Origin of the sequence: Streptomyces sp. NPDC090741, assembly GCF_044769045.1 — a bacterium.
Lineage (GTDB): Bacteria > Actinomycetota > Actinomycetes > Streptomycetales > Streptomycetaceae > Streptomyces.
The window spans coordinates 337,527-452,869 of sequence record NZ_JBIVXF010000002.1; the positions used below are offsets into that span (position 1 = coordinate 337,527).

88 protein-coding genes and 2 pseudogenes (2 of these 90 cut by a window edge) are annotated in these 115,343 nt (G+C 72.7%); 42 read left to right on the forward strand and 48 right to left on the reverse strand.

Features of this window, described 5'->3' with window-relative positions:
* Positions 1-776, reverse strand: the 5' portion of a protein-coding gene (locus tag ACIQU4_RS06830; RefSeq protein WP_403726777.1) for a hypothetical protein. 145 nt of this gene lie to the left of the window's left edge; the window shows 776 of its 921 coding nt (coding positions 1-776); the start codon lies at positions 774-776; its stop codon lies off the left edge, out of view.
* Between the two features lie 11 nt (positions 777-787).
* The gene (locus tag ACIQU4_RS06835; RefSeq protein ID WP_403726780.1) at positions 788-2,308 is read right to left on the reverse strand and encodes an FAD-binding oxidoreductase; all 1,521 of its coding nucleotides are present in this window, start codon (positions 2,306-2,308) and stop codon (positions 788-790) included.
* A gap of 217 nt (positions 2,309-2,525) precedes the next feature.
* On the opposite strand from ACIQU4_RS06835, the gene ACIQU4_RS06840 reads away from it, so the two are divergent.
* A complete protein-coding gene (locus ACIQU4_RS06840; protein WP_403726782.1) occupies positions 2,526-3,674 on the forward strand; it encodes a hypothetical protein in 1,149 nt (382 codons plus the stop codon).
* On the opposite strand, the gene ACIQU4_RS06845 is transcribed toward ACIQU4_RS06840, so the two are convergent.
* Positions 3,671-4,327 carry a class I SAM-dependent DNA methyltransferase gene (locus ACIQU4_RS06845; protein WP_403726785.1) on the reverse strand — a complete coding sequence of 219 codons (657 nt, stop codon included), beginning with the start codon at positions 4,325-4,327 and terminating at the stop codon, positions 3,671-3,673. The genes ACIQU4_RS06840 and ACIQU4_RS06845 overlap by 4 nt on opposite strands.
* Positions 4,328-4,338: 11 nt before the next feature.
* The gene (locus ACIQU4_RS06850) at positions 4,339-5,889 is read right to left on the reverse strand and encodes an IucA/IucC family protein (RefSeq protein WP_403726788.1); all 1,551 of its coding nucleotides are present in this window, start codon (positions 5,887-5,889) and stop codon (positions 4,339-4,341) included.
* Positions 5,890-6,009: 120 nt separating this feature from the next.
* Between ACIQU4_RS06850 and ACIQU4_RS06855 the strand changes: the two genes are divergently transcribed.
* Entirely contained in the window at positions 6,010-7,575 is a 1,566-nt protein-coding gene (locus ACIQU4_RS06855; RefSeq protein ID WP_403726791.1) for an IucA/IucC family protein, read from the forward strand.
* A gap of 143 nt (positions 7,576-7,718) precedes the next feature.
* A complete protein-coding gene (locus tag ACIQU4_RS06860; protein ID WP_403726794.1) occupies positions 7,719-8,468 on the forward strand; it encodes a GntR family transcriptional regulator in 750 nt (249 codons plus the stop codon).
* Between the two features lie 66 nt (positions 8,469-8,534).
* On the opposite strand, the gene ACIQU4_RS06865 is transcribed toward ACIQU4_RS06860, so the two are convergent.
* Positions 8,535-10,136, reverse strand: coding sequence for a S8 family peptidase (locus tag ACIQU4_RS06865; RefSeq protein WP_403726797.1), 1,602 nt, complete (start codon positions 10,134-10,136; stop codon positions 8,535-8,537).
* 282 nt (positions 10,137-10,418) lie between these two features.
* On the opposite strand from ACIQU4_RS06865, the gene ACIQU4_RS06870 reads away from it, so the two are divergent.
* The 4 genes from ACIQU4_RS06870 (at position 10,419) to ACIQU4_RS06885 (ending at position 14,988) form a co-directional block, all read left to right on the forward strand.
* A complete protein-coding gene (locus ACIQU4_RS06870) occupies positions 10,419-11,357 on the forward strand; it encodes a SigB/SigF/SigG family RNA polymerase sigma factor (protein ID WP_403726800.1) in 939 nt (312 codons plus the stop codon).
* A 199-nt stretch (positions 11,358-11,556) separates the two neighbouring features.
* Positions 11,557-12,621 (forward strand): glycine betaine/L-proline ABC transporter ATP-binding protein, encoded by a 1,065-nt coding sequence (locus ACIQU4_RS06875; protein WP_403727711.1) that lies wholly within the window; start codon positions 11,557-11,559, stop codon positions 12,619-12,621.
* Complete coding sequence (locus ACIQU4_RS06880) at positions 12,621-14,411, forward strand: ABC transporter permease/substrate binding protein (RefSeq protein WP_403726803.1); 1,791 nt, start codon at positions 12,621-12,623, stop codon at positions 14,409-14,411. Before ACIQU4_RS06875 ends, ACIQU4_RS06880 begins: the two co-directional genes overlap by 1 nt.
* A 283-nt stretch (positions 14,412-14,694) precedes the next feature.
* Positions 14,695-14,988: a hypothetical protein gene (locus ACIQU4_RS06885; RefSeq protein ID WP_403726806.1), complete on the forward strand. Its 294-nt coding sequence runs from the start codon at positions 14,695-14,697 to the stop codon at positions 14,986-14,988.
* A 962-nt stretch (positions 14,989-15,950) separates the two neighbouring features.
* Here ACIQU4_RS06885 and ACIQU4_RS06890 read toward each other — a convergent pair.
* The 3 genes from ACIQU4_RS06890 to ACIQU4_RS06900 all read right to left on the reverse strand — a co-directional run bounded on the left by ACIQU4_RS06890 (position 15,951) and on the right by ACIQU4_RS06900 (position 23,432).
* A complete protein-coding gene (locus ACIQU4_RS06890; protein ID WP_403726809.1) occupies positions 15,951-16,463 on the reverse strand; it encodes a DUF4158 domain-containing protein in 513 nt (170 codons plus the stop codon).
* Positions 16,464-16,588: 125 nt separating this feature from the next.
* A complete protein-coding gene (locus tag ACIQU4_RS06895) occupies positions 16,589-16,813 on the reverse strand; it encodes a hypothetical protein (protein ID WP_403726812.1) in 225 nt (74 codons plus the stop codon).
* Between the two features lie 538 nt (positions 16,814-17,351).
* Positions 17,352-23,432 (reverse strand): RHS repeat domain-containing protein, encoded by a 6,081-nt coding sequence (locus ACIQU4_RS06900; protein ID WP_403726815.1) that lies wholly within the window; start codon positions 23,430-23,432, stop codon positions 17,352-17,354.
* 566 nt (positions 23,433-23,998) lie between these two features.
* Here ACIQU4_RS06900 and ACIQU4_RS06905 point away from each other — a divergent pair.
* The gene (locus ACIQU4_RS06905) at positions 23,999-28,447 is read left to right on the forward strand and encodes an FG-GAP-like repeat-containing protein (protein ID WP_403726818.1); all 4,449 of its coding nucleotides are present in this window, start codon (positions 23,999-24,001) and stop codon (positions 28,445-28,447) included.
* A 576-nt stretch (positions 28,448-29,023) separates the two neighbouring features.
* On the opposite strand, the gene ACIQU4_RS06910 is transcribed toward ACIQU4_RS06905, so the two are convergent.
* Positions 29,024-29,494, reverse strand: a complete 471-nt coding sequence (locus tag ACIQU4_RS06910) for a hypothetical protein (RefSeq protein ID WP_403726821.1) — start codon at positions 29,492-29,494, stop codon at positions 29,024-29,026.
* A 63-nt stretch (positions 29,495-29,557) separates the two neighbouring features.
* Between ACIQU4_RS06910 and ACIQU4_RS06915 the strand changes: the two genes are divergently transcribed.
* The 3 genes and pseudogenes from ACIQU4_RS06915 (at position 29,558) to ACIQU4_RS06925 (ending at position 31,561) form a co-directional block, all read left to right on the forward strand.
* Positions 29,558-30,046: a lactococcin 972 family bacteriocin gene (locus ACIQU4_RS06915; protein ID WP_403726823.1), complete on the forward strand. Its 489-nt coding sequence runs from the start codon at positions 29,558-29,560 to the stop codon at positions 30,044-30,046.
* A gap of 340 nt (positions 30,047-30,386) precedes the next feature.
* Complete coding sequence (locus tag ACIQU4_RS06920; protein ID WP_403726826.1) at positions 30,387-30,860, forward strand: hypothetical protein; 474 nt, start codon at positions 30,387-30,389, stop codon at positions 30,858-30,860.
* A gap of 197 nt (positions 30,861-31,057) precedes the next feature.
* Positions 31,058-31,561 (forward strand): annotated as a pseudogene (locus ACIQU4_RS06925) (transposase family protein).
* 56 nt (positions 31,562-31,617) lie between these two features.
* Here the strand turns inward: ACIQU4_RS06925 and ACIQU4_RS06930 are convergent.
* Positions 31,618-32,160, reverse strand: a complete 543-nt coding sequence (locus ACIQU4_RS06930; RefSeq protein WP_403727713.1) for an RICIN domain-containing protein — start codon at positions 32,158-32,160, stop codon at positions 31,618-31,620.
* A 260-nt stretch (positions 32,161-32,420) separates the two neighbouring features.
* On the opposite strand from ACIQU4_RS06930, the gene ACIQU4_RS06935 reads away from it, so the two are divergent.
* Positions 32,421-35,660, forward strand: coding sequence for a TIM-barrel domain-containing protein (locus ACIQU4_RS06935; protein WP_403726829.1), 3,240 nt, complete (start codon positions 32,421-32,423; stop codon positions 35,658-35,660).
* 12 nt (positions 35,661-35,672) lie between these two features.
* Here the strand turns inward: ACIQU4_RS06935 and ACIQU4_RS06940 are convergent, their stop codons facing one another.
* On the reverse strand, positions 35,673-36,299 hold the full coding sequence (locus tag ACIQU4_RS06940) for a DUF6817 domain-containing protein (protein WP_403726832.1): 627 nt from the start codon (positions 36,297-36,299) through the stop codon (positions 35,673-35,675).
* Between the two features lie 202 nt (positions 36,300-36,501).
* Between ACIQU4_RS06940 and ACIQU4_RS06945 the strand changes: the two genes are divergently transcribed.
* On the forward strand, positions 36,502-37,410 hold the full coding sequence (locus ACIQU4_RS06945) for a LysR family transcriptional regulator (RefSeq protein WP_403726834.1): 909 nt from the start codon (positions 36,502-36,504) through the stop codon (positions 37,408-37,410).
* Here ACIQU4_RS06945 and ACIQU4_RS06950 read toward each other — a convergent pair.
* Positions 37,372-38,148 (reverse strand): annotated as a pseudogene (locus tag ACIQU4_RS06950) (MFS transporter); the annotation flags it as partial. The gene ACIQU4_RS06945 and the pseudogene ACIQU4_RS06950 overlap by 39 nt on opposite strands.
* On the opposite strand from ACIQU4_RS06950, the gene ACIQU4_RS06955 reads away from it, so the two are divergent.
* Complete coding sequence (locus ACIQU4_RS06955) at positions 38,074-38,691, forward strand: TetR/AcrR family transcriptional regulator (RefSeq protein WP_403726837.1); 618 nt, start codon at positions 38,074-38,076, stop codon at positions 38,689-38,691. The pseudogene ACIQU4_RS06950 and the gene ACIQU4_RS06955 overlap by 75 nt on opposite strands.
* Before the next feature lie 48 nt (positions 38,692-38,739).
* Here ACIQU4_RS06955 and ACIQU4_RS06960 read toward each other — a convergent pair whose 3' ends face one another.
* Positions 38,740-39,858, reverse strand: coding sequence for a M20 family metallopeptidase (locus tag ACIQU4_RS06960; protein ID WP_403726840.1), 1,119 nt, complete (start codon positions 39,856-39,858; stop codon positions 38,740-38,742).
* Positions 39,859-39,977: 119 nt separating this feature from the next.
* Between ACIQU4_RS06960 and ACIQU4_RS06965 the strand changes: the two genes are divergently transcribed.
* Positions 39,978-40,220, forward strand: coding sequence for a DUF6158 family protein (locus ACIQU4_RS06965; RefSeq protein WP_134069153.1), 243 nt, complete (start codon positions 39,978-39,980; stop codon positions 40,218-40,220).
* Between the two features lie 72 nt (positions 40,221-40,292).
* Here ACIQU4_RS06965 and ACIQU4_RS06970 read toward each other — a convergent pair whose 3' ends face one another.
* Positions 40,293-40,454 (reverse strand): DUF6126 family protein, encoded by a 162-nt coding sequence (locus ACIQU4_RS06970; protein WP_403726843.1) that lies wholly within the window; start codon positions 40,452-40,454, stop codon positions 40,293-40,295.
* A gap of 182 nt (positions 40,455-40,636) precedes the next feature.
* Between ACIQU4_RS06970 and ACIQU4_RS06975 the strand changes: the two genes are divergently transcribed.
* Complete coding sequence (locus ACIQU4_RS06975) at positions 40,637-42,172, forward strand: MFS transporter (RefSeq protein WP_403726846.1); 1,536 nt, start codon at positions 40,637-40,639, stop codon at positions 42,170-42,172.
* Between the two features lie 24 nt (positions 42,173-42,196).
* On the opposite strand, the gene ACIQU4_RS06980 is transcribed toward ACIQU4_RS06975, so the two are convergent.
* Complete coding sequence (locus ACIQU4_RS06980) at positions 42,197-43,531, reverse strand: tetratricopeptide repeat protein (RefSeq protein ID WP_403726848.1); 1,335 nt, start codon at positions 43,529-43,531, stop codon at positions 42,197-42,199.
* Positions 43,532-43,684: 153 nt separating this feature from the next.
* On the opposite strand from ACIQU4_RS06980, the gene ACIQU4_RS06985 reads away from it, so the two are divergent.
* On the forward strand, positions 43,685-45,058 hold the full coding sequence (locus ACIQU4_RS06985; protein WP_403726850.1) for a M64 family metallopeptidase: 1,374 nt from the start codon (positions 43,685-43,687) through the stop codon (positions 45,056-45,058).
* 27 nt (positions 45,059-45,085) lie between these two features.
* Here ACIQU4_RS06985 and ACIQU4_RS06990 read toward each other — a convergent pair whose 3' ends face one another.
* Entirely contained in the window at positions 45,086-46,237 is a 1,152-nt protein-coding gene (locus ACIQU4_RS06990) for a serine hydrolase domain-containing protein (RefSeq protein ID WP_403726852.1), read from the reverse strand.
* Between the two features lie 152 nt (positions 46,238-46,389).
* Here ACIQU4_RS06990 and ACIQU4_RS06995 point away from each other — a divergent pair, with 152 nt between their 5' ends.
* Complete coding sequence (locus tag ACIQU4_RS06995; RefSeq protein ID WP_403726855.1) at positions 46,390-47,463, forward strand: GNAT family N-acetyltransferase; 1,074 nt, start codon at positions 46,390-46,392, stop codon at positions 47,461-47,463.
* A 21-nt stretch (positions 47,464-47,484) separates the two neighbouring features.
* On the opposite strand, the gene ACIQU4_RS07000 is transcribed toward ACIQU4_RS06995, so the two are convergent.
* Complete coding sequence (locus ACIQU4_RS07000) at positions 47,485-47,898, reverse strand: peptidase inhibitor family I36 protein (protein WP_403726858.1); 414 nt, start codon at positions 47,896-47,898, stop codon at positions 47,485-47,487.
* Positions 47,891-48,871, reverse strand: a complete 981-nt coding sequence (locus ACIQU4_RS07005; RefSeq protein WP_403726861.1) for a hypothetical protein — start codon at positions 48,869-48,871, stop codon at positions 47,891-47,893. Before ACIQU4_RS07005 ends, ACIQU4_RS07000 begins: the two co-directional genes overlap by 8 nt.
* A gap of 176 nt (positions 48,872-49,047) precedes the next feature.
* On the opposite strand from ACIQU4_RS07005, the gene ACIQU4_RS07010 reads away from it, so the two are divergent.
* From ACIQU4_RS07010 to ACIQU4_RS07020, 3 genes are all read left to right on the forward strand, one after another.
* On the forward strand, positions 49,048-51,879 hold the full coding sequence (locus ACIQU4_RS07010) for an XRE family transcriptional regulator (protein WP_403726864.1): 2,832 nt from the start codon (positions 49,048-49,050) through the stop codon (positions 51,877-51,879).
* Positions 51,880-51,949: 70 nt separating this feature from the next.
* Positions 51,950-52,969, forward strand: a complete 1,020-nt coding sequence (locus tag ACIQU4_RS07015) for an isopenicillin N synthase family dioxygenase (RefSeq protein WP_403726866.1) — start codon at positions 51,950-51,952, stop codon at positions 52,967-52,969.
* Positions 52,970-53,056: 87 nt separating this feature from the next.
* Entirely contained in the window at positions 53,057-53,590 is a 534-nt protein-coding gene (locus ACIQU4_RS07020) for a GNAT family N-acetyltransferase (protein ID WP_403726867.1), read from the forward strand.
* Positions 53,591-53,613: 23 nt separating this feature from the next.
* Here ACIQU4_RS07020 and ACIQU4_RS07025 read toward each other — a convergent pair whose 3' ends face one another.
* The gene (locus ACIQU4_RS07025) at positions 53,614-53,952 is read right to left on the reverse strand and encodes a hypothetical protein (protein ID WP_403726870.1); all 339 of its coding nucleotides are present in this window, start codon (positions 53,950-53,952) and stop codon (positions 53,614-53,616) included.
* Complete coding sequence (locus ACIQU4_RS07030; RefSeq protein WP_403726871.1) at positions 53,949-54,674, reverse strand: HNH endonuclease family protein; 726 nt, start codon at positions 54,672-54,674, stop codon at positions 53,949-53,951. The genes ACIQU4_RS07025 and ACIQU4_RS07030 overlap by 4 nt, the downstream gene beginning before the upstream one ends.
* Positions 54,675-54,946: 272 nt before the next feature.
* On the opposite strand from ACIQU4_RS07030, the gene ACIQU4_RS07035 reads away from it, so the two are divergent.
* The 6 genes from ACIQU4_RS07035 (at position 54,947) to ACIQU4_RS07060 (ending at position 68,568) form a co-directional block, all read left to right on the forward strand.
* Complete coding sequence (locus ACIQU4_RS07035; RefSeq protein ID WP_403726874.1) at positions 54,947-55,816, forward strand: DUF4132 domain-containing protein; 870 nt, start codon at positions 54,947-54,949, stop codon at positions 55,814-55,816.
* Positions 55,813-60,792, forward strand: coding sequence for a DNA-binding protein (locus ACIQU4_RS07040; RefSeq protein WP_403726876.1), 4,980 nt, complete (start codon positions 55,813-55,815; stop codon positions 60,790-60,792). The genes ACIQU4_RS07035 and ACIQU4_RS07040 overlap by 4 nt, the downstream gene beginning before the upstream one ends.
* A 108-nt stretch (positions 60,793-60,900) precedes the next feature.
* Positions 60,901-62,067 carry an AAA family ATPase gene (locus ACIQU4_RS07045; RefSeq protein ID WP_403726878.1) on the forward strand — a complete coding sequence of 389 codons (1,167 nt, stop codon included), beginning with the start codon at positions 60,901-60,903 and terminating at the stop codon, positions 62,065-62,067.
* The gene (locus ACIQU4_RS07050; RefSeq protein WP_403726880.1) at positions 62,064-65,831 is read left to right on the forward strand and encodes a DUF5682 family protein; all 3,768 of its coding nucleotides are present in this window, start codon (positions 62,064-62,066) and stop codon (positions 65,829-65,831) included. The genes ACIQU4_RS07045 and ACIQU4_RS07050 overlap by 4 nt, the downstream gene beginning before the upstream one ends.
* A gap of 32 nt (positions 65,832-65,863) precedes the next feature.
* Positions 65,864-67,930 carry a hypothetical protein gene (locus ACIQU4_RS07055; RefSeq protein ID WP_403726883.1) on the forward strand — a complete coding sequence of 689 codons (2,067 nt, stop codon included), beginning with the start codon at positions 65,864-65,866 and terminating at the stop codon, positions 67,928-67,930.
* Between the two features lie 89 nt (positions 67,931-68,019).
* Positions 68,020-68,568, forward strand: a complete 549-nt coding sequence (locus tag ACIQU4_RS07060) for a GNAT family N-acetyltransferase (RefSeq protein ID WP_403726886.1) — start codon at positions 68,020-68,022, stop codon at positions 68,566-68,568.
* On the opposite strand, the gene ACIQU4_RS07065 is transcribed toward ACIQU4_RS07060, so the two are convergent.
* Positions 68,552-68,764 carry a hypothetical protein gene (locus tag ACIQU4_RS07065; RefSeq protein WP_403726889.1) on the reverse strand — a complete coding sequence of 71 codons (213 nt, stop codon included), beginning with the start codon at positions 68,762-68,764 and terminating at the stop codon, positions 68,552-68,554. The genes ACIQU4_RS07060 and ACIQU4_RS07065 overlap by 17 nt on opposite strands.
* A gap of 58 nt (positions 68,765-68,822) precedes the next feature.
* A complete protein-coding gene (locus ACIQU4_RS07070; RefSeq protein WP_403726890.1) occupies positions 68,823-69,353 on the reverse strand; it encodes a hypothetical protein in 531 nt (176 codons plus the stop codon).
* A gap of 77 nt (positions 69,354-69,430) precedes the next feature.
* On the opposite strand from ACIQU4_RS07070, the gene ACIQU4_RS07075 reads away from it, so the two are divergent.
* Positions 69,431-70,255 (forward strand): hypothetical protein, encoded by an 825-nt coding sequence (locus ACIQU4_RS07075; RefSeq protein WP_403726892.1) that lies wholly within the window; start codon positions 69,431-69,433, stop codon positions 70,253-70,255.
* Positions 70,256-70,262: 7 nt separating this feature from the next.
* Here the strand turns inward: ACIQU4_RS07075 and ACIQU4_RS07080 are convergent, their stop codons facing one another.
* The 3 genes from ACIQU4_RS07080 to ACIQU4_RS07090 all read right to left on the reverse strand — a co-directional run bounded on the left by ACIQU4_RS07080 (position 70,263) and on the right by ACIQU4_RS07090 (position 72,764).
* Positions 70,263-71,960, reverse strand: coding sequence for a carboxylesterase/lipase family protein (locus ACIQU4_RS07080; protein WP_403726895.1), 1,698 nt, complete (start codon positions 71,958-71,960; stop codon positions 70,263-70,265).
* A 17-nt stretch (positions 71,961-71,977) separates the two neighbouring features.
* Positions 71,978-72,487: a DinB family protein gene (locus ACIQU4_RS07085; RefSeq protein WP_403726897.1), complete on the reverse strand. Its 510-nt coding sequence runs from the start codon at positions 72,485-72,487 to the stop codon at positions 71,978-71,980.
* A gap of 91 nt (positions 72,488-72,578) precedes the next feature.
* Positions 72,579-72,764, reverse strand: a complete 186-nt coding sequence (locus tag ACIQU4_RS07090) for a DUF6381 family protein (protein ID WP_403726899.1) — start codon at positions 72,762-72,764, stop codon at positions 72,579-72,581.
* A 240-nt stretch (positions 72,765-73,004) separates the two neighbouring features.
* Here ACIQU4_RS07090 and ACIQU4_RS07095 point away from each other — a divergent pair, with 240 nt between their 5' ends.
* A complete protein-coding gene (locus ACIQU4_RS07095; RefSeq protein WP_403726902.1) occupies positions 73,005-74,138 on the forward strand; it encodes a hypothetical protein in 1,134 nt (377 codons plus the stop codon).
* Positions 74,139-74,205: 67 nt separating this feature from the next.
* Here the strand turns inward: ACIQU4_RS07095 and ACIQU4_RS07100 are convergent, their stop codons facing one another.
* The 3 genes from ACIQU4_RS07100 to ACIQU4_RS07110 are packed head-to-tail and all read right to left on the reverse strand — an operon-like array spanning position 74,206 to position 76,869.
* Positions 74,206-75,231, reverse strand: coding sequence for an NAD(P)/FAD-dependent oxidoreductase (locus ACIQU4_RS07100; protein ID WP_403726905.1), 1,026 nt, complete (start codon positions 75,229-75,231; stop codon positions 74,206-74,208).
* A complete protein-coding gene (locus ACIQU4_RS07105; RefSeq protein WP_403727715.1) occupies positions 75,228-75,779 on the reverse strand; it encodes an isoprenylcysteine carboxyl methyltransferase family protein in 552 nt (183 codons plus the stop codon). Before ACIQU4_RS07105 ends, ACIQU4_RS07100 begins: the two co-directional genes overlap by 4 nt.
* Before the next feature lie 28 nt (positions 75,780-75,807).
* On the reverse strand, positions 75,808-76,869 hold the full coding sequence (locus ACIQU4_RS07110) for a type III polyketide synthase (RefSeq protein ID WP_403726908.1): 1,062 nt from the start codon (positions 76,867-76,869) through the stop codon (positions 75,808-75,810).
* A 76-nt stretch (positions 76,870-76,945) separates the two neighbouring features.
* Here ACIQU4_RS07110 and ACIQU4_RS07115 point away from each other — a divergent pair, with 76 nt between their 5' ends.
* Positions 76,946-77,851 carry a UbiA family prenyltransferase gene (locus ACIQU4_RS07115; RefSeq protein ID WP_403726910.1) on the forward strand — a complete coding sequence of 302 codons (906 nt, stop codon included), beginning with the start codon at positions 76,946-76,948 and terminating at the stop codon, positions 77,849-77,851.
* A 51-nt stretch (positions 77,852-77,902) separates the two neighbouring features.
* Here ACIQU4_RS07115 and ACIQU4_RS07120 read toward each other — a convergent pair whose 3' ends face one another.
* Complete coding sequence (locus ACIQU4_RS07120) at positions 77,903-78,955, reverse strand: PHP domain-containing protein (RefSeq protein ID WP_403726913.1); 1,053 nt, start codon at positions 78,953-78,955, stop codon at positions 77,903-77,905.
* 194 nt (positions 78,956-79,149) lie between these two features.
* Between ACIQU4_RS07120 and ACIQU4_RS07125 the strand changes: the two genes are divergently transcribed.
* Complete coding sequence (locus tag ACIQU4_RS07125; protein ID WP_403726915.1) at positions 79,150-80,511, forward strand: FAD-dependent oxidoreductase; 1,362 nt, start codon at positions 79,150-79,152, stop codon at positions 80,509-80,511.
* Positions 80,512-80,585: 74 nt separating this feature from the next.
* Here the strand turns inward: ACIQU4_RS07125 and ACIQU4_RS07130 are convergent, their stop codons facing one another.
* Together ACIQU4_RS07130 and ACIQU4_RS07135 are read right to left on the reverse strand one after the other, a co-directional pair.
* Positions 80,586-81,086, reverse strand: coding sequence for a hypothetical protein (locus ACIQU4_RS07130; RefSeq protein ID WP_403726917.1), 501 nt, complete (start codon positions 81,084-81,086; stop codon positions 80,586-80,588).
* A 122-nt stretch (positions 81,087-81,208) separates the two neighbouring features.
* Positions 81,209-82,549 carry a BTAD domain-containing putative transcriptional regulator gene (locus tag ACIQU4_RS07135; RefSeq protein WP_403726919.1) on the reverse strand — a complete coding sequence of 447 codons (1,341 nt, stop codon included), beginning with the start codon at positions 82,547-82,549 and terminating at the stop codon, positions 81,209-81,211.
* 378 nt (positions 82,550-82,927) lie between these two features.
* Here ACIQU4_RS07135 and ACIQU4_RS07140 point away from each other — a divergent pair, with 378 nt between their 5' ends.
* The 4 genes from ACIQU4_RS07140 (at position 82,928) to ACIQU4_RS07155 (ending at position 87,173) form a co-directional block, all read left to right on the forward strand.
* Positions 82,928-83,659, forward strand: a complete 732-nt coding sequence (locus ACIQU4_RS07140; protein WP_403726922.1) for an NADPH-dependent F420 reductase — start codon at positions 82,928-82,930, stop codon at positions 83,657-83,659.
* A 200-nt stretch (positions 83,660-83,859) separates the two neighbouring features.
* Entirely contained in the window at positions 83,860-84,600 is a 741-nt protein-coding gene (locus ACIQU4_RS07145) for a hypothetical protein (RefSeq protein WP_403726924.1), read from the forward strand.
* A gap of 109 nt (positions 84,601-84,709) precedes the next feature.
* On the forward strand, positions 84,710-86,458 hold the full coding sequence (locus ACIQU4_RS07150) for a glycosyl hydrolase family 18 protein (RefSeq protein ID WP_403726927.1): 1,749 nt from the start codon (positions 84,710-84,712) through the stop codon (positions 86,456-86,458).
* A gap of 88 nt (positions 86,459-86,546) precedes the next feature.
* Positions 86,547-87,173 (forward strand): HutD family protein, encoded by a 627-nt coding sequence (locus ACIQU4_RS07155; protein ID WP_403726929.1) that lies wholly within the window; start codon positions 86,547-86,549, stop codon positions 87,171-87,173.
* On the opposite strand, the gene ACIQU4_RS07160 is transcribed toward ACIQU4_RS07155, so the two are convergent.
* The 11 genes from ACIQU4_RS07160 to ACIQU4_RS07210 all read right to left on the reverse strand — a co-directional run bounded on the left by ACIQU4_RS07160 (position 87,145) and on the right by ACIQU4_RS07210 (position 101,310).
* Positions 87,145-88,563 carry a GH1 family beta-glucosidase gene (locus ACIQU4_RS07160; RefSeq protein WP_403726931.1) on the reverse strand — a complete coding sequence of 473 codons (1,419 nt, stop codon included), beginning with the start codon at positions 88,561-88,563 and terminating at the stop codon, positions 87,145-87,147. The two genes, ACIQU4_RS07155 and ACIQU4_RS07160, sit on opposite strands and share 29 nt — an antisense overlap.
* 46 nt (positions 88,564-88,609) lie before the next feature.
* Positions 88,610-89,443 carry a carbohydrate ABC transporter permease gene (locus ACIQU4_RS07165; protein ID WP_403726934.1) on the reverse strand — a complete coding sequence of 278 codons (834 nt, stop codon included), beginning with the start codon at positions 89,441-89,443 and terminating at the stop codon, positions 88,610-88,612.
* Entirely contained in the window at positions 89,440-90,417 is a 978-nt protein-coding gene (locus tag ACIQU4_RS07170) for a carbohydrate ABC transporter permease (protein WP_403726937.1), read from the reverse strand. Before ACIQU4_RS07170 ends, ACIQU4_RS07165 begins: the two co-directional genes overlap by 4 nt.
* Positions 90,404-91,708 (reverse strand): ABC transporter substrate-binding protein, encoded by a 1,305-nt coding sequence (locus ACIQU4_RS07175; RefSeq protein ID WP_403726940.1) that lies wholly within the window; start codon positions 91,706-91,708, stop codon positions 90,404-90,406. The genes ACIQU4_RS07170 and ACIQU4_RS07175 overlap by 14 nt, the downstream gene beginning before the upstream one ends.
* Positions 91,709-91,926: 218 nt before the next feature.
* The gene (locus ACIQU4_RS07180; protein WP_403726943.1) at positions 91,927-92,970 is read right to left on the reverse strand and encodes a LacI family DNA-binding transcriptional regulator; all 1,044 of its coding nucleotides are present in this window, start codon (positions 92,968-92,970) and stop codon (positions 91,927-91,929) included.
* A gap of 101 nt (positions 92,971-93,071) precedes the next feature.
* On the reverse strand, positions 93,072-94,295 hold the full coding sequence (locus ACIQU4_RS07185; RefSeq protein ID WP_403726946.1) for a glycoside hydrolase family 64 protein: 1,224 nt from the start codon (positions 94,293-94,295) through the stop codon (positions 93,072-93,074).
* 23 nt (positions 94,296-94,318) lie between these two features.
* Positions 94,319-95,752 (reverse strand): glycoside hydrolase family 16 protein, encoded by a 1,434-nt coding sequence (locus ACIQU4_RS07190; RefSeq protein WP_403726949.1) that lies wholly within the window; start codon positions 95,750-95,752, stop codon positions 94,319-94,321.
* 202 nt (positions 95,753-95,954) lie between these two features.
* On the reverse strand, positions 95,955-97,079 hold the full coding sequence (locus ACIQU4_RS07195) for an ABC transporter permease (RefSeq protein ID WP_403726951.1): 1,125 nt from the start codon (positions 97,077-97,079) through the stop codon (positions 95,955-95,957).
* Positions 97,076-98,629, reverse strand: a complete 1,554-nt coding sequence (locus tag ACIQU4_RS07200; RefSeq protein ID WP_403726954.1) for a sugar ABC transporter ATP-binding protein — start codon at positions 98,627-98,629, stop codon at positions 97,076-97,078. The genes ACIQU4_RS07195 and ACIQU4_RS07200 overlap by 4 nt, the downstream gene beginning before the upstream one ends.
* Positions 98,629-99,684 carry a substrate-binding domain-containing protein gene (locus tag ACIQU4_RS07205; RefSeq protein ID WP_403726957.1) on the reverse strand — a complete coding sequence of 352 codons (1,056 nt, stop codon included), beginning with the start codon at positions 99,682-99,684 and terminating at the stop codon, positions 98,629-98,631. The genes ACIQU4_RS07200 and ACIQU4_RS07205 overlap by 1 nt, the downstream gene beginning before the upstream one ends.
* 99 nt (positions 99,685-99,783) lie before the next feature.
* Positions 99,784-101,310, reverse strand: a complete 1,527-nt coding sequence (locus ACIQU4_RS07210) for an NPCBM/NEW2 domain-containing protein (protein WP_403727717.1) — start codon at positions 101,308-101,310, stop codon at positions 99,784-99,786.
* A gap of 496 nt (positions 101,311-101,806) precedes the next feature.
* Here ACIQU4_RS07210 and ACIQU4_RS07215 point away from each other — a divergent pair, with 496 nt between their 5' ends.
* Complete coding sequence (locus ACIQU4_RS07215) at positions 101,807-102,649, forward strand: DeoR/GlpR family DNA-binding transcription regulator (protein ID WP_403726960.1); 843 nt, start codon at positions 101,807-101,809, stop codon at positions 102,647-102,649.
* Entirely contained in the window at positions 102,646-103,695 is a 1,050-nt protein-coding gene (galT, locus tag ACIQU4_RS07220; protein WP_403727719.1) for a galactose-1-phosphate uridylyltransferase, read from the forward strand. The genes ACIQU4_RS07215 and galT overlap by 4 nt, the downstream gene beginning before the upstream one ends.
* Positions 103,696-103,733: 38 nt before the next feature.
* Here the strand turns inward: galT and ACIQU4_RS07225 are convergent, their stop codons facing one another.
* On the reverse strand, positions 103,734-104,174 hold the full coding sequence (locus tag ACIQU4_RS07225) for a MarR family winged helix-turn-helix transcriptional regulator (RefSeq protein WP_403726963.1): 441 nt from the start codon (positions 104,172-104,174) through the stop codon (positions 103,734-103,736).
* Positions 104,175-104,311: 137 nt separating this feature from the next.
* Between ACIQU4_RS07225 and ACIQU4_RS07230 the strand changes: the two genes are divergently transcribed.
* The 3 genes from ACIQU4_RS07230 (at position 104,312) to ACIQU4_RS07240 (ending at position 107,231) form a co-directional block, all read left to right on the forward strand.
* Positions 104,312-105,826 (forward strand): MFS transporter, encoded by a 1,515-nt coding sequence (locus tag ACIQU4_RS07230; protein WP_403726965.1) that lies wholly within the window; start codon positions 104,312-104,314, stop codon positions 105,824-105,826.
* 135 nt (positions 105,827-105,961) lie between these two features.
* A complete protein-coding gene (locus ACIQU4_RS07235; RefSeq protein WP_403726967.1) occupies positions 105,962-106,252 on the forward strand; it encodes a hypothetical protein in 291 nt (96 codons plus the stop codon).
* Between the two features lie 157 nt (positions 106,253-106,409).
* A complete protein-coding gene (locus ACIQU4_RS07240) occupies positions 106,410-107,231 on the forward strand; it encodes a lipase family protein (RefSeq protein WP_403726971.1) in 822 nt (273 codons plus the stop codon).
* A gap of 4 nt (positions 107,232-107,235) precedes the next feature.
* Here the strand turns inward: ACIQU4_RS07240 and ACIQU4_RS07245 are convergent, their stop codons facing one another.
* The gene (locus ACIQU4_RS07245) at positions 107,236-107,595 is read right to left on the reverse strand and encodes a DUF6204 family protein (RefSeq protein ID WP_403726974.1); all 360 of its coding nucleotides are present in this window, start codon (positions 107,593-107,595) and stop codon (positions 107,236-107,238) included.
* A gap of 454 nt (positions 107,596-108,049) precedes the next feature.
* Here ACIQU4_RS07245 and ACIQU4_RS07250 point away from each other — a divergent pair, with 454 nt between their 5' ends.
* Entirely contained in the window at positions 108,050-109,129 is a 1,080-nt protein-coding gene (locus ACIQU4_RS07250; protein WP_403726977.1) for a hypothetical protein, read from the forward strand.
* A gap of 182 nt (positions 109,130-109,311) precedes the next feature.
* On the forward strand, positions 109,312-111,075 hold the full coding sequence (locus tag ACIQU4_RS07255) for an Ig-like domain-containing protein (RefSeq protein ID WP_403726980.1): 1,764 nt from the start codon (positions 109,312-109,314) through the stop codon (positions 111,073-111,075).
* Positions 111,076-111,081: 6 nt separating this feature from the next.
* Here the strand turns inward: ACIQU4_RS07255 and ACIQU4_RS07260 are convergent, their stop codons facing one another.
* From ACIQU4_RS07260 to ACIQU4_RS07275, 4 genes are all read right to left on the reverse strand, one after another.
* Entirely contained in the window at positions 111,082-111,963 is an 882-nt protein-coding gene (locus tag ACIQU4_RS07260) for a pirin family protein (RefSeq protein WP_403726983.1), read from the reverse strand.
* A 107-nt stretch (positions 111,964-112,070) separates the two neighbouring features.
* Positions 112,071-112,706: a hypothetical protein gene (locus ACIQU4_RS07265; RefSeq protein ID WP_403726986.1), complete on the reverse strand. Its 636-nt coding sequence runs from the start codon at positions 112,704-112,706 to the stop codon at positions 112,071-112,073.
* A 138-nt stretch (positions 112,707-112,844) separates the two neighbouring features.
* The gene (locus ACIQU4_RS07270) at positions 112,845-114,923 is read right to left on the reverse strand and encodes an RICIN domain-containing protein (RefSeq protein WP_403726988.1); all 2,079 of its coding nucleotides are present in this window, start codon (positions 114,921-114,923) and stop codon (positions 112,845-112,847) included.
* A 262-nt stretch (positions 114,924-115,185) separates the two neighbouring features.
* Positions 115,186-115,343 carry the end of a DMT family transporter gene (locus ACIQU4_RS07275; protein ID WP_403726990.1) on the reverse strand. It continues 730 nt past the right edge of the window, so the window shows 158 of its 888 coding nt (coding positions 731-888); its start codon lies beyond the right edge, outside the window; its stop codon occupies positions 115,186-115,188.

Below are 115,343 nucleotides of genomic sequence, written 5' to 3' on the forward strand. Positions count from 1 at the left end.
TTGTCGTAGTTCCTCAGGAAGGGGCCGCCGCTGGTCCCGCCCGGGTATCCGGTGCAGTCGATCCGCAGGAACGATCCGGGGATCCCCGGATCGCTGCTGGTGAACTTGGTCGTACGGTTCACGCACAGCCGCGGGCGCGCGGCCGATGCCGGATAGCCGATCAGCGACACCTTCGCGTGCTCGTAACCGGCGCCGGTGACCAGGCGGTTGCCGCCGACCACGTCCTCGACGGGGAACCCGTCGGCGTCCGGCCCGACCTGCGCGAAGGCCACGTCGAGAGTCGCTCCCTTGTCGGCGCCCAGGCTCTTGTAGCGGGGATCGATCCAGACCTTGGACTTTCCGTCGGCGGCCCGCAGCACCGGGAACATCCCGTACGGCTGCGGGTTGTCCGCCGTGTACAGCGGTACGAAGGCCACCTGGCGGGCGTCGGTGCCGAGCAGGCAGTGCGCCGCGCTGAGCACCATGTCGCGGCCGGGGGAGGCGACCACGCTCGCGGTGCAGAAGTACGCGCCGCCGCCCTTCATCACGAACATCCGGCCGACGACCGGGATCCCGTCGAAGTCCTGCCCGGTGCCGGGGTCCGTGGCCGCGGCCGCCGACGCGGGGGTCATGGGCGCCGCGGACGCCATCCGGTCGGCCGTCCAGAAGGTCTCCGCCTCGCGGGCGGACCACCGGCCGGGCGGCGGCAGAGCGCTCCCGGCCTCGGCCACCGGCAGCGGTCCGGCGGGCAGCAGCAGGGCGGCCGTCGCCGCCGCCACGGTCAACGTACGTCGCATGTCGAGCTCCTCTAGATGGCCTGCGGGAAGCGGAACAGCCGGTCCGGGTCGTAGGCGCGCCGGACCTCTTCGAGGCGGGCGAGGTTCGGCCCGTAGTACGCCTCGCGCCAGGCGGGCAGTTTCGGATCGATGTAGTTCTGGTACGCGCGGCCGCTCGCCCAGGGGCGCAGGTCCTGCCACAGCCCGTCGAGCCAGCCCTGGTGCGCGGCCACCTGCGCGGATGTCGCGGATGCGGGCCAGTAGGCGAGGTACTGCGTGAGGAAGGCGCTGTCGCGGTGCACGAACGCGGTGTCGGCCGCCGCCGGCCGGTTCACCGCCCCGCCGCATTCGCCGCTGAACTGGACGACTCCGAGCCCGCCGGCCGGCACGGTCCGCCCGTAGCGCCGTACGGCGGCCAGCACCGCGGCGACGCCCGCGTCGGGCAGCCCGGCGGCGCCCCAGAAGTCGCAGCGCCCGCCGTAGGAGTCCCGGCCGATCAGCCCCTCGGGGGTGCGGCCGGGCAGGGTGCCGGGCAGATGGCACTGCGCGGCGCTCCGCTCCAGGCACCCCGACATGGCCCGCAGGGTCTCCTCGTAGGTGCGTACGACGCTCCAGCTGTCCCGGAGCGGCCTGCCGACCAGGTCGGACAGGCGGGTCAGCTGCCGGTCCAGCTCGGCGCGCCCGTCGAAGCACAGGACGCGCACGGCGGGGGCCGGGGCCGGGCCGGCTTCGATCAGGAACTCGACCTGGCTCCAGAAGGGGTCGGGGAGGGCGGCCAGCCAGCGCTGCCAGCCGCGCAGCAGGGCGGCGGAGTCGGCTTCTGGCCAGTGGAGTTCGGCGTAGGCGCAGTCGGTGGCGGGGTGGGTGCGGAAGCGGAACTCGGTGACCACGCCGAAGTTGCCGCCCCCGCCGCCGCGCAGCGCCCAGAACAGCCCCGGGTCACGGGTGGCGTCGACCTCGCGCACGACGGCGTCCGGGGTCACGACGGTGGCGCCGGTGAGGGCGTCGGAGGTGGTTCCGTGGGCGCGCGAGGCGAGGCCGAGGCCGCCGCCCAGGGTGAGTCCGGCGATCCCGACGGTGGGGCACAGGCCGGTCGGTACGGCGAGGCCCTGCGCGGCGAGGGTCCGGTTGACGCCGCCGAGCCGGGCTCCGGCGCCGATCCGCACGCCGGCCGCCCCTTCGACGGCGAGTCCGGCCATGGCGCCGACGTCGACGACGAGCCCGCCGGCGCAGGTGGACCAGCCGGCGTAGCTGTGGCCGCCGCCGCGCGGTACGACGGGGACGGCGGAGCGGCGGGCGAAGTCCAGGCAGACGGCCACGTCGGCGGCGTGCGCGGGGTAGGCCACCGCGCCCGGCGCGACCGTGTCGTAGCGGGGCTGGAACAGCTGCCGGGCCTCCGGGTAGTCGGGGTCGCCCGACAGCACCACCCGCCCGTCGATCCCGCGGGCGAGCGCCGCCCAGTCGGGGCCCCGGGCGGGCGCCGCCGCGACGGCGAAGGCGGCCAGCACGGCCGCGGGAGCGCTGCCCAGCAACTGGCGGCGGTGGAGGCTCATCCCTCCTTCCTGCCATCGCCCGGCCCGATCGCGGCGAAGGCGGGCCCAGGGGGACGACGCTGCCCCCCGAACGGCCCACGCCCCGCCCGGCGAAGCCGCCCACCCCGCGGAAACCCGACCCTCGGGGGGTGCCCGACCAGGCGCGTGGCGGGAGGCGTAAGGGTATCGTTCGAACCCCTGGGCTGCGACGGGGGCGTGAGGTGAGTACGGTCTGCCCATGCAGATCGACGGAGCCGGCAGGCAACAGCGGGGGCATGTTCTTCTCATAGCGGGCGACGCCGCCGTACGGCGGCGGGCCGTTCAGGTCGCGCCCAGTGCGAATCTGGCCGCGCTCGGAGTGCTGCCCGCGTCCGTGCTGCTGAACAGCCACGTCCCCAGTGACACCACGTACCTCGACGGGGCCCGGGATCCCAACACCGTACTGATGCGGCTGCGCGCCGCCGCGGCGACCCCGGGGCCGCTGCTCGTCTACCTCTCCGGCCGGCTCACGCTCGACCGCCGCGGGCACGGCCTGCACCTCGCGCTCGCGGGAACCACGGCCTCCACCGTCCGCTACACGGCCCTGCCGTGGGACTGGCTGGGGACCGAGCTCGCGGCCCGTCCCACCGGCCCGACCACGGTGGTGCTCGACCTCGTCGCGGACAAGTCCGCCTGGCCGGTGCTCCAGGAGTACGGGAGCCTGCCCGCCTCACCCTCCGCCGAGGTGTACGGGGTGGTCGTCCCGCCCGCCTTCGCCGGCGGGTCGCAGCAGGTGAGCGCGTACACCCGGCACTGGATCGACCAGCTGCGCCGCAGCCCCACCCGCCCCGCCAACCTGCAGCTGCACGCCTTCGCCGTCGGAGCAGCCGCCCTGCCGCCCGGCACCCTCGTCCTGCCCGCCACGCGCGAACTCAGCGCGTCCGCCGCCCAGCAGGCGCCGCAGGAGCAGGTTCCCGACCCGCGGCCGCACATCCACGCCCTCGCCTCCGGCGGCCGGCACCAGGAGGCCGCCACCCTCGCCCAGGCATGGGAGCAGCACGTTCTCCAGACCCACGGGTACACCTCGCCCGAGGCCACCCACTGGGCCGAGATCCGCGCCGACCTCGCCCGCATGGCCGGAAACTACCGCTCCGCGACCCAGCTCTGGATCAACGCCGGGCACACCCGCCTGGAGCACCAGCCGCCGGACGCCCCCGAGGTCCTCGCGGCCGCGGCGGGCGCCCTGTACTGCTGGACCCAGCTCAAGGACCAGGCGGCGGCCCGCGACTCCGGCCCCGAACTCGTCCGCCTGCTGCGCGCCCTGCCGAGCCTCGAACCGAGGCTCCTGCGGCTGACCCAGCAGCGGCTGGAGGTGCTGGAGGGCAGCCCCGCCGGCCGGACTTCCTAGAGCCGCTTGCGGGCCAGGAGGAAGGCCTGGGGGGATTTCTCCTGGCCCGTGGGCCGGCGCACCAGGCGGGCCACTTCCTCCAGGCCCGCCCCGGCGAGCAGGTCGGCGATCAGCTCCGGCGGGGTCCAGTACACGTCCAGCTCGACGGGGTGCCCGTACGCGTGCTCCAGCCGGATCTTCTCCTCGCCCGCCTTGAACGCGATCAGCACATGGCCGCCCGGCGCCAGCACGCGGGCGAACTCCGCGAACAGCGGCGGCAGTTCCGTCGGCGGGGTGTGCACCGTCGAGTACCAGGCCAGAACCCCGCCGAGCACCCCGTCCGCCACGTCCAGCGCCGCCATCGATCCCACCTCGAAGCGCAGCCCCGGATACGTCCGCCGGGCCACCGCGACCATCGCCGGGGACAGGTCGACGCCGAAGGCCCGTACGCCGAGCCCGTCCAGATGGGCCGTCACGCGCCCCGGGCCGCAGCCCAGGTCCGCGACGGCCCGGGCCGCGCCGCCCTCGTCGCCGCGCACGCACTCGGCGAAGGCCGCCAGCATGGCCCGGTCCAGCGGCCTGTTCGCCAGCTCCGTGCCGAGGAGCCGGGCGTAGTCGACGGCGACGGCGTCGTACGACGCCCGTACGGAGTTCAGGTCCGAGGTCTCCTTCATGCCCTGTGACACTAGACTGCCCGCCCCCGCCCGTCGGTCCTGGCCAGCGGATTGTCCAGCTCCGCCCATTGGTCGCCCGGGACTCCGGGGCTCAACCGCATCAGCGTCAGGGCCTTGGTCGGCAGCGGCGCCGTCAGCAGGGCCTCGGTGTCGGCGGTGGCCGGGAGCCCGGCGGCCTCGCCCAGCACCTCGCCGAAGGCCGCCGCCGAGCCCGCCGTGGCCCCCAGCGTCCCGGTCAGCAGGGAGCCGAACAGCTTGCGCCGCAGCAGGGTCACGTCATCGGTGACCAGCCGGCCCGAGAGCGGCGGCACCGGCAGGCCGTGCCGGGCGAGCCGCTCCGGGCTGATCCGGATGTCGGCGAGATCGCGGTAGACCAGCCGCAGCGGGGCCCCCGTCGCGGACAGCACGACGAGCAGGTTCTGGCCGTGGGCCTCCAGCGCCACCCCGAGGTCCAGCACCCGCAGGCACACCGAGAGCGCGAGGCGGGCGAACTCGGCCCGCCAGGCCGCCGAACGCGAGAACGGCGCCCCGCCCAGGGCCGCCACCGGTACGACCCGCTCGCCCGCCGCCGCGTCCGCGTACACCTCGGGCGGCTCGCGCAGCACCGCCGCCAGGTCGGGGCTGTGCGCGGTCGCGGCGCCCAGGGTGCGGGTGATGTGCAACTGCCCGTCGAGCCGCTCCGACAGGGCCTGGGCGAAGGCGGAGACCGCGGCGGCCGTCTCGATGGAGTACTCCGAGATGTCCCGCACGGAGGAGGTCAGCCGGGTGCTCAGCGCCGTCTTGACGTGTGCGCCGCCCGCCGCGGGGGCGAGGGTGCGCAGGGCCATCAAGGGATGCGCCGCGAAGCCGGGGCGCAGCACCCCGGCCGCCCCCCGGCCTGTCTGTTTCAGGACGTGTTCCGCCTGCCACGGGTGCACCGGCAGCAGGAGCCGGCCACCGTCGCGCAGCCCGGCCGGCCACGCGCCCGTGACCAGGCACTCCTCGGCCCGTACGACGACCAGCCCGAGCTCGACCAGCGGCCGGTGCTCCGGCGCGTACGCCAGCTGCTCGGCCACCGAGAATCCGGGACGGGAGCGGCAGTTGGGGTGGTACGGATGGCCGTCGACCACCCGCTGCTCCCATTCCCAGGCGGCCTGCGGAGCCGCCTCCCGCGCGGTCGGCTGTCCGGCCCGGGACAGCGCGAGCGAGGCCGTGCTGTCGTCCAGCTCGGCGGCGAAGGCGTCCCCGTGCGGCACCCCCAGCGCCGCCACGAGCCGCCCGGCCTGCTGGTACGGGACGCCGTCGAGCAGCACCTCGTGGACGTACGGGTCGGTCGCGTACGGGTCCGGCGGCGGGCCCTCCAGCCGGCTGCCGCCGGACAGCCGGAGCGTCAGGCCGCCGGGCCCGCGCTCGCGGCGCTCCACCCACGGCAGAGGCTCGAAGGCCAGCGCCCGCCACAGCCGGGTCAGTACGGCGGCCCGGGCGCCGCCGAGCGCGGCGCCGTAAGCGGAACCGAGGGCTGGGCGCACTTCGGCCAGTTCGGCGGACACGGCCTCTTCGGCCGGGGAGGCGGGGAGGTTCATGCTGGGGTGCAGGGCCCTGTTCCTCTCACGGGTCTCTCACGGGTGACGTGATGATCACGTCATCATCGCGGATACTGAAGATCACGGCCGGAGGTACGCCCCGCGACCCCGGCACCTGGGATGGACCGAATGGAATCCGTGGACCTCAACGCCGCAGCCGACGCGTACGCCACCACCCCCCTGCTGAACTGCCTGCTGAGGGAAGCGGCCGATCCCGCCGAGGAGCACTCCGCCGCGCCGCACGACGGCTGGTCGGTCCACCGGCTGCGCGGCAGCGGCCGGCTCCTGCGCGTACGGGGCCCGCGCCGGCCGCTGCGCCCCGAGCTGCGCACGGCGGCCGGCTGGCGTCCGCTCAGCCACACCGATCTGGTCAAACTGACCGCCGACGAACTGCACCGGTACACGGGCGTCCCGAACGACGAGCTCCCGGTCGAGATCGCCGACAGCCGCGAGGCCGTCGCCGCGCTGCTGGCCGCCCGCGCCGCGGCCGCGCCCCCGCAGGACCCGTACGTCCTCTCCGAGCAGTCCCTGGTCATGGGACACCCGTACCACCCCGCCCCCAAGGCGCGGGGCGGCGCGCCCGCCGCGAGCTGGCTGCCGTACGCGCCGGAGGCGTACGCCCGCCACCCGCTGGTCTTCCTGGGGCTGCGCGAGGACCAGGTGGCCGAGGAGGGCGGGCCGGGCGCCGCCGACGCGATCGACGCGCTGGCCGGGCTGCTCGACGGGCCGCGCCCGCCCGCCGGATACCGGCTGCTGCCCACGCATCCCTGGCAGCTGGAGCTGGTCGGAGGCTCGGCGGCCCTGCGCACGGCGTTCGCCGACGGGCGACTGCTGCGCCTGGGCCCGGGCCGCCGGACGGTCCGGCCGACGGCATCGATCCGCACGGTGTACGTGCCGGGTGGAGCGGACCTCTTCGTGAAGTTCAGCCTGGACGTCCGGATCACCAACGACGTGCGCCGGCTGTGGCGGCACGACATGCTGAAACTGCGCCGTACGGACGCCGCGGTCGGAGCCGGATTCGCCGATCTGCGGCGCCGCGGGTCGAACGCGGTCTGGCTCGCCGACCGCGGCTACCGGACCGCGTCCTTCGCCTTCGAGGAACTCGCCGTGCTGGTCCGCGACGGACTCCACGCGCAGCTGGAGCCGGGGGCCACGCCGCTCGCGTCCGCCGCGCTCGCGGAGGGGTACGCCGGCAGTCCGCTGGCCGCGACGACCGATCCGGCCGGCTGGTGGCGGGCGTACCTGCGTCATGTCGTGCCGCCCGTACTGGACTTGTTCGCCCGGCACGGTGTCGTACTGGAGGCGCACCTGCAGAACACCCTCGTGGCGGTCGACGCACAGGGCGTCCCGGTGCAGGCCCTGTTCCGGGATGCGGAGGGGGTGAAGCTGCTGCCGGAGACGGAGCGCGCGGCCGCCTGGCAGCGGCTGGTCTACTGCCTGGTCGTCAACCACCTCACGGAGGTGGCGGGAGCCCTCGCCGAGGCGCATCCGGACACGGCCGCCGTGGTGTGGCCGGCGGTGCGCGAGGAGTTCCTGCGCTACGACGCGGAGCACGGCCTGCCCGAGGTCGCGGAACTCCTCTCGGCCCCCTCCCTCCCGGCCAAAACGAATCTGCTGCTCCGCTGGACCCGCGCGGACGGCGCGGCCGCGCGCTACATCCCCCTCCCGAACCCCCTGCTGCTCTAGGCAACACCCCAGGGCGGATATGCGTCGGAGGGAGCGGTAACCGGCCAAGGTGGGGCGGGATCGGGGCAGCTCTCACCGAAAGGTATAGACCAATGCTAGGTTGCGTACCGCGCAGTCCTTGACCACCCGTCAGAGGAGAAGCCATGCCCTCCCTTACGCGGGACGGCGGCCCGGCCGCCGCCACGCCCAAGTACCAGCGGATCGCCGCAGCGCTTCGGCGCGAGCTGGAGCGCGCCGCGCACACCCCCGGCGGCAGACTGCCCTCCGAGCGCACCCTGGCCGCCCAGTACCGGGTCAACCGGCAGACCGTCCGGGCCGCCCTCCAACACCTGCGGGAGGACGGCCTGATCGTCACCGAGCGCCGCGGGACCCGGTCCGCGGCCGTCGAGACAGCGGAGGGCGCCTCCCCCGCGCGCCCGGCCGTCGTGCACGACCAGAGCCGGCTGACCCTGGTCAGCGTGCCGCCCTCGCTCGCCGAGCTGCTCGGCATGCGCGGCGGGGACCGGACCCTGGTCCACCACCGACGCGAGCGCGGCCCGTCGGGGGAGACCCTCCGGGACGCGGTCACGTACGTCTGCCCGGGCGCGGTCGCCGGGGATCCCGAACTCGCCCGCTACCGCGACCGCCCGGAGGCGGTGGTCCGGGACGAGGACCTCGGGCCCCTGCACCGGTGGCTCGAACGGGCCGCAGAGCGGGGGCGGGTCGCCGAGACCCTCACGATGACGCGGAGCAGCCGGCCGGCGGCCGCCGTCCCCGTGTGCGGCCTGACCGTACGCCGCACGCTGTACGACGACTGCGGCCGGCTGCTCGCCGTCACCGACCTCGCCTTCCCCACCTGGAACCGGCTGACCTTCCACCGGGACCACGCGGTGGCCGGATTCCGCGTCACCTGAGGCCGGATCCCTGAGGCCGGATCCCTGAGGCCGGATCCCTGAGGCCGGATCCCTGAGACCGGACCCTCAGAAGCGCAGGGCCCATGCGTCGATGTAGCCCGTGTAGCCCGCGAAGGCGTCGTACACCCGCAGTTTCCACACGCCGTTGGCGGTCTGCGACGAGGCGTCGATCGCGTACACGCCTCGCAGGTCGGCCTCGCCCCAGCCGGTGTAGCTGTCCTTGATCTGATACACCGTGCCGTCGGGCGCGACCACGTCGACCTGGAGGGTGCCGGAGTCGGGGTGCCTGATGTCGAGCTCCACGTCCAGCTGCGCGGGCGCGTGCCCGGGGATCCCGCTGACCGTGACCGGGGATTCGATCGGCTCCAGGTCCTCGACCGGGTGGTCCGAGGTGTTCGCGAAGCGCGGCCCGGGCACCCGGTTCGGCGCCGTACCCACGTACAGGAGCCGGTCGGGCGAGCCCGGTCCGGCGTCGACCATCGAGCCGGTCGTGGCCGCCGCGGTCAGGGCGCCCGCCACCTGGGCGGGCGTGGCCGTACGGTGGTCGGCGAGGTAGAGCGCGGCCGCACCCGCCACGTGCGGGGAGGCCATCGAGGTGCCGGACATGGTGGTGCTCCGGTCGTCCCCCCAGAAGACCGCCGAGGTGATCGAGTCGCCCGGGGCGAACAGGTCCACCAGGGGGCCGTAGTCGGAGTACGAGGCACGCGCGTCGCGGTCGTTGGCCGCCCCGACCGTGAGCGCCGCGGGCACCCGGGCGGGGGAGTGGGTGGAGGCGACCGTGCTCTGGTTGCCCGCCGCCACCGCGTAAGTGATGCCGGAGGCGATGGAGTTCCGTACGGCGGCGTCCAGCACGTCGTCGGGGTCGCCGCCCAGGCTCATGTTGGCCACGGCGGGCTTCACGGCGTTGCGGGTGACCCAGTCGATCCCGGCGACCACCTGCTCCGTGGTGCCCTCGCCCGACCGGTCGAGCACCCGGACGGAGACGAGCTTCGCCTTCTTCGCGACGCCGTACGTCGTGCCCCCGAGGGTCCCGGCGACGTGCGTGCCGTGCCCGTGCAGGTCGTCGGCCTCGTAGTCCTCGTCGATGGCGTCGTACCCGTACGAGGCGCGCCCGCCGAAGTCCTGGTGGCTGATGTTGACGCCGGTGTCGATGACGTACGCGGTCACACCCTGCCCGGCCGAATCGGGATACGTGTAGCTCGCGTCGAGCGGGAGCCTGCGCCGGTCGATCCGGTCGACGCCCCAGGAGGGCGGTTCCGGCTGGGTGGCATCGAGCCGCAGTTTCCGGTTCTGCGCGACCTCGGCGACGGCGGGGTCCGCGGCGAGCCGGCGGGCCTGCCGCTCCGGCAGTCGGACGGAGTAGCCGTTGAGGGCGGCGTCGCAGATCCGGCGGATCGTGCCGCCGAAGCGTGTGACCACGGACCGGCCCTGTGCCGTACGGGCGCCTGCACGGGCCGGGTTCAACAGGACGAGGTAGCTGCCGGCGACGGCTCCGGGCGCTCCGGCGTACCGGACGGTCCCCTCGGCGGGCGGCCCCGCGGCCGAGGCCCCGGTCTGCGCACCGAGGGCGAGCGCCGCGGCGAGGGCGAGGACGGCCCCGCACCGCCGTAGTCCGCATCCGAACTGCCGTAATCCGTGTGACCCATGTAACCCGTGTGATCTGCGCAATCCGCGTGATCTGCGCAACTCCTGTGATCCGTGCCATCCCTTCAGCATTCGGGTCGAACCCCCCTTGAGTCGCCGGCTCAGACCGGGGCGCCAAGGGGCCCCGCACAAGGCCGTGCACACAGGAGGAACCAGCCCCGCCGGTCGCGCGTGCGTGCGTACGCGTGCGCGTGTAAGCGGACGGCCGCATTTCCGGCAATTCTTGACGTACAAGCTGAAAGAGACCACCATCTACGGCAGTCAAGGTCCCGCGCCGCAAGCCGACAAGCCCAAGGAGCGAACCCCATGCCCGCCTTTGCCCCGTCCTCCACTTCCGAAACCGCCGCAGTCGTCCCCCGTCCGCGTCGCGGCAGCCACGCCGCCCGGATCGCGGACCTGCCGCGGATCGAGGAGCCCAGGGAGGTGGCTCCCGCGGATGCGAGGGAGCTGTCACGGGTGTTCTTCCGGCGGCTGCGCGAACTGCCCGAGGGCACGCCGGAACACCAGTACGTCCGGAACGCGCTCATAGAGATGAACGCCTCACTCGTCCAGTACGCCGTCCGCCGTTTCCGCGGCCGGGGTGACGGAGGCGACATCGAGGACATCGTCCAGGTCGGCGCCATCGGCCTGATCAAGGCCATCGACCGGTTCGACCCGGCTCTTGAGAACGAATTCGCCACCCTCGCCATGCCGTACATCACAGGCGAGATCAAACGGCACTTCCGTGACACCTCCTGGGCGGTGCGCGTCCCGCGCCGGCTCCAGGAACTGCGCATCGACATCGCCCAGGCGAAGGAGCAGCTGACCGCCACCCTCGACCGAGCGCCGACGGTCGCGGACCTCGCCGGCCACCTCGACCTCGCGGAGGAGGAGGTCATAGAGGGTCTCGTCGCCGCCAACGGCCACACCACCGGCTCCCTGGACGCCCCGCACGCAGGTCACGCGGAGCGCGGCGACGGCTCGGCCGACGGCCACACCCTCGCCGACGTCATGGGCGAGGAGGAGCCGGCCCTGGAGCGGGTCGAGGACATCCAGACCCTCGCGCCGCTGCTCGAACAGCTCTCGGACCGCGAACGCCGGATGCTGCGGATGCGCTTCGGCGAGGAGCTCACCCAGGCGCAGATCGGCGCTGCGCTCGGCATCTCGCAGATGCAGGTCTCGCGCCTGCTGACCCGCGTCCTCGCACACCTGCGCGTCTCCATGCTGGAGGACCCGGACCCGGACCCGGACATCTCCCAGGCCTGACCCGGACCTCCCGGCGTGAGGTGGGTCACCTCGGCGTTTACCCCGGAGGAGCCTGGGCACCCGCGGATCCGGAGCGGACCCTTCCGCCGGCCGTCACGCGGCCGGCCCGGGTGCGGGCGGATCCCGTGCCGCTCCACGGCCTGTGCCCGGCCCCAGCGGCCGGGCGCAGCCCGTTCCCGGTACGACCCGCGAGGTGTATGTGTCCACGCTCCAGGCCGAGCACGTCTACAAGGTGTTCGGAAGACGACCCGGCGACGCCGCCGCCGCGGTCCGCGCGCTCCGAGCCGGCGCCGGCCGCGACGAGCTGCGCGCCGCCGGTACGACGGCCGCTGTGATCGACGCCTCATTCCGCGTCGAGCCCGGCGAGATCTTCGTCGTCATGGGTCTGTCGGGATCCGGCAAGTCCACGCTGCTGCGCATGCTGAACGGACTGCTCGAGCCCACCGAGGGGCGCATCCTCTTCGACGGTCAGGACCTCACCTCCCTCTCCAGGCGTGAGCTGCGCCACGTCCGCTCCACCAAGATCAGCATGGTCTTCCAGCACTTCGCGCTCTTCCCGCACCGCAGCGTGCTCGAGAACGCCGCCTACGGGCTGGAGGTGCAGGGCGTCGCCCGCGACGAGCGCCTGCGCCGCGCCGCCGAGGCGCTGGAGCTGTGCGGGCTCGCCGGCTGGGAGACCTCCTGGCCCGACGAGCTGTCCGGCGGCATGCAGCAGCGTGTCGGCCTGGCCCGCGCCCTGGCCACGGACGCCGACCTGCTCCTGATGGACGAGTCCTTCAGCGCGCTGGACCCGCTGATCCGCCGCGACATGCAGGACCAGCTGCTGGAGCTCCAGCAGCGGCTCAAGAAGACCATCGTGTTCATCACGCACGACCTCAACGAGGCCATGCGCCTCGGTGACGGCATCGCCGTCATGCGCGACGGCCGCATCGTCCAGCAGGGCACCGCGGAGGACATCCTCACCCGCCCCGCCGACGACTACGTCTCCTCCTTCATCCAGGACGTCGACCGCTCGCGCGTGCTCACCGCCGACGCGGTGATGACCGAGCCCGCAGCCGGTGCCGCCCCGGCCTGCGGCTGCCCCAGCGTCACCGCCGACACCCCGATCGCCGACCTGTGCGCCGTCAGCGCCCGCGTCCCGCACCCCGTCGCCGTCACCGACGGCGCCGGGGTCGTCGTGGGCTCCGTACCGCAGGACCGCCTCGTCGCCTTCATCGGCGACGAACAGCGCGACCAGGTGCGCTGCGCGGAGGTGGCCGCCTGATGCCCCGCCTGCACCTCGGCGCCTGGGTCGACAGTGGTGTCGACTTCCTCCAGCGTCACCTGTCCTGGCTGTTCGACGCCATCAGCGCGCTCGTCACCGGCCTGTACGACGGCATCCACGCCGTCCTCGACGCGCCCGCCCCGCTGCTGTTCGCCGGCATCCTCGCCGTCGGCGCCTGGTGGCTGCGCGGGCTGCTCGCCGCGCTCCTCGCGTTCGCGGGCTTCGCACTCGTCGACTCCGTCGACCTGTGGTCCGACGCGATGTCCACGCTCTCGCTGGTCCTCGTCGCGACCCTCGTCACCCTCGTGTTCGCGGTCCCGCTCGGGATCTGGGCCTCCCGGTCCGACCGGGTCAGCGCCGTCCTGCGGCCCGTCCTGGACTTCATGCAGACCATGCCGGCCATGGTCTACCTGATCCCCGGCATCATCTTCTTCGGCGTGGGCGTGGTGCCGGGCATCATCGCGACCATCATCTTCTCGCTGCCGCCCGGCGTACGGATGACCGAGCTCGGCATCCGCCAGGTCGACGCGGAACTAGTCGAGGCCGCCGACGCCTTCGGAACCACCCCGCGCGACACCCTCGTACGCGTCCAGCTGCCGCTGGCCCTGCCCACCATCATGGCGGGCATCAACCAGGTCATCATGCTGGGCCTGTCCATGGTCGTCATCGCCGGCATGGTCGGCGGCGGCGGGCTCGGCGGCGCCGTCTACCGGGCCATCGGCAACGTCGACATCGGCCTCGGCTTCGAGGCGGGCATCTCCATCGTCATCCTCGCCATGTACCTGGACCGGATGACCGGGGCGCTGGGCCGCCAGGTCTCCCCGATCGGCCGGCGCACGCTCGCCAAGGCGCAGGCCGCCGCGAGCGGCGCCGCCAAGCTGTGGAACCACCGCCCCCAGCCCGCCTACGCCGTCACCGGAGCCGTGGTGCTCGCCCTCGTCGCGGGCGGCCTGAACACCTTCGGTGGCTCCGGGCAGCCGGCCGCCGCCGGGGCCGACGCCATGGGCAAGGGCCGCAAGATCAGCATCGGCTACATCCCCTGGGACGAGGGCATCGCCTCGACCTACCTGTGGAAGGAGCTCCTGGAGCGCCGCGGTTTCCAGGTGGAGGCGAAGCAGTTGGAGCTCGGCGCCCTGTTCACCGGGCTCGCGGGCGGCCAGGTCGACTTCCAGACCGACGCCTGGCTGCCGGTCACGCAGGCCCAGTACTGGGAGAAGTACGGGAACAAGCTGGACGACCTGGGCTCCTGGTACGGGCCCACCTCCATCGAGCTGTCCGTCCCCTCCTACATGAAGGACGTCACCTCCCTCGCCGACCTCAAGGGCAAGGGCGCCGAGTTCAAGGGCCGGATCATCGGCATCGAGCCGAGCGCCGGCGCGATGGGGATCCTGAAGGGCAAGCTGCTCAAGGAGTACGGCCTGGAGGGTGAGTACCAGGTCGTCGACGGATCGACCCCCGGCATGCTCGCCGAGTTGAAGCGGTCCTACGAGAAGCAGGAGCCGGTGGCGGTCGTGCTCTGGTCGCCGCACTGGGCGTACGCCTCGTACGACCTCAAGAAGCTCGAAGACCCCAAGGGGGCCTGGGGCAAGGGCGACGGCATCCACACCCTGGCCCGCAAGGGCTTCGCGGCGGACGAGCCCGAAGTGGCCTCCTGGCTGCGCTCGTTCAAGCTGACCGAGGCGCAGCTGACCGGCCTGGAGGCGAAGATCCAGGAGGCGGGCAAGGGCAAGGAGCAGCAGGCCGTCCGCACCTGGCTGCAGGAACACCCGGAGATCGCGAAGGCGGCCTGACCGCCGTGCGGAGGTGAAGGCGCCGGCGGGACGGTGGAGGAGCACGCTCCACCGACCCGCCGGCGCCTTCGTCCGTGTTTCCGCCGCGGACGCGTACGTCGTCGCGGCCCCGCGCGCCGGCGGGGGGCCGGGTCCGGGCGTCGGGAGCCGTGCCGGCGATCGGCGGGTCTGCTCCGGGAACGCACCCCTGACCTGCCGGAATCCTGGATGATTCGGCCCGTGCCCCGGAGGGGCCGGCCGTGGCACAGTGCCTGGAACAGCACCGCCCGACCAGGGAGCCACCATGCGCGATCCGCACACCGTGCCCCGGCTCGTGGCCGCCCCCGAGGCTCCGGCGGAGCCGAGCCCGCTGCCGCGCTGCCCCGTGTGCGGGAGCGCGCCGGAGCGGATCTCCTGGCGTCAGTGCCCGGGCCGGCCGGTGGCGCTGGTCTTCGACCCGTGCGGCGACCGGTACACCTCGCAGGCCCCGCCGATCCTGGCCGTCACCCCGCCGCCGGGGCCGCCCGTACCGGCTCGGCCGTCCGTATCGGTTCGGCTGCCCGTACCGGCTCGGGCGTCCGTACCGCTCGACAGCTGAGCAACGCGGTGATCCGCTCGGCGAACGCCTCCTCGCCGAGGATCTCGATGCCCGCCCCCTCGGCCCTGGCCACCTTGCCGCCCGCCTTCGCCCCCGCCACGAGCAGCGTCGTCCGCCCCGATATGCCGCTCGCGGACTCCCCGCCCGCCCGCCCGCTCGATCAGCTCGCGCACCCGGTCGCGCGTGTCGTACGCCGCCAGCGCGCCCGTCATCTTCCCCGTGACCAAAACGGTCTGACCGGCGAGCGGCCCCGGTGCAACCTCCGCGCCCGCCCCGCCGGCGAGGCGCTCCACCTGCGGCTCGGTGAGGCTGACCCCGGCCGCGGCCAGCTTGTCGATGACCGGTCCAAGCGATGCGACCTGGGCGACGATCCCGGCGGCCTTGGTGTCCCCGACCAGTTCGACCTCAACCATGGCGGCGGCACCGGCGGCCCGGATCGCCTCCATCGTCCCGAAGTGTTCTCCACATTTCGCGTGTCTCATGAGACACGACATCCTGTGGCGCAGCGAGCGAGACGTGACAGCGCGCCGCCTTCCCATCCAAGGCCTTCGGCATCGCCCTGAGACATCACGACCACATCAGGCGAGTGACTCAGCTCCCATTCACGCTTGCGGCCTCCCGGGTTCCCGTTCGAGTGAGTGCCGTCGCTCACGGGGCGAAATTGCGCAGGAGCCGTACGCAGCGTCCGGGCGGAGGCTTCGCCGAAGTGCGCGCGAGGGGCTCACGACGGGCCGGACGCGGCCGGGCCCCGGCGGCACGAAGAAGGTCAGCGGTCCGCTGATCGCGGATCCGAGTCACGTCGCCCCCGCTCTGAGGACTGGGAACGCCGGCACGTCGAAATCCAGCGGCTTGGCGGCCCGCACGACGCCGCGGCTCGCTGCCAGGCCCGATCGCCCGGATCGCGGTCAGCTTGCGGATCTCCCGCAGCGTCGAATCCAAGCTCACGTTCCCCGGCATCGACTTCACCAGCGACAGTACCGACTCCTCGTCATCTGCGGTGCCTTCCCGGTCCTCCCCGGCACCGTCCGCTTCCCCGGTCTCCGCCACCAGCGCGAGCGTCCGGCCCGCACCTCCGGCGCCAGCCGGGCCGCGATGGTGGTGAACCACGTCTCCTTCGCGGTGTGCAGCGCGGAGCGGACCATGCGCGTGATCCGGTCCGGCGTCGGCGGCTCGATGGACTCCTCGCGGCAGTGCTTGAGCAGCTCCTCGCCCACCCGGTCGCTGTTCCGCTCGGCGCGCGCGACGTTCGCCGCCAGCCAGGCCGTCAGCTTCTCCGCGTCCTGCACCGAGCAGACCCGGAAACTCAAATGCCCGCATATCTGAGCACGGTGGCAGTCCATCGTGCTCCCGGACCACTGGTAGGAGGCGAACTCCCCGGCCAGCACCTTCATCTGCCGACCCACGAAAGCGACCACCTCATCGGGGAAGTCCACCCGGCCCCGCAGGAACCGGCCATGCCGTGTGTAGTACTTCACCAGCAGAGCGAACCCCAACCGCGCCCCGCCCCGCATACCGCCACGAGCTCCATCTCGTCGTCCAGCACCGGCCAGTGCTCGACCAGCTCGTCCATCCCAACCGACTGCCGACCCATGGCGGCAGATCATGCCGGAGAGAGGCGACAGCAGCCTTCGTCGGCGGCGTCGGCGCAGGTCTCGGAGATGTGGACCTTGTGGCCGACCCACCAGGAACCCTGCTTGAGGCCGTAGCGTGCGTCGAGGTCGTACGGCGAGGCCAGTCGCAGCCTGGCCGGCGGGAGATCTCCGCTCTTCCGCCGCGTCACCGCCGTGTCCGCCGCGTTGACAGCGGTGATAGTTTCTGCAGCCACACCGTGCGCAGGACCTGCACCGCGGGGAGCTCTCGCAGCCAGGCCGGAGCCTGCGGGGCGCGCAGCGCTTCCAGCAGCGTGAAACCGTCCCGACCGTAGATGAGGGTCAGCTCGTCGCGCTCGAAAGCACGGTGTCCGCCGCTCGATGTTCGCGGACGCCCACATAGCGGGGCAAAGCCCACTGTCCTGACACCCCATCTTGATCACCGGCGAACTCGGACAAGGCATTGGGGGACACCATGCTATGCGGGTAGCCGCGCCATTACACGACTACGGCCTGCACGACACCCATGGGGGGCGCACAGGTCGTAGTCACGCAAATATGAGCGCAAAGAATCAGCTCATCGATCTCGTCCACTCGCGTTGTTTTTGCGCCGTTGATTTTTTACCAAATTCCCAACGATCACAGCGGCCGCCATGGTGACAATGATGGGAACAAAGGATCGGTATGGATCGGTCCACCCTCTGCTTACCATCACCACCATGACGATCAAAACGCTGGTCGGTGCGAGGTACTTCCAGAACAGTGTGCCTCTACTCATTCTCCCAGATCCCGCATCCGCTTTACCGTCTCCTCAATGCGTTGGACAGATCGACCCATTCGGGCATAAGAAAAGCGCGCGGCAACAGCTGCCCCTACACGCTCGCTTCCGCCGAGCCCACCCATGACCGCGCCAAATCCCGTAGCGATGGCGAACGAGGAAGTGTCCCAATTCTTTGTTCCCGCATTGAATGCGGCATAGGATCCACCCGCAGCAGCGGCGCCAATAGCTGCTGCAGCAATGGCTCCGCAAACCATGGACGCGATGCACGCGATTGCGCCGAGCGCGCCGATCAGCAGCACCCCATTCCCGGCGTAGTCTCTCCAATGCTTGGAGAAGTGATTGCCGACTGCGTCCGCTCCGGTCGAGATTATAGAAGTGGTCGTGTTCAGTGCCTTTTTGTACCAAGGTTGAGGCTTCGGTTTCGGCTTGTATCCCTCGTCAGAGGCCCAGACCTTGGGCCGCTCAGCCGTGGCCGAGTAGTAGGTGTACTGACTTGAGTCTCCCCAGCCGTAGACCGTGGTCTTGCTGAGACCGTTTTCCGCGCGGCCGTACTGTTGGGTTTCGGCGTAGCCCCAGCCCTTCTTGGAGTCGTACAGCCATTGCGCGTTGTGCTCTCGTAGGTACGCCGAGTCATTGCCGTCGGTGATGACCGGCCGCAGGCCGTCGGGGTCCATCATCGTGGCGGGGTTGTTGTTGGCGTAGCTGTAGCCGTCCAATTGCTGGGGGTCCGATGTGTCCATCAGCGGGTCGACGCTGATGAAGCGGCCGATGGTTGGATCGTATTCGCGGGCGCCCAGGTGGGTGAGGCCGTTGTCGTCTTTGGTGCCGCCGACGAAGCCCTTGTCGCCGTTCCAGCCGGTGGGTGCGGTGCCACGTTCACCACCGAAGATGCTGGTCTTGCGCCGGGTCACCACCTGGGTGGCGGCGTCGATCTGGGTAGTGGCCGTTCCGTGTGCGTCGCCCATGAGGAAGGCGATTCCGTGGGCGGTGCGCATGGCGACCGTCTTGCCACCGTAGGTGTAGTAGCGGGTGGCGGTTTTGGTGGTTCCGTCGGGCTTGAGAAGCAGTTCGTTGCCGCCGGGCAGGTAGAGCGTGGTGCCGGTGGAGTCCTTGCGGAGCAGCCGCTGACCGCCGGCGTCGTAGGTGTAGTCGGTGACCGCGGGGCCTTGGGTGAGCTTGGCCAGGTGGCCTTCGGGGTCCCAGGTCAGGTCCTGCTGGGCCGCGGTGCCGACCGTGCGGGTTTTGGTGTTGCCGGCGGCGTCGTAGGTGTAGCTGTCGGCGCTGGTGCCGTTGACGGTGACGCCGGGCAGGTTGTGTGTGCCGGCCGGAGCGGCCTGGTACCTGCGGATGGTGTCGGCAGCGGGGTCGGTGGCGGTCTGGTGCTGGGTTTCGGTGGTGCGGTTGCCGACCGGGTCGTAACCGTAGGACGTCCAGTAAGCGTCCGGCCCTCCGACGGTGGCCGCAGCGCCCGTGGCCGGGGTGATGGCGCACTGGTCGGTGGCGGTCCAGGCCTCGGTGATACGGCGCAGTGCGTCCGTGATGAAGCACTGGGTGTCGGTGACCGCGGCGGCGTCCTGGCCGGTGGTGGTGGATATGGAGGTCACGTTACCGGCGTTGTCGTAGGCGTACTTGGTGTCGTCCAGGCGGCGCAGGGTCGTACCGGCGTCCTGATCGGCGAACTGCTCGGTGAGGGCGTTGGTGTGTTCGTCGTACTTGTAGCTCGCGTAGGCCTTCTTGCCGAATGCGCCGTATACCTCGCGGAAGCTGCGGCCGTAGTGGTCGTAGGAGGTGTCGGAGACGATCGGGTCGGTACCCGCGGCCAAGGTGACGGGCAGCGCCGAGTTGTTGGTGTACAGGGGGGTGAAGTCCTCTTCCGGCAGGTCGCCCAGGGCCGGCTGGGAAACGGACTTGACCTCTCCCGTGGGGTAGTAGCTGGTCGTCCACTTGTACGTGCCCGCCAGAGCTCCCGCGCCGGCCGGGATCGTGACCTGGTTGATGCCCTGCTTGTACAGGGTGGTGTAGTAAGTGACCGCGCTGGTGTATGCCTCGCCGTTGACGTAGCGCGTGGAGGTGGCGGGCTGACCCAGACCGCCGGTGGCGGTGTCGTAGGTCCACCCGGACAAAGTGGTCGCTCCCTGCTTGAGAGCGGTTTTCCGGCCCAGGTCGTCGTAGTCGGTGTGCAGGGTGATGCCGCGGGAGTCGGTCACGTCCGTTGCCCGGTCACCGGCGTCGTAGGCGGTGGTGGAGGTGCCCTTGTCCGGGTCGTCGGCGCGGGTCTGGCGTCCGGCTACGTCGTAGCCGTAGGTCCACTGTGCCCCTGAGGGGTCCTTGACCTGTGCCAGCTGGGCGTGGTCGTTGAACGTGTATGTCATGGACTGCGAGGTAGTGCGGGCGGAGTTGGTGTACTCCTTCAGCTGCGTGGTGCGGCCCAGAGCATCGGTGAAGGTGGTCTTCGCCGTGCCGCCGGTCGGCGGGATGACGGTGGTGGTGTCGCCGGTGTAGCTGGTGGTGGTCCGTTTGGTTTCGTCGCCGAATTTCTTCGCGATGACGTCGGTGGTGCGGCCCGCGCCGTCGAACAGCGTGTCGGTGGAGGCGGGGTACGCGGTCTGCTGGCCGGTCACCAGCACGGCTTCGGCGTGGCCGTCCGCGTAGTAGGTGCCCGAGTTGCGCCAGGCCTGTCCGCGGGTGTCATAGAACGTCTCGGTCACGAGCCGCCCGGCATCGTCAGGAGAGGGCGCCTGGGTCTGGCGGGCCCGTAGCAAGCCGTCGTAGAACGCGTAGGACGTCTGATAGGAGTTCCTGTAGTTCAGTACGGCGGACGTCACCACGATCGGGCCGTCATTGCGCACCTGGTAGTCGAAGGTGCGGCTGGGGGTGTCGGGGTACGTGGCGGCGGAACGTGCGGGCGTCCAGATCTTTACGGTGCGGCCCAGCGCGTCGTATTGGGTGGTGGTCACGCGGCTGTTGGCGTCGGTCTCCGACGTGGGCAGGCCGCGCAACGGGTCCAGCGCGGTAGCGGTCTTGTGCCCCAGGGGGTTGGTGACGGTGAGCTGAGTCGGCGCCTCGCCGGTGGCCGGGACGAAATCCGTGCTGGTGATCTTCCCGTAGGCATCCGCCGCGGCCAGGGCTCTGCCGTAAACGTCGTAGCAGGGCAGAGTTTTGGCCACCCCGCAGGTGCTGGTGGCGGGAACGGTGGAGACGGTGTCGTAGCCGTCGCCCTTGCCGTTGATCTTGTCGGTACGCGTGACATCACCCTTGGACGGTGCGGCGCCGAAGGCGCCGTTGTCGTAGGAGGTGCGGGTGTCGCTGATGACGTCCTTGGGCCGGGAAGGAGCGGTGCCGCAGGGCACCGCAACGGTCTCGGTCCGCGAGACCTTGTTGAGGAGCCACAGGCCGGTGTTGCGGGCGTAGCTGGTGGTGGTGCATTTCTCGTCGCCGGTCTTGGCGGTGTCGCCGGTCTCGGAAAGAGAACTGGTCATGCCGTAGGCGTCGAACTCCCGGTGCAGAGCGGTGGCGCGGGTGCCGCCGCTGACGGTGGTACGGGTCTGCTCGTCGGAGGTGCCCGTCTGGTAGGCGGTCAGGTCGGGCAGGCCAGTGCGCGCGCGGGTGGCGGTGGCGGCCGAGCGCCAGGGGGTGGAGGACGTCGCGGAGACGAGCTTGCCGGTGTCGTCCCCGTTGTACGTGGCACTCTCGCGGACCATGCCCGTGAACTGCTCCCGGTCGGTGACCGCGGTGCCTGCGGAGTCCTGGACCGCCGCGCCGTCGATGCCGCGGAAGTACCGCGTCTCGGTCAGAGTGCGCGGGTCAGCGCCGGATCCCGTGCGGGTTTGCACCAGGCCGTATCCACGGGACACGGAGTAGGTGCGGTCGGTGTCCTTGGTGAACTCGTCGGTGGACTTCGCCCACGCGGCGCCGCCCAGATACTTGTAGGAGGTCACCTTGTCGGGAGAGAGCGCGATGTTGTCACCCTCCACGACCTGCTGGGCGGTGTAGGCATTGAACCAGTCCACCTGCGCGGTGGTCCCTTCGAAGGCCCACTTCACCGGATAGCAGGAGGTGGTGTTCGACGCGTCCGCAGATGGGAGACTGGTAGCAGTGCAGCCGGGCTCGGAGTAGGTGACCCCGACCGTGGCCCCGGTCTCGGTGGTGATCTGGTAAACGCGCAGCCGGACGAACGGCGCCAGGCCGTCGCCCAGTTTGTCGACGCGGTTGGCCAGCTGTTCACCTGCGAAGGTCACCGGCGGGAGCGTGACACTGCCGCCGTCCTTGCCGGTGCGGGTGATGGACTTGAGCCACAGCGGGGTAGAGATGCCGTCACCGGAGGCGGGGAAGTCCTGCGCGAGGGACCAGGAGTCCACGTCCTTGCTGGCACCCGCTGTCAGGATCCTGGTGGTGATGGTGGTCAGCCGCTTACGGGTCCAGAAGGTGGGCGAGGACTGGCCCGTGCACTGCGCTCCGTCCTTGCAGTACTGGTCGAAGGGCGTGTCGGGCCAGTTCTTGGCGTTGGTGGCATCGAAGGTGCCGCACGAGGTGAGGCAGCGTTCGTCCACCCCGAAGGCAACCTGGCCCATGGCCTTGGCCGCGTAGACGCTGGTGGTGCGCAGGCCGTAGTCGATGTGATCGAGGTAGCCGCCGCGGATATAGGGCGTGGCGGTGCCCTTGCCGGTGATCTCCGAGAAGTTCCGGGCGTAGTTGTTGGACTCGGTCTTCCAGTAGTACGCCATGGCGTTGGCATGCGGGTCGACGACGTAGTCCAGTTGCCAGCGCCAGGCCTGCTGGCACCAGGCGGAGGCGAAGGAGGCGTTGTAGCACGGCTCGCCCGCCTGGTTGCCGAACACCGGCACCGTCCAGGCGGAGTTCGTCACCGGAGTGGTGTCGTCCTTCCAGCCGGGCAAGCGGTTGAGGCCGAAGAAGTACTGGGTACCGTCGGTCGTGGTGACCTTCCAGTGCTCGCCGTCATTGTCCCCGTTGACCGCGCCGGTGAGCTTCTCGATCTTCTCGCCGGAGTCGTCGGCCGCATGCCAGCCCGTGGCCGCGTCATGCACCAGCTCGGTGCTCTTGCCGCCCAGCGACAGGGTGGCGTTGTCGTTGAACCAGCACTGGTCGCCGACCTTGGTCGCGTTCGTGCCGCCGGTCTTGTCGTCGTCGCAGGCCTTGTAGCGGCGCTCAATGAAGCCCGGTTCATAGGACCAGCCGTCGCCCAGCCAGCCCGGCTGGTTGTTGGACGCGGCGGTTTTGCCGTCCACGCTCTGCGAGTTGTAGCCCAGCGACACCGACGGCTGCAGCCCACCCGGCACCGCAGGAACCGTCAGGGGATACGACCAGGTGAACGCCCCTGACGAGCCGCCCCCTGTCCATGACCCTGACGGCTGCAGAGGCGTAGCCTTGTAAGTGCCCGAGCCACCCGAGGCGCTGGAGGTGACGGCCAGCACCGTGGCTTGCGACGCGCCCGCAGTCGAACGCGCCGCGTTCGGCTCCGTGTTCGGCTCCGTGTCCGAGGCGGCTGTGACCTGGGCGGTCACCGTCCCGGACTTGGTGTTGTTGGTCGTGACGAGCGGACGGGCGATCCGGCACTCGGCCTTGCCCGGAGTGGTCAGTGCGCAGGCGGGCAATTGGACCAGGTGCAGACGCGCCGCCCAGTCACCGCCGTAAGCACCGCGGAAGGCGGAGTAGTCGACCTGCACCTGAACCGGACCGGGCGCGGGAACGCCGCCGCTCCGGGCGACCGACAGCAACAGACCGTCCACGCCGGCCTTGTCCGCCTGCGGATGACCGGCAACCGTCACCCGGAATCTCGCCGGTCCGCCGGCAGTGGCCGTGCGCGCTGATGCAGGACCGGGCAGAAGTGTTACGGGCAAGGACCCGGCCTGCTGCGGCGCCAACGCCGCCAGCAACGGGCTGCCACTCTTACTCAGAACCGGCGAGGGCGGGGCAGCCAGGTCCACCTCGGCCGAACCCGCCGCGGGCCAGTTCACCTTCGGGGTGCCCTTCCAGGCATGCGCGGCAGCGTCGTCCTTGCGCTTGGCGCCCCCGGCGGCAACCGGCGTCACCGGCACCGCCTTCGGCTGCTGCATCCCCGGTAGAGACGGCCCTCTCGGAGCGGCGGCCACCGCCGCTACCGGGACCACCCCCATCACCACGGCGACTGTCAGTGACACCGCTAAACCGCGCAGACCGAATCTGATCACGCCCCACCCCTCGCCCGTCCGGCAATTAGCTGGGGAACAGTAGCAGGGCGCGACAACCGTGCACATGATTACTTTCATCCCACACATTAAATCCGGGGATACTCGAATGTGGATGTTTCAACGATTGCAGCCTATCGAGAACCATTACGTCAACGATGGGCTATCCGCGTATTTACGCAGGTCAGGGCGGTGTGGAGAGGTAGTTCAAACCGACATGCAGTCCCCCAAAACGCCCAACGCCCGTGGCTAAAGAGCACCGCTTCGGGCGCCGCCAAGCGGCCGGTCCAGTCACAGAAAAGCGGAGGCGTCTATTCCAATGCGATGCCCTATAGAGTCTCGTCCAGCATTTTCTACAATCAAAGGACGTATTGATGACTGCGAGAATGCGCAGCGGCCCGCCCAGGCGGAGCTTGGTGCGGTCGATAGCGGTGGCGGCGGCGGGGAGTGTCGCGGTGACCGGCTTTCTGGTGCCGGTGTCCGCTGCCGCCGCCCCGGGGTCCGCTGCCGTCCTGCCGGCCTCCGCCAAAGCGGCCACGGCGGCCAAAGCGGCCACGGCGGCCACGGCGGCCGATGATGGTTCGGTCTCCGAGGAGGATCAGGCGCTGGCGCTGGCGGCGTCCACCGGCCAGCCTGCTGAGGTTGTCTCGGCGCGTACGGAGTTGTCGGATGAGTGGGCGAACGTGGACGGGACGTTCTCCGTCAAGCGCTACGGCTCCCCCGTCCGGCTCTTTCGGGCCGGTGCGTGGGTGGAGACCGACCCCACCCTGGTGTTCGCATCCGACGGCAGTGTGGTTCCCAAGGCCGCCACGGTGGCCGTCACCTTCTCCGGCGGTGGCACCGGCCCGTTGCTGTCCGGCGTCAAGGACGGCCGCACGCTGACGTTATCGTGGCCCACCGCGCTGCCCAAGCCGACACTGGCTGCGAACGTCGCCACGTACGCCGAGGTTCTGCCGGGCGTCGACATGCAGCTCAAGGCCGAGGTCGAGGGCTTCTCCCAGCTGCTGGTCATCAAAACCGCCGCGGCCGCCGGCAATCCCCAACTGGGCACCTTGAACTACAAGATGGCCACCTCGGGCCTGGCGGTCTCCACCGATGCCGGCACCGGGGCCATCTCCGCGGTCAACCCCGCCGGGCAGAGTGTGTTCACCAGCTCCGCGCCGCTGATGTGGGACTCCACCAGCGCCGTCAGCACCCCCGCGGCAGCCAAGAGCACCCTCAGCGCCAATGTCGCAACGCAGGAAGCCGCTCCGCCGCCGGGCGATGTGTTCGAGCCCGCACCGGGCGCCAACGATGCCCAGATGCCGGCCTCGGTCAGCGGCGACACCCTGTCGATCACCCCTGACCAGGCCCTGCTGACCGGATCCGGCACGCAGTATCCGGTGTTCATCGACCCTTCCTGGGCGTGGGGCAACCGCCAGAACTGGTCGCGCGCGTACCGCAATTACCCGAACACGGCGTTCTGGAACTCCAACGAGGTCGCCCGCGTCGGGCACGAGAACGACACCAACGGCCTGTCCCGCTCCTTCTTCCAGATGGACACCGCCAACATCAAGGGCGCCGGCGTCATCTCCTCGACGTTCCGGATCAAGAACGTGTGGTCCTGGTCCTGTGGCAGCCGACCCGTCGAGCTGTGGCAGACCGGCCCCATCTCGAAGAAGACCACCTGGAACAACCAGCCCGCCAAGATCGCCAAGCTCTACACCGTCAACGACGCCAAGGGCTGGCGCGACAGCAACGGCAGCGACAGCACCTGCCCGGCAGGCAACCTGGAGTTCGACGCCACCACCAAGGTCAAGGAAGCCGCGGCCCACAACTGGTCCAGCATCACCCTGGGCATGTACGCCTCCGATGAGACCGACACCTACGCGTGGAAGAAGTTCGACCCCAAGACCGCCGTCCTGGAAACCAAGTACAACCACCCGCCCAAAACCCCCTACAGCCTGGGCACCAACCCCAAGACCGACTGCGCCACCGGCGGCCTGATCGGCAACACCCAGGTCACCGTGCATGCCACCATCGACGACCCAGACGCCGGCAACCTCACCGCCCAGTTCCAGCTGTACAAGGCCGGCACCGTCACGGCCGTCGTGGACCAGTCCGTTCCGGCGCTGAAGGGCCGCGTCGCCACCCTGGCCCTGCCCGAGGCGAACACCCCCACCGGCGACTACACCTGGAAGGTCCGCGCCAAGGACAACCAGGGCGAATACTCCGCCTGGACCACGGCCTGCAAGTTCTCCCTCGACCGCACCCGGCCCGCCAAACCCCCCGTCATCAACTCCATCGCCTTCCCCAACGGTGACAACGGATGGCCCGCCGCCGGCACCGGCAAGGCCCGCACCAAAGCCGACTTCACCCTCGCCGCCAACGGCGTCACGGACGCCGTCCAGTACGGCTGGTACACCGACTACGACCCCCAGGTGAACTACACCAACGTCACCGCCGGGGCCACCGCGACCGTGCAAGTCACCCCGCCCGGCTACGGACCGCACTTCGCCTACGCCTTCAGCATCGACAAGGCCGGCAACCGCTCCGACACCGCCATCTACACCTACTACGCCGGCCGCTCCACTGCCCGCGACATCCCAGGAGACCTCAACGGCGACGGTAACAACGACATCTGGAACGTCGACTCCAACGGCACCCTGCTCACCTACGCCGGCCAGGGCAACAAACAGTTCTCCTCCGCCACCAATGGCGGTCAGTCCTTCGATGGCGCCCAGGCCGTCTCCCGCGGCGACTGGGGCCAGGACGGCTACAACGACCTCCTCACCCTGCAGTACGACCCCGCAGACAACATCAAAAAGCTGTGGGTCTACCCCAACAACGGCTCCGGCACCGCTACCACCACCGGCACCGACGGCGGCCAACAACAACTCACCGTCGCCTGTCCCATCGCCGGACCCGGCAACGATGAAAATCCCGACGGATGCGCCACCAGCGACGACCACTGGCGTGACGCCGACCAGATCATCGCCCCCGGAGACCTCAACGGCGACAGCACACCCGACATCCTGGTCAAGCAGGGCAGTCTGCTGTGGGCCTACTACGGCGACCGCACCAGCAAAACCCTGGACAAGTTCGGTGCCCCGGGCCTGGTCGGCGGCAACGACTGGAACCTCTTCACCGTTGTCGCACCCGGCGACCTCAACGGTGACGGCATCGCCGACCTGTGGCTGCGCAACAACACCACAGGCGACATCTTCCGCACCTACGGCAAGCAAGGCTCCGACGGCAAGCTCGACCCCACCACCTGGGGCAACACCGCAAGCCGCGTGCAAGTCGGTGGCGGTGTCACCGCGGCCGCCTTCCCCGCCATCGGCTCGAGCGGTGACGTCACCGGCGACGGCATCCCCGACCTGTGGGCCCGCAAGACCGACAACACCATGACCTGCTGGCCCGGCGAGAAGACGGCAGCAGACTTCACCGGCTTCGGAACCAACTTCCCCATCGACGGCATCACCGGCGGATCGCGCATCCCCTCGGGCACCACGCTCACCTCCGGCGAGACCTTCACCTCCCGCTCGGCGAAGCTGACCATGCAGCCCGACGGCAACCTGGTCATCACCAACGCCTCCTCCCTGCCCGGAACCTTCATCTGGTCCACCAACACCGGAGGCAACACCGGCGCCAAGGCCGTCATGCAAGCCGACGGCAACCTGGTGGTCTACAAGGCCGACGGCAGCACCAAGGCCTGGGAATCGAAAACCAACGCGCCCGGCGGATATGCCCTGCTGCAGGACCGCGGCAACCTGATCGTGTACAACGTCAAGGGCGGGTCCCTGTGGTCCAGCGGCACCCACGTCCGGCACGACTACAACGGCGACGGCCGCAGCGACATGGCCGCCCTCTACAGCCACCCCGATGGCAGCTACGAGCTGTACTCGTTCCAAGCCAACTCCGACGGCACCTTCCCCGCCCCCTACAAGGGCTACACCGCACCCGCGGGCAGCGCCTGGGCGGCGAACATGAAGTACGCCACTGGCGACTACAACGGCGACGGACGCGGCGACGTCGCCATCCTTTACGGCTACGACAACGGCAGCCTGCGGCTGTTCACCGCGCTCGGCAACGCCAGCGGCGGCTTCAATGCGCCCGTGCCCTCCTGGTACCGGGCGGCAGGCAGCTGGTGGTTCAGTCAGGTTTCGCTGCAGTCCGGGGACTTCAACGGCGACGGCCGCGACGACCTGGCTGCCTGGTACGACTACACCGACGGCCACGACACCCTGTTCACCTTCACCGCCAACCCCCAAGGCGGCTTCAACGAACCCTTCGCCTCCTGGACGGCCGCGCCCGGGAACTGGGAACTGAAGCAGGCAAAACTCGCCATCGGTGACTTCAACGGCGACGGACGTGACGACCTGGCGGCCTTCTACGGCTACGGCGATATGAACACCGTCAAAATGCACACCTTCCTCACCAGCCCCACCGGCGGCTTCGCCTACGCCAGCACGTCGTGGACCAGCACCACCTGGGGCAACTGGAACCAGGCCCACATCCAAGCCGGCGACTTCAACGGTGACGGCAAGGACGACATCGCCGCCTGGTACGACTACAGCAGCGGCAGCGACAGCCTGAACACCTTCATCAGCCTCGGCACCACCACCGGAACCTTCCAGGCTCCCTACTCCGCCTGGTCCACACCTGCCGGCAACTACTGGTACGACTCCATGCCCCAAGTGGTCGCCGGCGACTACAACGGCGACGGACGCGACGACCTCGGCGTCATGTACGGCTACGGCACCGGCACCTCCCGCATGTTCACCTGGACCGCCAAAAACACCGGCAACACCGCCGACAACGGACACTTCAACAACTCCGTCGCCAGCTGGTCCTCCGCAACCGGCTGGCCAACCGGCTCCTGGGCCAACAAGGACGTCCACTTCTTCAACACCCACAGCTGACCCCAACCTTTGTGGCCCCAGCGACCCAGAGCGCTGGGGCCACCCGGGCGTTGTGGTCCCGGGCGCAGCCACGCCACGGCGCGGCTGCGCTGCGCCGCTCCACGCTGAGGGCGCCTGGCGGGGGCCGGCATGCGGATTACGGCGGGTCGTGCATTTCCCGGCGCCGCGCGGACAGAGGCAGCACATTGCCTCCAGCGGGCGTCCAAATGTTCGTGCAGGGCTTCGTTGTCGTGCTGGAGGGCTGCGATCACTGTGGCGGCGGCGTCCAGACGGCGGTTCAGCTCGGTGCACTCGGCGGTCTTCGCCTTGACCTTGCGGGTCAGCTCGGTGATCTCGGTGTCCCGCTGGGTCTCGCCCCGGGTCCGGCGGCCGTGCGTTACGACGTAGGCGTCCCACTCGGCCGTGATCTCGGGGGCCCGGTTCATCGTGGCCCGGCTGATCCCGGCCTCACGGCAGAGGATTTCCTTGGTCAGCTTGCCGTCGGTGGTCCGCGGCTTCCCCGCGATCAGGCGGGCCATCGCCTCGCGCAGGGCCTTCTCAGTGGCCGGTGACGCGCTCATCCCTCCACCTTCGCGATCACGTTCTCGACCCCCAGCACCTGTTGCTGCAAGGAGCCCGGCGGCAGGGCGCCGTCTTCTTGGTCTCCAGCTGCCGCTCCAGACTGCCCTTCTCGGACCGGTAGAACTTCACGTGTTCCACCCCGATGATGCTGTTCGCGCCCCGGCCGGGCAGGCACCGGTCGATCAGCGGCCCGCGGTGCCCGGGCGGGACGATGGTGTTCTCCATGCACTTGGCTCCCGCCAGATTGTGCTCGCCGAACATGCAGTGGTTGAACGTGCCGAACCGCAACGAGATCTTCGCCTTGCGCAGCAGGTCGTACTCCACGCGGGCATCGCCCTGCCGGGCCAGGCCGTTGGCCTTCATTTCCTGGGCCGTCTCCTTGATGGCGTCGAAGGTCGCGGTCAGGGCATCGGCGCCGGGGCCGAACCCGACGACGCCCCCGGCCTTGTAGGTGGCGTAGAACTCGCTGAGCCGGTTGAGGCGCACCTCGGTGCGGACCTACGGAAGAATCTCTCCCGTTCCCAACAGGGGAATCAGGGAGGGGATTTCGTGAAGATCGCCGGTAGGTCCGTTCTTTTCTCCATCGCGGGCGCAACCATTGCGGCTCTGGGCTTCGCGGCGCCGGCCACCGCGGACGCACCTTCAACCGCCAGCGCCTCCGGAGCCACTGTCACCGTCCACCATCGCGGGGACGGCACCCAGCCGCCCGCAGAGCTGGGCAACCCCTCTGAATGGGGTGTGGTGACGTTCAAGTTAGAAGAAGCTTCGGCGAACTCTGTTCGCCCGTTGTCGGAGGCGTGCGTCAGCCCGTCCAGTGGCGGCACCTGGTGTTACGGCTGGTACACGACACAAATCGGCACCGGGGAATTAAGGAAGTACTGCTACTCGAATTACTATCAGTTGGATAAGGGGCACACGTCCACGGTGAAGATGGCGGGTGGTACGAACCGCGCTTGGGCCGACGCCGGAGACGTCTCTCAGGCGCACATCACTGCGGGTTTCGCCTACACCTGCTCTACCTACTACAGCGTCGACTAGGTTCTGATGCCCGCACCACGCGATAACTCCGCGGAGGGTGCGGTAGGTTGGTGCGCCTCTCGGGGCTGTTCGGTTGCCCGGGCAGCCTCGGAGTGGCGCCACCTCCAACTCGGACTTACTCGCTGAACGGGGAAGTGAAATCATACGCTTTATACGTGCTCGCGTCGTGCCGGTCGTCGTGTCTCTCGGGGCGGGTTTGCTTCTTGGCCTGGTGGGCCCAATTTCCGGGAAATTTGATAATCCCGTTTGCGTCGCCGCGGGTATCGTTTTCTCTAGTGGCTGGCCGTGGGCCTGTTACGCATTCTTGGTGGGATATTTCCGCCGATCGAGAATCGAAGCCGTGTTGCTGGCGTCTTTGGGGTTGGCTATCGGCGTAGTCACGTACTATCTCTTTAAGGATATGAACCCCGTCATTCTGCCTGGAATGAAACCTGTTACCTCTATTCCGGACGAAATGGAGGTGGGCGCCCCCGGTCATTCCTCCAGCGAGGGGCAAATTCTCGTGTGGGGAATAGCAGCTTTTGTGTTTGGTGCGCCTTTGGGGCTCGTGGGGAACGTAGCGCGAATTCCCGGATTTGGTGGCCTTCCGTTCCGCCTGCTTGTTCCATTGATCGCCTTCTTCGAGGCCACTCAGCGATTGAATGCAGAGGCGGACTCGCAGGGTCCAGTTTTCGCCATGACCTGGAACGTCATTCGCGTCGCAGCATGCGTCGCCGCCGTGGCTCTCCTGGGACACACGGTGTGGAGCTGGCGCGTTCGACGTGGCCGAGCCGATGAGCGAACGGACGTTGCCGCGCCTTCACGGCGTCCATGACCCCTCGTTCTGGCGCTATCCATAGAGCCGAACACGCCGCGCTGATCCGCCTTACGCTGCTGCCCTCAGGGGCGCGGGTATGTGCGACGAAGAACGGTTGCCGCTGCTGACGCTGGAAGAGCTGCACGGGGTCATCGATGTCCTGGCGTGCGACTGAAGGGTGTTGCGGAAGGCTCGGTCTTGGGCATTTCGCCTTTATGGGTGGGGTGTTGCGGGCTGAGCCGGTGTGGGTGGAGACGTTCACGGGCTTGCGGATGGACCGGTTCGCGAAGCTGGTGAAGGTGAAGGTGAAGGTGAAGGTGGAGCGTGCCCGGTGGTGGCCGGCCGTGGTGTCCGCCGCTTGCAGACCGAGTGCCACTGGTGGCGGTGTACTACCGCGCGAACCCAACGATGCGGCAGCCCGGCCCGCTGTTCGGGATCTCCCCGGCCACGGTCTGCCGGGACATCCAACGCCTCCGTCCGCTGCGCGCACTGGAGCCGGCGCCGCGGCCGGTCGCCGTTGTCGAGCGGTTGTGGATCGTGGACGGCGCCTACCTGGGCACCGGCCTGATCGTCCCGCACCGCAGAAGGGCCGGACGGCCCCTGCTGCGCGGTCAGGAAGGGAACTGGAAGATCCTCCGCGACTGCCGCCAGAAAGGAGACGGCCTCCACACGCCGTCCACGCCGTCGCCACCATGCACAACCTCGCCATGGCACGGTGAAACAGCAGGTCAGCCAGCACGCAGATCTGCCTACACCCAGCCTTCTGCAACACCCTTCAGGTCGCGGTGAAGAACCGCCACTGCTGGCTGTTGCCGTCCTTGTTCCGACAGGTCCACTGGTGGATCTGCGCACCGTCGTCTCGTGACGGGCCCTCCACGTCCATGCACTTCCCGCTGTACGCGCTGACCAGCTTGAAGTACTCGGTGGTCGTGTACTGGAGCTCCCACTTCTGGCTGCCGTAGTCCGGGCAGGTCCGCTGGTGGAGGTGGGCTCCGTCGTTGTACGAAGAGCCCTGGACGTCGAGGCGCTTGCCGCTGTTCTGGTTGACGACGTTCCGGTACCCGTCGGCCGTGCGGCGGAACGTCCACTTCTGGTTCGAGTCGTTGTCCAGCCTGCAGCTCCACTGGGGGACGTTGCCCCCGTCGTCCTTGGACCACCCCTCGACGTCGGCGCACTTCGAGGAGTTCCTGTTCACGAGCTTGGCCGGCCCGCCCGGAGGCAGCGCCGCGGCCTGAGCCCCGTGGGCCGGGACGGAGGTCATGAGCAGGGGCAGGACGGCCATGTCGAGCGCGGCCAGGACGCGGTTCTTCCGATTCATGGTCACGGCACGGCTTCGTAGCGGTCGGGCTCGTCCGGCCGGAAGGGCATCGGCCGTACGGTCACCCGATCTGGCAGCCCGGTTCACGGCAGAAACGACACGCCACCCCTGGCTCACGATCCGGCTGACGCATGCTCAAAGATGCTTGATTGGAGACGATTTCGAGCAGCATCCTTCAAGTGATCTCCGTGGACCGCTATCTTGCCAGGCGCATGCCAAAGCGGTGTGTCCGCAATCCGGACCGCACGAGGAGCTGCCCCATGAGACTCATCCGCATCCCCAGGCGCACGCACAGCCCCATCCCCACCCACATCCCCACCCGCATGCGCAAGAGGGCCAAGCGGCAGCGGGCGCCCCTGGTCGCGCTGCTCGCAGCGGCCCTCGCCGTCGCCGGCCTGGCCGCCGCCGGGCCGATGACCGGGGCGGCCGCTGCCGCCCCGGCCCCCGCCACGGCGGGCAACGCCACCGGCCTCACCCGGTCCGGGAACACCTTCACCGTCAGCACCTCCGCCGGCGCGAAGGCCCGTGTGGTCGTCGCCCGCGCCGACATCTTCCGGCTCTGGCTCTCGCCCGACGGCGCCTTCACCAACGACCCGGCCGGCTCCGACCTCGCCCCCACCACCGACTTCGGCCCCGTCGACGCCTCCTCCACCGACGCGGGCGCGTACTACCGCATCACCACTGGCGCTCTGAACATCCGCGTCAACAAGACGCCCCTGCAGTTCTCCGTCTACCGCGCCGACAACGCCACCCTTGTCTGGCAGGAGACCCAGCCCACCTCCTGGACCGGCACCCAGACCACCCAGTACCTGGCCCGCGGCACCGACGAGCAGTTCTACGGAACCGGCCTGCGCCTCGGCGAATGGGCGCTGCGCGGCAAGACCGTCCCCGTGGCCGTCGACAACAAGTGGCGCGAGAACAACAACGCCAGCCCGGCCCCCTTCTACATGTCCACCAATGGCTACGGCGTCATGCGCAACACCTGGGCCCCCGGCTCGTACGGTTTCAACGCCCCCACCACCCTCACCCACGACGAGAAGCGCTTCGACGCCTGGTACTTCACCGGCGAATCGCTGAAATCCGTACTCGACGGCTATACCGATGTGAGCGGCAAGCCGTTCATGGCACCGATGTGGGGCCTGGAACTGGGCAACGCCGACTGTTTCAACGCCTCCAACCCCGCATACCAGGGTGACCACAACCGCCTGCGCCACCAGACCACCCCCGACGTGGTCGGATACGCCTCCGATGCCCGCGCCGCCGACATGCCCTCGGGCTGGTTCCTGCCCAACGACGGCTACGGCTGCGGCTACACCGCGCCGCTCAAATCGACCGTCGACGCCCTGAAGGCCAAGGGCTTCCAGACCGGACTGTGGACCTCCACCGGCCTCGGCTCCATCGCCGACGAGGTCGGTACGGCCGGCACCCGCGGCGTGAAGACGGACGTCGCCTGGATCGGCGGCGGTTACAAGACCGCCTTCACCGGCGTCCAGCAGGCCGTCGACGGCATCGAGAAGAACTCCGACGCCCGCCGCTACGTCTGGACCGTCGACGGCTGGGCCGGCACCCAGCGCAACGCAGTCGTCTGGACCGGAGACACCAACGGCACCTGGGACGACATGCGCTGGCACGTGCCCGCCATCGCCGGCGCGGGCCTGTCCGCCCTCAACTACGCCTCCGGCGACGTCGACGGCATCTTCGGCGGCAGCCCCAAGACCTACACCCGCGACCTCCAGTGGAAGGCCTTCACCCCCGCCTTCATGACCATGTCGGGCTGGGGCGCGACCAACCCGGCCGCCGGCTACCAGGACAAGCAGCCCTGGCGCTTCACCGAGCCGTACCTCTCCATCAACCGCAAGTACCTCCAGCTCAAGATGCGGCTGATGCCGTACCTGTACACCATGAGCCGCACCGCGCACGAAAGCGGTGTGCCGAGCACCCGCGCCATGGTCCTGGAGTACCCGGACGACCCGGTGGCCCGCGGGAACCTCACCAGCGGACAGTTCATGGCCGGCGATTCCTTCCTCGTCGCGCCGGTCGTCTCCGACACCTCCGTCCGCGACGGCATCTACCTGCCCGCCGGGACCTGGACGGACTACTGGAGCGGGAAGACGTACGCGGGACCGGGCTGGCTGAACAACTACCAGGCGCCGCTCGACACCCTGCCGCTGTTCGTCAAGGGCGGCGCGATCGTGCCGATGTGGCCGCAGATGAACTACACGGGCGAGAAGCCCGTCTCCACCCTCACCTACGACATCCACCCGCGCGGGAACTCCTCCTTCAGCCTCTACGAGGACGACGGGCTCACCCGCGCCCACGAGTCCGGCGCGTACGCCCGCCAGCAGGTGGACGTCACGGCCCCGGCCGCGGGCTCCGGCACGGTGACCGTCTCCGTCGGCGCCCCCACCGGCAGCTACACCGGCAAACCGGCCGCCCGGGGCTACGAGTTCAGCCTCCACGTGGCCTCCGCCCCGGGCGCGGTCGCCGCTGACGGCACCGCCCTGGCCCGCCACACGTCCAAGGCCGCGTACGACGCGGCCGCGTCCGGCTGGTTCTTCGACCCCGCCGACCGCGGCGGCATCCTGTGGGTCAAGTCCGGTACGAAATCGGGAGCGTTCGGCATCACTGTTGCCGGCACCTCCGTCCCGGCGGCCGACCCGATCCCGGCGACCTCCGCCCCTGTCCCGCAGTCCGCCTGGACCCTGGTCTCCGCCGACAGCCAGGAGACCGCCGCCGAGGACGGGGCGGCCAAGAACGCCTTCGACGGCAACCCGGCCACGCTCTGGCACACCGCCTGGTCCTCGGGCACCCCGGCCGCGCTGCCGCACGAGATCCGCATCGACCTCGGCGCGCGCTACGCGGTCGACGGCCTCGGCTACCTGCCCCGCCAGGACGGCGGCGTCAACGGCCGGATCGGCGGCTACGAGGTGTACGTCTCCGACAGCACCACCGACTGGGGCTCACCGGTGGCGACCGGCACCTTCGCCGACACCGCCGCGGCCAAGTCCGTCTCCCTGTCCGCGAAGACGGGACGCTACCTGCGCCTGCGGGCCCTGACCGAAGCCGGCGGCCGCGGCCCCTGGACCAGCGCCGCCGAGATCAGCCTGACCGGGCGGGCCGCCCCGCTCCCGGCCGGCGCCACCCTCGTGGGCGCGGCCTCGGCCCGCTGTGCGGACCTGCCGTACAGCGCCACCGCACCGGGCACCGAACCCACCCTGTACACCTGCCACGGCGGCCCCAACCAGCGGTGGAGCCTGACGGCCGACGGCCGGGTCACCGGCCTGGGCGGGGTCTGCCTCGACGGTACGAACGCCACCGCGGTCACCGTTCAGACGTGCAGCGGAGCCGCCGGCCAGAACTGGCAGCCGGGGCCGGACGGCAACCTCCGTACGCTCGGCCAGTGCCTGGCACCGGTCGGCGCGGGCACCGCGAACGGCACCAAGCTCACCCGCGGGGCCTGCGACGGAGGCCCCGCGCAACGCTGGACCTTCACGCCCTGACGGCGCCGGTCGTCAGAGCGCGCCGCCGCCGAGCACGGCCTGGCACTCCCGCCGGGCCGGCTCGGTCAGCAGCCCCCGCAGCCGGGTGAACAGGGCGAGGAGGCCCGGCCCGTGGGCCGCGCGGAACGCCGGGTCGACCCGGGCGAGGTCCAGCTCGTTCGCCGCGGACAACTCGGCGAAGTCGCGCCGGGACTGGAGGTCGGGGGAGTGGACGTGGCCGGTGAACCGGTCGCGGAACGCCGGCGCCACCGACGACACCGCCTCGTTGTCGGCGGCGTCGGCGTCGGCGTCGGCGCCGCCGGGTATGTCGGAGGCGAGCGTCGGATAGGAGGCCGCGCGGTCGCAACTGGCGTAGAAGTAGACGATCTCCTCGGCCTCGGCCCCGATCACCGCGGTCAGTTCGGCCCGCCGGGCGACCGGCAGCAGGGCGGCGGCGAAGCCGTCCGTCCCGTAGAACGCGTGGCTCAGGCCCGCGAGCCGGAGCGCCGGCCGGGCTCCCCATGCCCCGAGCCGCGCGTGTACGCGTTCCAGATGCGCCAGCAGGGTGCCACCGGGGTGCTCCAGCTGCCCGGCGCCGAGTTCGAGCAGCAGTGCGAGGGCGCGCGTCTTCCGGCGCTCGGCCTGTGTGGGTGCCGGCATGGGCGTGGTCCTCTCCCGCGTGCCCCGGTCAGGTGGGTGGGTCGACACCCGTCCCCGCTCGCGCCGGGGTCCGGACCGTGGCGCGAGCGGGGACGGGTTGCCGCCCGGGGCCCTGGATTGATCGTTGTCCACCCGCAGATGCAAGTCAATCCTCTGATTCCCTATCAAGACCCAAGCCACAGCTTGGAGTAGCGTGGGCCCCGTGACTCTCGACGATCTCCGCGTCTTCGTGGCCGTCTGCCGGGCCGGCAGTCTCAGCGCCGTCGCCCGCGACCTCGGCTGTACGCAGTCGGCCGTCAGCCAGCACGTCCGCCGCCTCGAAAAGCAGACCGGCACCGAGCTGCTGGAGCGACACGCCCGCGGCGTCGTCCCCACCGAGGCCGGGCGCATCCTCCAGACGGCCGCCGCCGACGGCATCGCCGGGCTCGACGGAGCCCTGCGCCGCCTCGACGAACTCGTCCGCGGCGACAGCGGATCGGTGCGCATCACCACGGGCGCGACGACCGTACGGCATTTCATGTCCGAGGCCGTCGTCGGCTTCCGGCGCCGCCACCCGCAGGTCAGCCTGGAGTTCCAGACCGAGAACTCCAGCCGCAGCTGCTTCGACGCGCTCGCCGCCGACGACCTGGACCTCGCCTGGATCACCATCGGCCGGCCCGTGCGCGGCATCGAGCAGCGCCCGGTGATGGAGCTGCCGTGGGTGCTCGCGGTCTGCGCCGACGACCCCCTCGCCGCCCGGCCCCGCATCGAGCCGGCCGACCTCACCGGCATCCGCCACATCCGGCTCCCCGAGAGCTCCGCCTCCCGCGCCCACCTCGACGCCGCCTTCGCGCAATCCGGCATCCGGATACGGTCCGACACCAGCGTGGCCGACTGGGACACCGCCCTGCTCCTGGCCGAACTGGGCCTCGGCCATGCCCTCGTGCCCGCCCTGCCCGGCTGGCGGGTCCCCGGATCAGAGGGCCCGCTGCGCCTCGTCCCGGTCCCGGCCCTGCCGCCGCTCCCGGTCGGCTGGGCGGTCCGCCGCTGGGCGGCCCTGTCCCCGCTGGCCCGCGTCTTCGCCGACGACGTGGCCCGCAGCTGCACGGCCCGCGCCGCGCGGCAGCAGTGACGCCGGCAGCAGTCCCACGGCCGCCAGCGCCGCCAGGGCGAACAGCGCGGTCGGCGCGGCCCCGGCGCCGGCGCCCCCGCCCGCCGCGACGGCGATGCCCAGGGTCGGACCGACGTTCATCGCCGTCTGCTTGAGCCCGCCGACGACCCCCGCGTACCCGGCCGGGGCGTCGCCGACCACCGTGCCGGTGGCGGTCACCATGACCGCGGCGAACCCGGCGCCCAGCACCGCGAAGGCCGCCATGACCGCCGGGCCCGCCGCGGCACCCAGCCCGCCGACCCCGAGGACGACCAGCCCAGTACCGGCGAGCGCGGTCCGGCGCGGCCCGTACCGGCGCAGCGCCAGGCCCGCCAGCGGCGCGCCCGCGACCATGCAGCCGGTCAGCGGGAGCACCAGCAGGCCGGTGGCGAGCGGGTCGAGCCCCCGTACGTCCTGGAGCAGGAAGGTCGCCGCGAACAGCGCCCCGAACATGCCGCCGGAGACGGCCAGCAGCAGCGCCATCGAGGCCACGACCGGCCGGGACCGCGCCACGGCGGCCGGTACGAGGGGCTGCGCGGCCCGCCGTTCGTACCGTACGAGCACGGCCGCGAGGGCGGCGGCCCCGCAGAGCCCGAGCAGCGTCTGCGGCGCGGCCCAGCCGTGGGCGGGTACGCCGGCCAGCGCATGGACGAGCACGGCGAGGGCCGCGGCCAGCAGCGCCGCTCCGGTCAGATCGCGGAGGCGCTGGTCCGCGTCGCCGGGCGGCGCGGACTGCGCGCGGTGGGCATGCGGGACGTGGCCGCGGAGGCCGGGGTTTCGCTGCGCCTCGGCCAGTACTACTTCCAGACCAAGGAGAACCTGCTCATGTACGGGCTCGAGCACCTGGCCGCCGGCCTCGGCGCCCGGGTCGCGGAGCGGCTGCGGGCGGTGGGGCAGAACCCGGGGCCGCGCGCGATGATCGAGGCACTGCTGATGGAGTCACTGCCCACGGACGAGGTGAGCCGGACCTTCCACATCGTGTACACCTCGTACGCGGCGCTCGCGCTGACGGACGAGGCGCTCGCCGCCCTGCCGTTCATCGACAACCCGAACGCGGCCGAGGACGCCCTGACGGCGCTCCTCCAGCAGGCGGTCGGCGCGAAACCGGCCCCGCCGGACACGGATCCGCGCACGGAGGCGATCAGCCTGCTGGCGATGTCGGCAGGGCTCGGCACCAGCATCCTCGTGGGCCAGCGCACGCAGGAATCGGCCGCGTCGGTGCTCCGCCACCACCTCGACCGGCTCTTCCCGGCGCTCCGCTGACGGAACGGGCCGGACGGGGGTGGTCCCGGCAGGCCGGGTGCGCAGGTGCTACGCGCTCGCGCTCTCCCGGGTGTTCCGGATCGCCCGCACCAGTCCGGCGACGAGGTTCGCCCGCTCGGCCATGGCCTCGACCACCACGTACTCGTGGTCGGCGTGGGCGCCGCCGCCGACCGCACCGAGGCCGTCGAGGGTCGGCACTCCCACCGCCGCCGTGAAGTTGCCGTCGCTGCCGCCGCCGACCGACCGGCCTTCGAGGCCGGGGAGCAGCCGCTGGGCCACCGCGAAGAGATCGGCCGACGCCGACTCCGGCATCGGGGGCCGGCCGATGGACCCGTGGACCGAGATCTCCGCGTCTTCGAGGTGCGGGGCGAGCGCCGCGAACGCGGACTCGATGCGTGCCTGTTCGCGGGCCGATTCGACCCGTACGTCGGCGGTGACGGTCGCCTCGGCGGGAACGACGTTGTCCACCCCTCCCGCGGAGGCCACGGTCGGGGTGACGGTCGTACCGATCTCGGGCCGGCCGAACGCCGCGATGTCCAGTACGAGGTGTGCCGCCTCGATCAGGGCGTTGACCCCGGCCTCGGGTTCGAGGCCGGCGTGCGAGGCCCGGCCCGCGACGGAGACGTGGAACGAGCCGCAGCCCTTGCGCCCGGTCTTCAGGGCGCCGCCGTCGGCAGCGCCTTCGAACACCAGCACCGCGCCGCAGGCGAGGGCGCGTTCCTCGATGAGGGCCCGGGAGGAGGGGGAGCCGATCTCCTCGTCGGCGGTCACCAGGATCTCGACGCCCGACAGGTCGTCGAGCAGCGCGAGCCCGTGGACGGCCTGCACCAGACCACCGAGCATGTCGAAGACCCCGGGGCCGGTCGCGCGCCCGTCCTCGACCGCGAACGGGCGGCGTTCGAGGGTCCCGAGCGGGAACACCGTGTCGTGGTGGCCGAGGATCAGCACCCGGGGCTCGCCGCCGCCCGACCAGTGGACGTGCGGTCCGGTCTCGCTCTCGATGAGGACGGCCTCCCCGCCGAGGCGGTTCTCGATGACGGCGGCGACGGTTTTGGCCGATACCCCCAGCGCGTCGAGGTCCCGCGAGGGGGACTCGATCTCGACGAGTGTCCTGAGGTCCTCGATCATCGCATCCACATTCACATGGACGGCCGCTCGCATCGTCATGGCGCAAGGGTAGCCGCAGCGCCACGGCGCACAGTCCGGGGGAAGGGCGGCCGAAACCGCCGTGGCCGGGACGAAAGGGGCATCGGAGGGGATGATGGAGGGGAGGAGGTGTACGGGCCATGGCGGAGCATGACGGCGGCCCTTCGGCGGCGAACCTGGAGGAAGGCAAGCTGCTCAAGGAGCTGGAGGCCATCCACCGGACCCGCCACGAGACCCTGCTCTACGGGTCGGACGAGGCGCTGGTCACGCACACGCAGCGGATGAACGAGCTGGAGCACGAGTACGTACGCCGGCACCCCCGGCGCGCCCAGACGCCGGGGCGGACCCGGTCGGGCGCACGCGCCCGGTCCGGCGAGGACTGAGGGGTCGCGCAGGCCGTCGCGAAGGCCGTCGCGAAGGCCATCGCGAAGGCCATCGCGAAGGCCGTACGGGCCTCACTTCTTGGCGTGCTCGCCCAGGTAGAACAGCAGCCAGACGAAGCCGGCGAACACGTGCGTTCCGAAGATGTAGAAGAACGCGCGCAGTGCGACGCCCTTCCCCTTCCACTGCTCGTGCCGTGCCGCCGCGGAAGCGGGACCCTCGGTCTTGTCCGGCACGGCGGATCTCCGTTTCGAATGCGGGGCTGGGGACCAGTGGCTACGGAAACAGCGTACGGGTGCGCCCAGGGAGTGAGCACTCTTCGCCTCGAATGAGACATTGATGTATCATTCGAGGCGAAGGAGGCTCATTGCTGTGCGAAGCGGTGGGCCTCCCCGCCCGCTCACCTGAACGGAACCCCATGCACGCCCGCCGCCCCACCGCTCCACTCGACCCGCGCCGGTGGATCGTCCTCGCCATCCTTTCCGGCAGCCTGCTGCTGATCTCGATGGACACCACGATCCTCAACGTGGCCTTCCCCTCCCTCGTCGGCGACCTCCAGCCCGGTGCCGTGCAGCAGCTGTGGATCATCGACGTCTACGCGCTCGCCCTGTCCGGCCTGCTCGTCACCGCCGGCGCCCTCGGCGACCGCTGGGGCCGCAAGCGGCTGCTCATGGCGGGCTTCGCGATCTTCTCCGTCGCCTCCCTGATCGCCGTCTTCTCCACCGAGGCCTGGCACGTGATCGCGGCCCGCGCCCTCCTCGGCGTCGGCGGCGCCGCGATCATGCCGTCCACCCTGTCGATCCTGCGCAGCGTGTTCACCGACGCCAAGGAGCGGGCTTTCGCGCTCGCCGTCTGGGCGGCCGTCTTCGGCGGCGGCATGGCGTTCGGCCCGGTCGTCGGCGGGCTCCTCGTCCAGGACTACGGCTGGCACTCCGCCTTCCTCCTGAACCTCCCCGTCGTCGCGGTCATCGTCGCGGCCGGCCTGCGCTACCTCCCCGAATCCCGATCCCCGCGCAGCAGCGGCCGCTGGGACTGGTGGGGCGTCGGTCAGTCGATCGTCGGCATGCTCGCCCTCGCGGGCGGCATCAAGCAGCTCGGCAAGAGCGGGATCGCCGATCCGCTCCCGTGGGCCCTGCTCGCCCTGGCCGCCGTCGCACTGACCGTCTTCGTACGCCGCCAGCTGCGCGTGGACAACCCGCTGCTCCAGGTCCGGCTGTTCACCAAGCCCGCCTTCAGCGTCGCCGCCACCGCGATCTTCCTGCCCATGGTGGGCATGGGCGCGATCCTCTTCCTCGTCACACAGTGGTTCCAGTACGGCCAGGGCTACACCCCCCTCGAAGCGGGCCTGCGCCTGCTGCCCGCCCCGCTCGCCCTGATCTGCGCCTCGATGGTGGCCCCCACGCTGATGCAGCGCTTCGCGATCCGGCACGTTCTGGGCGCGGGACTGCTGGTCCTGGCCGCCGGCATGGCCCTGCCCTGGACCTTCCAGCAGTTCGCCGAGCTCGGCTACCCGGCGTTCGCCGTGGCCCTCACGGTCATGGGCCTGGGCGCGGGCATCGCCACCACCGTCGCCTCGGTCACGCTGATCTCGGCCGCGCCCGCGGAGGAGGTCTCCAGCGCGGCCGCCATCGAGGAGACCTGCTACGAGCTCGGCTCGGCCATGGGCGTCGCCATCCTCGGCAGCACCGCCGCCGTCCTGTACCGCGGCAACCTGCCGGCGCTCGACCTGGACGGCGCGGCCGCCGCGGCCGTCCGCGAGTCCGTGGGCGAAGCCGCCCACATCGCCGAACGGCTGGGCGGCACGGTGGGCAAGGGCCTGATCGAGGCGGCCTCCCAGGCCTATACCCTCGCCATCACGCCGGCCTTCCTCATCGCGGGCCTCCTCGCGGTGGCCGCGGCGGCCACGACGTGGACGATGATCCCGCGCGACCTCCGGCCCACCGAGAACCACTGACACGGCCGTGCCCCGGCGCCCGCGTCACCGCCGCAGCGGTGAGGCGGGCGCCGGGCCCAGCGTGGTGGTGCCCGGCGCCGCGCGGTGGCCCAGCCCCGTACGGTACGCATCCAGCGCGGCCTCGATCCGGCCCGTGCGCCGCAGCAGGTCGCCCAGCAGCCGGCACAGATCGGCCAGATCCCCGCTGGCCCCGCTGCGTTCCAGCAGGGTCAGTGCCTGGACGTAGTGCTCCTCTGCGGACTCGGTCTCCCCGCGCTCCTCGGCCATCAGCCCGAGCAGCCGGTGCGCCCCGCCCGCGTGCACGGCCCCGTGGCTGTCGCCCAGTTCCAGCAGCCCGGAGAGCAGCTCGGCGGCCTCCTCGCAGCGGCCCAGCCGGCGCAGTACGTCGGCTAGTTCCACCTCGACCTGCGCCGTGTACAGGGCGGCCCGCCGGGCCGCGAGGATGTCCCGCGCCGTGCGCAACTCCGCCTCCGCCGCCACCAGATCGCCGTTCTGCGCCTGTACGTAGCCGCGCATCCAGTGGCAGTGCGCCAGATCGGTCCGCAGCCGCAGCTGCCGGTAGATCGCCTGTGCCTTGGCGAGGGAGGCGTCGGCGTCCGCCGGCCGCCCCGCGGCGAGGAACGTACGCGCCACCTGCCGGTGCATCCCCGCCACCAGCGCCGGATCGGCCACCTGCGGAGCCAGCGCCAGGGCCAGCTCGGCCGCGTGCGCGGCCCGGGCGTGGGCGCCCATGTCGATGTACGGGCCGATCACGGCGGCGTACAGCAGCACCAGCGCCTCCGGATCGGCCAGCCCGCTCGCGTTCAGCTCGTCGATGGCGGATTCGAGCAGGTAGCAGGCGTAGCGGAGCTCCCCGGCGAGCAGGTGCGCTACGGCCCGGCCGCGGATCGGGCGGGCCCGGCGGGGGAGCGGCTCGTCGGCCAGCAGCCGCTCGGCCGTCTCGAAGTGGCCGATGGCGTCCGGCAGTTCCCCCGCTTCCAGCGCGCAGTCGCCGAGCCCGAGCAGCGCCTCCGCCCGTTCGGCGTCGAGGCCGAGCCGTTCCGCGTCCGCCAGCAGCTGCCGGTAGCGTACGGCCGCCTCGGCGGCGGCCCCCGTGGCCAGCGTCTGCTGGGCGTCGGTGAGGCCGAGGCGCAGCTCGGTGGCCAGGTGGGCGGGGCGCCCGGTGGCGAGCTCCTCGTACGAGGTGCCGAGCCGCTTGGCGAGGAAGCGCAGTGCCGTCTCGGAGGGCCGGACCTTGCCCGACTCCAGGGTCGAGATGTAGGCGGAGGTGTACGAGGGCTGCGCCAATGCCCTTTGTGTCAGCCCGCGTTCGGCGCGCATGCGCTGAACCCTGCGGCCGATCTCGGCCGGTTCGTCCATGAAGACCCCCTGGTTGCTCCAACTCCCCATGGTGCAGGGGTGGCTGGCCATTGCGCACGTCCCGTGCGCCCCCTAGTTTAAGCAATCGGTTCAGCGTACTTATCGAACCGCTTAACTTCCGGTGACTTCCGGCTTCTTCCCGGGGAGAACTCCATGGACGCGTCCCTCCGCCTGACGCTGCGCGCCGCCTTGGCCGCGGCCTGTACGACGGCCCTGCTGCTGGCCGCGGGCCCGCTCGGCACGGCCGCCGCGGCGCCGCCGCCGATACCGTCACCGGCGAAGGCCGGGACCGGGACCGGGACCGAGGTGGAGATACCCGGGCCCGAGGACGGTACGGCCGCCGGATCCGGCCACATCAGCGTTCCCGCCGCCGGGCAGGCGAAGAAGGCCCCGCAGCTCTCCGAAGCCGAGCGGGCGGCCGACGGCGAGGTCGCCAAGCTGGTCGACAACGGTTCGACCGCCGACCGCCTCGACATCGTCGTCATCGGCGACGGCTACACCGCTGCCGAGCAGGACCGGTTCCACGCCGACGCCCGGGCCAAATGGGCCGAGATCACCGCCGTCGAGCCGTACTCCACGTACCGCAACCTCTTCAACGTCTGGACGGTCGACGCCGTCTCCCACGACTCCGGCGTCTCCGGCGACCCCACGCCGGCCACCGTCCGCGACACCGCCCTCGGCTCGTACTTCTGGTGCGAGGGCATCGAGCGGCTGCTCTGCATCGACCAGCCGAAGGTGGACGCGTACGTGGCGAAGGCGCCGGCGGCCGACCTGGTCCTGGTCCTCTCCAACAGCGCCAAGTACGGCGGGGCCGGGTACAACGAGCCCAGCGCCGCCCTCGGCTACGAGGGGATATCGACCGCCTCCGCGGGCAACGCGAAATCCGGTCAGGTGGCCATCCACGAGACGGGCCACTCCCTGGGCAAGCTCGCCGACGAGTACTTCTATCCGGACACCCCGGGCTACGAGAAGTACGAGGGCCCCGAGCCCGCCGACTCCAACACCTCCACGCTGCCCGCCGACCGGATGGCCGCCGAGCGGGCCAAGTGGTACCGCTGGCTCGGCGCCGCATCACCCGACGGCGGTACGGTCGGCGCGTACGAGGGCGGCGGCTACTACGTCAAGGGCCTGTACCGGCCCACCGACAGCTCGATCATGCGGGTGCTCGGCAAGCCCTTCAACCTGCCCGGCACCGAGGCGATGATCGCGGGCTTCTACCAGCACGCGAAGCCCGCCGCCCCGCTCACCCCGACCGGCCGCACCCTGCGGCTGCGCAACACGGCGAAGGTCTCCGTACCCCGGCTGGCCGGTGCGGACGGCCGGCAGCTCGACGTCCGCTGGTACCTCGACGGCCGGGAGCTGAAGCGGTTCGCGGGCCGCACCGAGGTCGCGGTCGCCGAGCTGTGGCTCTTCGACCTGCGCACGCACAAGCTGTCGGTCACGGCCGAGGACCGCACCCCCTCGGTCCGCGACCCGAAGATCGCCCGCACCCTGAAGTCGACGGTCGACTGGAGCGTCCGCCTCTAGGGGGGGCCGGCCGCGCTGTGCGGGGGCTCAGGCGTCGGCCGCGTACGTCCAGAAATCGCGCATCACGGCGGGCGCGGCCGGGCTGTTCATCGCCCGCTGGGTGAGCAGGACGGAGACGGCGCCGGTGGACGGGGTGACGTGGCCGGCGGTTCCGGTGCCGCCGATCCAGCCGTACCGCCCCGGCACGTTCCACGGATCGCGGGTCGTGACGTCCACGGAGCCGCCGAACCCCCAGCCCTGGCCCTCCAGGAACAGCTCGCCTGCGGCCCGCTGGGCCGGGGTCAGCCAGTCGGTGGTCATCTTCCGCACCGACTTGGCCGACAGGAGCCGGCCCCGGTCCCCGTCGATCGCCCCCTCCGCGAGCAGCATCCGGCCGAACGCGAACCAGTCGTCGGCGGTCGAGACCAGGCCGCCGGCGCCGGAGGGGAAGGCCGGGAGGCTGCTCCACTGCCCGTGCGGGGCGTCGGCCCGTTCGAGGCCGCCCTCGCCCTCGCGGTAGAAGCTCGTGAACCGGCCCAGGTCGGCGGCCGGGACACAGAACCCGGTGTCCGCCATGCCCAGCGGCTCGAAGATCCGCTCGGCCATGAACTCGGGCAGGGACTGCCCCGAGACCCGGGCGATCAGCACGCCCAGGATGTCGGAGCAGGTGTTGTACAGGTAGGCCTCGCCCGGCTGGTACAGCAGCGGAATGCCCGACAGCATCTTCAGCCAGGCGTCCGGCGCCGCGGTCTGCTGCGGCTGCGGCGGCCCCTGCTTCAGCTCGCCCACCAGCGGTGCGACCGCGGGCAGCGAGAAGTCCGACGGGAACCCGTACCCGGCGCGGGAGGTGAGCAGGTCGAACACGGTGATCGGACGGTCGGCGGGCACCACGTCGTCGAGCGGGCTCGCGGGCGTACGGGCGACGAGGGGCGAGGCCAGCTCCGGCAGCCACGGCGCGATCTCGTCCTCCAGGGCCAGCAGGCGCTCCTCGACCAGCGTCATGGCGGCCACGGCCGTCACGGGTTTGGTCATGGAGGCGATGCGGAAGATCGAGTCCCGGACCATCGGAGCCGTGCCCTCGACGTCGGCCGAGCCGACCGCCTCCACCTCCACCCGATCACCGCGGGCCACCAGGCCCACCGCCCCGGGCAGTGATCCGCTGCTCACGTGCCGTTCCAGAATGTCGCGCAGGTCGCTCATCACTCCACCTCTCCCGATCACCGCTCCGGATGCCTGCCTCCCACAGACTCCCGCAGCGCCGCGCATTCATCGGCCGGACGCGCGGCCGGACGCACTCGGGCCACCCGATATCCGGTGGCCCGAGCGCGGGGGGCGGTCCTAGGGTGCGAGCCATGACGATCATCAGCTCCGAAGCCGTAGACCGATCCGTGTCCCTCACCGCACAGGCGCTCCGCAGGGTGGCGCACCTCGACTGGTCCGTCCCGGCCGCCGGCCTGGAGTGGAGCTGTTACGACACCGCCGTCCACGTGGCGAGCGATTTCGCCGGGTACGCCACCCAACTCACCGGGCGCTCGACCAGCGGGTACGCCCCCTTCGACATCAGCGCCGCCCCCGGCACCACCCCCGACGGCCTGATCCAGGTCATCGAGGCCACCGGAGGCCTGCTGTCCGCCGCCGTGGCCGTGACCGACCCCGAGGTCCGGGCCTGGCACCCGTACGGCATGGCGGGCCCGGACGGATTCGCCGCGATGGGCATCGTCGAGACGCTGCTGCACACCCACGACATCCTGACCGCTCTCGGCGTCCACGACTGGGAGCCCGACGCGGACCTCTGCGAGCAGGTCCTCGACCGGCTCTTCCCGCAGGTACCGCGCGACATCGCCGCCCCGTGGCCGACGCTGCTGTGGGTGACCGGCCGGGGCGAACTCCCGGGCCTGCCGCGCCGCACGGCGTGGCGCTGGTACGCCGAACCCATCACCGCGGAACGCGTCGTGCTCTGCGAGATCTCCCCGCACGTCGCCGGCGACCTCCACGGCGGCGGCACCGGCGGCTTCGCCTGGGCCGAGGACGGCCCCGGCGAGGGCACCCGGGGCGCCTCCGGGATGGTGGCCAAGGCGCGGGAGGAGGGCACGCACCGCCCGGGCTGGGGCGCGTACGCCGTCGTCCGTACGCAGGACCGGCGCGCGATCGGCGGGATCGGCTTCCACGGGGCCCCCGACGCCGAGGGGAACGCGGAGGTCGGCTACGACCTCGTACCGTCGGCCCGCGGCAACGGGTACCTCACCGAGGCGCTGAAGGGCCTGGTCGCCTGGGCCTTCGAGCAGCCCGGCGTGACCGCGCTGCACGCCCGGGTGGACGCGGACAACGCGCCCTCCCACGGCGTGCTCGTCCGGGCGGGCTTCGAGCGCACGGGCTCCACCGAGGACGGCGGAGCCCGTTACACCCTGCGGGCGGCTGGTCGGTAGCCGCCGCCCGGTGTCCGCTGCTCAGTAACCGCAGTTGGTGACCCACTTGTGGGAGGAGATGCGGTCGTTCCACTCCCACGGGATGTTGCCGGCCGAGCCGTTCGGGGCACAGGTGGACGCACCGCCGTAGCCGATGTTCTCGTAGACGCGCACGTCCCCGAAAGAGCCGGCGTACCCGTTGTTCCACCAGGACGAGGCCCGGTCGTTCATGTTGAAGTTGCCTCCGGCCCCGCAGGTGCGCCAGTCGGAGTCGTCACCGCTCCAGCCGCAGGCGTGGCCGCCGCGGTTGGTGTCCTCCCAGACCCAGTAGTTGCCGTCAGCGGCCGCGCCGGAGGCGTCGGCCGTGGCGGCGCCGGCGGCGGTCACGGTCGCGGGAACGGCCAGCAGCGGTACGGCGAGGGCGCCGGCGAGCAGCAGGGTGCGGAACTTACGCATGGGATCCTCCGGAAGGTCGTGGGTTCGGTGCCGTGTCGTGTTGTTCGGAGCCGTGTTCTTCTGAGCGGTGTTCTTCTGACGCCCGGCGCGCCGTCGGCAGCGCGCCGTTCTGGAGCCGCCACTTGAGCGCGATCTCCTCCTGGTGCTGGGCCCGGAGTTGTTCGCCGTAGGTGTGGTCCAGAGCCTGGGAGACCCGGGCCAGCGGAGTGCCGGCCGCGCAGGTCGCTTCGATGACGGCCAGTTCGGCCTCGGCCGCGTCCGCCTCGGCCGGCGGCATGCTCTCGCCGAACCGGGCCGCGGCCTGCCGGGAGGCGTCGGGGCCCGCGTACGGGCGGCCCGCCGCCCGCATGCACGCGGCCCACTGCCCGACGGCTTCCGCGTACTGCCCGTCCTCGTGTACGCGCGCCTCCCGCACCGGCCGCAGGTTCATCGTGACGACCTTGACGCGGAACCAGGTCGCCAGATCCCCGTAGAGCGTGCGCTCGGCGTCCGCGATGCAGCCCTCGGCGGAGGCGGTGATGGTCATCCCGGTGGGCGCGGTGGCCGAGAGCCCCACGGGGGCGGAACCCATGAGCGCGGTACGGGCGGCTGCCCGCCCGGCTGCCGACAGCCCGCGGAAGTACCGCTGGTTGGGATCGGCTTCCCGCGCCTGCGCGGCGGCGCGCTGGTCCCGGCCGCCGTAGCCGTGGGCCCGCGCCCACTCGATGTCGTCCACCCCGTACGGGAAGGACCGGGCGGTGTCGTCCGGGGCCTCGGTCACCGCGTACGGGAAGCCCCGCCCGTCCATGCAGCGGCTGATCAGGATCTGCTCGGCCCGCTCCAGCAGGCGGGTGTCCGCGGCGCTCGGCTCGCGGGCCGGGGCGGCCGGTGCGGCCGGTGCGGCCGGGGCCTCGGTGGCCGATCCGCAGCCTCCCAGGAGCAGGAAAGCCGCCAGGGCGGCGGCCGTGGCCCGGCCGGGGTGGTGTCGTTGCATCGGTGTACTCCCTCCTCTCGCGGCGACGGCGACGGCGACGGCGGTGCCGGTGGTGCGGCGAACTCAGGTCTAGCGGCGATCCGTTGTTCGCCGTCGGCGTGGTGGCAGTGAACAAACAATTGCTGAACAATCCACCACAGAGGGCGGCAAACTCACCAGGTGGGAAAGGGGAGGACATGGCCCGCAAGGAGCGTCCGCTGGAGGGGGAGGACGGACCGCTGCGGCAGTTCGCCGCCGCCTTGCGCCGCCTGCGCCACGAGGCCGGATCCCCGCCGTACCGGGACCTGGCGGCCCGCGCCCACTACTCGGTGGCGACGCTGTCCGGGGCCGCGTCGGGCCGGCGGCTGCCGAGCCTCGACGTGACGCTGTCGTACGTCCGCGCCTGCGGCGGCGACGCGCAGGAGTGGGAACGCCGCTGGCACGCCGTCGCCGCGCAGCTGTCGGCGCAGGCTCCGCAGCCCGAGGAGGATCCGGGGGAGACCGGGGCGCACGGGACCCCGTACGTCGGCCTCGCGGCCTTCCGGACGGAGGACGCGGGGCTGTTCTTCGGCCGGGAGCGGCTGGTCGAGGACCTCCTCGCAACCCTCGCCCGGCAGCGCGTCGTGGCACTCGTCGGCGCCTCCGGAGCCGGCAAGTCCTCCCTCCTGCACGCCGGTCTGCTGCCCCGGCTGTGCGCGCAGGCCCCGCCCCGGGCGGTGCACGTGCTGACCCCCGGGCCGCACCCGCTCGGCCGTGTGCGGCAGGCCTTCGCCGCACACGAGGCCGGTGGCGGCGAACTCGTCCTGGTCGTCGACCAGTTCGAGGAGGTCTTCACGGTCTGCGCCGATCCCGACGAGCGCGCCGGCTGCATCACCGCCCTCGTCGAGGAGGCCCGGCGGGCCGGTTCCCGCTGCCGCGTCGTCCTCGGCGTACGCGCCGACTTCTACGCCCACTGCACCCGCTACGACGCCCTCGTCGAGGTCCTGCGCGACGCCCAGGTCCTCGTCGGACCGATGAGCGCGGCCGAACTGCGCCGCGCCGTCGTCGAACCGGCCCGCCGGGCCGGCCTCACCGTCGAAGGCGCCCTCCAGGCGACGCTCGTCGCCCACGCCCACGGACAGGTCGGCGTCCTGCCCCTGCTGTCCCACGCGCTCCTGGAGACCTGGCGCCGCCGCCGCGGGGCCGCCCTGACCCTGGACGGCTTCCACGCGGCGGGCGGCTTCGAGGGCGCGCTCGCCCAGTCCGCGGAAACCCTCCACGCCTCCCTCTCCGCACCTCAGCAGCGGCTCGCCCAGCAGATCTTCGTCCACCTCATCGCCCTCGGCGAGGGCACGGAGGACACCAAACGCCCCGTGGCCCGAGAAGAGCTGAACCAGGACGCCGACACCGCGACCGTCCTCGCCCGGGCCGCGCGGCTGCGCCTGCTCACCCTCGACGACGGACGGGTCGAACTCACCCACGAAGCCCTCATCCGCGCCTGGCCGCGGCTGCGCGGCTGGCTCACCGACGACCGCGAGCGCTTACGCCTGCACCGCCGCCTCACCGACGCCGCCCGCGCCTGGGAAGCCCTCGGCCGGGACTCCGGCGCCCTCTACCGCGGCACCCGGCTCGACCTCGCCCGCGACCTTGCCGCCGGCCGGACGATCGGGCTCACCGCCGGCGAACGGGCCTTCCTCGAAGCGAGCACGGCGGCCGAAGCCGCCGCCGGGAACACCGCCCGGCGCCGCGCCCGCCGGCTGCGCACCCTCGTGGCGCTGCTCGCCGCCCTCGTGGTGGTGGCCGGGGTCGCCACCACCAACGCCGTACGCGCCGAGGACGAGGTCACCCGACAGCGCAACGACGCCGTCGCGCAGAACCTCGCCGACAGCGCGACGGAACTCGCCAACACCGAACCGGGGCTGGCCGTACAGCTGGGCCTGACGGCGTACCGCCTCTCGCCCACCGCCAAAACGCGCGACGGCCTGGCCAGCACCCTGATGACCGCCACGCCCGCGCACGCCAAGGAGGTCCTCGCGCTCGCCTACCGCCCCGACGGACGCCAGCTGGCCACCGCGAGCGGAGACCACACCGCCCGGCTGTGGCGGATGCACGGCACCGACAGCCCCGTAGCCGAGGCCACGCTCAGCGGTCACGGCGGCGACGTCCGCACCGTCTCCTACCGTCCGGACGGCCGCACGCTGGCCACCGGGTCCGCCGACGGGAGCGTCCGGCTGTGGGACACGACGGACCCGTCCCGGCCGGCCGTGCTGGCCTCGCTGACCGGGCAAGGGGGCGACGTACGCTCCCTGGCCTACAGTCCGGACGGCCGTACCCTCGCCACGTCCGGGACCGACGGCAGCGTGGGGCTGTGGGACGTGGCCGACGCCGTCCACCCCGCCCCGCTCGCACGGCTCGCCGGACACCGGGACGCCGTCCGCTCCGTCGCCTTCAGCCCGGACGGCCGTACGCTCGCCAGCGCGGGCGAGGACCGGACCGTACGGCTCACCGACGTGGCGGACCCGCGGCGGCCGCAGCCGCTGGCCGTCCTGGAGGGCCACGACAGCGCCGTGTTCTCGGTGGCCTTCCGACCCGACGGGCACACGCTCGCCGCCGCCAGCGGCGGACGTACGGCGATCCGCCTGTGGAACGTCACCGACCCGAGCCGTCCCGCCCCGCTCGCCGTCCTCTCGGGCCACACCGATGTCGTCGGCTCGGTGGTGTTCAGCCCCGACGGGCGGACCCTGGCCAGTGCGAGCGACGACCGCACGGTGCGCGTGTGGAGCGTGGCCCGCCCCGCCCACCCCGGGCTGCTGTCCACGCTCACCGGCCACCTCACCGCGGTCAGCTCGGTCGCCTTCAGCCCCGACGGCGCGGTGCTGGCCTCCGGCGGTTTCGATGCCACCGTCCGGCTGGCGGGGACCGACGAGGCGCGCGTCATCGCCGACGCCTGCGCACACACCGGACCCCGGATCACCCGCGCCCAGTGGTCCGCGCACCTGCCGTACGTCGCGTACTCGCCGCCGTGCAGCGGGCTGGAGCAGCGTCAATAGCGGCCGGGCGGGGGCGCGTGGCGATAGCCTCGGGGTGGACGCCCGACACCGGCTCGGAAGGCAGGCCCCGATGGCGAGTTCAGTCGATCCACCGAGTTCTTCTCCTTCTCCGGCTTCCTCCGCTTCCGCTCGATCGCGGGTTCCCGTGATCGACCTCGGGCCGTGGCGGTCCGGTGAGCCCGGGGCGCGGGAGCGGATCGCCGCCCGTGTCGACGAGGCCCTCCAGGCCGCCGGGTTCCTGCTGATCACCGGGCACGGGGTGGATCCCGCGCTGCCCGCGCGGATCCGGGAGGCCGCCAAGGAGTTCTTCCGGCTGCCGGCCGAGGCGAAGGCGCCGTACGCGGTCGCGGTAGGCGGCCGGGGCTGGCTCGGACCGGGCGCCGAGGCCAACAGCTACGCGGAGGGGGCGGCCTCGCCGCCCGACCTCAAGGAGTCCTGGTCCTGCGCGGCGGACGAGCCCACCGGGAACCCGTCCGTGGACGCCGAGTGGTTCCGGCCGAACGCCTGGCTGGCCGAGGTACCGGCGCTGGCGCCGCTGGCCGGCGAGTACATCGCCCGGATGCGGGCCCTGTCCGACGAGCTGCTGGAGCTCCTCGCCACCGCACTCGGACTCGCCGCCGACCACTTCACCCGCCACACCGGGCATCCCACCTGGGGGTTCAACCTCAACTGGTACCCGGGCACGGAGGTGCTCGGCGAACCCCTGCCGGGCCAGTTCCGCATCGGGGCGCACACGGACTTCGGGACGGTCACGGTCCTCGACCGTGAGTCGGGCTCGGGCGGGCTCCAGATCCACACCGACGCCGACGGCTGGCAGGACGCCCCGTACGACCCGGCCGCGCTGACCGTGAACATCGGCGATTTGATGGCCCGCTGGACGGGGGACCGCTGGCGCGCCGGGCGTCACCGGGTGCTGCCGCCACCCGCCGACGCACCGGCCGAGGAGCTCGTCTCGCTGGTCTACTTCTACGAATGCGACCCGCACACCCGGGTCGAGTCCCTCCCGGCCCCGGTCGGGCGGGTGGTCCACGACCCGGTGGACTCCCACGCCTACCTGCGGGCGAAGCTGGACGCGATCACCGTGTCCTGACCTCTGCGGGGGCGGCGACCGGGTACCCGGCGGCCGCCCGGGCGGACCCGATTACCGCTGGTCGGCGGTGTTCGGCAGGATGGGGGCATGACCGAGATCCGCACCCCCCGCCTCCTCCTCCGCCGCTGGACCGACGACGACCTCGTCCCCCTTTCGGAGATCAACGCCGACCCGGACGTCATGCGCTGGATCGGCGACGGCTCCACACTCGACCTGGAGGAGACCGCCGAGGAGATCGAGCGCTGGGAGGAGGAGTGGGACGAGGAGGGCTTCGGCCTCTTCGCCGTGGAGCTCCTGGCGTCGGGCGAGCTGATCGGGGCGGTCGGCCTGACCGTGGCGCAGTCCCCCTCGGAGGTACGGGACTTCGTCGCGATCAGCTGGCGGCTCGGCCGGCCGTACTGGGGCCAGGGCTACGCCTCCGAGGCGGCGCAGGCCTCCCTGGAGTTCGCCCTCCAGGACCGCGGCCTCGACCGGGTGATCGCGGTGAACCGGTCGGGCCACGACGAGTCCGAGAACGTGATCCGCAAGCTCGGCATGGTGCTGGACCTCGACACGACGGACCCGGAGAACGGCCACCTGCTCCAGGTCCACAGCATCGACCTGACGGAGTACGAGGGCTGACCTCCGGCTCCTTCCGCAGCCGGTCAGGCCGAGGGCCGTGGCGTGGGCGGCGGCGGGGGCGTGGGCGGCGGCGGGGCCGGGGCTTCGGCGGCGTGGCCCGTGCGGATCGCGGCGAGGGCGGCGCTGTGGACGGCCGCCGGGTCGCCGTGGTGGGGGACCGGGCTGCCGGTCAGCGTGTACCACTCCTCCGCGTCCTTGTACTGGACCTCGATCCGGACCAGCCCGCCGTCCGGAAGCGCCGTCGTGCGCAGGGTCAGCGGGCCCGTGATGACGCCGACCTCGTCCGTCATCGCCCCGCCGGGCCCGGCGAGGACCTCGTCGCACCACTGCTGTCGTCCGGCCATGTGCTGTCGTCCGGTCATCCCGCGCAGCTGTCCAGCATCGTTCCGAGCATCTTCTTCTCCGGTTCGGTCACGGTCAGTCCGTACGTGGATTTCACGGTGGTCCAGGCCCGCCCGTACTGGCACCAGCTCGACTTGTCCGGCGGCTGCCACAGGTCGGGGCTCTGGTCGCCCTTGGACCGGTTCGTGGCCGCCGTCACCGACAGCAGCTGAGGGTGGGTCAGGTCGTTCGCGAAGGCCTTGCGCCGCGCGGCGTCCCAGCCGGCCGCGCCCGAGCGCCAGCCCTCGGCGAGCGGCACCATGTGGTCGATGTCCATCTTCGACGCCTCGGTGACCACGACCCCGTCGTACAGGCTCTTCCAGGTGCCGGAGACGGCCTTGCACTCGGCGTCCTGGGTCACGTCCTTGCCGTCCCGCTTGAGGACGACCTCGCGCGTGTCGCACTTGTTGCCCTGCTCGGCCCAGTGGGTGAACTTGGCCCGGCTGTAGCCGGCCATGGTCCCGGGCGGGGCGACCTTCAGCGCGGCCAGCTGGGTACGGGCCGCCTGGACGCCGATCATGCCGGGCAGTACGTCCCCCGAGGCCGGTTTGGCGTCCGCGCCGCCCGGAGCGGAGGGCGAGGTACCGGCCGCCGAGGGCTTCGCGTCCTTGCCCGGCGCGGTGCCGGTACCCGAGCACCCGGCCACGGCCAGCAGCGCCGCCGCCGCCAGGACCGCACCCCGGACACGTATCTGACGTCCCATGAACCCACCCCGAGCCGGTCCCGCACCGCACGCTGTCCCGGAGAGACTACCCAGAACCGGACATTCAACCGGACAACCGAGCCGCCGCGGACACACCGCCGCCGAGCCGGGCGCATAGCGGGCCGCAGGGCCGCCCGCCGAGAGGGGCCCCTCGGCGGGCGTTGTCAGTGGCTCTCGCTAGTCTCCCGACATACCGCAGCTCAGGGGGGATTCGTCCGCCCTGGTCGACGCTGCGCGCATCCGGGACATGGCAGGCGGAGGGGCACGAACTGATGGCATGGCTGGCGGCGGGCGAGGGGTACGAGATCGCCCTGGTGGAAGGGAAGGTGGCGGCGCGATCCGCCACCGGCCGCACGGCGGGACGGCAGTTGAAGACGCTGCCCAAGGCCCTGCGCGACCATCCCGAGGTGGACCGGCTGCGCCGGCTCGCCGAATGGCTGGAGCGGCACGAGGCCGCCTGCGTCGCCCAGGTGGACACCTGGATGGTCTCCTCGCTGCCCGTGCCGACGGCGCTGCTCGCCCGGGTCTGGCCGGACGAGGCCTGGCAGAGCGCGCTGCGCGACATGGCCGTCGTCGGCGAGGACCCGGACGAGGTGGGCTTCCTGCGGGACGCCACCGCGTCCGGCGAGCTGAAGGTGGTCAACCTCGACGGTGAGACCGTACGGCTCTCCCCGCGCACGGTGACCCTGCCGCATCCGGTGCTGCTGCCCGACCTGGACGACGTACGGGACTTCGCGGCCGAACTCGGCATCGTGCAGCGCGTCGAGCAGATCCACCGGCCGACCTGGGAGAAGCCCGAGGGGCCGGCGGCCACCGCCACCGAGGTACGGGACTACGCGGGCGGGGTCTTCGCGAGCCGGTTCGGCCTGGCCGCGCGGGCGACGGGCCTCGGCTACCGGGTCTCCGGCGGCTACGCGACCTGCAAGGTCCGTGACACCGGCCGGGGCACGGAGGCGGCGGTCTGGATCGGCGAGCCGTACTACGAGGACGAGACGAGCACCGGCGCCCTGAGCTGGCACGACGAGAACGGCCGGGCGGTGCGCCTGACGGAGGTCGGACCGGTCGCCTGGTCCGAGGGAATGCGGATGGCCGCGGCGCTGTACGCCGGGCGCAAGATCGAAGAGGGCGGGGACGCGCGATGACCACCACCACCACTGCAACGGAAACCGGCGCGACCGGATCGACCGGCGCGAGCCCCGCGCACGAGGCCGAACTGCTGCTCAAGGCCGGCGCCGTGCTGCCGAACGGCACCGAGGGCGCGGGCCCCTCGGCGGTCGACCTGACCGCACGCTCCTACCGCCACCCGGCCCTCCCCGACGACCGCGTCGTCGTCCGGCTCGCCGCCGCCGAACTGGGTCCGGCCGAGGACCTCGCCGCCGGCTTCCTGGGACTCGTACTCGACGAGGGCGGGGGCGCGCCGCCCGTGGTCGGCCTCGGCCAGCGCCAGGCCCTCGGCTTCCCCGAATGGGTCCTCGTCCACCACCCGGAGGACGGACACCACGCCCTCGCCGTGGTCCCCGAACTGGACCGGCTCGCCCGGACGGCCAGGACCAAGCCCAAGGCCGCCCTCGACGCCTGCCACGAACTGGCCGGCCGGCTCGGCGCCGCCGTCCCGCACTTCCTGCCCGTCTTCTACGAGCAGGCCGCCCGCATCTTCCTCGCCGTCGAGAACACCACGTACGCCGCCCAGCTGTTCGGTCGCGCCCGGACCAGCGAGGCCCAGCACGGCCTGCCCGTCGACGAGGACCGCCTCGACGGCGTGTTCCTCGAATTCGCGCTGGTCGGCGCCCTCCCGGTGAAGGTGCTCACCGGCTACGCCAAGGAGCTGTCCGCCCGCGTCAGCCCCGCCGAGGCCCACGAGCGCTTCCGCCGGCTGTGCGTCCGGCGCACCGCGGGCGGACTGCCGCCCTCGGCGCAGGCCGCGACCGAGCTGCGCCGCCTCGCCCGCGCCGCCGGCCTGACCGGCACCGAGGCCGAGCAGGACTACCTCGCCGAGCTGCTCCCGCTGCCGGCCACGCTGCGGGCCGCGTACGGCTGGTGGAAGGCCCACCGCACCGCGCTCGTCGCGCTGGCCCGCCGGGTGCCGTCCGTACGGGGCACCCTGCTCGGTCTGATGCCGCCCGGCGGCGGGGACGGCGAACTCCCCACGCTGTGGCTCGGCCTGCTGGAGGAATCCGGCGCCACCGCCGGGCTGGTCCGCGCCGACCTGCCCGCCGAGCAGCGCTGCTCCGACGGGGCCGCCGGCTGGCTGGAGCGCTTCCACGCCGCCCGGCACACCGGCTGGGGCTCGCGCCCCACGCTGCCCGCCCTGCTCGACCTCGTCGTCCGCGCCGCCGACCGGCTGCGCGCCGAACTCGCCGAGCCCGGCCGCGAAGCGGGCCTGAAGGTGGGCGTCGAGGACGCCGACCTGCTCGACCTGCTGCTCTCCCTGGACATCCCGGTCACCGACCCCGAGCCCGACTCCACGTCGCGCCGGCGCCACGACCAGCTGAACCTGGCCGACTGGGCCCGCTCCGACCAGCGGCGGGACCTGCTCGCCCTCGCCGCCGACCGGCGCTTCCGGCCCGCGTTCGGGCGCGCCGCGTACGGCCTGGGCGGCGACGGCCATGCGGTGGAGGTCATTCGGCTGCTCGCCGCCTCGCCCGGTGGCCGCCCGATGCTCACCGAATGGATGCACGAGGTGGCCGCCGCCTCCACCGCCGCGGGCCTGCCCGGACTGCCGGACGCCATCCGGCGGCTGACCTGGCTGCCCGCCGAGGCCCTCGAACTCGCCCGGGAGGAGGTGGCTCTCGCCGCCTCCGCCGATCTCGGCGAGACCCTCGCCCGCACCCTGCGCACCGGCCTCTTCGAGGAACTCTCCTGGCCCGCCTGGGAGACCGCGATCGCCGAGATGACGCCCGCCGGCCAGGGCGGGCGCGGGCTGACCGTCGTCGAGGCCTGGCCCCACCTGATCGTCGCCAACTCCGCCCAGGTCCGTGTCATCGACGCCGACTCCACCGTGCTCACCCACGACCTGCGGGCGGCGAGCAGCAACGCGCGCCGGTACGGATTCCACTACGTCGACGGCGAACTGCTCGTCTTCTGGGCCCACTACGGCAGCGGGGGCATCGAGGGCTACTGGCACACCGACCCCGGCAACGTCTTCACCGTCGACGTCGACGGCGGCTATTGGAACCTGCGCTCCGAGGACATCAGCCTGCCCCTGCCCGGCGGCGGCCGCACCACCGGCGGCGGGGTCCTGCACGCCGGAGACACCAAGCTGCCGGGCGAGCGGCGGCTGCTGTCCGACGGGACCTCGTACTGGGTGTGGCAGCACCGCGGCCAGGAACACGAAGGCGGCTGGCGCGAGTACGACCCCGCCGGGGGAGCCCTCGGCCGGCTCTCGGTGCCCGGCTTCCTCGCCGACACCCTGCGCGCCCACCCCGGGGACGGCAACACCGTGCCCGCCCAGTCCTGCTGGCTGCGGCCCGCGCCCGTCGTCGAGGGCTCGGCCCTCGGCTCGCCCGCGGGCGGCCTGCTCGGCTGGCGCATCGTACGCGTCCCCGGGCGGGGCTGGGAGGCCTCCGACACCGGCGGCCGCAGCGTCAGCGTGCCCGAGGGCGCCGAGATGCCCGTCGCCGCGCTCACCTTCCCCGGCGACGAGCGGCCGCGCGCACTGACCCACCGCTGGCGCGAGCTCAGCATCAGCGACCCGGACGGCGTGGTCACCGCCCACTCGCGCAGCGACTACCGCACCACCGCCTTCGCCACCGGCAGCGTCGAACTCCCGCCGCTTCCCTTCTGGTACGCGCTGCGCCCGCGCGACCCCGAGGGCTCGGCCGCCCTGCGCGCCGCGGACGGCGGGTCGGTCGGCGTCCTGCTCAAGGCGGCCGGCGCCGTCGAGACGGCCACCGACCTGCCCGACCTGGTCCGCGCTGCGCTGCCGCAGGTCACCGCCCCGCAGCTGATCGGGGGCATCGTCGAGGTGCTGCGCTTCGCCCTCGCCCAGCAGGAGGCGCTGGACGGGGTCGCCGCCCGGCTGGACCCCGACTCGGGTGCGGCGGCCGAGGGGCAGCCCGAAGGACCCACCGACGAACTGATCGCCGACGCGCTGCACGGGCTCGTCGGCACCGGGTACTACCGCTGGGGCACCCAGACCGACGCGGTGTACCGCTACCTGGGCGGGCTGGGCCGGGCGGCCGCCGACACCGACGCCGCCGGGGTGCCCGGCCGGCTCCACTTCGACCTGCCCGCCCTGGCGTACTCCGCCCTCCCGTTCACGCCGCTGCTGGACCGGCCCGCGGCCATCGCGTACCGGGCCGTCGCCGTCGGGACCACCGACGAGCAGCGGGCCGCCCTGTGCACGGTGCTCGGCCAGGTGGACGCGCTCGGGCTGGCCTCCGCCGAGGGCTCCGCCGACCGCTGGCGCCGGGTCCTGGTCCACCTCGACCAGCGCCACCTGCGCACCCCCGACGGCATCGAGCGCAACACCTCGCACCGCAGCCTGCTCCCGCTGGGCGGCGGAGCCGTCCTCGGCCTCACCGAGCACAGCGTGTCCGTAGCCGACGGCCACGAGTTCGGGGCGCTGCTGTACGACCCCGCCGGCCGCTTCGCCGCGCCCGGCCCCTACACCGTGCGCGGTGACGCCCTCCTCGGCGACCGGGAGCGCGGCCCCGGCTGGCTGACGGCCTTCCTGGCCGAGGCCGCCGAGCGCGGGACGGCGCCGTTCCTGCCGGAAGCCGCAGAGGAGTTCGCCCGCCTCACCGGGGTGTCCGGCACGCTGGCGCGTCTACTGCTGGCCGGCCTGCCGAACATCGACAGCTACGAGCACCATTTCCTGCCGGCCGAACTGCGCACCGCCCTGGGCGTCAAGGCGGCCGACGCCAAGCACGCCCGGACCGAGCTGAAGAACCTCGACCCCGAGGTGCGGCGCGCGGTCGTCGGCGCGCTGCTGCCGGCCGATCCGGCGCGGCTGTGGACGGAGGGGCCGGACGTGGCCGCCGCCGCGCAGGAGTGGAACCGCCGCGTGGGCCGTCGTACGCCCGTGCCCGAGTGGCTGCTCGCCGAGGCCACGCGCGCCGCGCGCACCGGCTGGTCCACGCACCGGGCGCTGGCCGCGATCCTCGGCCCGGCGCAGTCGCGCCCCTTGAGCGTGGACGTCGCCTGGGAGGTGAAGGGGGACCACGTCGAGCCCCGCGAACCGGCCGACGAGCCCTTCACCTCGACCGTTCTGACCGGCGCGCTGACCCTGACGGCCTGGGCGGCCCACCGGCTGCCCGCCGGGGACCCCCTGCGGGCCGCGCTGCCGCCCGCCCTGACCGCCGTACGGCAGCGGCTCGCCGCGCCCGAACTGATGCTCAGCATCGGGCACTTCACCAGCCTGCCCGACTTCCGGAAGGCCGCGGGCACGCCGACCGAGACGGGCGAGGGCTACGAGCGGTACGGCGCGGTGGTCATGGCCACCCACGACGACCGGCCCAAGCCCGCCCTGCGGACGGCCCTGCTCGACTCGACCGGCTCCGACCCGTACCTGCCGGCGCTGCGCGGCGAGGACCAGCAGCCGTCGCCGGTGGAGACGGCGCTGCGGGCCGTCCACGACGCGCGGTTCGCGGCCCTTCTGGCGGATCCGGGCGCGCCGGCGGCAGGGACCGCCGACAAGGACGGCACGTGGTGGCCGCAGGACCCGAGCCGCTCGGTGCCCGAGCTGGTGGCGGAGGTCCGCGAGGCGCACGGCCTGGGCGCGGACGCGGCCGCCCTGTACCTGGCGCTGCTCGCCATGCCCGACCCCACCGACCGCAACCTGGCGCGCTGGACGGGCTGGAAGCCGGCCCGGATGAAGGCCGCCCGCGCCGAACTGTCCGCCACCGACCTGGTGGTGACGGCCTCCCGGACCCGGGCCGGGCGCTCGCTGTTCCTGCCGGGCGGCTGGGCGGAGATGGCCTCGCCGGTGCTGCCGGTGGAGCTTTGGAAGCTGCCGATGTACGGGCTGGCCCCGGGCGGGCAGCCGGTGCTCGGGGTGCTGGTGCCGGACGAGCCGGCCGCGGACCTCTACCGGCGGGCCTGGCAGCGGGTCCGCGAGGGCGACGTACCGCGCTTCGAGGCCCTGAAGGTCAAGCGCACCCGCGCCCGCCGCCGCTGACGCCCGAGCCGGGCGCGGCGCGGCGCTCCCTTCCTGTCGGGGGGAGCCGCGCCGCCCGGCACCCCGTACGCCCGTACGCCCGCATCTTCCGAAGGACACACCCACGCCATGACCATGACCGACACGCCCGTTCAGAGCCCTGCCCGGCAATCGCTGCCCGCCGAGGAGCGGTACGCCGCCGAACTCGCCTTCCTCGCCGCCCAGGACACCGGCCCCCGCCCGCCCGGCTGGGCGCTCACCCCGCGCGCCGTCGTCACCTTCGTGTGCGGCAGCGAGGGAGCGGAACTGGCCCTGCCGGGCCGCCGCCCCGCCGCCGGGCTCCCGGCCAAGCTGGCGATCGCCCCGAAGTTCGTCGGCGAACGCGCCCTGGTCGAGCGCTGCGTCGTCACGCTCGCCGGGGAGCGCGGCCTGCTGCTCACCGGCGAGCCCGGCACCGCGAAGTCGATGCTGTCCGAGCTGCTGGCCGCCGCCGTCTGCGGCACCAGCGCGCTCACCGTGCAGGGCACGGCCGGTACGACGGAGGACGCCTTCCGCTACGGCTGGAACTACGCCCTGCTGCTCGCCCAGGGCCCCACCTCCCAGGCGCTCGTCGACTCCCCGGTGCTCTCCGCCATGCGGACCGGGCGGGTGGTGCGGGTCGAGGAGATCACCCGCTGCCTGCCCGAGGTGCAGGACGCGCTGGTGTCGATCCTGTCCGACCGGCGGGTGAGCGTGCCCGAACTGACCACCACCGAGGACGCGGTGGTCTCCGCGGCCCCCGGGTTCACCGTCATCGCCACCGCCAACCTGCGGGACCGCGGGGTCTCCGAGATGTCCGCCGCCCTCAAGCGGCGCTTCAACTTCGAGACCGTGGCACCGATCGCCGACGCGGACGCCGAGGCCACGCTGATCCGCCGCCAGGCCGTGGCCGCGGTGCAGCGGGCGGGCGCGGCGTTCGCAGTGGACGACGCGGTGCTGGACGCGCTGGTCACGGTCTTCCGGGACCTGCGCTCGGGGCGCTCGGCGGAGGGCTGGGACGTGGAACGGCCCGGTACGGTCATGTCCACGGCCGAGGCGGTCCAGGTGGCGGCCTCGCTGGGCGTGGCCGCGGCGTACCTGCCGGGCGGCGACGTACTGGACCTGCTGCCGGGGCACCTGCTCGGCGTGGTCCGCAAGGACGACCCGGCCGACCACGGCCGCCTGCTCGGCTACTGGGACGGCCCGGTCCGCCGCCGCGCCGAAGACGGCTCGGCGATGTGGCGCCGCCTGTGGGACCTCCGCGGGAACCTCCGATGACGGCCTCCGGCGACCTCGCCGACCCCACCGGCCTCACGGCAGGCGCCGATCCGCGGGTCGCGGTGGACGGGCTCGCCGCGTCGCGGGCGCCGTACCTGCTGGGCGTACGGCACCACAGCCCCGCGCTGGCGGCGGTGGTGCCGGCGTTGCTGGACGCCGCGCAGGCGGAGGTGGTGTGCATCGAGCTGCCGACCGACTTCCAGCCGTGGCTGGAGCACTTGGCGGACCCCGAGACCGTCGCCCCGGTCGCCCTGGCGGGCACGGGCCGGGAGGGCGGGCTCGCGTTCTACCCGTTCGCGGACTTCTCCCCGGAGCTGGCGGCGATCCGCTGGGCGCGTGCCCGCGGGGTGGAGGTCCGCTGCTGCGACCTCCCCCTGACCGACCCCGGCTGGACCGCCCGGTCCGGGGACTCGGCCCCGACGGGCCGCAGCGCGTACGCGGACGCGCTGACCGCATCCGGCAGCGGGCGCGACGGCGACGACCTGTGGGACCGGGCCGTGGAGGTGCTGGCCCCCGGATGTACGCCGGAAGCCGTCCGGCGGGCCGCGCTGGGCGTGGGCTGGGCCCTGCGCCAGGACGGCCCGGTCCCCGCGACCGACCTCGCCCGCGAGGCCCATATGCGCGCCGTCCTCAACGCCGCCGCGTCCGGCGGCCGAAGGGTCGCAGCCCTCATCGGCGCCTTCCACGCCCCGGCACTCCTCGGCGCCGCCACCGACCCGCAGCTCGCCGCCGCGGCCGGCTCGGCCACAGCCCCGGCGGCCGTGGGCGCAGGCCGGGCTGACGGCCCGGCGGGTGCCGCGGTGCGGGCTGCGGATCAGGCGCGGGTGCCTGGGTCCCGTGCGGGCGCGGCTGCTGCCCCGGGGAGCCCGGTGTCCGGCGTGGTGGCACCTGGTACCGCCGCTTCGGCCGCACAGGCCCCCGCTTCCGCGGCGGGCGTCCGGGGAGCGGGCGAGGCCGGCGGGGCGGTGACGTCCCTCGTGCCCTACTCGTTCGATCTGCTCGACTCCCGCTCCGGATACCCCGCCGGGATCAGGGATCCGCTGTGGCAGCAGGAAGTGCTGCAGGCCGGCGGGGATGCCGTGCGGGTACGTGATGCCGCATCCGTCGCCGTCACCGGCATCTGCCGGGAGCTGCGCCGCGCCGGGCACACCGCCGGGACCGGCGAGGCCGCCGAGACGCTGCGGCTCGCCTGCGACCTGGCCGTCCTGCGCGGGCTGCCCGCCCCCGGCCGGGGCGAGCTCCTCGAAGCCATCACCACCGTGCTCGGCCAGGGTGAACTCCTCGGCCGGGGCCGGGCGTTGGCCAGGGCCCTGGAGGCCGTGCTCGTCGGCACCGGCCGCGGCCGGATCACCCCGCACGCCCCGCGCTCCGGACTCGGCCCCTCCGTCGAGGCCGAGCTCGCGGAGCTGCGGCTGCCCGGCCCCGAGGAGCCCGCCTCCCGCGAGGTGCGCCTCGACCCGCTCCGCTCCCCGCTCGACCGCCGCCGCGAGGTGCTGCTCCAGCGGCTGGCCGTCTGCGGGGCCGCGTACGGGGAGCCCCTCGACGTGGCCGCCACCGGCGACGGCACCGCCCTCGGCACCAAGTGGCGGCTGACCTGGACCCCTTCCGTCCCGGCCCGCCTCGACCTGGCCGGCGTCCGCGGCGTCACCGCAGCCCAGGCCGCCGCCGGGACGCTGCGCGACACCGCCCGGCGGGCCGCCGCCGAGGGCGGGCCGACCCCGGCCCGGATCCTCACCGGCCTGGCCGCCGCCGCGCGGTGCGACCTGCCCGAGCTGGTCGACGTACGGCTGGAGGAAGCCGCCGAGACCCTTCCGCAGACCGCGACCCTGCCGGAACTCCTGGAGTCGCTGGACCTCCTGGAGGGGCTCGCGCGCGGACACTTCCCCGGTACCTCCGACGGCTCCCGCGCCGCCGCGACCGCGCTCACCGGCCGGCTGCTCGAAGCCGCCGTACGGTCCCTGCCCGGCCTCGCCGGCAGCGAGGACCCCGCCGAGGCGCGCGCCCTCGTGGCCCTCGCCGACCGGGCCGCCGCCCTGCACCTGGGCCTGCGGATGGACGCCGCCCTGGCGGAACTGGCCGCCACCGCCTCCCCGTTGATGCAGGGCGCGGCACTGGCCGTACGGGTCCTGCTCGATCTGGACCCGGCTGCGGGTCTCGGCGACCGGGCCGCCGGGTGGATCGACGGCGCGGGCACCCCCGACGGCCGGCGCTCCCTCGCCCGCCGCCTCGGCGGCGTCCTGGCCGCCGCCGGACCGCTGCTCCAGTCCTCCGCGGCCGCCCTCACCCCGGTCCTGGACCGCATCGACGGTCTCGCCGACCAGGAGTTCCTGGACCGGCTCCCGGCGCTGCGCGGCGGGTTCGACGTACTCGCCCCGGCCGCCCGCGAGCGGCTGCTGGACACCGTCACCGAGCGGCTCGGCGACCGCCTCGACCTGTCGCTCGACGCGCCACCCGCGCTGCTCGCCCTGTGGGCCGCCGCGGACGCCGCCGGCGCCGCCGCGCTCAAGGCCCTCGACGGGCTGCCGATCGGGGGCACTGCGGCTCCCGGACCCGGACCCGCCCCCGGACCCGGCGCCGAGTCGGAGGCACCCGTACCGTCCGAACCAACCGCAACGCCCGTACCCGCGCCCCTGCGCGGCGACCCTCGGCTGGCCCCCGCCGACCGCTGGCGCCTGCTGCTCGGCCGCCAGCGGGACCGGCTCCCCGCCGGTGCCCGGCGCTACGCACAGGCCCTCGACGAGCTGTACGGGAACGGCCGCGGCGAAGGCTCCGCCGACCTCGAGGGCGGCCGGGGCAACGGCGGCGGCCAGGAGGCCTCCTTCCCCACGGCGCGTGAATGGTCGCAGGAGCTCGAAGCGCTCTTCGGCGCCGACGTACGCGAGGAGGTGCTCGCCGGCGCGGCCGACGCCGGCCGCGCCGACGTGCTGAGCCAGCTCGACCCGGCGGCCGTCCGCCCCTCGGTGGAACTCCTGAGTTCCGTGCTGTCGCTGGCCGGCGGTATGCCGGAGGCCCAACTCGCCCGGCTGCGGCCCCTGGTCAGGCGGCTGGTCGAGGAACTCGCCAAGGAGCTCGCCACCCGGCTGCGCCCGGCGCTCTCCGGCCTCGCCACCCCGCGCCCCACCCGCCGCCCCGGCGGCAGGCTCGACCTGGCCCGGACCCTGCGCGCCAACCTCGCCCACACCCGCCGCCTCGGAGACGGCCGGGTGGTCGTCGTCCCGGAACGGCCCGTGTTCAGCACCCGGGTCAGCCGCGAGGCCGACTGGCGGCTGATCCTGGTGGTCGACGTCTCCGGATCCATGGAGGCCTCGGTCATCTGGTCGGCCCTCACGGCCGCAGTCCTCGGCGGTGTGCCTACCCTGTCCACCCACTTCCTGGCCTTCTCCACGCAGGTCGTGGACCTCACCGACCGGGTCGAGGACCCGCTCTCGCTCCTGCTGGAGGTCCGCGTCGGGGGCGGTACGCACATCGCGGCGGGTCTGGCCCACGCCCGCTCCCTGATCACCGTGCCGAGCCGCACGCTCGTCGTCGTGGTCAGCGACTTCGAGGAGGGCGCGCCGATCGGGGGACTCCTGGGGGAGGTTCGCGCGCTGGCCGCGTCCGGAGCCCATCTGCTGGGCTGCGCCGCGCTCGACGACGCCGGCGCGCCCCGGTACTCGGTTCCCGTCGCCCGGCAGCTCGTCGCGGCCGGCATGCCGGTGGCCGCCCTCAGCCCGCTCGCCCTCGCCCGCTGGGTGGGCGACCGCCTCCGTGGAGAACCCCGTTGAGCAGTGAGTCGAGTACGGAGTGGAGTACCGAGTTGAACGCAGGCCCCCCGCAACTGCCGCCCGTGGCCCCCGAGGTCCTCGCCGAGGCCACCCTGAACCTCACCGCCCGGCTGCGCAAGAAGCTCGACGCCGCCATCGAGGGCTGCGCCGCGGGCGCGGCCCGGGGGGACGACGGGAGTGTGACCGTCCGCTTCGGGGAGGACGCGCTCGTCACCCTGCGGCCGGGCCCGGGCGGTACGGTCACGGCGGCCGAACAGGCCACCTGCACCTGCCTGCTGGCCCCGCGCTGCCTGCACCGGGCGGCAGTGCTGGGCGCAGCCCCCCTCGCCGACCCGGCGGACCCGCCCACACCGGACCCGGCAGACCCGCCCACACCGGACCCGGCAGACCTGCCCACACCGGACCCGGCAGACCCGCCCACACCGGACCCGGCCGCCGATCCGGCCGCCGGCGCCGGGCCGTACCCCGATGGCGGGTCCGGAGCCGGGACTGAACCCGGGGCCGTACCCGGGCCTGTGTCCGGGTCCGCTCCCGAGTTCGGCTCCGGGGCGACGCCCGCGACCGGTCCCGCGACCGGTCCCGCGCCCGGTCCCGCGCCCGGGACTGCGTCGGGATCCGCGTCCGGCCCCGCGTCCGGCCTCGGGTCCGAGCCCGCCCCCGAGGCCCTCACCGCCGCCCAGCTCCGCGCCGCCGCCGCGCTCTGGCGGGCCGCCGCCGAGGCGCTCGCCGCCGGTGTCACGGCCGGCGGCGCGGTGGTCCAGGCCGAGCTGCTGCGGGCCGCCCACACCGCACGCCTCGCCGGGCTGCCCCGGGCCGAGGCCGCTGCCCTGCGGGTCGTACGAGGCCTGCGCGCGGCCCGGGAGCGCAGCGCCGGGCACCGGCTCGCCGACCTCACCGGAGCCTTCCGCGAACTCCTCCACACCGCCGGACTGCTGGCGTCCGGTACGGCCGGCCCGGCGCTCACCGGTACCGCCCGCCGCGCCTACCGGCCGGGCGGCAGCCTGCGGGTGTACGGCTTGTGCCGGGAGCCGGTCCTGTCGGCGACCGGGTACGGGGGAGTGGCCACCCACCTGCTCGCCGAGGACGGCTCGCGCTACTCCGTCTCCGACGTCCGCCCCGGCGGCCTGGCCCGCGCCCGCGGCGCCGGATCCGCCTCCGTGGCGCTCGGCGGAGCCGCCCTCGACCATGCGGGCCTCGCGCGCGGGGGACTCCGTATCGCCGGGGCCACGGTCTCCGCCGACGGCCGCCTCGGCGCCGGACGCGGGGTCCACGGGACCCCGCTGCGCGGAGTTCCGTGGACCGAGGAGCCGGCCGCCGCGCTCTTCGCCCGCCCGGCGGCCGAGGCCGTGGCCGCCCAGCTCGCCGACCGGGACGCCGACCCGGACGGAGCCGAGCCCGCCCTGATCGGCTGCGAGGTCGCGGTCGTCGGGGCCGCCGGCGAGGACCTCCTGGTCCGCGAGGTACGAGCGGACGCGCCCCTGCTGCGGCTGCGCGCCGCCCACCCCCATCCGGAGCTGCCGCACACGGCCAACCTGCGCCGAATCGCCGCCCATCCGGGGCTGCTGCTCCGGGTCCTGGGACGCCCCGACCTGGACCGCGCCGCGACGCTGCGCCCGCTGGCCGTCGGGCCGGTCCCCGGCGCGCAGTACACGCTGCGCCTGCCCGAGGAATGGCTGGGCCGCGCAGACCTCGGGTACGACCTGCTCCAGGGCAGCCACTTCCCGCCCGGCGCGGCCGCTGCGCCGTCCGCCGGCGAAGGCCCGGACGTCCTGGCCGACTCACCGCTGTGGCGGGTACGCCGACTGCTCGAAAGCGGGGTCGCGGGCGGCCGCCGCGCCGTCGCCGAGGCGGCCCGCACCACCGGGCCCCTCACCGCGTACGGCCCCCTGCGCCGGGCGGGCTTCACCACGGCGGCGGAACTCGCCGCGACCCTCGCCGCCGAGGCGGACCGCCGCCCCCGCGACCCCTTCGGCCGCCTGGCGGACCCCTCCCCCGACGCCTACGCCCAAGCCTGGCTGGCCACCTCCACCCACCTGGCCGCAGCAGAACGCTCCCTGGTGGCCGCGTCCTGGTACTGGAGCCAGGGGGTGTCTCCTTGACCGGCGATGACGCGTCGCGTGGTGGATATCCCTGCTGGGGTGATCCGGCGCTCGGATCACTCGCAGGGGCGTTCGATAGGCTGGCCGCCATGACCGAACTCGGACCCGTCGCCTGGCCTCCTGCCCCGATAGGGACCGAACGGCTCGTGCTCCGGGAGTCCGAGGCCCGGGACCGCGCGGCGTTCATCGAGCTCTTCGCGTCGCCAGAGGTGGGCGCGTACCTCGGTGGCCCTCGACCGCGTGATGGGCTCGAACGTGCGGTGCCCGAGGTGCCCGGGCGGCGCCCTGGCCTCTTCGTGATCGATCTCGACGGAGCGATGATCGGCACGATCGCGCTCGATCGGCGCGACGCAGAGCGTCCGGGGCACCTCCGCCCGGATGCCGGGGAGGCCGAGCTCGGCTACATGTTCTTGCCGGAGGCGTGGGGACGCGGGTACGCCGCCGAGGCGTGCGCGGCGGCACTCGACTGGTTCGCCGGCGCGCTGCCCGGCGAGCCGGTGGTGCTCTGCACCCAGACCGCCAACGACCGCTCGATGCGCCTCGCGGCCAAGCTGGGGTTCACCGAAGTGGAGCGGTTCGAGGAGTTCGGCGCCGAGCAGTGGTTCGGCGTGTGGTCCTCGCTCACGCCGTCCCGTTGAGCCGGGCGTCGTATTCGTCGGTGAGGACGGTGCAGGTGCACCAGTCGCCCGTGCACGGGGTGCCGGCCTCGGCTCCGTAGGGGCCGAGGCCGGTCATGAGGGCGAGCACCTCGGCACGTTCCGACGTGGTGAGGGCGGGAAGCGCGGCGCTGGGCCGCAGGCGCCAGTTGTCCGGGATGTCATCGATATCGCCCATGACCTGTGCGTCGATGAATCGTGCCAGGCGGCCTTCCGGGGCAGGGCTGGGAGCGGCGTCATGAGGTGACCTCCTGGGGGAGCGTGTGGCCAGGGAGCCATGCGGCGAGCGTGGTGAAGTCTGCCGGGGTGAGGCCGAAGCGGGCGTCCACGCGGTGGAGCAGGGCCGGGGCCGGGTGGTGTGCGCGGACCCAGGTGCGGTCGGCGGGGGTGACCTCGTCGTCCACCCAGGCGAACGGGCGGCCGGCGGCGTAGTCGACCAGGGCGCGGGTCTTCCAGTGGGTTCGCTCGCGGTCGTCCTCCTCGGACGGGTCCGGCCAGGACACCACCGGCAGGTCCGGCAGGCCGATCCTGGGCGCGACCCATGCATTCGCGTCGGCCATCCAGGTCGTGGCCCAGACCAGTTCGCACGGCAGCGCCAGGAGGCGGGGCCCGAGGGCGGGATCGAGTCTGGCGAGGAGCGGGTTCGCGTCGGGCTGCGTTCCGTACGCCGGGTAGCCGTCCGGCAGCTCGTGGGAGGTGGCCCCGAACGGGATGAGCGGTCCGTCGACGTCGAGGAAGAGGAGGGGGCGCTGGACTGGGCTGGTCATGGCGGCACCGTAGCCCCCGGTGTGGAACCGCGGGCGGTGTGATCTCCTCTCCATGGGCAAGGGGGGCGATCGTGACCATGACGAGGACAGCTGTGTCCGGGACGGCCGTGAGAGCGGCGGTGGTGGGGCTCATGTGCGCCGTGCTGGCGGCATGCGGCACGCGGCACGCGGGCGGGGAAGCCACCGAGCCGCCCGCCCCTGCCGCGCCGGTGAAGGAGACCTGCGGCCTCGACCGGACGACGGGCGGCGGCGGTACGGGGCTGCCCGATCCGCCGACGGAGGAGGAAACGGGCGGCGGGTACGCCGGGCCGCCCACCGACCAGGAGACGGGGAGTTACGCCGGGCCGCCCACCGATCAGGAGACGGGTGGGTACGCGGGGCCGCCCACCGACCAGGAGACGGGGAGTTACGCCGGGCCGCCCACCGATCAGGAGACGGGTGGGTACGCGGGGCCGCCCACGGATCAGGAGACGGGTGGGTACGCGGGGCCGCCCACGGATCAGGAGACGGGTGGGTACGCGGGGCCGCCCACCGATCAGGAGAGCGGCGGGTATGCCGGGCCGCCCACCGACGGGGACATCACCAATGGCGCCGGGCCCTGTGGCGGGGCCGGGTGGTTCGACATGACCCGGGACTTCAACGCCTACTACGCCCAGCGGCGCACCAGGGCCGACAAGTTCCTGCCCGAGCAGGCCGTCAGCGAGGCCCGGGTGCGCAAGGGACGGGATTCCGGGGAGGCGATCGTGACCTTTGCGACCGGATCCGTGGGCAAGGGCGTCGGGGAGGACGGCCGTCGGGTGGCGGACGTGTTCGTGTCCTGGCGGCAGCAGGTGTACCAGGACCACGGCAGCTTGTCCGTCCGGACGCGCGACGGGGACGTCGTGGCCACCTCGGCATGGTGATGCGTGCTCACACCCCCTGGGCGTCCCAGAACGCGCAGTGGTGTTCCGCCGGGCCGTTCACCGCGTGGATCCCGCCCGGGCCCGGCGCCAGCGACAGTACGGAATCGGCCGAGCCGAACCGCGGCCAGGCCGGGGGAGCGCCCGTACGGGCGAATGCCGTCCAGTCGGCGGTCATCCGCTCCGACAGCGCGCGCTGCGGAGCGGTCAGGGCGGCATCCATCGTGAACAGGTAGGGCAGTTCCAAGCCGTGCGAGGCGCCGTACGGGAAACCCGGCACCTCCGGCAGGCCGGTGAAGTTCGGCGCGTCCCGGTCGCTGAACCGGTACGCGTACACCGGCACGTGCCGGGCCATCGCCCGGCCGTCCCGCAGCGCCGGGCAGATGAACGAGGCGTCGGAGAGTACGGCGGCGAAGGCCAGTGCCGGGGTCGGGTACGCCGCCACCGGGTACCGCGCCTCGACGGCCGGGACGGCCGCGGCGCCGAACGACTGTTCCACCCGGGCCCGGTAGGCGCCCGCGTCGGGGATGGGGAACGCCGCCAGGCCCTGCGCCAGGAAGATCCGCATCTCGTCCCGGTTGACGCCCTCGATCACCGGCACCCGGTGGAAGCGGCCGCCCTCCAGGGCCCGCCGGGGTTCCTCGGGCAGCACGCGGTTGCGGTTGCCGTAGGAGACGAGCGAGAACCGCATCATCAGCTCCGGCGTCGCGAGCGCCGCCGCGTCCTTCCCGCGCAGGCACTCCAGTACCGCGCCCGACTCCGGCCGGTCGCAGCCGAGCCCGGCCGCCGCCGTGACCCCGTCCGCGACGGTGCGCTGCTCGGGCACGAAGGGCTCGTACCGGCCCAGTGTGGGCAGCAGCGAGCGGGGCGGCATGGTGGTCGAGCAGGAGCCGCTCTGCAGGATCGCCCGCTGGAACAGGCCGGCCGAGGCCGGCGAGGTCAGGTGCGCGCAGATGCTGAGCGCGCCCGCCGACTCGCCGAAGAGGGTCACGTCGGACGGGTCGCCGCCGAACCGGGCGGCGTTGGACCGCACCCAGCGCAGCGCCGCCTGCTGGTCGGCGATGGCGAAGTCCGGGGCGCCGCCGAGCGCCGGATGCCCGAAGAGGCCGAAGACGCCGAGCCGGTAGTTGACGGTGACGACCACGGCACCGCCCTGGACGGCCGGCCGGTCCGCCCGGTAGAGGTCACCGGCTCCGTTGACGAAGCCGCCGCCGTGGAACCAGACCATGACCGGCCGCCCCCGCCCGCCCGAGGCCGACAGCGAAGGCGAAGGCGAAGGCGTGGTGACGTTCAGGTACAGGCAGTCCTCGGAGCCGCTCGGCCCGCCCGGCCCCACCGCCGGAAGCTGCACACAGCGCGCCCCCGGCGCCCCGGCGTCGCGTACGCCCGCCCAGCGCGCCGCGGGCTGCGGAAGGCGCCAGCGCAGCGGGCCGGTCGGCGGGGCCGCGTACGGGATTCCCTCGAAGGTCCGGTACGTGCCGTGCGCCGTGCCCCGTACCGGCCCCCGGTCGGACTGCACGACGGGCCGGTCCTCGGGGGGCGCGCCCGACGCGCCCGACGCGCCCGACGCGCCCGACGAGGACGCCGCGGACGCCGGTCCGGCCCCGGCGGCGAGCATGAGCAGGGCGCACCACACGGCGCTCCAGCGTCGTACGAAGCGGGCACGGGACACCATCGACCGCCCTTCGTCGTCAGTCTCTGTCCTCATACGTACCCCGGATGGCGCTATCCGCGCTGCACGACGCCTCGTACGTACGCGGCCTGGCCGGCGTGCTGGAGGTCGTCGGAGAGGATGCTCACCAGCCGTACCCCCAAGGTGACCGGCGGGTCCCAGCCCGTGTCGACCACGCGGTCCAGATCGGTGGCGGAGAGCCCCCGGACGAAGTCGGCGGTCCGCTCGTGGACGGCGTCGAAGTAACCGAGCAGCAGCTCGTCCGACTCGACCAGGACCGTCCCGACCTGTTTGGCCGTGTGCCCGTAACCGGTGGCCTCGGCGGGCAGCGGCAGGGCGAACCGGGTGAACCATCCCTGCTCCGTCCAGACCTGCTCCAGGCCCGACGCGTCCGCCATGTGGTCGTCCTGCACCCGGGTCAGGTGCCACACCAGCCAGGCGATCGAGTTCGCCTTCGGGTCGATGCGTACGTTCAGCTCCTCGGCCGAGAGCCCTTCGACCACCTCGTGCACCACCTCGTGGATGCGCCCGTACGCATCGGCCAGTGCCTCCGTAGCCTTCATGTACCGCCTCCTGGCGTGGCGTCATGTCGCCTGACGTACGACATCGGCCGGTGCCCCGTGGCGACCGGCCGATGGGTGAACCGGCGCGGGGCTACATGGGATCCATGCCCCGGTCGTCGATCTTGTCTTCCTTCTCGCTCTGCTCCTGGAGCCGGCGGGCCTTCTCCTGGAGCCTTCGGCGCTCTTCCGGATCGCCGGAGCGTTCGGCCGCCGTGTTCAGCTCCTGCGCCTTCTCGCGCAACTGCCGGACCCGGCCACGGGCTTCGCTTGCGCTCATGATCACTCCTCGGGTGTGGGGGGTAAGGAGGCCGGATTCAGCGAACCAGCAGCGCCGCGCGGGCGCATCTCGAACCCACGCCTGCGGCGACCGGCCGGGAGGGCGGCTCCCCCGTTTGCCCGCCCCGAATGGCGCAGCGGAGCAGGGTGCCGGTGAATGGTGACCGAGCGTGCGCTTCCCATGACGCACGTTGACCGGCGTGCGATGTGTAGACCCGCGCGTCGGCGAACGGAGCTTTCCATGAACGACCCCATCACGCTCGCGGCGACGCAGGACGACGCCCCCCGCGAGCTCCCCGACCCTGATCCCGCCCCCGAACCCACCGGCGCGACGCCCCCGACGCCCCCGGCGGCCCCGCCGACTACCGCGCCCATACGCACCTTGCTGGAGACGGCAGGCACCTGCCGGCCCCTCGAGGAAGTGGCCGAACTGGTGAGCCTCCTGGAGGAGACCGGTCAGAGCCCCGGCCACGGCCACCAGACGCTGCGGGCGGCCGCCGTCGGACGCCCGGTCCAGGACGTCGCCCTGCTGGTCGGCATCCTCGGGACGGACGAGGGCCGCGAACCGCCCTCGGATCCCGCCCCGACCGCCCAGAGCCCCGAGCCCGTGCACCCCGGCCCGGCCGCCGGGCCCCCGGAGCCCGTCCCGCCCGTCCCGCCCGTCCCGCCCGTCCCGTCCGTCCCGGTAGTCCCGGTAGTCCCGGTAGTCCCGTCCGTCCCGTCCGTCCCGTCCGTCCCGTCCGTCCCGTCCGTGCACCCGGCCCAGCTGCCGCACACGAGCCGGCCCGTCCGGCCGCCCACCGTCCCCGCCGGACCACCGGCACGGGACGGGCAGCGGTACGCGCAACGGCACGAGCCGCCGGAGGAAGAGCCGTTCGACGACCCCTACGAGGACGAGCAGTACGAGTCGCTCGCGGAGTACCGCCGCAAGTACGGGCGCGGCCCGAACGGCAACCCGGCCGCAGTCCCCGCCCCCTCCGGCCCGCTGCGCCACCTGCTGCGCTGGCCCGTGGCGGCGGCCCTGCTGGTCTGCGGGGCCCTGCACCTGCCGAGTGACGTGACGACGCTGTCGACCGAGACCCCGACCGCGTTCCTTCCGCTCCTCGCCACCGTGCTGTGCCTCGGACTCGGCGCGCTGATCGCGGTGCGCGACAGCGCCGGAGCGTGGCGGGCCGCTGCCGTGGCCGCCGTCGCCGTCGTCGCCCTGCACGTGGTCGGCGGACTCGCGGCCTTCGACCCGCTGGAGGGTGCGGTGAGCGCCTCCCGGGCCTGGGCGGGCGTCACGGCGGTGTTCTGCGCCGCGGCCGCCGCGGTCCTGGCGGGCCTGGCGCTCGGCAACCGGTCGCCCCGGGCCCGGGCGGGCGCCGGCGGCTGACCGCGCGACGGGGGCGGGTCCGGCACGTGTCGCCGGTCCCGCCCCCCGTGGCATGCCTGCCGCCGTCCTACGCGAGCAGGTTGACGCCGTGCGTGAACACCCGGGGCAGCCGGGCCGCCAAGGGGACGATCCGCCCCGCGAGCCGGGGCTGTTGGCGTGCCCAGAGCAAGGACGCGGTCAGCGTGCGGTAGCTGCGCGACAGCTCCCGCCAGGCCCGCTCGTACGCCTGCGGCCGGCCCTCCCGTACGCAGCGCACCAGTTCACCCGCCGCCGTCAGGGCCAGCGTCAGCCCCTCGCCGGTCAGCGCGTCCACGTACCCCGCGGCGTCCCCGACGAACAGCACCCGCCCCGCGACCCGTACCCGGGCTCGCTGGCGCAGCGGCCCGGCGCCGCGCACCGGCGAACCGGCTGCCCCGGCCAGCCGCTCGCACAGCAGCGGGAACCGCGCCAGCTGTACGTCGAAGGGGGCGCGCTCGCCGGTCAGGACCGCCACGCCGACCCGGTCGGGCCCCAGCGGGGTCACGTACGCCTCGCAGTGCGCCGACCAGTGGACCTCGACCAGGTCGCTCCAGGGCTCCACCGCGTAGTGGCGGCGCAGCCCGTAGCGCGGCGGCCGGCCGGGGGCGGGCGGCGCCGCCAGGCCCAGCCCGCGCCGGACGGGGGAGTGCAGGCCGTCCGCCGCCACGAGGTGGCGGGCCGTCAGACCGGCCGCACCGACCCGCTCCTCGTCCTGGCGGACCTCGCCGACGCGCCGGGCGAGCACCCGTACGCCCAGCCGCTCGGCCCGCTCGGCCAGCGCGGCCTGGAGGACGGTCCGGCGGGTGCCGAGACCCGGCCCGGTGCGGAACCGGCCTTCCGCGTGCAGGCCGCTCACCCCGTCCAGGTAGCGGATGCCGTGGAAGGGGCGGCCCGGTACGGAGACGCCCAGCTCCCGCAGGCCGCGTACGGCCCCCGGCATCAGGCCCTCGCCGCAGGCCTTGTCGATCGGGGTGGGGCGCGGCTCCAGGACCACGACCTCCATACCGGCCAGCGCCCCGTGGATGGCCGTGGCCAGCCCGGCCGGCCCGCCGCCCGCGACGAGCAGGTCGATCACCGGGCCCGGCCCTCCGCCGGTACGGCGCTGCGGTAGACGGGCGCGGCATGGGCCAGGGCGTCCTCCTCGCAGCGGACGCGTACGCCGAGCAGCAGCAGGTTCAGCAGGGTGAAGGCGGCCGCCGTCACCCAGGCGGTGTGCACGAGCGGCAGCGCCGCGCCCTCGACGACGACGGCGACGTAGTTCGGGTGGCGCAGCAGCCGGTACGGACCCGCCGCCACCAGCGGCAGCCCCGGGACGACCAGGACCCGGGTGTTCCAGCGCGGGCCGAGGGTGGCGATGCACCACCAGCGCAGGCCCTGGGCGGCCAGCGCGAGGGTGAGGGCGGGCCAGCCCAGTGCCGGCAGGAACGGGCGGTCGGCGACGAGCGGCTCCACCACACAGCCCACGAGCAGCGCGGTGTGCAGGGCGACCATGGCGGGGTAGTGGCCGCGGCCGTACTCGGTGGCGCCGCGGGACAGGCTCCAGCGGGTGTTGCGGCGGGCCGTGGCGAGTTCGGCGAGCCGCTCGGCCGCGACGAGGCCGATGAGGAGCAGGTACAGGTCCATCGAGGGGGTCAGCGTCACAGACATGGGGTCACCAGCGCAGGAGGACGAGTTCGGAGGCGAAGCCCGGTCCGAAGGCGATCATCAGCCCGACGGAGCCCGGTGCGGGCGGTGCGGAGGCCTGGATCGTGTTCAGGATGTGCAGGACCGACGCCGAGGAGAGGTTGCCCGCGTCCGCGAGCGAGCGCCGGCTCGCCGCGAAGGCGGAGTCGGGCAGCGCCAGCGCGTCCGCCAGCACGTCGAGGACCTTCGGCCCGCCGGGGTGGACGATCCACGCGTCGACGTCCGGCGGCTTGAGGTCGTGCCGGGCGAGGAAGGTCTCGACCTCCTCGGCCACGTGCAGTCTGACCAGGGCGGGAAGCTCCCGGCCCAGCACCATCCGGAAGCCCCAGTGGCCGATGTCCCAGCCGAGGAGCCCCTCGGTGCCGGGGTAGAGGCGGCTGCGCGCGGCCACCACCGACGGCCCCGGTCTCGTACCGTGCAGCGGATGGCCGCGGCCCACCGCGAGCAGGGCCCCGGCCCCGTCGCCGAAGAGGGCCCCGGCCACCAGGTTGGCGACCGAGGTGTCCGAGGGCTGGAGCGTGAGGGAGCAGAGCTCGGTGGACAGCAGCAGGGCCGCGTGGTCGGGGCGGCCCGTCAGATGGTCGTGGAGGTGGCCGAGTCCGGCGGCGCCCGCCGCGCAGCCCAGGCCGAAGAGCGGCAGCCGCTTCACGTCGGGGCGCAGACCGGCCCGGCCGGCGATGCGGGCCTCCAGCGAGGGCGTCGCGAGCCCGGTGACCGTGGTCGACATGATCAGGTCCACCTCGCGCGCGTTCAGGTGGGCCGCCGCGAGGGCGGCTTCGACGGCGCGGACGCCGAGTTCCTCGGCGCTCTCCAGGAAGAGGGCGTTCGTACGGCCGAAGTCGTTCGACGGTCCGTAGCGATCCAGCGGGAGGGAGAGGTGGCGGGACTCGACGCCCACCGCGGCGTGCAGCCGGTGGAGGAGGGCGGTGTCGGCCCCCGGAGGAAGGAAGCGGGCGAGCGCCGTCGCGATCTCGGACTGCCGATAGCGGTGGGGCGGGAAGACACTGCTCACGGCCAGGACACGCGTCATTGCCTCAACATAGGGAACAACTGACACTTCATGAGGAATGCGGCATATTGGGCGCGGCGCGGCATAGCGTGATCGCGTGCCCCGCGCCAGAGCCGAAACCCCGGACGCAGCCCTGTCCATGTCCGCCGCAACGGCCGCGGCCGGCCCGCCGCAGCCCGCCGTGTCCGGCCTGCTCAGGGCCTGCCATCCGGTGCCCGCCGCCGCCGTGACGCTCCTCGCCGCCGCCCTGGCCGCGGCCGTGGGGCGCAGCCTGCCCGGGGCGGCGTTCACCGTGGCCGCAGTGGCCGCGGGGCAGCTGTCGGTGGGCTGGTGCAACGACCGGGTGGACCTGCGCCGGGACCTGGCGACCGGCCGCCGCGACAAACCCCTGGTCCGCGGCGCCGTACGGCCCGCCGCGGTGACGGCCGCCGCGCTCACCGCCCTGCTGCTCTGCGTTCCGCTGTCGCTGGCAGGCGGATGGCTCGCCGGTTCCGCGCACCTGTGCGGGGTGGCCGCCGCCTGGGCCTACAACCTGCGGCTGAAGAGCACCGCCGTCTCGTGGCTCCCGTACGCCCTCGCCTTCGGGCTGCTCCCCGCCTTCGTCATCCTCGGCCTGCCCGGTGCGCCGTGGCCGCCGTGGTGGCTGACGGCCGCGGCGGCCCTGCTGGGCGCGGGCGCGCACTTCGCCAACGTGCTGCCCGACATCGACGACGACCTGGCCACGGGCGTGTCGGGGCTGCCGCACCGGATCGGCGCGCGGCGCTCGGCGGCCGTCGGGGGGCTCCTGGTCCTCGGCTCGGCCGTGGCCCTGGTCGCCGGACCTCCGGGGCGGGTGCCGCCGTACGGCTGGGGGCTGCTCGCTGTGACGGCCGCGGCGGTGCTCCTGGGGGCCGGGCGGCCGACCGGCCGGAGCCGGATTCCGTTCCTCGCGACGATGGCGGTCGCCGGAGCCGATGTCGTGCTCCTGGTGGTCCGCGGGACCGACCTGGCCGGACTGCGCTGAGACGGCTTGCGCCGACGCGGCCCGCCGGGTGCCGGGTGCCGGGCGCCCGGCTCAGGCCGCCGCTGCCGCCGCCGGCGGGCGGCGGGTCCGGGTCCACTCCAGCAGCTGCTCCCGCGGCCAGGTGTTCACGACCCGCTCGGTCGCCACCCCGCACTCCACGGCCCGTTCGCAGCCGGTCGGCTGCCAGTCCAGCTGGCCGGGGGCGTGCGCGTCCGTGTCGATCGCGAACAGGGCCCCGGACTCCACGGCCAGCCGCAGCAGCCGGCGCGGCGGGTCCAGCCGCTCGGGCCGGCTGTTGATCTCCACGGCGGTCCCGGACTCCGCGCAGGCGGCGAACACCGCACCGGCGTCGAACTGTGACTCGGGGCGGGTGCGCCCCGTCACCAGCCGCCCCGTGCAGTGGCCCAGGACGTCCATCAGGGGATTGCGTACGGCGGCCAGCAGCCGGCGCGTCATCGCCGGCGACTCCATCCGCAGCTTCGAATGGACGGACCCGACGACGAGGTCGAGGCGGTCCAGCAGTTCCGGCTCCTGGTCCAGGGAGCCGTCGAGCAGGATGTCGCACTCGATGCCGGTGAGCAGCCGGAAGGGCGCCCACTCCTCGTTGAGCTCCGCCACCGCGTCCAGCTGCTCGCGCAGCCGCTCCGGCGAGAGCCCCCGGGCGACGGTCAGGCTCGGCGAGTGGTCGGTGAGTACGGCCCACTCGTGGCCCAGCGCGACTGCCGCCCGGCCCATCGCCTCGATCGGGCTGCCGCCGTCGGACCACTCGGAGTGCAGATGGCAGTCCCCGCGCAGGGCCGCGCGCAGCGCGAGGGCGGCGGGACTCGCCGGCGGGCCCTCGGGGTGCGCCGCGACCTCGTCCTCCAGCGTCTGCAGGTACGCGGGGATCGCCCCGCCGACGGCCTCCCGCACCACCTGGGCGGTTTTCGGCCCGATGCCCTTGACCGCTTCGAGGGTGCCCGCCCTGATCCGTTCCCGCACCTCGCGCTCGCCCATCCGCACGAGGGCGGCCGCCGCCGTACGGAAGGCCTGCACCCGGTAGGTGGGTGCCTGCCCGCGCTCCAGCAGGTAGGCGATCCGCTCCAGTGCCGCGACCGGATCCATGCGGTACCTCCCGAGTACCCCCTGGTTCCTGCTTCCAGGGTCCCGGTTCCAGTGTGACCGGCACCCCCAAGGATGTCTTGGGAAGGTCATAAGCTCTGTTTATAGGGCTATAAGCGGGGGGTGGGTGCTGAGTTAGGGTTCCCTTAGTTTAAGGTTCCCTTGATCCAGTGTTTTTCGGTCGAAGGGAACCAGTCATGCCTCGCCCCCTCCGGGTAGCAATCGTCGGTGCCGGCCCCGCCGGAATCTACGCCGCCGACGCGCTGCTGAAGTCCGAGGCGGCCGCCGAGCCGGGTGTCTCCATCGACCTCTTCGAGCGGATGCCCGCCCCCTTCGGCCTGATCCGGTACGGCGTCGCCCCCGACCACCCGCGGATCAAGGGCATCATCACCGCCCTCCACCAGGTGCTCGACAAGCCGCAGGTCCGCCTGTTCGGCAACGTGGACTACCCGAACGACATCAGCCTCGACGAACTCCACTCGTTCTACGACGCCGTGATCTTCTCCACCGGCGCGACGGCCGACCGCGCGCTCGCCATACCGGGCGTCGAGCTCGACGGGTCCTACGGCGCCGCCGACTTCGTCTCCTGGTACGACGGCCACCCCGACGTCCCGCGCACCTGGCCGCTGGAGGCCGAGAAGGTCGCCGTGCTCGGCGTCGGCAACGTCGCCCTCGACGTCGCGCGCATCCTCGCGAAGACCGCCGACGAGCTGCTGCCGACCGAGATCCCGGCGAACGTGTACGACGGGCTCAAGGCCAACAAGGCGCTGGAGGTGCACGTCTTCGGCCGCCGCGGCCCGGCGCAGGCCAAGTTCAGCCCGATGGAGCTGCGCGAGCTCGACCACTCGCCCAACATCGAGGTCATCGTCAACCCCGAGGACATCGACTACGACGAGGGCTCGATCGCCACCCGCCGCTCCAACAAGCAGGCTGACATGGTCGCCAAGACCCTGGAGAACTGGGCGATCCGCGACATCGGCGAGCGCCCGCACAAGCTCTTCCTGCACTTCTTCGAGTCGCCCGCCGAGATCCTCGGCGAGGACGGCAAGGTCGTCGGCCTGCGCACCGAGCGCACCGAGCTCGACGGCACGGGCAACGTCAAGGGCACCGGCCAGTTCACCGACTGGGACGTCCGGTCCGTCTACCGCGCCGTCGGCTACCTCTCCGACGAACTGCCCAAGCTGCCGTGGGACGTCGACAGCGGCACCGTCCCGGACGAGGGCGGCCGCGTGATCGAAGCCGGCGCGCACCTGCGGTCCACGTACGTCACGGGCTGGATCCGGCGCGGTCCGATCGGCCTCATCGGCCACACCAAGGGCGACGCGAACGAGACGGTCGCGAACCTCCTGGCCGACCACGCGGGCGGCCGCCTGCAGACGCCCGCCGCGCCCGCGCCGGAGGCCGTCGAGACCTTCCTGGCCGAGCGGAACGTCCGCTTCACGACGTGGGAGGGCTGGTACAGGCTCGACGCGGCCGAGAAGGCGCTGGGCGAGCCCGAGGGCCGCGAGCGCGTGAAGATCGTCGAGCGCGAGGACATGCTGAAGGCGAGCGGCGCGTAACCGCAACGCGTTCTCGATCGGGTGGGGGCCGCCGGCGGTGGCCCCCACCCGCATGTCCGGTGTCCGGAGCGTCGTCAGTCCTTGATGGAGAGGATCTTCCGGGTCTTCAGATCGGCCTGGACGTGGAGCTGGGTGGTGTCACTGCCGCTCCAGGTCAGGGTGACGGTGGCATTGGTCTTGCCCATCCCGCTGTCGACGTAGGTGACCTTCCACTCCAGCGGCACGTTCTGGGCGCGCAGGACGCCGTCCGCGTGGTTGGTCTCCTCCCACTTCGCCAGCTCGCGCTGGAGCGGCGCGGAGAGGTAGGCGGCCCGCAGCTGCTTCGCGCGCGTGCCGTCCCCGTCGTACACCGCGTCGATGTACGCACCGTAGAAGGTGGCGATCCGGGAGAACGCGCCCTCCGGGCTGCCGGACACGGACGGGGCCGCGACGGCCGCCCGGCCGCCTTGCGGCGCGCCCGCGCCGGCGGTCGCGGAGGCGCTGGTGACGAAGGCGAGGGTGAGTGCGGCCGTCGCGGCGGCGGCCGCGAGGGCGAGGGAAGCGGTGCGCTTGGCCTTGGCCGGAGACTTGAACATCGTTCGGACCTTTCGCCGTGCTCGGTTGCCGAGTAGCTGAACCCACCGACGCCGCCACCCCGCCGGACGGTTCTCGGAACGTATGAAATGGCCTGAATGCGACGCAGATGGCGTACAGCCGCCTATCGGGGCGAACCCAGGCAGCTCAGCGCCGCCGCCCGCAGGGCCCGCACCTGCCCCGCGCCGGCCGCGTGGTCGAGGACGAGGAGCCGGCGGCCGTCGTCGCCGCCGCCGTCGCCGGGTCCTGGCAGCAGTTCCCGGGCCCCGTCCAGGGTGAGGGGGCTGCCGTCGGGCCGGGCCGGCGCGAGGGTGAAGACCCCGCCGGGGAACTCGCCGCGGACCTCGTACGCGCACTGGTGGGCCGGCGCCGACTTGCCGATGCCGGGCGCCCCGGAGGCGACGACCAGCCGGGGGCCGTCGGCGGAGGTCAGCCGGGCGGCGATGGCCCCGCGGTCGCCCTCGCGCCCGGCGAACCCGGGCACGGGCGACAGGCCCGGGCGCCCCGAGCCCTTCCTGGGCACCCCGCGCCAGCCGCTGTCCGCCGCGGGCTCGACCGGCCGCGCCGACGGCACGGGGAGCGCACCCGGGGCGGCGGCGGTCCGCGGCAGATCAGGCTCCGCCGGAGGCTGCGCGGCGGGCGTCACGGCCGGTGCCGCGGCAGGCCCGGGCGCAGGCCCGACGGCAGGCCGTGCCGCCGGACCCACGGCAGGCGCCTGCGGCCCGCCGATCACCTCGGCCCGCAGGATGGCCAGTTCCAGGCGGCGCAGCCCGGCCCCCGGGTCGACTCCGAGCTCGTCGCGCAGCCGCTCCCGTACCGTGCGGTACTCGGCGAGGGCCTCCGCCTGCCGCCCCGTGCGGTAGAGGGCCTCGATGAGCTGCTCGGTGAAGCGCTCGCGCACCGGATGCCGGCGGGCGCTGTCGTACAGGTCGACCAGCACCTGGTGGCAGTTCCCGGCGGCGAGTTCGAGATCGAAGACCCGCTCCAGCACGCGCAGCCGCTCCTGTTCGAGCGAGGGCACCGCGTCGCGCCGGAGCATCCGCGAGGCCACGTTGGCGAGCGGCGGCCCGTGCCACAGGGACAGTGCCTCGCGCAGCCGGTACAGCTCCTCGCCCGGTCCGCCGGCGGCGGGCGCCTGCGAGGTCAGGGCGCGGAAGAGGACGAGATCGAGGGTCTCGGCGTCGTTGTGCATCCGGTATCCGCCGGGCACCGCCTCGATCGTGGTCGTGGATATGCCGTACTTCGTGAATAACCTCCGCAGCCTCAGGACGCACGTCTGCAACGCGGCGCGTGCGGTGGCCGGCGGTTCCTCGTCCCACACCGCGCTCACCAGACAGGTGGTCGAAACAACGACGCCGGGATGCAGAAGAAGAGCGGCGAGAAGGCTGGTCGGCCTGGATGGCTTGAGAACTACGGTTTCCGGGCCGTGGGCAATACTCAGCGGCCCCAAAAGCCGGAACCGCATACTGGTCCCTCGTGTCGGGTCACGTATTTCGCGAACGAGCAGGACAGGGGCGGTGGTCGGCCGCGCCTGCTCTCCGCCCCCTGGTGGGGCGGCGAATGAATGAAACACTACATAAGGGATCTTGTGAAAGTCGAGTGGTACGGCTTGTTTCCGACCGCACGGCGATTCTCATTCTTCCCGTCACTCTGGAGTCCTGTGAAGTTAGCACCGGTTGGCCAGGATGTTCACGTGTAAACGAATTCCCGGTACCGATCCCATCGCGCGGCAAACGAAGTCGATTTCCGGTCACGCGGCGCCGAAGTTCCCTGGCTGATTTCGTACGACCGGGAACCGGCCACTCGTACGGGTGATCCGCGGGACGGGTGCGCCGGACGCGGAATGCGCGGCGGCTCCCGGTGGTTCGGACTCCACGCAGCACCCGACCACCCTGCACGGACTGGAGAGCTCATGAAGATCGGCATCATCGGCGCAGGCAACATCGGCGGCAACCTCACCCGCCGCCTCACCGCCCTCGGGCACGAGGTGTCCGTGGCGAACTCCCGCGGCCCCGAGACCCTGACCGACCTCGCGAAGGAGACCGGAGCCACGCCGGTCACCGTCGCGGAGGCGGCGCGGGGCGCCGAGGTCGTCGTGGTCACCGTCCCCCTGAAGAACGTGGCGAACCTGCCCGCCGGCCTCTTCGGCGACGCGGCGAAGGACTTCGTCCTCATCGAGACCGGCAACTACTACCCGCAGCAGCGCGACGGCCGTATCGCCGAGATCGAGGACGAGGGCCTGACCGAGAGCGGCTGGAGCCAGCGCCGCCTCGGGCACCCGGTGGTCAAGGCCTTCAACGGGACGTACGCCGAGGACATCCTCAGCTTGCACCGCCCGGCCGGGGCCCCGGACCGGGTGGCCCTCCCGGTGGCCGGCGACGACCCGGCGGCGAAGCGGACCGTCCGGGCGCTCATCGACGAGCTCGGCTTCGACACCGTCGACTCGGGCGGCATCGAGGACTCCTGGCGCCAGCAGCCGGGCACCCCCGTGTACGGGCTCAGGGCGGGGACCGACGCGGTCGTGAAGGCCCTCGCCGAGGCCTCTCCGGTCCGCCAGGCGGCCTTCAAGGGCTGACCGTCCCGGGTGGGCGCGGGAGTTCGGGCCCTCCCGCGCCGGCCCCGGGCGCGTCTCCCCGACGCCGGACCGCGGCCCGCCGACACCGCGCCGCGCCCCCGGCCGGGAACCGATACCGAAGTGTCATCCTCCGCCCCTGCGTACCGGTGGCCCGGGCTTGCTACGGTCCTGCCCTCACGGGAGCCGTAGGAGGGCCCACCATGCACGTCAGACCCCGTCTGCTGATCGCCTCGGCGGTACTGGCGGCGCTCCCGGCCGTCCTGACGGCCTGCTCCGGCCACCCGGACCGCCCGGCCGCTCCCACCCGGTCGGCGAGCCCCTCGCCCTCCGGCTCCGAGTCCCCGGCGGCGACCGCACCGGCCGCCCCGGCCTCCTCCGCACCGGCGCCCACGCCGTCCCCGACCGCCACCCCCGCCGCCGCGTCCCCGGCCGCGCCCGCGAAGACGCCTACGGCGCCCCCGGCCCCCGCGACGCGGCTGTCCCTCACCGCGGTGGCCCCCGGCGGCGCGCTGCACCTGGTCCGCGGCGGCCCCGCCCAGGAGTTCACGGTCACCGTCCGGGGCGGCAGCTCCCAGGCCTACCGGCACCTGCTCGTCGCCTTCCAGATGGAGCCCCTGACCGGCGAACCCGGGGACCTCCCCGGGCCGGCCGCCCCCTTCGTCCTCGAACGCCGCGACCCGGCCACCGGCGCCTGGCGCGCCGTGGACCTGCGCATCGCCACCGACGTCAAGCCGGCCCACCTCTACACGGGCGGCACCGCCCTCGCGCCGGGCGCCGTCCGCACCGACCGCTACCGGCTGCGCGCCACCGCCACGGGCCCGACCGGCAGCAGCCCGCTCATGGTGTTCGCGGTCGACGCGGACGCCGCCGCGGGCACCTCCGCGGACTTCGAACACCCCGGACACGTCTCGCTGCCCCTCACCACCCGGCGCCTCCTGTAACTCCCGTTCCCGCCGCGGCAACCGGCGGGGTCCGGACCCTTGACCCACGCTTGGTCCAGACCAATCATGAGGCGTCCGCCCGTTCGCTCGCGCCCCACCGGGAGCATCGATGAGACGTCCCAGGCCCCTCCATGCCTTATCCGTGGCCCTGACCACGGTCCTCGCCTCCGCCGGCCTCGTCCTCGGGACCGGCGCCGCCGCCCACGCCGCGACCCCGCTGCCCGCGCACGTCTTCGCCCCGTACTTCGAGGCGTACAACGGCGACAGCCCCGCCGACCTCGCCCAGAAGTCCGGCGCGAAATACCTGACCATGGCGTTCGTACAGACCGAGGCCAGGGGCTCCTGCACCCCGTACTGGAACGGCGACACGGGACAGCCCGTCTCCGCCTCCGTCTTCGGCGCCGACTTCGCCACGATCCGCTCCCGCGGCGGCGATGTGATCCCCTCCTTCGGCGGCTACGCGGCCGACAACGGCGGCACCGAGATCGCCGACAGCTGCACCAGCGTCGACGCGATCGCCGCCGCCTACGAGAAGGTGATCACCACCTACGAGGTCTCCCGGCTCGACATGGACATCGAGGACAACTCGCTGACCAACAAGGCGGGCATCGACCGGCGCAACCAGGCGATCAAGAAGGTCCAGGACCGGGCCGCGGCGAACGGCCGGCCGCTACAGGTCTCGTACACCCTGCCCACCACCACGAGCGGCCTCGCGAGCAGCGGACTCGCGGTCCTCAAGAGCGCCAAGGCGGCGGGTGCGCAGGTGGACGTCGTGAACCTGATGACCTTCGACTACTACGACGGCGCCACCCATCACATGGCGACCGACACCCAGACCGCCGCCACCGGGCTCCACGACCAGCTCGCCGGCCTGTACCCGGCCAAGACCCCCGCCCAGCTCTGGGGCATGATCGGCGTCACCGAAATGCCGGGCATCGACGACTACGGCCCCGCCGAGACCTTCACCACCGCCGACGCGACCGCCGTCTACGACTGGGCGGTGGGCAAGGGCATCAACACGCTCTCCTTCTGGGCGCTCCAGCGCGACAACGGCGGCTGCCCGGGCACCGGCGGCTCCGATTCGTGCTCGGGCATCGTCCAGGACCCCTGGTACTTCAGCCACACCTTCGCGCCGTTCACCGGCGGCGGCGGTCCCGTCGCCGACGACTTCTCGCTCGCCGTCGCACCCGGCTCGGCCTCCGTGGCGCCGGGCGGCTCCACCGCCGCCACGGTGAACACGGCCGTCGTCTCCGGCACCGCGCGCACCGTCGCGCTGACGGCGTCCGGCGCACCCGCCGGAGTCACCGCCTCCGTCGACCCGGCTTCGGTGACGGCGGGCGGCTCGGCCCGGCTCACGGTCGCCGCCTCCGCCTCGGCCGCCCCGGGCACGTATCCCGTCACCGTCACCGCCGCCGCCGGCGCACTCACGCACACCGCCGCCTTCACCCTCACGGTCACCGGCCCGGGCGGCGGGAGCGGTGCTCTCGTCAACGGCGGCTTCGAAAGCGGCGCGCTCACCCCGTGGACCTGCGAGAGCGGCGGAGCGGTGGTCGGCGCCCCCGTGCACGCAGGCTCGTACGCCCTGAAGACCGCACCCACCTCCGCACAGACCGGGGAGTGCGCCCAGACGCTGACCCTCGCCCCGAACACGAAGTACACGCTGGCGGGCTGGGTGCAGGGCAGCTGCGCCTACCTGGGCGTCCGCGGCGGTGCGAGCGCCAGTACGTGGACCGGCTCGACCGGCTGGTCGAAGCTGACGGTCCCCTTCACGACCGGTGCCTCCGGCACGGTCACCGTCTACCTGCACGGCTGGTACGGGCAGGGCGCCGTGTACGGGGACGACCTCTCGGTGGGGTAGATCGCGGGGTGGATAGGCTCGGCCACGGCCGCCCGGGTACGCACCGCCCCGCGCAGGGCGGTGCGTACCCGACGGAAGGAACAGCGCCATGGCCGGCGGCAACGAGATCCGGATCCTGCGCGCGGGCGACCGCGCGGCGGTCGCCTGGAAGAACGGCGGCGGGGTGACCCGCGAGATCGCGGCCTGGCCCGAGGGCGCCGGACTGGCCGACTTCGGGTGGCGGGTCAGCCTCGCGGAGGTGGCCGCCGACGGGCCGTTCTCGGGCTTCCCCGGGGTCGACCGCACACTGACCCTCGCCGAGGGCGCCGGCATGGACCTCACGGTGGCCGGCGCCCGCCGCCTCGTCGACGAGCGCTACGCGCCGCAGGACTTCCCCGGCGACGCCCCCACCGACTGCCGGCTCATCGACGGGCCCGTCGTGAACTTCAACGTGATGTACCGCCGGGACCGGGTGCGGGCGCAGACCGCGGTCGTACGGGGCACCCTCGTGCTCGCCACCGCGCCGGGGGAGACCCTGCTGGTGGTCGCGCTCCGGGGCCCGGCGGAACTCGAAGCCGGAACGGGACTCGAAGCCGGAACGGGACTCGAAACCGCGCCCGGGCCCGTCGCCCTCGGCCCGTACGACGCGGTCCGGATCTCCGGCGGCAACGCCTGTGGCCTGCGCACCCGGGGCCACGCGGCGGTGGTCAGGCTGGCAGCCCGCCCCGGGCGATGACGCCGGCGTACCAGCGGGCACTGTCCTTCGGCGTGCGCCGCTGGGTCGCGAAGTCGACGTGGACGAGGCCGAACCGCTTGCTGTAGCCGTACGCCCACTCGAAGTTGTCCAGCAGCGACCACACGAAGTACCCGCGCACGTCCGCCCCGTCCGTGATCGCCCGGTGCACCGACGCCAGATGGCCGTGCAGATAGCCGATCCGGTCCGGATCGTGCACGTCGCCCTCCGGGTCGGCGTAGTCCGCGTACGCCGCGCCGTTCTCCGTGATCAGCAGCGGCACGCCCGGCAGTTCGTCGCGCAGCCGGACCAGCAGCTCGTGCAGGCCGCCCGCGTCCACCGGCCAGTCCATGGCAGTCCGCGGCCCCGGCGCGGGGAGGAAGCGTACGTGCTCCTCGGCGCCCACCCACGGCGAGGGCTCCTCGTCCGCGACGCCATGTCCGGGTTCGGCTGCCGCGACCACCGTCGGCGCGTAGTAGTTGATGCCCAGCCAGTCCACCGGGGCGGCCGCCGCCGCCAGATCGCCGTCCCGGACGAAGGACCAGTCCGTCACCGCGGCGGTGTCGCGGACCAGGTCCTCCGGCAGACGTCCGTGGAAGACCGGGTCGAGGAAGATCCGGTTGCCCACCGCGTCGATCCGGCGCACCGCGTCCAGATCGGCGGCGGAGCGCGTCAGCGGCCGCACCACGTGCAGGTTCAGCGTCAGCGAGACCTCGGCCGTGCGGGGGAGGACCGCGCGCAGCGCCGCCGTGCCGAGGCCGTGGGCGAGGTTGAGGTGGTGTGCGGCCCGCAGCGCGGCCTCCGGCTCGGTGCGGCCCGGGGCGTGCACTCCGGAGGCGTAGCCGAGGAAGGCCGCACACCAGGGCTCGTTGAAGGTCGTCCAGTCGGCCACCCGGTCGCCGAGCGCCCCGGCCACGAGCCCCGCGTACTCGGCGAACCGCTCGGCGGTGTCCCGTACGGGCCAGCCGCCCAGGTCTTCGAGCTCCTGCGGCAGGTCCCAGTGGTAGAGGGTGGCCACCGGCCGGATCCCGGCGGCCAGCAGCGCGTCGACGAGCCGCCGGTAGAAGTCCAGGCCGCGCGGGTCGGCGGGCCCCCGGCCGCTGGGCCGGACCCTGGGCCAGGCCACCGAGAAGCGGTAGTCGCTCACGCCGAGCCGCTTGAGCAGGGCCACGTCCTCGGCCATGCGGTGGTAGTGGTCGGCTGCCGTGTCCCCGGTGTCGCCGTGGAGGACCTTGCCGGGGGTGTGGCTGAAGGTGTCCCAGATGGACGGCGTCCGGCCGTGCAGAGTGGCCGCGCCCTCGATCTGGTACGCGGCGGTGGCCGTGCCCCAGCGGAATCCGGCCGGGAAGACGAGCCCGGTCTGCGCGAGGGGAGACACGTCGAGCGTGGTCATGAAAAGGCTCCAAAGAGGGTGAGGGGAGGGCCGGGAGGCGGCTGCGTCAGCCCTTGACCGCGCCCTGCATGATGCCGCCGACGATCTGGCGGCCGAGCAGTCCGAAGACCAGCAGCACGGGAAGGGTGCCGAGCAGGGTGCCCGCCATGATCACGGACTGGTCGTGGACGTAGCCGCCGCCCAGCTGGCGCAGCGCGACCTGGACCGTCGGCTCCTGCGAGGACAGCGCGACGATCGGCCAGAAGAAGTCGTTCCAGGCGGTCATGAAGGTCAGCAGGCCCAGGACGGCCATGGCCGGGCGGGCGACCGGCACGACGATCGACCAGAAGATCCGGGCGTGCGAGGCCCCGTCCACCCGGGCCGCCTCGATCAGCTCGTCCGGCAGCGACTGCACCAGGAACTGCCGCATGAAGAACACCCCGAAGGCCGAGACGAGTCCGGGCAGGATGACGGCCTGGAGCTGGTTCACCCAGTGCAGCTTGACGATCAGCATGAAGAGCGGGATCACCCCGAGCTGAGGGGGGATCATCATCGAGGCGACGACGGCGCCGAGCAGCGCCCCGCGGCCGCGGAAGCGCAGCTTGGCGAAGGCGAACCCGGCCAGCGTGGAGCACAGCACCGTGCCGACGGTGATCGCCCCCGAGACGATGAGCGAGTTGAGCAGCGCCTTGCCGATCGACGCCTCGTCCAAGGCGGCCCCGAGGTTGTCCAGCAGCCGCGGCCCCGGCAGCAAAGCCGGTACGGGGCGGGCCAGTTCGGCATTGGAGCGGCTCGCGGCGACGAGGGTCCAGTACAGCGGGAAGGCCGAGACCAGCACCGTGCAGATCAGAACGGCGTAGGTGAGCCTGCCGCCACGCCGGGCGGAGACGCTCGCGCTCATCGGCCCGCCTCCTTACGGGAACGGCGGCGCGAGGCCCAGGCGTTGGCCCCGACCAGCACCACGATGAGCAGGAACATCACCCAGGCGATGGCCGCCGCCCGGCCCAGGTGGAAGAAGCCCCAGCCCTGCTCGTACATGTACAGCCCGAGGGTCTGGTACTGGTGCGAGATGCCGCCGGACACCGATCCCTCGAACAGGAGCGGCTCACCGAACAGCTGGGTGGCGCCGATCGTCGAGACGATCGAGGTGAAGACGATCGTGGGGCGCAGTCCGGGCAGGGTCACATGGAGGAACTGCCGCAGGCGGGAGGCCCCGTCGACCTCGGCCGCCTCGTACAGCTCGGTCGGGATCGTCTGCATGCCGGCCAGGTAGATCAGCGTGTTGTAGCCGGTCCAGCGCCAGACGACGATGGACGAGACGGCGATCTGGGAGGCCGCCGTACCGTTCTGCCAGTCGACCGGGTGGATGCCGATCAGGTCCAACAGGCGGTTGACGAGCCCGAAATCGTGCCCGAAGAGCTGCGCGAAGATCAGTGAAGCGGCGGCGACCGAGGTCGCGTACGGCAGCAGCAGCGCGGTGCGGAAGAACGTACGGGCGCGCAGCCGGTAGTTGAGCAGGTGGGCCAGGCCCAGCGCCATCAGCAGCTGGGGCACGGTGGACAGCACGCCGATGGTGAACGTGTTGCGCAGCGCCGTCCAGAAGAACGGGTCGGTGAACAGCGCCGTGTAGTTGCCGAGCCCGCGCCACTCCAGCTCGCCGGGGTTCTGGAGTTCGGCGCGGTAGAGGGAGACGTACGCCGTGTAGAGCAGCGGGAAGATCCCGAACGCGGCGAACAGGGTGAAGAACGGGGCGAGGAAGGCGTACGGGGACAGCGAGCCCGGCCGGCCACGCCGCCGGGGCGGCGGCGCCGGCGGCATCGGGACGGTCAGGGGCGCCGGCGGTGTCGGCGGTGCCAGCGGCTCAGCCGAGGGCATTCTTGACGGCCTTCTTCGCGTTCGACCAGGCCGTCTCGGGCGCCGTGCCCTTGCGCTCCACCTCGCTGAGCGCGTTGTTGATCTGGTCGGCGATGTCCTTGTCGTGCACGCCGAGCACCTGGACGGGGGCCTGCTCGGCGGCGTCGCCGAAGATCTTGCCGATCGGCGCGTCCGAGAAGTACGGGTCCTTGGCGTCGGCTATCTGGCCGATCGACTTGGTGGCGGACGGGAAGTTGCCCTGCCCGCGGAAGACCTTGGTCTGCTGCTCGGGCGCGGTGAGCCACTTGATCAGCTCGTACGCCTGCTTCTTGTGGGCGGCCGCGGTCGGGACCGCCAGGTACGAGCCGCCCCAGTTGCCCGCGCCGCCGGGCAGCTTCGCGACGTCCCACTTGCCCTTGCCCGCGTCCCCGGCCTGGCCCTTGATGTAGCCGAGCATCCAGGCGGGGCAGGGCAGGGTGGCGAAGGACCCCGAGGAGAAGGCCTGGTTCCACGGCGGCGACCACTGGTCCAGCTTGGCGCTGAGCCCCTCGCCCGCGGCCTTGACCGAGGCGTCCCAGGCGGCCTTCACGGCGGGGCTGTTCTCGTAGATCAGGGCGCCCGAGGCGTCGTAGTAGCGCTCCTTCTCCTGTCCGACCATGATCGCGTTCAGGCTGCCCACGCTGTCGATCCAGGCGCTGCCCGCGGGTGCCTTCTCCTTGTACTGGCGGCCGAGTTCGCGGTAGCCGTCCCAAGTCGCCCACCGCGCCGCCAGTTCGGTGCGGTCGGTCGGCAGGCCGGCGGCCCGGAACAGGTCGCTGCGGTAGCACATGGCCTCGGGGCCGACGTCCGTGCCCAGGCCCAGCACCTTGCCGTCCTTGGTCGTCGCGGCGGACCACTTGGCGGGGGCGAACTCCTCTTTGAGCGCCCCGGCCCCGTACTGGTTCAGGTCCACGAACTTGCCCGCCTGCTGCTGTGCGACCGAGGCGATGCGGCCGACCTCGATGCCCTGGACGTCGGCCAGGCCGCCGCCGCCCGCGAGGCGGGTCTGGAGGGACTTCCAGTAGTCCTGCTCGTCCTCGGTGTCGGTCTGCTTGATCTTGATGCCGGGGTGGAGCCGCTCGTACTCGGCGTAGAGCCCGGCCTCTTGGTAGCCGAACGCGCCGAACAGGTCGACGGTGAGCGTGATGTCGCCCCCCGCGGCGTCGGCGGAACCGCCGCCGGAACCGGATCCGCAGGCGGCCAGGACCACTCCGGTCAGCGCGACGGCGCCGAGGCGGACCGCGGTTCTCCGGACGGTTCGGGGTATCGACATGGGGCGGCCTCCTTGGCCTGGACGGGCAGGGTGCGGGGGTGGGAGTGCGCCAGCTTTGAGAGCGCTCTCAGAGCGCGACTGGAGCGTGCACCCGCAGCCCGGGCCCCGTCAAGAGTCGTACGCGCAACGGAGTGCTTTCGTCCACAATCACCCGCGCCGCACGGCGAGTTCACGCCGAATCCGCCCCTCCTGCCGCCCGCACCGACCGCCCCGGCGCATCAGGCGGAATCACGCCGAACCAGCGCCGTCGGCGTGACCACCGAGGCGGGCACGGCACGGTCGCCCCGGGCCTTGTTCAGGGTGCGCAGCAGCAGCTGCGCCATCAGGCGCCCCATGCCCTCGATGTCCTGGCGTACGGTCGTCAGCGGCGGATCGGCGGTCTCCGCCACCAGCTCGGCATCGTCGAAGCCGACCAGCGCCACGTCCCCGGGGACGGCCAGTCCGCGCTCCCGCAGCACCCGCAGGGCGCCCGTCGCCATCAGGTCGTTCGCCGCGAACACGGCGTCGAGGTCCGGGCACCGCTCCAGCAGCCCGGTCATCGCCTCGGCCCCGCCCGCCGCGGTGAAGTCCCCCTCCGCGATCAGCGCGGGATCGGAGTCGAGCAGTACGTCCCGGTAGCCGTCGAGCCGGTCCACCGCCGAGGTCTGGTCCAGCGGACCGGCGATGTGTGCGATCCGCCGCCTGCCCTGGTCCAGCAGGTGCCGTACGGCCTCGCGGGCGCCCCCGCGGTTGTCCGCGTCCACGTACGCGACACCGCCGTGCCCCCCGGACCCGGCGGTCCAGCCCGGCCGGCCGCCGTACACCGTGGGCATGCCGACGCGGCGCGTGATCGCGGGCAGCGGGTCGTCGGTGTGCAGCGAGAAGGCGAGCGCCCCGTCGACGTGGCCGCCGGCCAGGTAGCGTTCGATGCGGTCGTAGTCCCCCCGGTCCTCCACCAGCAGCAGGACCAACTGCGTGTCGTGCGCGGTCAGTTCCTTACTGATGCCGCGTATCTGCCGGGAGAAGAAGGGGTCGGAGAAGATCCGGATCTCCGGCTCGGCGATGATCACCGCGACGGCCCCGGTGCGCCGCGTGACCAGGGCGCGGGCCGCCGGATTCGGTACGTACCCGAGCTCCCGTACGGCCTCGCGGACCTTCTCCACCAGATGCGCGCGGACGCCGTCCCCGCCGTTGACGACGCGGGACGCGGTCGCCCGGGACACCCCGGCGCGCTCCGCCACGGCCTCCAGCGTCGGGCGTTGAGCGGGAAGCTGTTCGGGCACGGGCGCTCCTCCTGCGGGTCCGGGGGCCGTTGGCGCGACGGACAGCAGGGTAACCCGTACCGCCGGGAGGCTGAGAGCGCTCCCGGCAGTACGGGCGGCGGTTACCAGCCGATCCCGAGGGTCAGCCCGGTCGGCGGCTCCGCGTTGCCGAGGATCTGGACGGAGGACTGGTCGTTGACGTCGTCGTAGGGGAAGCCGTAGGCCCGCCCGTTCAGGCCGACGGTGTGGAAGAAGGCGGCGTAGTCGTTCTTCGCCGCCCCGCGGTAGTACGCGGCCGGCGTGTACCAGGAGGTGGTGTCGAGCGCGACGCCCCGGTTGAACGCGGCGCAGAACTCCGCGCCCAGCTGCTTCTCGGTGTCGTTGCCGGAGGCCAGCGCCCCCGCGCAGGCCATGACGTCCGGCGAGGTGGGTTTGCGCAGGGTGAAGGGGCCCACGCCGTTCTTGCTGAAGGTCAGCGTGGAACCGGAGACCCGCCCCGAGAAGGTCTCGCCGTGCCGGGTCAGGGTGAAGGGGTGGGTGGTGTAGAAGGCCCAGGCCTGGTCGATGGCGGCGGTGAGGTGGTTCTGCTGCGCGCCGCCCGCGAGGAACAGCTCCGAGGAGCGCGGGGCCACGATCCGGTAGCCGTTCTGCAGCGGCTTGAAGGCGGCCCCGACGGAGGCCGCGTACTGCTGCATGACCTCGGCGCGGGTACGGGTGATGCCCCGGGTGGTGTCGTAGCCGCTGGAGGTCTGGCGCAGCCGCGAGGTCATCGGGAATCCGAACTGGTCGACCTGGGTGGTGTTCCCGCCGAAGGCGACCTGGCCCTGCACGTACGTGTACTCGTACCAGTCGTAGTACACGTCGGTGTTCGGGTCACGGGGATTGCGCAGGTCGGGGCCGCCCCAGCCCTGGTCGTCGGGGGAGACCGGAAAGTAGACGGGGGAGCCGAGGGAGACGTATATCCGGCCCCCGCGGATCGATGGCGGGGAAGGCACCGTGCCGCCCGCCTGGGCCAGCGTGAAGGACATGTTGGGGTAGGCCACGCCGTTCTTGACCAGGTGGCCGGGCGCGGTGGCGTCGAGGTGGTTGATGTGGGCCATGGAGCCGTCGGGCTTCATGTACGACCACTGGCCCGGGGTCACCTGACCGAGGACCGTGACGAAGACCTGTGCATCGGTGTAAGTGCCGCGGGTGTTGTTCTGGAAGGTGATCGGGAAGCTGCCCGGCCCGCCCTGTGCGGGGCCCGCGACGGCCCGGGCCGGGCCCCAGAGCAAGGCCGCCACCAGGGCGATCAGCGCGGCCAGCAGGGCCGGCACGGTCAGCGGGAGCGTTCTGCGCGTGTTCATCGGCGTCTCCTGGGTCCGGCCGGTCAGTGGCCGAAGCCGAACCAGTTGACGTTGACGTAGTCGGCGCCCTGACCGCTGGTGAAGGTCAGGTACACGTCGTGCTTGCCGGTGACGCCGCTGATGTTCGCCGGGACGGTCCTCCAGCTCTGCCAGCCGCCGGTGTTCGCCACCGAGAAGCTGCCGATCGGCGGGCCGGTACGGCTGTCCAGGCGGACCTCGACGAGTCCGCTGACCCCGCCGGCCGCCCCGCTCGCCACCCGCCCGAGGAACTGCCGCGCGGCGGTGGAGCCGAAGTCGACGCCCTTGTACAGGGCCCAGTCGCCGCTGGCGATCGTACTCAGGTTCCGGCCGCCGCCGGTGTCGGTGGTGGTCTCCGTCGCCAGCCCGGCCTGGCCGTCGTACGACTCGGCCTCGATGGCGCCGTACGCGTCACGGTTGCCGGACGGCGGAGTGGTCGGGGGAGTCGTCGGGGGTGTGGTGGGAGGCGTGGTCGGCGGGGTCGTGCCGCCCGTCGAGCGCAGCACGGACACGTAGTCGACGACCATCGGGTAGCCGGGCTGGGTGCCCGCGTCGGGTCCGCCGCCGAAGGCGTCCGGGAAGCCGCCGCCCATGGCGACGTTGAGGATGATGAAGTAGCCGTGGTTCGTGGCGTTGGTCCAGGTGGCGGCGTCCACCTGGTTCGCGCGCACGGTGTGGAAGTTGACCCCGTCCAGGTAGAAGCGCATCTCCTCCACGGCGGTGGACCGGTCCCACTCCACCGCGTACGTGTGGAACCCGCCCTGGCAGGTGGTGCCGGTGCAGACGCGCTGGCCGCCGATGCCGGAGGTCTCGTTGCAGGGGCCGCCCGGGCTCGAACCGCAGTGCACCGTGGCCCACTCGTTGTTGATGCCCTGGACGTTCTCCATGATGTCGATCTCGCCGATGCCGGGCCAGTTCCACCAGTTGCCGCGGTAGGGCGCGCCGAGCATCCAGAAGGCGGGCCAGTAGCCCTTCGCCGCCGCGCCCGTGACGTTCGGCATCTGGATCCGGGCCTCGCTGCGCAGCTTGCCGCCCGCCGGGGGCTGGAAGTCGGAGCGCCGGGTCTCGACGCGGCCGGAGGTCCAGTTGCCGGCGGCGTCCCGGCGCGGGGTGATCCGCAGGTTCCCGGCGCCGTCGAGGGAGACGTTCGCGGTGCTCGCGGTCATCGTCTCGACCTCGCCCGTGCCGAAGTTGGCGGGGCCGCCGGGGTAGCTCGTGCCGGTGGTGTACTGCCAGTCGGCGGTGTTGACACCGGAGCCCGCGGCCCCGTTGAAATCGTCCAGGAACACCTGGGACCAGCCCGCCGGGGTCGGGGGAGCGACGGCGTTGGCGGGCAGGGTGACCACGGCGGCGGCCGCCGCGGCCACGGCCATCGTGCCGAACGCGGCGATGACGGCCCGCCGGACGGACGGCCGCTTTCTGCGGGTGGGGAGACGCATGGGTGTGCCCTCTCTTGGGGGGAGGCGGTCCGCTGTTTGAGAGCGCTCTCAAGCGGCGCCGCTGGCCACTGTGCTCCCGGTGCCCACGGGCGTCAAGACTTGGAACCGGCAACGGGCATATGGGCAGGGGGAGTTCACCGGTTGAAGGGCGGGCCGCGGGCACGCGCGGCCCGCCCTTCAACCGGTGAACTCCCCCTGCCCGTCAGGTGGGCAGCCCCACCGCCCGCTCCCCGGCCCGCCGCTTCTGGATCACCACGGCCACCACGAGCAGGGCGCCCTGGGCGACGTTCTGCCAGAACGGATTGACGCCCTGCACGGTCAGGCCGTTGTCCAGCGCCCCGAGCAGAGTGATGGCCAGCAGGGTGCCGCCCACCCCGCCCTTCCCTCCCGCCAGCAGGCAGCCGCCGAGGGCGGCGGCCGTGATCGCCTTGAGTTCGAGGCCCTCGCTGCCGGAGACCGGGTGGCCGAAGCCGGTCCGGGCGGTCAGCAGGACCCCGGCGACCGCGGCGACCACCCCGGCCAGGCCGTAGACGGCGATCAGGTACTTGTTGATGTCGATCCCGGCCAGCCGGGCGGCGGTGTCGTTGCCGCCGATGGCGTAGATGTTGCGGCCGATGTCCGTCGACTTCAGCAGCAGGTGGATGGCGAGCGTGACCACGGCGAGCACCCACAACAGCACGGGGATCCCGGCGATCGCGCCGTTCGCGAGGAAGACGAAGACGTCGTCGTTGCTGACGTACCCCTGCGCCGCTCCCTTCGACAGCAGCTGGGCGACCCCCTTGTACGCGGCGAGGGTGGCCAGCGTCGCGATCACCGGGTTGACCCGGCCGAAGACGATGACCGCGCCGTTGAGGAGACCGGCGAACAGGCCTGCCGCGAGCGCGGCGGCGATGCCGAACAGGGCGTTCCCGCCGGTGGAGGTGAAGACCATGGCGGAGACCACCGAGGCCACGCCGACCTGGGAGCCCACGGAGATGTCCAGTGCCCCGCAGATGATCACCACGGTCTGGACGAGGGCGAGCAGTCCGGAGATGGTCACCGCGTCGCCGATGACCTTGATGTTGGCCCAGGTCAGATAGGCGGGATTGAGCCAGCCGAAGAGGGCCAGCACCAGCACCAGGGCGCCGATCAGGCTGAGGTTCTGGCCGCCGACGGAGGCGAGCAGCGAGCCGAGACCGCGGCTCGTACCGGAGGGCTCGGCGGCCGTCGCCTCGGCCCTCTCGTCGGACGTGCGCGCTCTCGCGGTCGCCGTGTCCGCCGTGCCGGCCGGGTTGGCCGTGTCCGCCGTGTCCGCCGTGTCCGCCGGGTTGGCCGGGTTCGCGTTCAATGGGGTCCTCCGTTGCCCGTCGCCGTCGTGGTCAGGTCGTCGGCCATCGCCAGGGCGAGCACGGCCTCTTCGGTCGCCTCGGACCGGTCGAGCTCGCCGGTGATCCGGCCGCCCTGCATCACCAGCACCCGGTCGGCCAGCCCCAGCACCTCCGGCAGCTCGGAGGAGATGACCAGCAGCGCCACCCCGGCCTCGGCGAGGTCCGCCACGATCCGGTAGATCTCGGCCTTCGCTCCGACGTCGATGCCCCGGGTCGGCTCGTCGAGGATCAGCACCTTGGGCCTGCGGGCCAGCCAGCGCGCGAGCACCACCTTCTGCTGGTTGCCGCCCGAGAGCGTGCGCACCTCCCGTTCCACCGACGGCGTGCGCACGCGCAGCCGGCCGGTGTACTCCAGGGCGAGCTCCTTCTCCGCCGCCCGGCGTACGAACCGCAGGCGGCTCAGCCGGTCCAGTACGGCCAGCGCGATGTTGTCGCGGACCGACCGGTCGAGGAACAGCGCCTGCGCCTTGCGCTCCTCCGGGGCGAGGCCGATGCCCGCGCGGATCGCGTCGGAGGGCCGGCGCAGCCTCAGTTCCTCGCCCAGCACCGAGACCGTTCCGCCGCGCAGCGGCAGATCGCCGATCAGCGCCCGGGCCAGCTCGGAGCGCCCGGCGCCGACCAGCCCGGCCAGGGCCACCACCTCGCCCGCCCGGACCTGGAAGTTGATCCCGCGCACATCGTCGGTGGTCACTTCGCGTACGTCCAGGACGACTTGGGCGGTCGCCGCGTGCGTGCGGGCGGGACCCCTGCGAGCAACGGACAGGTCCCGGCCCACCATCATCCGTACGATCTCGCCCTCGTCCGTGGCCCCGGCGTCCTTGACGCCGACCAGCGCCCCGTCGCGCAGGACGGCCACCCGGTCGGCCAGCCGGAAGATCTCCTGCATGCGGTGGGATACGTAGATGACGGCGAGTCCCCGCTCGCGCAGCCGGCGGATCAGCGCGAACAGGGCCTCCACCTCGTGCTCGGAGAGGGAGGAGGTGGGTTCGTCGAAGGCCAGCACCCTCGCCTCGCCGGTCAACGCCCGTAGGATCTCCACGAGTTGGCGCTGGGCCGGGGTGAGGCGGACGCCAGGGGTGTCCGCGTCGAGGACGTGTCCGAAGCCGATCCGGACCAGGTCCTCCCGGAGCCGGCGGCGCAGCGCCGCCCGGTCGAAGCGGCGGCCGCCCCGCGTGGGCAGGGCGCCGAGGTAGACGTTCTCGGCGACCGTGAGGTGCGGGACGATCTCCGGCTCCTGGGGGATGAGCCGGATGCCGGCGGCCCGCGCGTCGGCGGGGGAGCGCAGCCGCATCTCGGAGCCGTCGACGAGGAGCGTGCCGGAATCGGCCGGCTGGTCACCGCAGACGATCTTCAACAGGGTGGACTTCCCGGCGCCGTTCTCGCCCATCAGCGCGGTGACCGAACCGGCCGGGAAGTCGAGGCTGATACCGCGCAGGGCCGGGACCCCGGCGAAGCTCTTGGCTACGCCGGCCACCCGCAGTCCGCGCGCCGTCACGGGGGCGGGCGCCATCACTTGCAGCCGAATCCGGCGTCCCGCCAGGTGCCCGCGTCGACCATCCTGGTCGGGGCGAAGGCCTCGGGGGCGAACTCCGTACCGTTCTTGAGCTTGTCGTACATCGCCTGGACCGCCAGCTTGCCGACCTCGTCGCCGGGGATGTAGAGCGCCGCCTTCATCCCGTTGTCGGCACCCGCCTGCCAGTCCTTGCAGGCCAGATAGGCGCCGAGGCCGACACCGACGATGTCCGCGCCCTTGACGCCGGCGTTGTTCAGGCCCTTGACCCCGCCGGAGACGTTCTCGTCGTTGCAGCCCATGACCACCCAGTGCTTGACGCCCTGGTTGGCCGTCGCGGTCGCCTCGACCTTGGCCTGCGCGCCCGCCGGGGTGTTGTCCGTACCGAGCTCGATCGTCTGGATCTCGGGGGCCCCGGCCTCCTTCCAGGCGGCCTTGGCCCCGTTGATCCGATCGGTGCAGACGGTGGTGTCCTGCTTCCAGGCGTAGACGATCCGGGTGTCCGCGGTGCTCCAGCCCGCCTTCGCGAATTCGGCCGCGGCCCGTTTGCCGACCTCGCCGCCCATCTGGGCCCCCGAGAAGCCCACGCGCGCCACCAGATCGGCCTTGTCGCAGGCCGCGGGCTTGGGGCCGCTGACGCACACCTGGTCGTCGGAGGTGAGCAGCGGGATCCCCGCCTTCTTGGCCTCGGCGGCGACCTGCGGGCCGACCGCCGATTCCGGCACGACGACGATGATGCCCGAGTTCTTCTGCGCGATCGCGGACTTGACCTCGGTGATGGTCTTCGAGGCGTCGTTGCCGAGGTTGATCACGGTGAGCTTGACGCCCAGCTCGTCGGCCTTCTTCTTGGCACCCGCGGCCTCGGAGACGAAGTACTCCTGGTCTCCCTGCTTCTGGAGGTAGGCGATGGATATCGGGCCGTCCGCCTTCCTGCCCGTTCCCGTTCCCGTACCGGGGGAGGAGGCGGGCTTGCCGGAGGAGCAGGCCCCCAGGGTGAGCGCCAGCGCGAGGACGCCGGTCAGGGCGGCGCCGCGGCGATACCGGATCATGGACATGTACGAGTGCTCCCTCATCGGGCCGGGTCGGTGGATCGGTGGAGCGGCGGATCGGTGAGCAGGCGGGTCCGCAGGCCGGCAAGTCCGCGGGCCTGCAGGTCAGTTGCAGGTGAGCCGGGGCGCCGCCCAGTCCGCGTGGTCGTAGTCGATGCCGTTGCCGCCGTCGGTGACCACGAGCCGCAGTGTCTGGCCGCCGGTCAGATCGGCGGTGAGCGTCCGGGCCGCGTCCGCCGTGGTGACGACCCCGCTGTCCGCGACCTTGGTGCCGTCCCGGTAGATCTGGAAGCCGACGGCGCCGGTGTGCCAACTCTCGTCGTCGACGCCGACGTCCACCGTCAGGCCGGTGCACCTGCCCCCGAGGTGGTAGGTCAGTGTGCTGGCCGCGTGGACGCCCAGGCCCTTGGCGTACGTGGCGCCGCCCACGGTCAGCGTCCCGCCGTCACCGGCCGCCTGCTCCCCGTTGCTCCGGTCCTTCTCCGCCGGGCCCCAGCCGCTGATCACACCCGTCCAGGGCAGGTCCGACAGGTGGGAGGTGCCGGCCGGCGGAAGCGGCGCCGGCCCCGGGGTGACCCGGTAGACGACGGTGGCGTGCGGGGCGACCGAGGCGCTGATGGTGCCGCTGGTGTTGGTCGAGGCGGCCTTCGTCCACAGCTCCTTGAGGGCGTAGGGGGCGCGGTTTCCGATGCCGAGGGCGTCCGTCCGGGCGGAGATCGTGGCGGTGGAACCGGTCTCGTTGGTCAGCGACAGCGCCCGGTCGCCGTTCGCCAGCTCCTTGGCCATCACCACCAGGCCGCCCGAGCTGGATACCACCGTGCCCTGCTTGCCGAGGGCGTCCTGGTCCAGGGCGATGACATCGGGGTTGGAGAGGATGTCGAAGGTCTCGGCCGTCGCCTTGCGCAGGTCGCTGCCGATCAGCAGCGGCGCCGACATCATCGACCAGAGGGTGAAGTGGGTGCGGTACTCGGTGGCGGTCATCCCGCCGTTGCCGACCTCCAGCATGTCCGGGTCGTTCCACTGGCCGGGACCCGCGTACGGCGCGAGCGGCTGGTTCCTGTGGGCGATGGAGATCATCGAGGACCAGCTGTCGCCGATGTCCCCGGTGGTGCGCCACAGATGGCCGAGGCTCGACGCCCACGTCCACGGCTGGTTCTCGCCCCACTCGCACAGCGAGAAGACGATGGGACGGCCGGTCTTCTTCAGCGCCCCCGCCATGTCCGTGTACCGCTTCTTCGCGTCCACGCCCTGGTTGTTGCAGTTGTCGTACTTGAGGTAGTCGACCCCGAAGGAGGCGAAGAGGTTGGCGTCCTGCTGCTCGTGGCCGAGACCGCCGGGGAAGCCCGCGGTGTCGCAGGTCCTGGTGCCGGCGCTGGTGTAGATGCCGAACTTCAGACCCTCGGAGTGCACGTAGTCCGCGAGGGCCTTGATCCCGCCGGGGAAGCGGACGGGATCGGCCACCAGATTGCCCGAGGCGTCGCGGTTCGGCAGGGCCCAGCAGTCGTCGAGGTTGACGTACCGGTAGCCGGCGGCCTTGAGGCCCTTGGCGACGAAGAGGTCGGCGATGCCCTTGACCATCGCCTCGTTGAACTCGGCCCGGCAGTGGGTGGAGTTCCAGTTGTTGAACCCCATGGGCGGGGTCAGTGCCTGGCCGTCGGCCACGGCGGCGGCCGGCGCGGCGCCCGCGAGCACCGCCGTACCCGCCAGTGCGGCGGCCCCCGCCGCCGGGGCCAGTAACGGCAGTGCCGTGAGGACCGCCGTCAGACGGCGGGCGACGGCGCTTCGTAACGAGTGCACAGACGGCTCCTGGGGTGGGAGTGGGGCCCGGAATTCCGGGAGAGCGTGTGCGGGAATGCGCCCTGACGCGTACGTCCGGCACGTCGGTTCCCGCAGAAGTCCTCAGGAACGAACGGACTCCAACGGGAAGGCCCACATCACACTGCCACCGCAGGGACATGTCAAGAGAATGGACTGCGTCAATCCGCCGACGGCCGCCGCCCGTGTCGGCGGCCACGGGCCCGGCCCGGTCCCCAACTGCGGCTTTGTCGAGGTCTGTTGACTTCTGTTCGATCCGTCAGGATGCTTCGGTTGACCGGGGACGCCGGTGCCCCAGGAGAGGAACCGCCGCATGGCCGATCCCGGCAGCCTGCTGGCGCATCAACGCCGCGCCCTGATCCTCGACGAGGTCCGCCGGCGCGGCGGGGTACGGGTGAACGAGCTGACCCGCTCCCTGAACGTCTCCGACATGACCGTCCGCCGCGATCTGGACGTACTCGCCCGCGAGGGCCTGCTGCGCAAGGTGCACGGCGGCGCCGTGCTCGGCGACGAGGCCAGCAGCCACGAGCCCGGGTTCGAGGCCAAGTCGGAATGGGAGACGGCGGCGAAGCAGGCCATCGCCAAGGCGGCGGCCGCCCTCGTCGCACCGGGCTCGGCCATCGCCCTGTCCGCCGGGACCACCACCCACGCGCTGGCCCGTGAGCTCACGGAGGTCCCCGGTCTCACGGTGGTCACCAACTCGGTCCGCACCGCCGAGGTCTTCGAGGCCGCCTGCCGGACCGGCAGCGCAGGCGGCACCCTGACGGTCATCCTCACCGGCGGCATCCGCACCCCCTCCGACGCGCTCGTGGGGCCCATCGCCGACCAGGCCATCCGGTCCCTCCACGTCGACCTGCTGTTCCTCGGCTGTCACGGCCTGGGCACCGCCACCGGGCTGACCACGCCGAACCTCGCCGAGGCGGAGACCAACCGGGCGTTCCTGCGCTCCGCGCGGCGGACCGCGCTCCTCGCCGACCGCACCAAGTGGTCGACCGTGGGGCTCACCACCTTCGCCGCCCTGGAGGAGGTCGACGTGCTGGTCACCGACTCCCTTCCCGCGGAGGAGGCCGCCGCGGTCACCGAGCGGGTCGGCGAGGTGCTGCTGGCCGCCGGTCCCGCCGGTCCCGCCGACCCCGCGCAGGAGCGCCCGTGGTGAGGAAGACGCGTACGACCCTGTCCGACGGGCGGGCGCTGATCTACTACGACGAAGCCGTCACGGGAGGTCTCGTACGCGACCACGCCGACTCCCGCGACCACGCCGACTCCCGCGGCCTGCCGCCCATATCGACGCGCTCCGAGCGGCGCCACGACCGGCTCCTCGACGAGTGGGTGGTGATCGCCTCGCACCGCCAGGGCCGTACCCACCTGCCGCCCGCCGACCAGTGCCCGCTCTGCCCGTCGGCCCCGGGCCGGCCCACCGAGATCCCGGCCCCCGACTACCAGGTCGCCGTCTTCGAGAACCGCTTCCCCGCCCTGTCCGGACCGGGCGGGGGCCGCTGCGAGGTCGTCTGCTTCAGCCCCGACCACGAGGCCTCGTACGCCGACCTCGGCCCGGCCCAGGCCCGTACGGTGCTCGCGGCCCTGGCCGACCGCACCGCCGAGCTCGCCGCGCTTCCGGGCGTGGAGCAGGTGTACTGCTTCGAGAACCGGGGCCCAGAGATCGGGGTCACGCTCTCCCACCCGCACGGCCAGGTCTACGCCCTGCCCCTCCTCACCCCGCGCACCCGGCGCATGCTGGACACCGTCTCCCGCCACCACCGGGCCACCGGCCGCAACCTCTTCGACGAGGTCCGCGACGAGGCGCTGGCCGACGGGCGCAGGGTGGTGGTCGCGGGGGAGCACTGGAGCGCCTTCGTACCGGAGGCCGCGCGCTGGCCGTACGAGGTGCACCTCTACCCGCACCGGCGCGTCCCCGACCTGCCCGCCCTGACCGGGCCCGAGCAGGCCGAGCTGGCCGTCCTCCAGCTGGATCTGCTCGGCCGCTTCGACCGGCTCTTCCCGGCGCCGGCCCCGTACATCTCGGCCTGGCACCAGGCCCCCGTACGGACCGGCCGGGAGCTGTACGCACTCCACCTGGAGCTGTTCACCACCCGGCGGGCCGCCGACAAGCTCAAGTACCTGGCCGGGACCGAGTCCGGGATGGGCCAGTTCATCAACGACATCGCGCCCGAGCAGGCGGCCGCGGCGCTGCGCGAGGCCTGACGGCCGCCTCCCGTGCGCGGCGTTCTCGCGCCTCCTCCTTACGCGTCCTTCTCCATGGTCGGGCGCAGCCGCTCCAGCAGGGCGTAGAGCGTCGCGCTCTCGCTCTCGTCGAGGGTGTCCAGCGCGCCGTGCGTCGCCTGCATCTCCTCGCGCACGCGCCGGATGATCTCGCGGCCGGCGTCCGTCGCCACGACGTTCTTCACGCGGCGGTCGGCGGGGTCGGCCTCGCGGCGCACCAGCTCGCGGGCCTCCAGACGGTCCACGATCCCGGTGACGTTCGATGCGTCACACACCAGGAGAGTGGCCAGGCCGCGCATCGGGAGCGGGCCGTTGAGCTGGGCGAGGACCCGGGCCTGGGTGGAGGTGAGGCCGTAGTGGGCCGCCGCGGCCGCGAAATCTCGCCACTGGGCGGTTCCGATGGCGGCGAGCAGCTCAAGGAGCTCGAGCTTGGTGGGGGCGGGTGGGGTGGTGGCGCTCATGCCGTCGAGCGTACTCAGGTGGTTGACATTGTCAATTGTTTACTTGACCACTTTAACTATTGACGTCTACCGTCTACCGAGTTACTTGATGACATCAAACATCTGCGATCTGAAGCACTAAGAAGGTCCTGCCAGCCATGAGCACCGCCGCCCCCACCCCCGCCGAGGCCAAGAACAGGAACGAGACGATCATCGTCTTCGCCCTGAGCCTTGCCGCCATGGTCGTGTCGATGATGCAGACCCTGCCGGTTCCGATCCTGGGCCTCATACGCACCGACCTGGGCACCTCGACCGCCAACGTGAGCTGGGTGACCACCGCCACCCTGCTGTCCGCCGCCGTCTTCACCCCGCTGCTCGGCCGCTTCGGCGACCAGCACGGCAAGAAGCCCACGCTGGTGGCCGTCCTCGGCGTCATGGTCGTCGGCTCCGTCATCGCCGCCCTCGCGACCTCGCTCCCGCTCCTGATCCTGGGCCGCGTCCTGCAGGGCGCCGCCACCGCGATCTTCCCGCTCGCCCTCTCGGTGCTGCGCGAGGAAGTCCGCCCGCAGAAGCTCCCCGGCGCGATGGCCCTGGTCAGCGGCACCCTCGCCTTCGGCAGCGGCCTCGCGCTCGTCGCCACCGGCCTGCTCACCTCCGGCTCCGACGCCGACTACCGCAACGCGTTCTGGATGGCGACCGGCTTCGCCGCCATCGCCCTGCTCGCCGTCGCCTTCCTGGTCCCCGCGACCCGGCACAAGACCGGCGGCCGCACCGACTTCCTCGGCGCGCTGACGCTCGGCATCACCCTCCTGCTGCTCCTGCTGCCCATCTCGCAGGGCCACGAGTGGGGCTGGACCTCCGGCCGTACGCTGGGCAGCTTCGCCGGCGCCGTCGTCATGACCGCCGTCTGGGTCTTCACCGAGCTCAAGGTCAGCGAGCCGCTCGTGGACATGCGGATGTTCGTCCACCGCCCGGTGCTCATGGCCAACCTGGCCGGCATCCTCGTCGGCTTCGGCATGTTCGCGAACTTCCTGGGCGTCTCGTACCTCGTCCAGATGCCGGCGAAGCTCACCGGCTACGGCTTCGACGCCTCCATCCTGCGCGCCTCCGTACAGTTCCTGCTGCCCGGTGCGATCGTCTCCCTGCTCGCCTCGCCCATCGGCGGCCAGCTGGTCCGCCACCGCGGCCCGCGCGTGGCCCTCGGCCTCGCCGCCGGGCTCGGCGCCGTCGGCTTCGGCTGGCTCGCCCTGGACCACGGTCACAGCTTCTCGGTGATCGGCGCCGGCCTGGTCGTCGGCGCGGCCGTCAGCTTCGGCTACGCGGCCATGCCCGCCGTCATCATGGCGAGCGTCCCGCACCACCAGAGCGGGATCGCCAACGGCATCAACTCGATCTCCCGATCCACGGGCAGCGCGATCGGCAGTGCCATCGTCACCACGATCCTGGCGTCGAAGACCATCGAGCACCTGCCCGCCGGCGTCCCGGCCCTGCCCGCCGAGTCCGGGTTCACCCTCACCTTCTGGATCGGGGCCGTCGCCTTCGCCCTGGTCGCGGTGATCAGCTGGATCGGCCTGCGCGGAGCGCACGGACCGCGCACCGCCGAGGCGGGCACGCCCGCAGCGGCTCCCGCGAAGGTGGCGGAGCCGGAGCCGGAGCCGGCCGAGGCCGTCTGACCCGCCCTTCGAGGGGACGGCACCGCTCGCGGATGCCGTCCCCTCGTTTGCGTGCTGTCCTGTTCCCGTGGGCAGGGGGCCGCCGCCGGGCGGCGGGGAGGGGCCTGACCCCCCGCACGCGAGGAGTGACCCGCCATGGCGATCCTGATGCATGCCACCGTCCCGGGCATCACGGCTGACCAGTACGACGCCCTCCACAAGGAGCTCCTGGCGATCCCCGGGATCTTCGACGGCTGCCTCTCCCACGTCTGCGTCGCGAGCGCCGAGGGTCTGGACATCTACGACCTCTGGGAGACCGAGCAGCACATGAACGTGTTCTCGGAGAAGCTGATGCCCGTCGTGGAGGCCCAGGGCTGGCAGAGCACGGGCGGCCCCCCCGAGGTGTCCCCCGTCCACAACTACGGCTTCCCCGGGGCCCAGGGCTAGGCCGTGTCCTACGTCGTCCGGATTGCCGCAGGCGGGTGGGGGTGGCCGTTCGGGTGAAGTACGCGCGCGTCAGGCGACGGCGCTCGGGTGTACGCGGTACGACGGAGTCCCGGCTGATCGGCGCAGGGCCGTCGGCCGTTGCGCGAAGGGGAGAACGGTGCCGGCTCCGACGACGTTCGATCATCAAGCCCGTGACTACAGCCCGCAGCTCGCGTACTGGATGGCGCGGGCGGCCGCGCTGGCCTACCAGGACGAGTCCCGTATCGACGCCGAGGCACGTGGCTGGGGCTTCGACCGGGTACGCCACCACCAGACCCGGTTCACACCGCCGTTCCCGCTCGAAGACACCCAGGCCTTCACGATGGCGTCCGACCGGATGATCGTCGTCGCGTTCCGCGGCACCGAGCCCGTGCAGCTGAAGGACTGGCTCTCCGACGCCACCACGCCGCCGTGGCCGGGCCCGGCCGCGACGGGGTACGTCCACTACGGCTTCGCCCAGGCCCTGCATTCCGTCTTCCCCGAGGTCGCGAAGGGGATCACCGAACTCCGGGACCGCGGACAGACCGTCTTCCTCTGCGGCCACAGCCTCGGCGGCGCGCTGGCCATGCTCACCGGGGCGCGCCTGCACCTGGAAGACCCGAGGCTGCGGGCCGACGGTGTCTACACGTACGGCCAGCCCCGCACCTGCGACCGGATGCTGGCGAAGGCGTACAACACCGCCTTCAGCAAGCGCATGCACCGCTTCGTCAACAACAACGACATCGTGCCGCAGCTCCCGCCGGAGCCGGCCTTCCACCACGTCGACGCGCTGCGCTACATCGACGCGAACGGCAGGCTCCGCGAGTCGATGCCGGCGCTGCAGGCGCTGGGTGACCGGGCCAAGGGGATGACCGCCGATCTGTTCGCCCCCGCGAGCGACGGGGTGAGGGACCACTCGATGCAGCGCTACATCGGCGCCCTGGAGAAGAACCTCCCCTGACGGCTCAGGCGTTGCCGCGCGCGGCCGCCTGGCGCTGGCGCTTGCTCAGCGGGGCCAGCGAGAGGTCCTGCGCCCGGGACGTGAGGCGCTTGAAACCGTAGCCGCGCTCGGTGAGCCAGCTCTCGGCGGCGAGCTCGGCGCGCGCGGTCGCGTCGAGGACGTCCTCCTCGGCCTCGCCCGAGTCGAGGAAGCGGAAGGTGAAGAACGGGCCGACGGCGACGTCGTACGAGAGGTGGCCCTCGGCGGTGTACGCGGAGCTCATGATGTCGTGCTCCGGCGCGGCGGCGAGCAGCTCCGCGTGCTGCTCGGCGGTGAGGCCGTCGAAGGAGCCGCGGACGGTGATCCGGAAGGTGCGAGTGCTCATCCGGCGAGCTTAGGCACCGGGGCCGGCCGGCGCACCGGGATTTCCGCGGGCGGCCCGCCGGGCGCGGGCCGCCGTTCGACCTCCCGCCGGAGCTACTGGAAAGTCACATCGGAGCCCGCTTCCGGCACGCATTTCACCGTTCCGCATCTGCCAGTTCATAGAGCGGAATACCTAGTAGATGCTGGGCCTGGACCCTGTTAGAGTCCGCATGCGCGACTCCGAGATGGGGGTGGCGATATGGCCGATCCGCACACCCTGACCTGCCCCTGAGCGGCGTACATCCGCCAGGCAGACAGCAGTTGTGATGCCGTGGCACTTCCGCACCGACGGCTTCGGCGCCCCCGTACCCAGGGGCGCGGCCGTCGTGCGCCCAGCACCTGTGCGAACTCCGGTTCTCAGCCGCCGGATGCCGAGCCATGCCACCTTCATCGCCTAACAGATGGGGAGAACACAAATGAACACGGGACTTCTGCGGCGCCATGCCGCAGCCAAGGCACTGGTCGTGGGCGCCGCACTGGCCCTGGCCGTGCCGGGCACCGCCTACGCGAACACCGTGAGCGTCACCGTGAAGACCCCCGGGGCCACCGCCGGGCCCGGGTCGACCTTCTCCGAGATCTCCACCCACGCGGACTGCAGCAGCGGCCTGATCTCCGGAGGCGGGATCAACCAGGCCATCGGCACCGGCACGTCCTCCAACGGCAACAAGATCAACGGCACCTCGCCGAGCCCCGACGGCAGCACCGAGTACCTCGGCACGACCGGGGTCGTCGGCACCGACGTGACCCACTGGCTCGGCATCGGCGGCAGCGGCGGAGCGGTCAACGCCTCGTTCTCCAGCACCCCGTACGCGATGTGCTTCACGAGCAACCTGATCAACCACACCCAGGTGGTCATGAACAAGATCGCCGGGCCCACCACCAGCGGAACGGTGGGTCTGGTCGTCGCGACCTGCCCGGCCAACACCCGCCTGCTCGGCGGCGGTGCCCGGATCACCCCGGCGAGCGTCGGCAGCCTCAAGCCGATCGCCAGTTTCCCCACGTTCAACAACGCCGGGCACGACTTCGGCCAGAAGGCGGCCGCCGACGGCGAGACCAACCCCGACTCCTGGGCGGCGGTCGGCTGGAACGGCGGCGGCGGCAACAGCAACAACACCACGTACGCCTACGCCATCTGCAGCGGCAACAACATCAACATCAGCGGCACCACGGTGAAGGTGCGCTTCAGCGAGGTGAGCGGCCCGACCTCGGCGACCGCCGGCCAGACGGTCACGGTGGGCTGCGGCGGCAACGACGGAAAGCTGGTCGGCGGGGGCGCCGCCATCAGCGGCGGCAGCGTGACGACCACAGACTTCACGGGCCCCGGCTCCGTCGGCGACCACCTCAACGGCAGCTACCCGAGCGACTCCGGCGGCACCCCCGTCGGCGACGGGACGACCACCGCGGCCTACTGGACGGCCTCCACCCACACCGGGGGCACCAGCTCGCCGGGCACGTCCTCCGACGTGTGGGCCCTCTGCGCCGACGACGGCGTCTGACCCGATCGCCCGCCTCTGCGTCAGTTCCATGCATCGGCATCGGCATCGGCAACGGCAACGGCATCGGCAACCGCAACGACCTTGACCGGCGGGAGGGGGGCATGCACCGCGTCCCCCGCCCGCCGGTCACCCCATCCCAGCTCGGTCGCCCCCAAAGGGCCCGGAGAGGCAGCGACCCTTCCATGAACCGCCGTTCGACCCCTCGTTCCACCCCGCGCGCCACCCCTCGTACGCGCATATCGACATCGAAGACGGCGATCGTGCTCGGCGCGAGCGGCCTGCTCGCCGCCGTCCTCGCCCCCTTCGCCGCCGCAGACCCGGCGGCCGCGCCCGCGCCCTCGCCCTGCGGCTCCGCCGGGATCTTCACCGCCTCGCCGCCCACCTGTACGTACGCCAACACCGGTACGGACACCTTCACCGTGCCGGACGGGGTCGGCGCGATCCGCGTCGACCTGTTCGGCGCCGAGGGCGGCAGCGCGGCCGGCTTCGTCCTGCCGAACCCGCCGAACGACGGATCCCCCGGCGGCCTCGGCGGCGAGACCCGTGCCACCCTCGCAGTGAGCGCCGGGCAGAGCCTCCAGATCACCCTGGGCGCGGCAGGCAGCTCCGGCACCTCCCGGCACGGCGAGTACGCCCGCCCCGGCGGCACCGGCCACGGCGCCGGTGGCGGCGGTGCGCACGGCGGCGGCGGATCCGGCGGCGGAGGTTCCGACGTACGCGTCGGCGCCTTCGGGCCGGCCGACCGGATCCTGGTCGCGGGCGGCGGCGGGGGAGCCGGCAACGGCGGCCCCCTGCTGCACGGCGGCAACGGCGGCGGCCCCGAGGCGGAAGACGGCGGCCAGGGCGGTGGCCCCGCCGGCTCCGGGGTCGCAGGCGGCGGCGGTACGCAGCGCGCCCACGGCGCCGGCAGTCCCAACTCCGCCCAGGGCGGTCCGGGCGTGCCCGGCGGCGACACCGACCCCAACACCGGCCTGCCCAACCCCGGCAGCGGCGGCCCGGGCGGCAACGGCGGCCGCGGCGGCAACGGCGGCGGCGGGGGTGGCGGCGGCTACTTCGGCGGCGCGGGCGGCTCCGGCGGCGGGAACCCCGGCAACCTGTACGGCGCGGGCGGCGGCGGAGGCAGCGGCTTCGCGGCGCCCTCCGCGACCGACGCCTCCCTCCTGCGGGGCGTCAACCACGGCGACGGCAAGGCGGTCGTCTCCTTCCGGTACGGGACGACACTCTCGCTCACCGCGGACACGACCACCCCGCTGTTCGGCCATGCGGTCACGCTCACCGCGGCCGTGGGCCCGGCGAACCCCGCCGCGGGAACCCCGGGCGGGACGGTCACGTTCTCCGACGGGACGAAGCAGCTGGCGACGGTGCCGCTGACCGGTGGCCGCGCCGAGTTCCGGACCAGCGCGCTGCGCCCCGGCGCGCACCCGGTGACCGCTACCTACGGCGGCGACCCGGCGAACGAGGCGAGCGCCGCGGCGGAAGCCACCGAGGTCACCGTCGGTTTCAGCCGCCCGTGCATCACGACCGCCCACCGCGGCCCGCTGACCGTGGCCGACGGCGAGTCGGTCTGCATCGCACCGGGCGGCAGCCAGACCGGCCCGGTGACGGTCCGCTCCGGCGGTGCGCTGGCCGTCACGGGAGCCGTGATCACCGGCCCCGTTTCCAGCGACGGTGCGCTCGCCGCCGCTGTCTGCGGTTCGAAGCTCACCGGCTCGGTCAGCATCGGCCGGACCAGTGGCCCGGTGCTGATCGGCTCGAACGACGCCACCGCGGGCTGCGCGGGCAATACCGTACAGGGCCCGGTGAGTCTGAACGCCAACACCGGAGGCGTCGAGGTCTCGGCCACCACGGTCGTCGGCCCGCTGCGCTGCGATGCCAACGTCCCTGCCCCGCAGCAGAGCGGCAACACGGTGGAGGGTCCGCGCTCGGGCCAGTGCCGCCAGCCGTGAGCTGACTCAGATGTCGATGTGCCCCATCAGGCCGTGCTGGTAGTCCATCTGCGCCTGGCGGATCTCGGCGGCGGTGTTCATGACGAACGGGCCGGTGCGGGCCACGGGTTCGCCGAGCGGCTCGCCGGCCAGCACCAGCACTTCGGCCGCCTCTCCCGGGGCCTCGACCGTCAACCGCTCCGCGTCCCGGCCGAGGATGGCCAGATGGCCGTCGGGGAGGCGGGCGTCGGGGGTGGCGGCCGTCCCGGACAGCACGTACAGCATGGCGTTGTGCCCGGTCGGGACGGTGAACCCGGCGCGGCCGCCGGCCGTGAGGCGGGCGTGTACGACGAGCACCGGAGTGTGGGTCTCGAACGGTCCCCGCACCCCGTGGGTGCTGCCCGAGATCACCGTGAGCTCGGCGCCGCCGTCCTCGGTGACGATGCGGGGGATGTCGCCGGGGGCGCAGCCGTACTGGACCCGCGGCGGCGTCGCCTTGAGCCGGGCCGGCAGGTTCACCCAGATCTGGAGCAGGTGCTGCGGGCCGCCTTCGGCGAGCAGTCCGGGGGCGGGGCGGGCGAGGTGGACGAGCCCCGACCCGGCCGTGAGCCACCGCACCTCACCGGGGTTCATGACCCGCTTGTGCCCCGCGGAGTCGATGTCCTCCATCGCGCCTTCCATGACGTACTGGATGGTCTCGAATCCGCGGTGCGGGTGCGGCGGCTCGCCCTTGGCCTCGCCCGGCCCGAGCGCGTGCGGCCCGACCTGGTGGACCGCCAGGAACGGGTCGGCCAAGGGCAGTTCGGGCTGCGGGAAGGGGCGGCGTACGGGGAAGCCCTCGCCCTCGAAGGTGTGGAAAGGGCGGACGACGCGGAGGGTGGAGCGTACGGCGGCGGCGGTGAGGTGCATGCGCCGAATGAACGGTACGGCGAATTCCACTGTCAACGCGGTCCCGTTCGGTTGTCAGGTCGTACCGCCGACTTCAGCCACCGCCCCTCCGCGCGCCGCCTGAGAGGTCAGCGCCTGCGGGCCCGCGCGCGGCGCAGCAGTACGCCGGCGGCGGCGCCGGCCAGGGCGATCACGATCACCCCCGCAGTGGTCCACCACACGGTACGGTCCTGGCCCTCGTCGGCCGGCTCCGGCGCCGGGGCCGGCGACTTGGAGGGCACCGGCGCGGCGGACGCGTCGGAGGGGGCGGGCGAGGCGGAGGCGGACGGTGCGGCCGCACTCGGCGTGGCCGCGGACGGCGCCGGGTCGACCACCGGAACGGCGATCTCCTTCGCGCCGTGCCCGAGGGACGGGAACCCCACGTCGACGCTCACCTTCCAGGTGCCGGGCGGCAGCACCTCCGCCGTGCTCCAGCCGGTACGCGTCCCGGCGTCGCGGACCAGTCGCCAGGGCCCCATCGTGCGGGATCCGTCGGGGCTGATCGAGTTCACCGTGGCGGCGACCGCCTCCTCGATGGCGTCCCCGTCGTTCTCCCAGGTGATCTCGGTGGTGACATGGCCTTCCCGCTGCCCGGTGATGACGACCTTGACGGTGTCGCCGTGGGCGTGGGCCGCGGTGGGTACGGCCACGGCCAGGGCCTGGGCGAGGAACAGGAACAGGAAGCCGAGTCCGCTGCGGACCGGGAAAGCGGGGCGTGTACGCATCGTTGGGTGCTCCTGGTGCGGTGGGATGCGAGGTACTGCGCTGCGGGAGTGAGCCGCGGTGCGGGAGATGAGGGGGCCGGTGGACGGCCGCGCGGGGCGGCCGTACACCGGCGGGAAGGCGGGATCGGTTCCGGAAGGTCAGCCGACCTTCTGGACCGTCCACACCTGGGACGCGCGGCCGTCCGCGCTCTGGAGGTCGAGCAGCCAGGCGCCGTAGTACGGGCGGCCGCTCACGGTCAGGGCGTAGCCGCCACTGGCGTCGGTGACGGTCACACCGCCGCCGCGGGACGACAGCTTCCACTGCTGCGCGGAGTTGCCGCCGCAGGGCTCCTGCGCGATCCACATGCCGGCGGCCGGGGCGCCGCCCGTCTGCAGGCACTTGCCGGAGACCGCGGACTTGATGCGGACGAGTCCGCCGCCCGCGTCGTCGAAGAGCCACTGCTGCTGGGCGTAGCCGTTGGCGCGGCCGCCGACGAGCACCGTGCCGTCGGCGCTGCGGCCGCCCCACAGCTCGGCGGCCATGCCGGTGCTGCCGTTGCCGAGGGTGTAGCGGGCACCGGGGGTGGTGGTGCCGCCGCCCGCACCCGTCGTACGGAAGGTCGTGGTCGGGCCGGCTCCGCTGTCATGGCCGGAGGTGTCGCGGACCGAGATCGCGATCTTGTATTCCGTACCGGGCTGGAGGTTGTAGATGCGCAGGGCCTGGGACTGGACCCAGGTCAGGTGCTTGCCGTTCAGCAGGACCTGGTACCACGCGGCTCCGTCGACCTTGGGCCAGCTCACCACGACCGAGTTGGACTGGATCTGGGCCGCCGTCGCCTTGGGGCCGCCCGTGGGCTTCTTGGTCGGCGTCGGGGTGGGCTTCTTGGTGGGGCTCGGCGTGGGCTTCGGGTTCGGGTCGGGGTTGGTGCCCCCGCCGCCGTTGGCCTTCATCAGGAACTGGTTGTTCGCGATGTTCCAGTGCGTGGCGAGGTAGCTGCCCGCCTTGGGGTTGGTGTGGAAGTAGTCGTCGTGGTTGCAGTCCAGGATGTTCTCGGCGGCCTGGTTGGTGCACACGTTGCGCATCTGCGGGTAGTACGGGGTGTCCGAGTAGCACATGACGTCCCACTCGTCCGTGCAGTGGGCGCCGCGGCTGGTGTTGGGGGCGCTGTTGTTCACCGCGCCGAGGTTGTGGCCGAGTTCGTGCGCCGCGGTGTGGCCGCCCCAGCAGCCCGAGTCCGTACGGCCGTACGAGGGGCCGAAGTTGCTCTGGTTGTCCTGGCCGGGCCGCTCGTCGCCCGCGAAGGTGCCGATGCCGCAGTAGACCTGCGTGTCCGAGAAGATCATGTACTTGCGGTCGCGGCGGTCGAGGCCCTTGCCGGCGAGCGCGTTGTTGGTCGCGCTGAACTCGGAGAGCGCGGACGCCGGGAGCTCGATGTTGAGCACCGTCGGCGTGCAGTCCGCGGCCGTGACGAAGCGGATGTGGCGGATTCCGCCGGTCTCCTGGGCGCTCGTCGAGTAGATGAGGTCGGCGTCGGCCGCCCACTTGCGGAACGAGGCGAGGTACTCGGAGTACCGGTCGCGGTCGGAGCCGTGGACGTACACGACCTGGACGCGGTTGCCGGTGCTGCCGTCGCCGTCGCACTGGACGGTCTGGCCGGCGGGACCGGCGGCGACGGCCTGGCTGCTGCCGCCGGCCGCGGCGGGCGAGGGCGCCGCGGCGGGGGCGGACTTGGCGGAGGCGGCGTCGGCGGCGGGCGCGTCCTGAGGACGCCCGCTGCCTTCGGCCGCGGCGGCCGCGTCGCCGGCCTCGGGCTTCGCCGGGTCGGCGGCCGGGGCCTTCGTTTTGACGACGGGGGCCACGTCGGCCTTGATGTCGACGTCCTTGGGCGGGGCGTCGGGGCCGTGCGTGCAGAGCCCGGCCTCCGTGCGGTAGACGCCGACGCAACGGTCGCCCTTCGGTGCGGCCTTGAGGCCGTCGAAGACCATGCCCTTGGCGGTCTCGTTGGCGGGCTCGCCCACGATGGGCGCCGGCTCCGCGTCACGGGCCGGTGCGGCGGCCGGGGTGAGGTTCTCCGCGGCCGCGTCGGCCAGGGCGGTCCCCGCCTGGGCGTTGTCGCCCAGTCCGGAGTAAGCGATACCGCCCGCTATCACCGCCGCCGTGGCCATGGCGGCGGTGAGGAGTATCAACCGGCGCGGTTTGCGCCGGTGTTCGCGCTGCTTCCTGCGATGTCTAGTCATGCGCACCTCAAATCCTTGGTCGGAGGAGTGGGTTCGCGGAAGCCTGCCAGACCGGCGCAGTGGAGAATTCGGACAAACGGGAATGGGGCCCGAGATATCGGACTGTTACCTGCTGGCTGGATTTGATGAACAGTCAATTCGCTTTAAAACCAGGCCAGTTACGCGCGTAGGTCGTTAATGGTCCAGGCCATTTTAAGGATCTCGTTATCAAATCGAGATATGGCCGGAATCCTTGTTGACGGTAATTCAGTCAGGGATTCACCTAATTACTACCTGCCGAATTCCTCCCGTCACGAGCGGTGAGGAATGCTCCCCTCCGCCCGAGCAGGATGCCCGTCAGGGTCAGCAGGAGTCCGCAGATCTGTCGAAGAGTGAGCGTTTCCCCTGCGATCGCCGTACCCAACAGCACGCCCGTGACCG

Coding starts and splice junctions, on each gene's coding strand:
- ACIQU4_RS07070 (WP_403726890.1), bottom strand. CDS start 69,353: ATGACCAGCCCAGTCCAGCGCCCCCTCCTCTTCCTCGACGTCGACGGA.
- ACIQU4_RS07225 (WP_403726963.1), bottom strand. CDS start 104,174: ATGAGCGCCACCACCCCACCCGCCCCCACCAAGCTCGAGCTCCTTGAG.
- ACIQU4_RS06985 (WP_403726850.1), top strand. CDS start 43,685: ATGGACGCGTCCCTCCGCCTGACGCTGCGCGCCGCCTTGGCCGCGGCC.
- ACIQU4_RS07140 (WP_403726922.1), top strand. CDS start 82,928: ATGCGCGGCGGCTCCCGGTGGTTCGGACTCCACGCAGCACCCGACCAC.
- ACIQU4_RS06965 (WP_134069153.1), top strand. CDS start 39,978: ATGGCGGAGCATGACGGCGGCCCTTCGGCGGCGAACCTGGAGGAAGGC.
- ACIQU4_RS06995 (WP_403726855.1), top strand. CDS start 46,390: ATGACGATCATCAGCTCCGAAGCCGTAGACCGATCCGTGTCCCTCACC.
- ACIQU4_RS06860 (WP_403726794.1), top strand. CDS start 7,719: ATGCCCTCCCTTACGCGGGACGGCGGCCCGGCCGCCGCCACGCCCAAG.
- ACIQU4_RS07095 (WP_403726902.1), top strand. CDS start 73,005: ATGAACGACCCCATCACGCTCGCGGCGACGCAGGACGACGCCCCCCGC.
- ACIQU4_RS06885 (WP_403726806.1), top strand. CDS start 14,695: ATGCGCGATCCGCACACCGTGCCCCGGCTCGTGGCCGCCCCCGAGGCT.
- ACIQU4_RS06850 (WP_403726788.1), bottom strand. CDS start 5,889: ATGAACCTCCCCGCCTCCCCGGCCGAAGAGGCCGTGTCCGCCGAACTG.
- ACIQU4_RS07000 (WP_403726858.1), bottom strand. CDS start 47,898: ATGCGTAAGTTCCGCACCCTGCTGCTCGCCGGCGCCCTCGCCGTACCG.
- ACIQU4_RS06880 (WP_403726803.1), top strand. CDS start 12,621: ATGCCCCGCCTGCACCTCGGCGCCTGGGTCGACAGTGGTGTCGACTTC.
- ACIQU4_RS07085 (WP_403726897.1), bottom strand. CDS start 72,487: ATGAAGGCTACGGAGGCACTGGCCGATGCGTACGGGCGCATCCACGAG.
- ACIQU4_RS07210 (WP_403727717.1), bottom strand. CDS start 101,310: ATGGGGTTCAACAACTGGAACTCCACCCACTGCCGGGCCGAGTTCAAC.
- ACIQU4_RS07145 (WP_403726924.1), top strand. CDS start 83,860: ATGCACGTCAGACCCCGTCTGCTGATCGCCTCGGCGGTACTGGCGGCG.
- ACIQU4_RS07110 (WP_403726908.1), bottom strand. CDS start 76,869: ATGACGCGTGTCCTGGCCGTGAGCAGTGTCTTCCCGCCCCACCGCTAT.
- ACIQU4_RS06940 (WP_403726832.1), bottom strand. CDS start 36,299: ATGCCGGCACCCACACAGGCCGAGCGCCGGAAGACGCGCGCCCTCGCA.
- ACIQU4_RS07265 (WP_403726986.1), bottom strand. CDS start 112,706: ATGCGTACACGCCCCGCTTTCCCGGTCCGCAGCGGACTCGGCTTCCTG.
- ACIQU4_RS07065 (WP_403726889.1), bottom strand. CDS start 68,764: ATGGGCGATATCGATGACATCCCGGACAACTGGCGCCTGCGGCCCAGC.
- ACIQU4_RS06855 (WP_403726791.1), top strand. CDS start 6,010: ATGGACCGAATGGAATCCGTGGACCTCAACGCCGCAGCCGACGCGTAC.
- ACIQU4_RS07205 (WP_403726957.1), bottom strand. CDS start 99,684: ATGTCCATGATCCGGTATCGCCGCGGCGCCGCCCTGACCGGCGTCCTC.
- ACIQU4_RS07150 (WP_403726927.1), top strand. CDS start 84,710: ATGAGACGTCCCAGGCCCCTCCATGCCTTATCCGTGGCCCTGACCACG.
- ACIQU4_RS07035 (WP_403726874.1), top strand. CDS start 54,947: ATGGCATGGCTGGCGGCGGGCGAGGGGTACGAGATCGCCCTGGTGGAA.
- ACIQU4_RS07200 (WP_403726954.1), bottom strand. CDS start 98,629: ATGGCGCCCGCCCCCGTGACGGCGCGCGGACTGCGGGTGGCCGGCGTA.
- ACIQU4_RS07015 (WP_403726866.1), top strand. CDS start 51,950: ATGGCGAGTTCAGTCGATCCACCGAGTTCTTCTCCTTCTCCGGCTTCC.
- ACIQU4_RS07020 (WP_403726867.1), top strand. CDS start 53,057: ATGACCGAGATCCGCACCCCCCGCCTCCTCCTCCGCCGCTGGACCGAC.
- ACIQU4_RS06840 (WP_403726782.1), top strand. CDS start 2,526: ATGCAGATCGACGGAGCCGGCAGGCAACAGCGGGGGCATGTTCTTCTC.
- ACIQU4_RS07040 (WP_403726876.1), top strand. CDS start 55,813: ATGACCACCACCACCACTGCAACGGAAACCGGCGCGACCGGATCGACC.
- ACIQU4_RS07245 (WP_403726974.1), bottom strand. CDS start 107,595: ATGAGCACTCGCACCTTCCGGATCACCGTCCGCGGCTCCTTCGACGGC.
- ACIQU4_RS07255 (WP_403726980.1), top strand. CDS start 109,312: ATGAACCGCCGTTCGACCCCTCGTTCCACCCCGCGCGCCACCCCTCGT.
- ACIQU4_RS06960 (WP_403726840.1), bottom strand. CDS start 39,858: ATGACGATGCGAGCGGCCGTCCATGTGAATGTGGATGCGATGATCGAG.
- ACIQU4_RS07125 (WP_403726915.1), top strand. CDS start 79,150: ATGCCTCGCCCCCTCCGGGTAGCAATCGTCGGTGCCGGCCCCGCCGGA.
- ACIQU4_RS07270 (WP_403726988.1), bottom strand. CDS start 114,923: ATGACTAGACATCGCAGGAAGCAGCGCGAACACCGGCGCAAACCGCGC.
- ACIQU4_RS07190 (WP_403726949.1), bottom strand. CDS start 95,752: ATGCGTCTCCCCACCCGCAGAAAGCGGCCGTCCGTCCGGCGGGCCGTC.
- ACIQU4_RS06845 (WP_403726785.1), bottom strand. CDS start 4,327: ATGAAGGAGACCTCGGACCTGAACTCCGTACGGGCGTCGTACGACGCC.
- ACIQU4_RS06935 (WP_403726829.1), top strand. CDS start 32,421: ATGAGACTCATCCGCATCCCCAGGCGCACGCACAGCCCCATCCCCACC.
- ACIQU4_RS06955 (WP_403726837.1), top strand. CDS start 38,074: ATGGACGAGCACGGCGAGGGCCGCGGCCAGCAGCGCCGCTCCGGTCAG.
- ACIQU4_RS06975 (WP_403726846.1), top strand. CDS start 40,637: ATGCACGCCCGCCGCCCCACCGCTCCACTCGACCCGCGCCGGTGGATC.
- ACIQU4_RS07175 (WP_403726940.1), bottom strand. CDS start 91,708: ATGTCGATACCCCGAACCGTCCGGAGAACCGCGGTCCGCCTCGGCGCC.
- ACIQU4_RS07235 (WP_403726967.1), top strand. CDS start 105,962: ATGGCGATCCTGATGCATGCCACCGTCCCGGGCATCACGGCTGACCAG.
- ACIQU4_RS07160 (WP_403726931.1), bottom strand. CDS start 88,563: ATGACCACGCTCGACGTGTCTCCCCTCGCGCAGACCGGGCTCGTCTTC.
- ACIQU4_RS06980 (WP_403726848.1), bottom strand. CDS start 43,531: ATGGACGAACCGGCCGAGATCGGCCGCAGGGTTCAGCGCATGCGCGCC.
- ACIQU4_RS06930 (WP_403727713.1), bottom strand. CDS start 32,160: ATGAATCGGAAGAACCGCGTCCTGGCCGCGCTCGACATGGCCGTCCTG.
- ACIQU4_RS07260 (WP_403726983.1), bottom strand. CDS start 111,963: ATGCACCTCACCGCCGCCGCCGTACGCTCCACCCTCCGCGTCGTCCGC.
- ACIQU4_RS07215 (WP_403726960.1), top strand. CDS start 101,807: ATGGCCGATCCCGGCAGCCTGCTGGCGCATCAACGCCGCGCCCTGATC.
- ACIQU4_RS06870 (WP_403726800.1), top strand. CDS start 10,419: ATGCCCGCCTTTGCCCCGTCCTCCACTTCCGAAACCGCCGCAGTCGTC.
- ACIQU4_RS07185 (WP_403726946.1), bottom strand. CDS start 94,295: ATGAACACGCGCAGAACGCTCCCGCTGACCGTGCCGGCCCTGCTGGCC.
- ACIQU4_RS07010 (WP_403726864.1), top strand. CDS start 49,048: ATGGCCCGCAAGGAGCGTCCGCTGGAGGGGGAGGACGGACCGCTGCGG.
- ACIQU4_RS07025 (WP_403726870.1), bottom strand. CDS start 53,952: ATGACCGGACGACAGCACATGGCCGGACGACAGCAGTGGTGCGACGAG.
- ACIQU4_RS07030 (WP_403726871.1), bottom strand. CDS start 54,674: ATGGGACGTCAGATACGTGTCCGGGGTGCGGTCCTGGCGGCGGCGGCG.
- ACIQU4_RS07090 (WP_403726899.1), bottom strand. CDS start 72,764: ATGAGCGCAAGCGAAGCCCGTGGCCGGGTCCGGCAGTTGCGCGAGAAG.
- ACIQU4_RS07080 (WP_403726895.1), bottom strand. CDS start 71,960: ATGAGGACAGAGACTGACGACGAAGGGCGGTCGATGGTGTCCCGTGCC.
- ACIQU4_RS07170 (WP_403726937.1), bottom strand. CDS start 90,417: ATGCCCTCGGCTGAGCCGCTGGCACCGCCGACACCGCCGGCGCCCCTG.
- ACIQU4_RS07005 (WP_403726861.1), bottom strand. CDS start 48,871: ATGCAACGACACCACCCCGGCCGGGCCACGGCCGCCGCCCTGGCGGCT.
- ACIQU4_RS07050 (WP_403726880.1), top strand. CDS start 62,064: ATGACGGCCTCCGGCGACCTCGCCGACCCCACCGGCCTCACGGCAGGC.
- ACIQU4_RS07060 (WP_403726886.1), top strand. CDS start 68,020: ATGACCGAACTCGGACCCGTCGCCTGGCCTCCTGCCCCGATAGGGACC.
- ACIQU4_RS07045 (WP_403726878.1), top strand. CDS start 60,901: ATGACCATGACCGACACGCCCGTTCAGAGCCCTGCCCGGCAATCGCTG.
- ACIQU4_RS07130 (WP_403726917.1), bottom strand. CDS start 81,086: ATGTTCAAGTCTCCGGCCAAGGCCAAGCGCACCGCTTCCCTCGCCCTC.
- ACIQU4_RS07165 (WP_403726934.1), bottom strand. CDS start 89,443: ATGAGCGCGAGCGTCTCCGCCCGGCGTGGCGGCAGGCTCACCTACGCC.
- ACIQU4_RS06835 (WP_403726780.1), bottom strand. CDS start 2,308: ATGAGCCTCCACCGCCGCCAGTTGCTGGGCAGCGCTCCCGCGGCCGTG.
- ACIQU4_RS07120 (WP_403726913.1), bottom strand. CDS start 78,955: ATGGATCCGGTCGCGGCACTGGAGCGGATCGCCTACCTGCTGGAGCGC.
- ACIQU4_RS07155 (WP_403726929.1), top strand. CDS start 86,547: ATGGCCGGCGGCAACGAGATCCGGATCCTGCGCGCGGGCGACCGCGCG.
- ACIQU4_RS07135 (WP_403726919.1), bottom strand. CDS start 82,549: ATGCGGTTCCGGCTTTTGGGGCCGCTGAGTATTGCCCACGGCCCGGAA.
- ACIQU4_RS07230 (WP_403726965.1), top strand. CDS start 104,312: ATGAGCACCGCCGCCCCCACCCCCGCCGAGGCCAAGAACAGGAACGAG.
- ACIQU4_RS07075 (WP_403726892.1), top strand. CDS start 69,431: ATGACGAGGACAGCTGTGTCCGGGACGGCCGTGAGAGCGGCGGTGGTG.
- ACIQU4_RS06990 (WP_403726852.1), bottom strand. CDS start 46,237: ATGAGCGACCTGCGCGACATTCTGGAACGGCACGTGAGCAGCGGATCA.
- ACIQU4_RS07105 (WP_403727715.1), bottom strand. CDS start 75,779: ATGGACCTGTACCTGCTCCTCATCGGCCTCGTCGCGGCCGAGCGGCTC.
- ACIQU4_RS06900 (WP_403726815.1), bottom strand. CDS start 23,432: ATGCAGCAGCCGAAGGCGGTGCCGGTGACGCCGGTTGCCGCCGGGGGC.
- ACIQU4_RS07250 (WP_403726977.1), top strand. CDS start 108,050: ATGAACACGGGACTTCTGCGGCGCCATGCCGCAGCCAAGGCACTGGTC.